At 67.3% G+C, this 114,135-nt stretch carries 97 protein-coding genes and 2 pseudogenes (2 of these 99 cut by a window edge); 42 read left to right on the top strand and 57 right to left on the bottom strand.

Going from position 1 to position 114,135, the window contains the following annotated elements; translation table 11 throughout:
- A protein-coding gene (locus ACVCL3_RS11570; RefSeq protein WP_447101364.1) for a glucoamylase family protein crosses the window boundary here: on the bottom strand, nt 1-933 show its 5' portion. The gene continues 387 nt to the left of window position 1, outside the view; only the first 933 of its 1,320 coding nucleotides appear in the window; the start codon lies at nt 931-933; its stop codon lies beyond the left edge, outside the window.
- Between the two features lie 281 nt (nt 934-1,214).
- Here ACVCL3_RS11570 and ACVCL3_RS11565 point away from each other — a divergent pair, with 281 nt between their 5' ends.
- Nucleotides 1,215-5,063 (top strand): GH36-type glycosyl hydrolase domain-containing protein, encoded by a 3,849-nt coding sequence (locus tag ACVCL3_RS11565; RefSeq protein WP_447101363.1) that lies wholly within the window; start codon nt 1,215-1,217, stop codon nt 5,061-5,063.
- Nucleotides 5,064-5,258: 195 nt separating this feature from the next.
- Here the strand turns inward: ACVCL3_RS11565 and ntrC are convergent, their stop codons facing one another.
- The 3 genes from ntrC to ygiD form a co-directional block, all read right to left on the bottom strand.
- Nucleotides 5,259-6,728 carry a nitrogen regulation protein NR(I) gene (ntrC, locus tag ACVCL3_RS11560; protein ID WP_447101362.1) on the bottom strand — a complete coding sequence of 490 codons (1,470 nt, stop codon included), beginning with the start codon at nt 6,726-6,728 and terminating at the stop codon, nt 5,259-5,261.
- The gene (locus tag ACVCL3_RS11555) at nt 6,721-7,731 is read right to left on the bottom strand and encodes a two-component system sensor histidine kinase NtrB (protein WP_447101361.1); all 1,011 of its coding nucleotides are present in this window, start codon (nt 7,729-7,731) and stop codon (nt 6,721-6,723) included. Before ACVCL3_RS11555 ends, ntrC begins: the two co-directional genes overlap by 8 nt.
- 138 nt (nt 7,732-7,869) lie before the next feature.
- Nucleotides 7,870-8,664: a 4,5-DOPA-extradiol-dioxygenase gene (gene ygiD, locus ACVCL3_RS11550; protein WP_447101360.1), complete on the bottom strand. Its 795-nt coding sequence runs from the start codon at nt 8,662-8,664 to the stop codon at nt 7,870-7,872.
- Nucleotides 8,665-8,786: 122 nt separating this feature from the next.
- Between ygiD and ACVCL3_RS11545 the strand changes: the two genes are divergently transcribed.
- Together ACVCL3_RS11545 and ACVCL3_RS11540 are read left to right on the top strand one after the other, a co-directional pair.
- Nucleotides 8,787-9,398, top strand: coding sequence for an NAD(P)-dependent oxidoreductase (locus ACVCL3_RS11545; protein ID WP_447101359.1), 612 nt, complete (start codon nt 8,787-8,789; stop codon nt 9,396-9,398).
- Nucleotides 9,399-9,434: 36 nt separating this feature from the next.
- Nucleotides 9,435-10,006, top strand: a pseudogene (locus ACVCL3_RS11540) (NADPH-dependent FMN reductase).
- A 57-nt stretch (nt 10,007-10,063) separates the two neighbouring features.
- On the opposite strand, the gene glnA reads toward ACVCL3_RS11540, so the two are convergent.
- From glnA to ACVCL3_RS11515, 5 genes are all read right to left on the bottom strand, one after another.
- The gene (glnA, locus tag ACVCL3_RS11535) at nt 10,064-11,476 is read right to left on the bottom strand and encodes a type I glutamate--ammonia ligase (protein ID WP_395120698.1); all 1,413 of its coding nucleotides are present in this window, start codon (nt 11,474-11,476) and stop codon (nt 10,064-10,066) included.
- Between the two features lie 177 nt (nt 11,477-11,653).
- Entirely contained in the window at nt 11,654-12,967 is a 1,314-nt protein-coding gene (locus tag ACVCL3_RS11530) for an ammonium transporter (protein WP_447101358.1), read from the bottom strand.
- Nucleotides 12,968-13,084: 117 nt separating this feature from the next.
- Nucleotides 13,085-13,423 carry a P-II family nitrogen regulator gene (locus ACVCL3_RS11525; protein WP_447101357.1) on the bottom strand — a complete coding sequence of 113 codons (339 nt, stop codon included), beginning with the start codon at nt 13,421-13,423 and terminating at the stop codon, nt 13,085-13,087.
- A 23-nt stretch (nt 13,424-13,446) separates the two neighbouring features.
- Nucleotides 13,447-14,208 (bottom strand): TorF family putative porin, encoded by a 762-nt coding sequence (locus ACVCL3_RS11520; protein ID WP_447101356.1) that lies wholly within the window; start codon nt 14,206-14,208, stop codon nt 13,447-13,449.
- Between the two features lie 273 nt (nt 14,209-14,481).
- On the bottom strand, nt 14,482-15,375 hold the full coding sequence (locus ACVCL3_RS11515) for a pirin family protein (RefSeq protein WP_447101355.1): 894 nt from the start codon (nt 15,373-15,375) through the stop codon (nt 14,482-14,484).
- A 146-nt stretch (nt 15,376-15,521) separates the two neighbouring features.
- Between ACVCL3_RS11515 and ACVCL3_RS11510 the strand changes: the two genes are divergently transcribed.
- The gene (locus ACVCL3_RS11510) at nt 15,522-16,319 is read left to right on the top strand and encodes an undecaprenyl-diphosphate phosphatase (protein WP_447101354.1); all 798 of its coding nucleotides are present in this window, start codon (nt 15,522-15,524) and stop codon (nt 16,317-16,319) included.
- A gap of 65 nt (nt 16,320-16,384) precedes the next feature.
- Here ACVCL3_RS11510 and ACVCL3_RS11505 read toward each other — a convergent pair whose 3' ends face one another.
- Nucleotides 16,385-19,186, bottom strand: a complete 2,802-nt coding sequence (locus ACVCL3_RS11505) for a protein kinase domain-containing protein (RefSeq protein ID WP_447101353.1) — start codon at nt 19,184-19,186, stop codon at nt 16,385-16,387.
- 250 nt (nt 19,187-19,436) lie between these two features.
- On the opposite strand from ACVCL3_RS11505, the gene ACVCL3_RS11500 reads away from it, so the two are divergent.
- The 5 genes from ACVCL3_RS11500 (at nt 19,437) to ACVCL3_RS11480 (ending at nt 26,336) form a co-directional block, all read left to right on the top strand.
- Nucleotides 19,437-20,003, top strand: a complete 567-nt coding sequence (locus ACVCL3_RS11500; RefSeq protein WP_447101352.1) for an ECF-type sigma factor — start codon at nt 19,437-19,439, stop codon at nt 20,001-20,003.
- A gap of 211 nt (nt 20,004-20,214) precedes the next feature.
- Nucleotides 20,215-23,475, top strand: a complete 3,261-nt coding sequence (locus ACVCL3_RS11495; protein WP_447101351.1) for a YadA-like family protein — start codon at nt 20,215-20,217, stop codon at nt 23,473-23,475.
- 122 nt (nt 23,476-23,597) lie between these two features.
- Nucleotides 23,598-24,434, top strand: a complete 837-nt coding sequence (locus tag ACVCL3_RS11490) for an SHOCT domain-containing protein (protein ID WP_447101350.1) — start codon at nt 23,598-23,600, stop codon at nt 24,432-24,434.
- Nucleotides 24,388-25,218, top strand: a complete 831-nt coding sequence (locus ACVCL3_RS11485; protein ID WP_447101349.1) for an SHOCT domain-containing protein — start codon at nt 24,388-24,390, stop codon at nt 25,216-25,218. Before ACVCL3_RS11490 ends, ACVCL3_RS11485 begins: the two co-directional genes overlap by 47 nt.
- Nucleotides 25,219-25,226: 8 nt before the next feature.
- The gene (locus ACVCL3_RS11480) at nt 25,227-26,336 is read left to right on the top strand and encodes an RCC1 domain-containing protein (RefSeq protein WP_447101348.1); all 1,110 of its coding nucleotides are present in this window, start codon (nt 25,227-25,229) and stop codon (nt 26,334-26,336) included.
- A gap of 104 nt (nt 26,337-26,440) precedes the next feature.
- Here ACVCL3_RS11480 and ACVCL3_RS11475 read toward each other — a convergent pair.
- Nucleotides 26,441-26,809, bottom strand: a pseudogene (locus ACVCL3_RS11475) (integrase core domain-containing protein); the annotation flags it as partial.
- 253 nt (nt 26,810-27,062) lie between these two features.
- The gene (locus tag ACVCL3_RS11470) at nt 27,063-28,025 is read right to left on the bottom strand and encodes a LysR family transcriptional regulator (RefSeq protein WP_447101347.1); all 963 of its coding nucleotides are present in this window, start codon (nt 28,023-28,025) and stop codon (nt 27,063-27,065) included.
- Nucleotides 28,026-28,167: 142 nt separating this feature from the next.
- On the opposite strand from ACVCL3_RS11470, the gene ACVCL3_RS11465 reads away from it, so the two are divergent.
- The 5 genes from ACVCL3_RS11465 to ACVCL3_RS11445 all read left to right on the top strand — a co-directional run bounded on the left by ACVCL3_RS11465 (nt 28,168) and on the right by ACVCL3_RS11445 (nt 36,077).
- Nucleotides 28,168-29,415 carry an efflux RND transporter periplasmic adaptor subunit gene (locus ACVCL3_RS11465; RefSeq protein WP_447101346.1) on the top strand — a complete coding sequence of 416 codons (1,248 nt, stop codon included), beginning with the start codon at nt 28,168-28,170 and terminating at the stop codon, nt 29,413-29,415.
- 83 nt (nt 29,416-29,498) lie between these two features.
- Nucleotides 29,499-32,690 (top strand): efflux RND transporter permease subunit, encoded by a 3,192-nt coding sequence (locus ACVCL3_RS11460; RefSeq protein ID WP_447101345.1) that lies wholly within the window; start codon nt 29,499-29,501, stop codon nt 32,688-32,690.
- Between the two features lie 140 nt (nt 32,691-32,830).
- Complete coding sequence (locus ACVCL3_RS11455) at nt 32,831-34,270, top strand: efflux transporter outer membrane subunit (RefSeq protein ID WP_447099507.1); 1,440 nt, start codon at nt 32,831-32,833, stop codon at nt 34,268-34,270.
- Nucleotides 34,267-35,013: an SDR family NAD(P)-dependent oxidoreductase gene (locus ACVCL3_RS11450; RefSeq protein ID WP_447097738.1), complete on the top strand. Its 747-nt coding sequence runs from the start codon at nt 34,267-34,269 to the stop codon at nt 35,011-35,013. Before ACVCL3_RS11455 ends, ACVCL3_RS11450 begins: the two co-directional genes overlap by 4 nt.
- A gap of 29 nt (nt 35,014-35,042) precedes the next feature.
- Nucleotides 35,043-36,077 (top strand): NADP-dependent oxidoreductase, encoded by a 1,035-nt coding sequence (locus ACVCL3_RS11445; protein ID WP_447101344.1) that lies wholly within the window; start codon nt 35,043-35,045, stop codon nt 36,075-36,077.
- A gap of 14 nt (nt 36,078-36,091) precedes the next feature.
- Here the strand turns inward: ACVCL3_RS11445 and ACVCL3_RS11440 are convergent, their stop codons facing one another.
- Together ACVCL3_RS11440 and ACVCL3_RS11435 are read right to left on the bottom strand one after the other, a co-directional pair.
- On the bottom strand, nt 36,092-36,313 hold the full coding sequence (locus ACVCL3_RS11440; RefSeq protein WP_447097736.1) for a hypothetical protein: 222 nt from the start codon (nt 36,311-36,313) through the stop codon (nt 36,092-36,094).
- 12 nt (nt 36,314-36,325) lie between these two features.
- Complete coding sequence (locus tag ACVCL3_RS11435) at nt 36,326-36,721, bottom strand: hypothetical protein (RefSeq protein WP_447101343.1); 396 nt, start codon at nt 36,719-36,721, stop codon at nt 36,326-36,328.
- 194 nt (nt 36,722-36,915) lie between these two features.
- On the opposite strand from ACVCL3_RS11435, the gene ACVCL3_RS11430 reads away from it, so the two are divergent.
- Together ACVCL3_RS11430 and ACVCL3_RS11425 are read left to right on the top strand one after the other, a co-directional pair.
- Nucleotides 36,916-37,383, top strand: a complete 468-nt coding sequence (locus ACVCL3_RS11430; RefSeq protein WP_447101342.1) for a hypothetical protein — start codon at nt 36,916-36,918, stop codon at nt 37,381-37,383.
- Nucleotides 37,384-37,533: 150 nt separating this feature from the next.
- Nucleotides 37,534-37,929, top strand: coding sequence for a hypothetical protein (locus ACVCL3_RS11425; protein WP_447101341.1), 396 nt, complete (start codon nt 37,534-37,536; stop codon nt 37,927-37,929).
- A gap of 37 nt (nt 37,930-37,966) precedes the next feature.
- On the opposite strand, the gene ACVCL3_RS11420 is transcribed toward ACVCL3_RS11425, so the two are convergent.
- The 8 genes from ACVCL3_RS11420 to ACVCL3_RS11385 all read right to left on the bottom strand — a co-directional run bounded on the left by ACVCL3_RS11420 (nt 37,967) and on the right by ACVCL3_RS11385 (nt 42,914).
- Entirely contained in the window at nt 37,967-38,377 is a 411-nt protein-coding gene (locus ACVCL3_RS11420) for a cupin domain-containing protein (RefSeq protein WP_447107228.1), read from the bottom strand.
- A 15-nt stretch (nt 38,378-38,392) separates the two neighbouring features.
- Entirely contained in the window at nt 38,393-39,406 is a 1,014-nt protein-coding gene (locus ACVCL3_RS11415; protein WP_447101521.1) for an AI-2E family transporter, read from the bottom strand.
- 176 nt (nt 39,407-39,582) lie between these two features.
- A complete protein-coding gene (locus ACVCL3_RS11410; RefSeq protein ID WP_447097731.1) occupies nt 39,583-39,921 on the bottom strand; it encodes a hypothetical protein in 339 nt (112 codons plus the stop codon).
- The gene (locus tag ACVCL3_RS11405) at nt 39,918-40,403 is read right to left on the bottom strand and encodes an ABC transporter ATP-binding protein (RefSeq protein ID WP_447101339.1); all 486 of its coding nucleotides are present in this window, start codon (nt 40,401-40,403) and stop codon (nt 39,918-39,920) included. The genes ACVCL3_RS11410 and ACVCL3_RS11405 overlap by 4 nt, the downstream gene beginning before the upstream one ends.
- A gap of 7 nt (nt 40,404-40,410) precedes the next feature.
- Nucleotides 40,411-40,773: a DUF883 family protein gene (locus tag ACVCL3_RS11400; RefSeq protein WP_395120723.1), complete on the bottom strand. Its 363-nt coding sequence runs from the start codon at nt 40,771-40,773 to the stop codon at nt 40,411-40,413.
- A 40-nt stretch (nt 40,774-40,813) separates the two neighbouring features.
- Nucleotides 40,814-40,969 (bottom strand): DUF1328 domain-containing protein, encoded by a 156-nt coding sequence (locus ACVCL3_RS11395; RefSeq protein ID WP_395120724.1) that lies wholly within the window; start codon nt 40,967-40,969, stop codon nt 40,814-40,816.
- A 104-nt stretch (nt 40,970-41,073) separates the two neighbouring features.
- Nucleotides 41,074-41,697, bottom strand: coding sequence for a YbhB/YbcL family Raf kinase inhibitor-like protein (locus ACVCL3_RS11390; RefSeq protein WP_447101338.1), 624 nt, complete (start codon nt 41,695-41,697; stop codon nt 41,074-41,076).
- Between the two features lie 110 nt (nt 41,698-41,807).
- Complete coding sequence (locus ACVCL3_RS11385) at nt 41,808-42,914, bottom strand: PQQ-dependent sugar dehydrogenase (RefSeq protein WP_447097728.1); 1,107 nt, start codon at nt 42,912-42,914, stop codon at nt 41,808-41,810.
- Nucleotides 42,915-43,013: 99 nt separating this feature from the next.
- On the opposite strand from ACVCL3_RS11385, the gene ACVCL3_RS11380 reads away from it, so the two are divergent.
- A complete protein-coding gene (locus ACVCL3_RS11380) occupies nt 43,014-44,489 on the top strand; it encodes an AAA family ATPase (protein ID WP_447101337.1) in 1,476 nt (491 codons plus the stop codon).
- 370 nt (nt 44,490-44,859) lie between these two features.
- Nucleotides 44,860-45,477 carry a 2OG-Fe(II) oxygenase gene (locus ACVCL3_RS11375; RefSeq protein WP_447101336.1) on the top strand — a complete coding sequence of 206 codons (618 nt, stop codon included), beginning with the start codon at nt 44,860-44,862 and terminating at the stop codon, nt 45,475-45,477.
- Between the two features lie 109 nt (nt 45,478-45,586).
- Here the strand turns inward: ACVCL3_RS11375 and ACVCL3_RS11370 are convergent, their stop codons facing one another.
- From ACVCL3_RS11370 to ACVCL3_RS11355, 4 genes are all read right to left on the bottom strand, one after another.
- Nucleotides 45,587-48,958 (bottom strand): GH92 family glycosyl hydrolase, encoded by a 3,372-nt coding sequence (locus ACVCL3_RS11370; protein WP_447101335.1) that lies wholly within the window; start codon nt 48,956-48,958, stop codon nt 45,587-45,589.
- Between the two features lie 25 nt (nt 48,959-48,983).
- A complete protein-coding gene (locus ACVCL3_RS11365; protein WP_447097724.1) occupies nt 48,984-50,003 on the bottom strand; it encodes a YheT family hydrolase in 1,020 nt (339 codons plus the stop codon).
- Entirely contained in the window at nt 50,000-50,800 is an 801-nt protein-coding gene (locus ACVCL3_RS11360; RefSeq protein ID WP_447101334.1) for a lysophospholipid acyltransferase family protein, read from the bottom strand. Before ACVCL3_RS11360 ends, ACVCL3_RS11365 begins: the two co-directional genes overlap by 4 nt.
- 72 nt (nt 50,801-50,872) lie before the next feature.
- Nucleotides 50,873-51,349 (bottom strand): Lrp/AsnC family transcriptional regulator, encoded by a 477-nt coding sequence (locus tag ACVCL3_RS11355; protein WP_395120733.1) that lies wholly within the window; start codon nt 51,347-51,349, stop codon nt 50,873-50,875.
- A 138-nt stretch (nt 51,350-51,487) separates the two neighbouring features.
- On the opposite strand from ACVCL3_RS11355, the gene phhA reads away from it, so the two are divergent.
- Nucleotides 51,488-52,381, top strand: coding sequence for a phenylalanine 4-monooxygenase (phhA, locus tag ACVCL3_RS11350; RefSeq protein WP_447101333.1), 894 nt, complete (start codon nt 51,488-51,490; stop codon nt 52,379-52,381).
- Between the two features lie 6 nt (nt 52,382-52,387).
- Here the strand turns inward: phhA and ACVCL3_RS11345 are convergent, their stop codons facing one another.
- From ACVCL3_RS11345 to ACVCL3_RS11310, 8 genes are all read right to left on the bottom strand, one after another.
- Nucleotides 52,388-53,080 (bottom strand): SGNH/GDSL hydrolase family protein, encoded by a 693-nt coding sequence (locus tag ACVCL3_RS11345; RefSeq protein ID WP_447101332.1) that lies wholly within the window; start codon nt 53,078-53,080, stop codon nt 52,388-52,390.
- On the bottom strand, nt 53,077-53,811 hold the full coding sequence (locus tag ACVCL3_RS11340) for an RES family NAD+ phosphorylase (protein ID WP_447097720.1): 735 nt from the start codon (nt 53,809-53,811) through the stop codon (nt 53,077-53,079). Before ACVCL3_RS11340 ends, ACVCL3_RS11345 begins: the two co-directional genes overlap by 4 nt.
- 146 nt (nt 53,812-53,957) lie before the next feature.
- Complete coding sequence (locus tag ACVCL3_RS11335; protein ID WP_447097719.1) at nt 53,958-54,362, bottom strand: MbcA/ParS/Xre antitoxin family protein; 405 nt, start codon at nt 54,360-54,362, stop codon at nt 53,958-53,960.
- Between the two features lie 79 nt (nt 54,363-54,441).
- Nucleotides 54,442-56,250 (bottom strand): DUF885 domain-containing protein, encoded by a 1,809-nt coding sequence (locus ACVCL3_RS11330; RefSeq protein WP_447101520.1) that lies wholly within the window; start codon nt 56,248-56,250, stop codon nt 54,442-54,444.
- A gap of 107 nt (nt 56,251-56,357) precedes the next feature.
- On the bottom strand, nt 56,358-57,062 hold the full coding sequence (locus ACVCL3_RS11325) for a helix-turn-helix transcriptional regulator (protein WP_395120738.1): 705 nt from the start codon (nt 57,060-57,062) through the stop codon (nt 56,358-56,360).
- 95 nt (nt 57,063-57,157) lie between these two features.
- The gene (locus ACVCL3_RS11320) at nt 57,158-57,787 is read right to left on the bottom strand and encodes a glutathione S-transferase family protein (protein WP_447101331.1); all 630 of its coding nucleotides are present in this window, start codon (nt 57,785-57,787) and stop codon (nt 57,158-57,160) included.
- A 35-nt stretch (nt 57,788-57,822) separates the two neighbouring features.
- Nucleotides 57,823-58,050, bottom strand: a complete 228-nt coding sequence (locus ACVCL3_RS11315) for a hypothetical protein (protein WP_447101330.1) — start codon at nt 58,048-58,050, stop codon at nt 57,823-57,825.
- A gap of 10 nt (nt 58,051-58,060) precedes the next feature.
- Nucleotides 58,061-58,669 (bottom strand): DJ-1/PfpI family protein, encoded by a 609-nt coding sequence (locus ACVCL3_RS11310; RefSeq protein ID WP_447101329.1) that lies wholly within the window; start codon nt 58,667-58,669, stop codon nt 58,061-58,063.
- A gap of 244 nt (nt 58,670-58,913) precedes the next feature.
- On the opposite strand from ACVCL3_RS11310, the gene ACVCL3_RS11305 reads away from it, so the two are divergent.
- Together ACVCL3_RS11305 and ACVCL3_RS11300 are read left to right on the top strand one after the other, a co-directional pair.
- Nucleotides 58,914-59,927, top strand: coding sequence for a class 1 fructose-bisphosphatase (locus tag ACVCL3_RS11305; RefSeq protein ID WP_447101328.1), 1,014 nt, complete (start codon nt 58,914-58,916; stop codon nt 59,925-59,927).
- A gap of 182 nt (nt 59,928-60,109) precedes the next feature.
- Nucleotides 60,110-62,170 carry a S9 family peptidase gene (locus ACVCL3_RS11300; protein WP_447101327.1) on the top strand — a complete coding sequence of 687 codons (2,061 nt, stop codon included), beginning with the start codon at nt 60,110-60,112 and terminating at the stop codon, nt 62,168-62,170.
- Between the two features lie 69 nt (nt 62,171-62,239).
- Here ACVCL3_RS11300 and ACVCL3_RS11295 read toward each other — a convergent pair whose 3' ends face one another.
- From ACVCL3_RS11295 to ACVCL3_RS11285, 3 genes are all read right to left on the bottom strand, one after another.
- Entirely contained in the window at nt 62,240-62,416 is a 177-nt protein-coding gene (locus ACVCL3_RS11295) for a hypothetical protein (RefSeq protein ID WP_447097714.1), read from the bottom strand.
- Nucleotides 62,417-62,539: 123 nt separating this feature from the next.
- Complete coding sequence (locus ACVCL3_RS11290; RefSeq protein WP_447097713.1) at nt 62,540-62,878, bottom strand: PRC-barrel domain-containing protein; 339 nt, start codon at nt 62,876-62,878, stop codon at nt 62,540-62,542.
- 185 nt (nt 62,879-63,063) lie between these two features.
- Nucleotides 63,064-64,182, bottom strand: coding sequence for a PA0069 family radical SAM protein (locus ACVCL3_RS11285; RefSeq protein ID WP_447097712.1), 1,119 nt, complete (start codon nt 64,180-64,182; stop codon nt 63,064-63,066).
- A 158-nt stretch (nt 64,183-64,340) separates the two neighbouring features.
- On the opposite strand from ACVCL3_RS11285, the gene ACVCL3_RS11280 reads away from it, so the two are divergent.
- Nucleotides 64,341-64,718, top strand: a complete 378-nt coding sequence (locus tag ACVCL3_RS11280; protein WP_447097711.1) for a GlsB/YeaQ/YmgE family stress response membrane protein — start codon at nt 64,341-64,343, stop codon at nt 64,716-64,718.
- 242 nt (nt 64,719-64,960) lie between these two features.
- On the opposite strand, the gene ACVCL3_RS11275 is transcribed toward ACVCL3_RS11280, so the two are convergent.
- Nucleotides 64,961-66,829 carry a sigma-54-dependent Fis family transcriptional regulator gene (locus tag ACVCL3_RS11275; protein ID WP_447101326.1) on the bottom strand — a complete coding sequence of 623 codons (1,869 nt, stop codon included), beginning with the start codon at nt 66,827-66,829 and terminating at the stop codon, nt 64,961-64,963.
- 263 nt (nt 66,830-67,092) lie between these two features.
- On the opposite strand from ACVCL3_RS11275, the gene adh reads away from it, so the two are divergent.
- From adh to ACVCL3_RS11210, 13 genes are all read left to right on the top strand, one after another.
- Nucleotides 67,093-68,613 carry an aldehyde dehydrogenase gene (gene adh / locus ACVCL3_RS11270; RefSeq protein WP_447097709.1) on the top strand — a complete coding sequence of 507 codons (1,521 nt, stop codon included), beginning with the start codon at nt 67,093-67,095 and terminating at the stop codon, nt 68,611-68,613.
- A gap of 248 nt (nt 68,614-68,861) precedes the next feature.
- Entirely contained in the window at nt 68,862-70,064 is a 1,203-nt protein-coding gene (locus ACVCL3_RS11265) for a porin (protein WP_447097708.1), read from the top strand.
- Nucleotides 70,065-70,093: 29 nt separating this feature from the next.
- Nucleotides 70,094-71,812, top strand: coding sequence for a methanol/ethanol family PQQ-dependent dehydrogenase (locus ACVCL3_RS11260; RefSeq protein WP_447101325.1), 1,719 nt, complete (start codon nt 70,094-70,096; stop codon nt 71,810-71,812).
- A 13-nt stretch (nt 71,813-71,825) separates the two neighbouring features.
- Nucleotides 71,826-73,037 (top strand): c-type cytochrome, encoded by a 1,212-nt coding sequence (locus ACVCL3_RS11255; RefSeq protein ID WP_447097706.1) that lies wholly within the window; start codon nt 71,826-71,828, stop codon nt 73,035-73,037.
- Nucleotides 73,038-73,458: 421 nt separating this feature from the next.
- Entirely contained in the window at nt 73,459-73,845 is a 387-nt protein-coding gene (locus ACVCL3_RS11250) for a DUF779 domain-containing protein (protein WP_447099504.1), read from the top strand.
- A gap of 202 nt (nt 73,846-74,047) precedes the next feature.
- Nucleotides 74,048-76,393: a TonB-dependent receptor gene (locus tag ACVCL3_RS11245; RefSeq protein ID WP_447101324.1), complete on the top strand. Its 2,346-nt coding sequence runs from the start codon at nt 74,048-74,050 to the stop codon at nt 76,391-76,393.
- A 28-nt stretch (nt 76,394-76,421) separates the two neighbouring features.
- Nucleotides 76,422-78,575, top strand: coding sequence for a TonB-dependent receptor family protein (locus tag ACVCL3_RS11240; RefSeq protein WP_447097704.1), 2,154 nt, complete (start codon nt 76,422-76,424; stop codon nt 78,573-78,575).
- Between the two features lie 309 nt (nt 78,576-78,884).
- A complete protein-coding gene (locus ACVCL3_RS11235) occupies nt 78,885-79,157 on the top strand; it encodes a DUF4242 domain-containing protein (RefSeq protein WP_447097703.1) in 273 nt (90 codons plus the stop codon).
- Nucleotides 79,158-79,384: 227 nt separating this feature from the next.
- Nucleotides 79,385-81,325: an acetate--CoA ligase gene (gene acs / locus ACVCL3_RS11230; protein WP_447097702.1), complete on the top strand. Its 1,941-nt coding sequence runs from the start codon at nt 79,385-79,387 to the stop codon at nt 81,323-81,325.
- Between the two features lie 120 nt (nt 81,326-81,445).
- Nucleotides 81,446-86,131 (top strand): glutamate synthase-related protein, encoded by a 4,686-nt coding sequence (locus tag ACVCL3_RS11225; RefSeq protein WP_447101323.1) that lies wholly within the window; start codon nt 81,446-81,448, stop codon nt 86,129-86,131.
- Nucleotides 86,132-86,151: 20 nt separating this feature from the next.
- On the top strand, nt 86,152-87,609 hold the full coding sequence (locus ACVCL3_RS11220; protein WP_447101322.1) for a glutamate synthase subunit beta: 1,458 nt from the start codon (nt 86,152-86,154) through the stop codon (nt 87,607-87,609).
- Between the two features lie 56 nt (nt 87,610-87,665).
- On the top strand, nt 87,666-88,313 hold the full coding sequence (locus tag ACVCL3_RS11215; protein WP_447101321.1) for a 4'-phosphopantetheinyl transferase superfamily protein: 648 nt from the start codon (nt 87,666-87,668) through the stop codon (nt 88,311-88,313).
- Between the two features lie 79 nt (nt 88,314-88,392).
- Entirely contained in the window at nt 88,393-89,136 is a 744-nt protein-coding gene (locus tag ACVCL3_RS11210; RefSeq protein ID WP_447097698.1) for a pyridoxine 5'-phosphate synthase, read from the top strand.
- A 145-nt stretch (nt 89,137-89,281) separates the two neighbouring features.
- Here ACVCL3_RS11210 and ACVCL3_RS11205 read toward each other — a convergent pair whose 3' ends face one another.
- The 9 genes from ACVCL3_RS11205 to dnaA form a co-directional block, all read right to left on the bottom strand.
- The gene (locus ACVCL3_RS11205) at nt 89,282-89,695 is read right to left on the bottom strand and encodes an ExbD/TolR family protein (protein ID WP_395120757.1); all 414 of its coding nucleotides are present in this window, start codon (nt 89,693-89,695) and stop codon (nt 89,282-89,284) included.
- A gap of 6 nt (nt 89,696-89,701) precedes the next feature.
- Nucleotides 89,702-90,124, bottom strand: coding sequence for an ExbD/TolR family protein (locus tag ACVCL3_RS11200; protein ID WP_395120758.1), 423 nt, complete (start codon nt 90,122-90,124; stop codon nt 89,702-89,704).
- A gap of 11 nt (nt 90,125-90,135) precedes the next feature.
- A complete protein-coding gene (locus tag ACVCL3_RS11195) occupies nt 90,136-90,882 on the bottom strand; it encodes a MotA/TolQ/ExbB proton channel family protein (RefSeq protein WP_395120759.1) in 747 nt (248 codons plus the stop codon).
- Between the two features lie 81 nt (nt 90,883-90,963).
- Nucleotides 90,964-91,617, bottom strand: a complete 654-nt coding sequence (locus tag ACVCL3_RS11190; RefSeq protein WP_447097697.1) for an energy transducer TonB — start codon at nt 91,615-91,617, stop codon at nt 90,964-90,966.
- Between the two features lie 211 nt (nt 91,618-91,828).
- On the bottom strand, nt 91,829-93,124 hold the full coding sequence (locus tag ACVCL3_RS11185; RefSeq protein WP_447101320.1) for a tetratricopeptide repeat protein: 1,296 nt from the start codon (nt 93,122-93,124) through the stop codon (nt 91,829-91,831).
- Between the two features lie 236 nt (nt 93,125-93,360).
- On the bottom strand, nt 93,361-95,808 hold the full coding sequence (gyrB, locus tag ACVCL3_RS11180; protein ID WP_395120762.1) for a DNA topoisomerase (ATP-hydrolyzing) subunit B: 2,448 nt from the start codon (nt 95,806-95,808) through the stop codon (nt 93,361-93,363).
- Nucleotides 95,809-95,905: 97 nt separating this feature from the next.
- A complete protein-coding gene (gene recF / locus ACVCL3_RS11175) occupies nt 95,906-96,988 on the bottom strand; it encodes a DNA replication/repair protein RecF (protein WP_447101319.1) in 1,083 nt (360 codons plus the stop codon).
- A gap of 96 nt (nt 96,989-97,084) precedes the next feature.
- Entirely contained in the window at nt 97,085-98,185 is a 1,101-nt protein-coding gene (gene dnaN / locus ACVCL3_RS11170; RefSeq protein WP_395120764.1) for a DNA polymerase III subunit beta, read from the bottom strand.
- A gap of 268 nt (nt 98,186-98,453) precedes the next feature.
- Complete coding sequence (gene dnaA, locus ACVCL3_RS11165) at nt 98,454-99,788, bottom strand: chromosomal replication initiator protein DnaA (RefSeq protein ID WP_395120765.1); 1,335 nt, start codon at nt 99,786-99,788, stop codon at nt 98,454-98,456.
- Between the two features lie 188 nt (nt 99,789-99,976).
- Here dnaA and rpmH point away from each other — a divergent pair, with 188 nt between their 5' ends.
- The 4 genes from rpmH to mnmE all read left to right on the top strand — a co-directional run bounded on the left by rpmH (nt 99,977) and on the right by mnmE (nt 103,919).
- Nucleotides 99,977-100,111 (top strand): 50S ribosomal protein L34, encoded by a 135-nt coding sequence (gene rpmH / locus ACVCL3_RS11160; RefSeq protein WP_007809828.1) that lies wholly within the window; start codon nt 99,977-99,979, stop codon nt 100,109-100,111.
- 14 nt (nt 100,112-100,125) lie between these two features.
- The gene (gene rnpA, locus ACVCL3_RS11155) at nt 100,126-100,530 is read left to right on the top strand and encodes a ribonuclease P protein component (RefSeq protein ID WP_395120766.1); all 405 of its coding nucleotides are present in this window, start codon (nt 100,126-100,128) and stop codon (nt 100,528-100,530) included.
- A gap of 62 nt (nt 100,531-100,592) precedes the next feature.
- Nucleotides 100,593-102,335, top strand: coding sequence for a membrane protein insertase YidC (gene yidC, locus ACVCL3_RS11150; RefSeq protein ID WP_447097693.1), 1,743 nt, complete (start codon nt 100,593-100,595; stop codon nt 102,333-102,335).
- A gap of 228 nt (nt 102,336-102,563) precedes the next feature.
- A complete protein-coding gene (mnmE, locus tag ACVCL3_RS11145) occupies nt 102,564-103,919 on the top strand; it encodes a tRNA uridine-5-carboxymethylaminomethyl(34) synthesis GTPase MnmE (protein ID WP_447101318.1) in 1,356 nt (451 codons plus the stop codon).
- Between the two features lie 13 nt (nt 103,920-103,932).
- Here the strand turns inward: mnmE and rbsK are convergent, their stop codons facing one another.
- The 8 genes from rbsK to lptM all read right to left on the bottom strand — a co-directional run bounded on the left by rbsK (nt 103,933) and on the right by lptM (nt 110,523).
- Entirely contained in the window at nt 103,933-104,817 is an 885-nt protein-coding gene (gene rbsK, locus ACVCL3_RS11140; protein WP_447101317.1) for a ribokinase, read from the bottom strand.
- Between the two features lie 184 nt (nt 104,818-105,001).
- Nucleotides 105,002-105,634 (bottom strand): hypothetical protein, encoded by a 633-nt coding sequence (locus tag ACVCL3_RS11135; protein ID WP_395120770.1) that lies wholly within the window; start codon nt 105,632-105,634, stop codon nt 105,002-105,004.
- Nucleotides 105,635-105,662: 28 nt separating this feature from the next.
- Entirely contained in the window at nt 105,663-107,006 is a 1,344-nt protein-coding gene (gene hslU, locus ACVCL3_RS11130; protein ID WP_447101316.1) for an ATP-dependent protease ATPase subunit HslU, read from the bottom strand.
- 84 nt (nt 107,007-107,090) lie between these two features.
- Nucleotides 107,091-107,645 (bottom strand): ATP-dependent protease subunit HslV, encoded by a 555-nt coding sequence (gene hslV / locus ACVCL3_RS11125; RefSeq protein ID WP_447101315.1) that lies wholly within the window; start codon nt 107,643-107,645, stop codon nt 107,091-107,093.
- A 150-nt stretch (nt 107,646-107,795) separates the two neighbouring features.
- Nucleotides 107,796-108,701, bottom strand: a complete 906-nt coding sequence (locus ACVCL3_RS11120) for a tyrosine recombinase XerC (protein ID WP_447101314.1) — start codon at nt 108,699-108,701, stop codon at nt 107,796-107,798.
- Nucleotides 108,702-108,708: 7 nt separating this feature from the next.
- On the bottom strand, nt 108,709-109,401 hold the full coding sequence (locus ACVCL3_RS11115; RefSeq protein ID WP_395120773.1) for a DUF484 family protein: 693 nt from the start codon (nt 109,399-109,401) through the stop codon (nt 108,709-108,711).
- Nucleotides 109,402-109,469: 68 nt separating this feature from the next.
- On the bottom strand, nt 109,470-110,339 hold the full coding sequence (gene dapF, locus ACVCL3_RS11110) for a diaminopimelate epimerase (RefSeq protein ID WP_447101313.1): 870 nt from the start codon (nt 110,337-110,339) through the stop codon (nt 109,470-109,472).
- 1 nt (nt 110,340) lies between these two features.
- The gene (gene lptM, locus ACVCL3_RS11105) at nt 110,341-110,523 is read right to left on the bottom strand and encodes an LPS translocon maturation chaperone LptM (protein WP_395120775.1); all 183 of its coding nucleotides are present in this window, start codon (nt 110,521-110,523) and stop codon (nt 110,341-110,343) included.
- A 101-nt stretch (nt 110,524-110,624) separates the two neighbouring features.
- Between lptM and ACVCL3_RS11100 the strand changes: the two genes are divergently transcribed.
- Complete coding sequence (locus tag ACVCL3_RS11100; protein ID WP_395120776.1) at nt 110,625-111,314, top strand: hypothetical protein; 690 nt, start codon at nt 110,625-110,627, stop codon at nt 111,312-111,314.
- A 12-nt stretch (nt 111,315-111,326) separates the two neighbouring features.
- Here ACVCL3_RS11100 and ACVCL3_RS11095 read toward each other — a convergent pair whose 3' ends face one another.
- Nucleotides 111,327-111,800: a GNAT family N-acetyltransferase gene (locus tag ACVCL3_RS11095; protein WP_447097685.1), complete on the bottom strand. Its 474-nt coding sequence runs from the start codon at nt 111,798-111,800 to the stop codon at nt 111,327-111,329.
- Nucleotides 111,801-112,001: 201 nt separating this feature from the next.
- On the opposite strand from ACVCL3_RS11095, the gene ACVCL3_RS11090 reads away from it, so the two are divergent.
- The gene (locus tag ACVCL3_RS11090) at nt 112,002-113,486 is read left to right on the top strand and encodes a RimK family protein (protein ID WP_395120778.1); all 1,485 of its coding nucleotides are present in this window, start codon (nt 112,002-112,004) and stop codon (nt 113,484-113,486) included.
- Between the two features lie 4 nt (nt 113,487-113,490).
- Here the strand turns inward: ACVCL3_RS11090 and ACVCL3_RS11085 are convergent, their stop codons facing one another.
- The gene (locus ACVCL3_RS11085; protein ID WP_447101312.1) at nt 113,491-113,751 is read right to left on the bottom strand and encodes a hypothetical protein; all 261 of its coding nucleotides are present in this window, start codon (nt 113,749-113,751) and stop codon (nt 113,491-113,493) included.
- Nucleotides 113,752-113,867: 116 nt separating this feature from the next.
- Between ACVCL3_RS11085 and aroE the strand changes: the two genes are divergently transcribed.
- Nucleotides 113,868-114,135 carry the 5' end (the start) of a shikimate dehydrogenase gene (aroE, locus tag ACVCL3_RS11080; protein ID WP_447101311.1) on the top strand. 563 nt of this gene lie beyond the right edge of the window, so only the first 268 of its 831 coding nucleotides appear in the window; it begins with the start codon at nt 113,868-113,870; its stop codon lies off the right edge, out of view.

Genomic DNA, 114,135 nt, shown 5'->3' with positions numbered 1-114,135 from the left:
GTGGCGCTGCTCGTTGGCCACGTCGAGCTGTTCGTCGGTGGGGCCGTCGCAGGCGGACAGGCCCCAGCAGTTGCGGTCGTAGCCGATGAACCCTTGCGGGTTGAGTTCGGCGTAGCGGCGCTGCACGGCCACCGCGCGGCGGCTGTTCTCGAAATAGTCGGAATCTTTTTCGCGCATGAACCGGTCGCGCACGCCGCGCAGGTCCAGCCACGCCTGCGAGTAGTGGTGCACGAACAGCGGGCCGGCGTAGAGGAAGTCCTGGTCGTACAGGTTCTCCCACTGGTAGGTCGCGGTCCAGCCGGCGTAGCAGTCGGCCGGGATCGGATGGGTGGGCGAGCCCAGCGCCAGCGCGTACAGCACGATCGCCTCGCTGTAGCCCTCCCAGCCGTAGTGCAGGTAGCCGCTCTCCGGTTTCCAGCCCTGGTAGATGGTGCGCGCATCGTCCTGCGACCAGCGCCAGTCGACGCGCCGGTACAGCGCATCGGCCAGTTCGCGCAGCTCGGTTTCCTCCGCGCCGGGGCCGTCGAACGCGGTGGCGACGGTGAGCATGCCGGCGATCAGCAGCGCGCTGTCGATCATCGACAACTCCGATTGCCACACCCGCGCGCCGCTGTCGATGTCGAGGAAGTGGTAGTAGAAGCCCTTGTAGCCGGTGGCCGCGGGGCTGCCGCTCTGGTCGCTGTCGTGGAAGAAGCGCAGTGCCAGCAGGCTGCGGCGCACCGCCTCGGCGCGCTCGATCCAGCCGCGCGCGACCGCCGCGGGATAGCACGACAGCGCGAAGCCCACCACCGCGATGCTCACCGGCGAGTGCGGCCGCGAGGTGTCGGGGATCAGCCCGTTGCGCGGGTTCATCGTCTCCGTGAAGTAGCCGAACGCGGCGCGCTGCAGGCGGTCGAGCATGGCGTCATCGGAGAGCGAGCACAGCGTGGTCATCGGCGGCATCCTGGCAGCTGGGGTGGAACGGCAAACTGCCTGCCAGTGTGCGACGACAAGTGCGTGCGTGGCGTGTAGAGCGGCACTTTCACGTTGCATTGCCGACGCGCGCCGCAGGCTGGAGCGGTTTCGCCGAATGGCCTGGACGCGCGCCATGCCCGCGCAGGGCGGGAACCTTTCGCTTGCGCGGGCATGACCGGCTCGCAGGTTTTTGCGCTCATGCGCATGCCATTCGCCCCCTCGTCCGATCCGACTGCACCGCAGCCGCAGGAGCCGTCCGCATGTCCACCGATGCATCCCCACCGCCCCGCCACCTGCTCGGCAACGGTCGCCTCACCACCATGCTGGGCCCCAACGGCGCCGGCTTCCTGCGCTGGCGCGAACTGGCGGTGACGCGTTGGCGCGAGGACCCGGTCACCGATCCCTGGGGCAGCTTCCTGCTGCTGCGCGACGAAGACGACGGCGCGGTGTGGTCGGTCACCGCGCAACCGCTGGGCGTGTCGCGTCCGGACGATGTGGTGCGCTTCGCGCCCGGGCTGGCGCACTACGCCGGCCGCCACCAGCTGCTGCACCACGAGCTCGATGTCGCGGTGGCGGCCGACGCCGACCTCGAACTGCGCCGGCTGGTACTGAGCAACCACGGCGACCGCCATCGCCGCGTGTCGCTGACCAGCTACGCCGAACTGGTGCTCGGCCCGCGCGGCGACGACGACAGCCACCCGGCGTACTCCAAGATGTTCGTGCAGACCGACTGGGATGACGCGCGCCAACTGCTGCTGGCCACCCGGCGCAAGCGCAGCGACAGCCAGGCCACGGTATGGGCGGCGCAGGCCCTGCAACTGCTCGGCGACACCGCCGGCGCGCCCGAGCGCGAGACCGACCGCGCGCGCTTCCTCGGCCGCGGCCGCACGCTGCGCGATGCGTGCGCGATGGCTCCCGGCGTGGCGCTGTCCGGCACCACCGGCTGCGTGCTCGACCCGGTATGGGCGCTGCGCCGGAGCTTCACCCTCGCGCCGGGCGCCCGCGTCGTACTGCTGCTGTGGACGCAGCTGGCCGACTCGCGCGAGGGCGCGCTCGCGCTGCACGCGCGCATGCAGGATGCGCAGGCCGCCGAGCAATTGTTCACCGATGCCGCAGCACGCGCCCGCGGGCAACGCCAGCAACTCGGCATCGACGATGCGCAGGCCGCGTGCTTCGCCCGCTGGCAGGATGCGCTGCTGGTCAGCGATGCGAGTCAGCGCGCCGCGCCGGACGATCGCGCGCGCGGTCACGGCGGCGCACCGGCGCTGTGGGGGCTGAGCATCTCCGGCGATCGCCCGATCGCACTGCTGCGCGCGGACGGTGCCGCGGCGCTGCAGCGGCTGGATGCGCTGCTGCTGGCGCAGCGCTGGTGGCGCGCGCAGCAACTGGCGGTGGACGTGGTGGTGCTCGATCGCCTCGGCGAGGACGACGCCACGCGCGCTGCCCTGGCGCCGCGCATCGACGCGCAGCAGGCGCAACTGAAGGGCTGCGAAGGCTTGCCCAAGGTGGAGCTGTTCTGCCTGCGCGAGGATGCCATCGCCGCCGACCAGCGCGACGCCTTGCTCGCCGCCGCGCGCGTGGTGGTCGACGCCGACACCGTGGCCACCGCTGCACCCGCCGCCGCGACGTCAGCCGCCTCTGCGCCGATCCGCGCCGGGACGCCCGCCGCGGTCGTCGCACCGGACGAGCCGGTGCAGGAGTTTCCCAACGGCCACGGCGGTTTCATCGAGCATGGCCGTGCCTACCGCATCGAGCTGGATGACGCGCGCCCCACGCCTGCGCCGTGGACCAACGTGTTGGCCAACCCGCATTTCGGCTGCACCGTCACCGCCGAGGGCGGCGGCTACAGCTGGTCGACCAACAGCCAGCAGAACGCGCTGACGCCGTGGCCGAACGACCCGGTCAGCGATCAACCGCACGACATCATCTACCTGCGCGACAGGGACAACGGCGAGCTGTGGAGCGCCGGCGCGCTGCCGATCCGCGTGCCCGGCGCGCGCTGCACGGCGACGCACGGCAAGGGCTGGACGCAACTCTGCAACGACGCCCACGGCATCGCGCTGGCCTTGACCGTGTGCGTGGCGCCGGACGATCCGGTCAAGCTGTCGCGGCTGCGCCTGGTCAACCGGTCCGGCCGCACGCGGCGGCTGTCGATCACCGGCTACGTGGAATGGGCGCTCGGCGCCAACGGCAGCACGCCGGCGCCGTTCGTGGCGACCGCGCGCGACGCGGCCAGCGGCGCGTTGTTCGCCCGCAACCGCTGGCGCGCCGATTTCGGCGAGCGCGTGGCGTTCTTCGACCTGGCCGGCGCGCAGCAGTCGCTCAGCGGCGACCGGGCGAGTTTCCTCGGCGCGCTGGGCAGCACCGCGCAGCCGGCGGCCTTGCATCACGACCACCCGCTGGACGGTCGCCTCGGCGCCGGACTCGACCCGTGCGGCGCGCTGCAGACGCGCGTGGAACTGCCGCCGGGCACGCAACTCGATCTGATCTTCCTGCTCGGCGAAGGCGGCGACGAGAACGCCGCGCGCGCGCTGGTGGCGAAGTACCGCCACGTCGATGTCGACGACCTGCTCACCCGCATCGCGACGCAATGGAACGACCTGCTCGACACCGTGCAGGTCGGCACGCCCGACCGCGCGCTCGACATCCTGCTCAACGACTGGCTGCTGTACCAGGTCACCGCCTGCCGCCTGTGGGCGCGCACCGCGTACTACCAGGCCAGCGGCGCCTGGGGCTTCCGCGACCAGTTGCAGGACGTGATGGCGCTGTGCGTGAGCCGCCCCGACCTGGCGCGCGAGCACCTGCTGCGCGCCGCCGGGCGCCAGTTTCCCGAGGGCGACGTGCAGCACTGGTGGCTGCCGCCGCACGGCCAGGGCGTGCGCACGAAGATCCGCGACGATCGCGTGTGGCTGGCCTATGTGGCGATGCATTACGTCGAGGTCAGCGGCGACCGCGCGGTGCTGGACGAAAAGCTGCCGTTCCTGCAGGGCCAGGCGATCCCCGACGGCGCCACCGATGCCTTCTTCCAGCCCGAAGTGTCCGACCGGCAGGCGACGCTGTACGAGCACTGCGCGCTGGCGATCGACACCAGCCTCACCCGCGGCGCGCACGGCCTGCCGCTGATCGGCACCGGCGACTGGAACGACGGCATGAACGCGGTCGGCGCGGAGGGCCGTGGCGAAAGCAGCTGGCTGGGCTGGTTCGTGCTGGCCACCATCGACGCGCTGGCACCGGTGGCCGCCGCACGCGGCGATGCGCGCGCGGCGCGCTGGCGCGACTGCGCCACGGCGCTGCGCACGGCACTGGAGCAGTCCTGGGACGGCGCGTGGTATCGCCGCGGCTACTACGACGACGGCACGCCGCTGGGTTCGAAGGACAGCGAGCAATGCCGCATCGACACCATCGCGCAATCGTGGAGCGTGCTGGGCAAGGCAACCGACCGCGAACACACGGTGCAGGCGATGGATTCGGTCGACCGCCTGCTGATCGACCACGAGCACAAGCTCGCGCGACTGTTCACCCCGCCGTTCGACCAGGACGGCAAGAAGGACCCCGGCTACATCAAGGGCTACCCGCCCGGCGTGCGCGAGAACGGCGGGCAGTACACGCATGGCGCGATCTGGTCGATCTTCGCCTGGGCCAGGCTCGGCGACGGCGACCGTGCCGGCGGCCTGTTCGACCTGCTCAACCCGATCCGTCACAGCGACAGTCCCGAGGCCGTCGAACGCTACAAGGTCGAACCCTACGTCGCCTGTGCGGACGTCTATTCGGTGGCACCGTACATCGGCCGCGGCGGCTGGACCTGGTACACCGGCTCCGCCGCCTGGCTCTACCGCGCCGGGCTGGAGGCGCTGCTCGGCTTCCACTTGAGGGGCGACCGGCTGCACATCGATCCGTGCATTCCCAAAGCCTGGCCCGGCTTCAGGATCAGCTACCGGCATCGCGGCACGCTTCACGAGATCGGCGTGCAGAACCCCGACCACGTCTGCCGCGGCGTGCAACGGGTGGAAATGGACGGCCAGACGCTGGACGCCGCCGAACCCGTCACCCTCGCCACCGATGGCGCGACGCACCGCCTGCGCATCACGCTGGGCCATCCGCCCTCGTAGGAGCCCGCTCGCGGGCGATGGTTTTCCCGGATTCGCGATCCGCGAAAGCGGCGGGCAGTGCCCGCCCTACGTCACCGCTTCGAAGCCGCGCGTCGGCCCCGACCCGTCGACTTTGCCGCTGCGCGGCTACGCTCAGGATGAACGGCGAGAGGGGTTCCGTGTAGGGCGGGCACCGCCCGCCGGCCGCGGGCCAACTCAACGTCGCCGCGTGCGCGAGGCACCGAGCTTGCGGGTCAGCGTGTTGCGTCCCACGCCGAGCGCCTGCGCCGCGTTCTGCCGATGCCCTTCGTGTGCCTGCAGCGCGGCCTGCAGCAGGGTCTGGTCGAGCGCTTCGCGGGCGCGGGCATGGATGTCCGCCTCGCCATCGGCCAGCGCCTGCGTGGCCCACTCGCGCAATGCGTCGGTCCATTCGCCGCCGCGTGCCGTGTCCGCAGCGTCGCCCAGGTCGCCGGGCAGGATTTCACTGCCCGGCGCGATCACCGCCAGCCGGCGGCACAGGTTTTCCAGCTCGCGCACGTTGCCGGGATAGTCGCGCTGGGCGACGAGTTTCAGTGCGGCCCTGGAGAAGCGCTTCGGCGACAATTTCAGTTCCTGCGCGGTGGCGGCCAGGAAGTGCTGCGCCAGCAGCGCGATGTCGCCGCGGCGGCTGCGCAGCGGCGGCAGTTCGATGCGCACCACGTCCAGCCGGTGCATCAGGTCGGCGCGGAATGCGCCGGCGGCGACGCGCGCGGAAAGATCCTGATGCGTGGCGGCGACGATGCGCACGTTGCAGCGGATCAGTTCGCGCCCGCCGACCCGGTAGAACTCGCCGCCGGCCAGTACGCGCAGCAAGCGCGTCTGCAGGATCAGCGGCATGTCGCCGATCTCGTCGAGGAACAGCGTGCCGCCCTCGGCCTGCTCGAAACGGCCGGCGACGCGGCGGGTGGCGCCGGTGAACGCGCCGGCCTCGTGGCCGAACAGTTCGCTCTCCAGCAGCTCGCTGGGGATCGCGGCGGTGTTCAGTGCGATGAAGGGTTGCTCGCGGCGCGCGCTCTCCTCGTGCAGCGCGCGCGCCACCAGTTCCTTGCCGGTGCCGGTTTCGCCAGTGACCAGCACGTTGAGGTCGCTGGCGGCGACGCGGCCGATCAGCCGGAACACCTCGCGCATCGGCGCGCTGTCGCCGAGCAGGGCGTGGCGGGCGACCGGCGCGGCGGGAGCCGGCGCGGCCACGTTCGCCGCGCTGGCCAGCACGCGCTGCACCACGGCCACGGCGTGATCGAGGTCGAACGGCTTGGCCAGGTAATCCACCGCACCCGCGCGATAGGCTGCCGCCGTGGTGGCGACGTCGGTGTAGGCGCTCATCACGATCACCGGGCCGATCGCGCGTTGCTGCAGGTCGTGCAGCAGGCTCAAGCCGTCCTCGCCCGGCATGCGCACGTCGGTGAGCAGCAGCGCGGGGCGTTCGTCGCGCAACGCCGCGCGCGCCGCCTCGGCATCGCCGAACTCGCGCACCGCGAGGCCGGCATCGCGCAGGGCCTCGGCCAGCACGAAGCGCACGCCGCGGTCATCGTCGACGATCCAGATTTCCTGCAGGAGCGGACCTTGCGCGCGATGCTTGTCGTTGCGTGACGCAGGAGCATCGCGCACGAGGTGCGCTCCTGCGGGGATCTTCGTCCGGTCAGTCATGCGCGCGCTCCAGCGGCAGGTACAGCGTGAACACGGTCTCGCCGGGACGGCTGGCGCCGCGCAGTTCGCCGCCGTGTTCGCGGGCGATCTCGCGGGACAGCGCCAGGCCCAGGCCGGTGCCGTCGGCGCGGCCGGAGACCAGCGGCTCGAACAAGGTGTCGCGCAGCGCGGCCGGGATGCCGGCGCCGTCGTCGATCAGCTCCAGCCGCAGCGCCGTGCGCAGCATCCGCTCACCGAGGCGCACGCCGTGTTCGACGCGGGTGCGCAGGGTGAGCGTGCGGGCGCCGGCTTCCAGCGCGTTGCGCGCCAGGTTGAGCAGCAGCTGGTGCAGGCGATCGGCATCGCCGAGCAGGTCCGGCACGCTGGGGTCGTAGTCGTGGCGCCATTGCGGCGGCGCCGGCTCGGCCTGCAGCAGGTCGGCGAGGCGCTCCAGCAATTGGTGGATGTTGACCGGGCCGAGCCGCGCGGCGCCGTCGTGGTGCAGCAGGCGATTGGCCAGCGTGCCGAGCCGGTCGGCCTCGTCGATGATCATGCCGGCGAGCGCCTGCAGGTCGTCGTTGTCGACCCGTCGCTGCAGCAGTTGCGCAGCGCCGCGCAGGCCGGCCAGCGGGTTCTTCACCTCGTGCGCGAAACCGCGCAGGGTGGCCGACAGCGGCGAGCTCGCCGACAGCGGCTCGGCCAGCACGTGCACCTCCAGCAGCAGGCCATCGTCGAACGGCTGCAGCGCGATGTCCGCACGGATCTCGCGGCCGTTCGCGGCGGCCAGCGGCACCGCGCGCCACTGCGCCGGCCGCTGCGCGGCCAGCACCCGTGCCGCCCGCGCCGCAGCCTCGTCACCGTCGGCAAACAGCAACGTCAGCGGCTGCCCCAACGGGTGGCGCACGCCCAGTTCCAGCCCTTCGACCAGCGCCGGATTGAGCCAGCGCAGGCGCAGCCGGGCGTCGACCAGCACGATGCCGGTTGCCAGCTGCTGTGCCCATGTCGGCCATGCGAGATCGTTCATTGCACCATCATGGGCAATGTATCCGTTTGGTGCAAATGCCGGGGACCGCCCCGCCGCAGGCACGACCCCCCGCAACCCGGCGGCACCGCCCGCTTCTTGCCGTCGAGCGCGGCGGGCCGTGCGCGCCCAGTGCGACGCTCAGCCGAACTGCACGCTCAGCATCGAGATCGAGCCGCCGTCCATGCCCTCGACCGGGAACGTCACCGCGTCGCCCTCGTCGCTGGCGCCGAGCACGTACAGCAGCGGCAGGTAGTGGTCGGGCGTGGGGATCGACAGCTCCGCGTCGCGACCCAGCGCCTCGTAGTCCACCAGCGCATGGTGATCGCCCTGCAGCATCAGCTCGCGCGCCTTCGCCTCGAAGCGCAGCGCCCAGTCGAACGGCTCGGCCGGATGCCGGCCCCAAGCATAGGCGTGCAGGTTGTGCACCACGTCGCCGCTGCCGATCAGCAGGATGCCCTCGTCGCGCAGCGGCCGCAGCAGGCGGCCCAGGCCGTAGTGGAACGCTGGCGGCTGCGACTCGTCGATGGACAGCTGCACCACCGGCACGTCGGCGTCGGGATAGACGTGGCGCAGCACCGACCAGGTGCCATGGTCCAGCCCCCACGAGCGATCCTCGCCCACGTCCAGCGGCTGCAGCAGTTCGCGCACGCGGCGCACCAGGTCGAGGTCGCCCGGCGCCTGGTATTGCACCTCGAACAGCTCGCGCGGAAAGCCGCCGAAATCGTGGATCGTGCGCGGCCGGGCCATCGCGGTGAGCAGGGTCGCCGGCACGTACCAGTGCGCGGACACCGACAGCACCGCGCGCGGGCGCGGCAGGCGGCGGCCGAGCGCGGCCCAGCCGCGGCTCCAGTCGTTGTCCTGCAGCGCATTCATCGGATTGCCGTGGCCGAAGAAGATCGTCGGCAGGCGCGTCGAGGTGTTCCGCTCAGTCATCGGGGGACTCCTGCAGTGACGATTCGTATCCACGTACTGCTTACATTCGCGGCGTTAGTCTGGCCCGATCGCCGACGCGACGCCATCGACCATCAGCGCGATACCACCCCAGGGAGGCAAGCATGAACATCGCCCTGATCGGCGTCACCGGCCGCGTCGGCTCACGCCTGCTGGCCGAACTGCTGCGCCGCGGCCACCGCGTCACCGGCATCGCCCGCGACACCGGCAAGCTGGCCGGCCAGCCGGGCCTGGTCCTGAAGAACGCTGACGCCGACCAGCCCGCGCAACTGGCCCCGCTGCTGGCCGGCCACGACGCGGTGATCAGCGCGCTGAAGTTCGCCACCAGCGAAGCGGCCGTACTGCTCGCCGCGGTGAAACAGGCCGGGGTCAGGCGGCTGCTGGTGGTCGGCGGTGCCGCCACGCTGGAAGTGGCGCCGGGGCACGTCCTGCTCGACACGCCCGGCTTTCCCGCGGCCTACCGGCTCGAGGCCGAGGGCGGTCGCCGCTTCCTCGACACCTTGCGCGGCGAGCACGACCTCGACTGGACCTTCCTGTCGCCGTCGGCCGAGTTCGCTCCCGGCGAACGCACCGGCAGCTTCCGCGTCGGCGGCGATGCGCTGCTCACCGACGCCGGCGGCAAGAGCTGGATCTCGATGGAAGACTACGCGATCGCCCTCGTCGACGAACTGGAAACGCCGAAACATCTCCGGCAGCGGTTCACGGCGGGCTACTGAACCGCGCCCTCACCGCACGCGCCACGAGAACATCCCATGAGCAAGTACAAGGTTGGCTACATCGTCGGCAGCCTCGCCAAGGGCTCGATCAACCGCCAGCTGGCCCACGCGCTGGCAAAACTGGCAGCGCCGCAACTGGAGCTGGTGGAGATCCCGATAGGGACCTGCCGCTGTACAGCTACGACTACGACGCGGATTTCCCGGCGGTGGCGCGCGCGTTCAAGCAGGCGATCGCCGAGGTCGACGCGGTGCTGTTCGTCACGCCGGAATACAACCGCTCGATCCCCGGCGCGCTGAAGAACGCGATCGACTGGGCCAGCCGGCCGTGGGGCAAGAACTCGTTCGCGCGCAAGCCGTCCGCCGTGATCGGCACCTCGCCCGGCTCGATCGGCACCGCGGTCGCCCAGCAACAACTGCGCGGCGTGCTGTGCTTCTGCAACTCGCCGCTGATGAACACGATGGAGGCGTACCTCCAGTTCAAGCCGGGCCTGATCGACGAGGACGGCAACGTCACCAACCCGTCCACCGCCGAGTTCCTGACCAACTACATGAAGGAGCTGCACGTGTTCATCGAACGCGTGCTCACCGTGCTGCCGCGGGAAAGCTGACTCCGGCACGACGACGGGCGCCGAGGCGCCCGTTGTCTTACCGCCTGGACGCCTCGCTCAGAGCGAGTAGTACATCTGGAATTCCAGCGGATGCGTGCTGGCGCGGTATTTGGTCACTTCCTTCATCTTCACCTCGATGTAGGCGTCGATGAAGTCGTCGGTGAACACGCCGCCCGCCTTGAGGAACTCGCGGTCCTTGTCCAGCGCTTCCAGCGCGGCGTCGAGGCTGGAGCACACCTGCGGGATGTTTTTCTCCTCTTCCGGCGGCAGGTCGTAGAGGTCCTTGTCGGCCGGCGCGCCCGGGTCGATCTTGTTGAGGATGCCGTCGAGGCCGGCCATCATCAGCGCGGTGAACACCAGGTAGCCGGAGTTCATCGGGTCGGGGAAGCGCACCTCGATGCGGCGGCCCTTCGGGCTGGCCACGTAGGGGATGCGGCAGCTCGCGGAACGATTCCGCGCGGAGTACGCCAGCATCACCGGCGCCTCGAAGCCCGGCACCAGGCGCTTGTAGCTGTTGGTGGTGGAGTTGGCGAACGCGTTGATCGCGCGGGCGTGCTTGAAGATGCCGCCGATGTACCACAGCGCGGTCTGGCTCAGGCCGCCGTAGAGATCGCCGGCGAACAGGTTCTCGCCGTTCTTGGCCAGCGACTGGTGCACGTGCATGCCGCTGCCGTTGTCGCCGACCAGCGGCTTGGGCATGAAGGTGACGGTCTTGCCGTTCTGGTGCGCCACGTTCTTGATGACGTACTTCATCGTCATCAGCTCGTCGGCCTTCTTCACCAGCGTGTTGAACTTCACGCCGATCTCGCACTGGCCCGCGTTCGCCACTTCGTGGTGGTGCACCTCGACGGTCTGGCCCAGCGATTCGAGCACCTTGCACATGTCCGCGCGCAGGTCGCCGAGCGAGTCGACCGGGCTGACCGGGAAGTAGCCGCCCTTGACGCCGGGACGGTGGCCGTGGTTCTCGCCGTCGTACTTGTAGCGCGAGGACCATGCCGCTTCCTCGGAACCGATCTCGTAGAACACGCGGCCCGGATCGTTCTGCCAGCGCACCGAGTCGAAGATGAAGAATTCCGGCTCCGGCCCGAAGAACGCGGTGTCGGCGATGCCGGTGGATTTCAGATACGCCTCGCCGCGCTTGGCGATCGAGCGCGGGTCGCGGCCGTAGGCCTGCATGGTGCTCGGCTCCAGCACGTCGCAATGCAGGATCAGCTGCACGTGCGAGCTGAACGGGTCGAGGTGGGCGGTGTCCGGATCGGGCAGCAGGATCATGTCCGACTCGTTGATGCCCTTCCAGCCGGTGATCGAGGAGCCGTCGAACATCTTGCCGTCCTCGAACGTCGACTCGTCGATCGCGTGGGCCGGGAAGGTGACGTGATGATGCACGCCGAGCATGTCGGCAAAACGGAAGTCGACGAACTCGACCTCGTGTTCCTGGATCAGGTCGAGCACTTGGTTGGCGGCGGACATGGAGCAACCTCGATGGGGATGGATGAACTGGCGGAGCAAGGCGCGTGCCAGTGGGTGGAAGCGTTGCGCAGCAAGGGCTTGCGTGTTTCCAGGGACGGCCGGAGAGTTTCATGGTGGTGCAATCACTCATGTGATTGCACCAACCAGGGTCAATGCATGAAGGCCCGGCCGGCCGACTCACCCATCGTAGGCGCTTTCCCCGTGCGAGGTAATGTCCAGCCCCTCGCGCTCCGCCTCGTGCGGTACGCGCAGGCCGAACACCAGCTTGACGAGCAGCAAGGCCAGCACGGAAACCACGCCGCTCCACAGCACGGTGAGGCCCACGCCCAGCGCCTGCACGCCAAGCTGGCGGAGGATCGGGAAGCCTGCCGCGCCGGTGCCGCCCAGCGCCGGCGCGGTGAACACGCCGGTGAGCAGCGCGCCCACGATGCCGCCGATACCGTGCACGCCGAACACGTCCAGCGCGTCGTCCGCGCGCAGCAGCTTCTTCAGTCCGGTCACGCCCCACACGCAGCAGAGGCTGGCCAGCGCGCCGATCACGATCGCGCCCAGCGGACCCACCGTGCCGCAGGCCGGCGTGATGCCGACCAGCCCGGCCACCGCGCCGGAGGCGCCGCCGACCATCGACGCATGGCCGCGCAGGCTCGCCTCGACCGCCAGCCATGCCAGCACCGCCGCGGCCGCGGCCAGCAAGGTGTTGAGGAAGGCCAGCGCCGCGCCCGCGTTCGCTTCAAGGTTGGAGCCGGCGTTGAAGCCGAACCAGCCCACCCACAGCAGCGCCGCGCCGATCATGGTGAAGGTCACGTTGTGCGGCTTCATCGGTTCGCGGCCGAAACCCAGCCGCGGCCCGACGAACCACGCGCCGACCAGGCCGGCCACGCCGGCGTTGATGTGCACCACGGTGCCGCCGGCAAAGTCCAGCGCGCCCTTCGCGTACAAAAAACCGTCCGGCCCGGCCCACACCATGTGCGCGATCGGCAGGTAGGCGAAGCTGAACCACAGCGCGGCGAACAGCAGCACGGCGCGAAAGCGCATGCGCTCGGCCAGCGCGCCCACGATCAGCGCGCCGGTGATGCCGGCAAAAGTGGCCTGGAACGCCACGAACACGTACTCCGGCAGCGCCACGCCGGCGGTGAACGTGGCCACCAGGCTGTCCTTCGTCACGCCGTGCAGGAACAGTTTGCCGAAGCCGCCGATCACCGCACCGCCGCCGAAGGCGAGGCTGTAGCCGTAGGCCACCCACAGCAACAGCAGCAGCGAGAACACCGTCAGCACCTGCATCAGCACCGACAGCACGTTCTTCGCCCGCACCAGGCCGCCGTAGAACAGCGCCAGCCCCGGCACCGTCATCAGCAAGACCAACAATGTGGAGGTGAGCATCCACGCCACGTCGCCCTTGTCGACCGTCGGCACCGGTGTGGCGGCGTGCAGCAGCGGCGCGGCCAGCAGCAGGGCCGCAACGAGGCCGCGGCGGAACTTGAATGATTTCATCGAAAGCCTCGCGGGCTGGGGGTCAGGAGGATGGCGTTCGCCTGAAGGGCGTCGTCCCCGCGAAGGCGGGAATGACGAGAGCCGAAGATTGGGCACTCGAACCGGGTGATGGCCGGATCACAGCGCATCGGCATCGAGCTCGCCGGTGCGGATGCGGACTACCTGCTCGACGTCGGTGACGAAGACCTTGCCGTCGCCGACATTGCCGGTGCGCGCGGCGCGCTGGAGCTCGTCCAGCACCGTGTCGAGCAGCGCGTCGGGCACCACTGCCTCGACCTTGAGCTTGGGCAGGAAATCGACCACGTACTCGGCGCCGCGATACAACTCGGTGTGGCCCTTCTGGCGGCCGAAGCCGCGCACTTCCGTCACGGTCATCCCGGACACGCCAGCACCCTCCAGCGCATCGCGGACCTCGTCGAGCTTGTGCGGACGGATGACACTGGTGATCAGTTTCATGGGTGGCTCCCGCGGGAATGTGTTCAGAACGACCGGGCCAGGCTCAGCACTGCCGTGGCGCGGCCCAGGTAGTGGCCGCGCGCATTGGTGTAGACCGGGCGGCGCGCGTCGGTGTCGTAGTAGCCCAGCGCCAGCGACCAGTTGCCGGCGAAGCTGCGCGTCACGCCGAGCTTCCAGTCGCTGTACGACGCGCCGGGCACGTTCGCCACCTGCTGGTGGCCGACGTGCGTGTTGAGCTGCCAGCCCGGCGCCAGCGGCTGGTTCCAGGACAGGTCCAGGTAGCCGCTGCGCTCACTGTCGGCATAGCCGAACAAGGAGGTGAGTGCGCAGGAGTACTTCAGCGACAGGTTCTTCCAGGCGACCGCGACGTAGATCTCGCTGGTGTTCGGCAACGTGGCGCCCGTGGGATAGCTGCCCGGATACTGATAGCGATACGCACCCAGGTCGACGCTCCAGCCATCACCGAGACGGCCGCGCCAGCCGCCGTAGAGATCCAGCTCCACGCTGCTGGAAACCGGCGCGGCCGGAGTCGAGGTATCGGACAGCCAGCTGACGTTGCTGCCCCAGCCGCCGACGTACCAGCCGTCGGCGTGATCGAACTCGACGCCGGCCTGCACGGCTGGCTTGCGGTCGGTCTGCGAGATGCCGCGGAACAGGTAGTCGCTGACCACGCCGGCATTACCGATCCACTGACTGGCCGGCGCGTCGCCCGCCCGCAGCGGTGCCGGGCCGGTGGCGGCGCAGCACGACACGGCCACTGCCGCAAACATCCCGCTTCGCCTCATGGGCCTGCCCTCGAACCGGTGGTGCCGTGGCGATGGCCGTCCAGACGTCCAGACGTCCATGCACCCACGACATGACCGCGCGACCGCGCGGCCTCACCAGACCCTCAGCAAGCCCCATGCCATGCACGGAAACTGTTGCCGTGAGGGCATCGGCGTCGCTGCGGCGCCGCGGACGCCCCTGCGTTCGCACCAACCACGGCGGTCGAGACGACCGGCTTGCACTGTTCCGGTGCGTGCGGGGTCATGCCGGCAAGCGGTTCAACCCGCTCCGCCTCAGGACATCGGCTCCGGCTTCGCGTCCAGCCTGGGCGGCAGCGGGATGAACTCGTCGTGGTCCAGGTCCGGCAGTTTCATGCGCCCGGCGGCCCAGTCGGCGCGGGCCTGGTCGAGCCGCTCCGGCGAGGAGGAGACGAAGTTCCAGTCGATGTAGCGCGGCCCCACCGGCTCGCCGCCCAGCGCCATCACCACCGCGTCGTCCAGCGCGGCGACGGTGACGGACTTGCCGGGCGCCAGCACGGCCATGCTGCCGACCTCCACACGCTGGCCATCCACCTCGACCTCGCCACTGGCGACATAGACCGCGCGCTCGGCGTACTCCGCCGGCAGCGAGGTGCGCGAGCCCGCACGCAACGTCCAGTGCACGTAGAACTGCGGCGAATCCACCTTCACCGGCGATGCCACGCCCGCCAATCGCCCGGCAATCATCCGTCCCTTGACGCCGCCTTCGCCGAACACCGGCAACGCCTCGCTGGCGTAGTGCCAGAAGCCCGGTTCCATTTCCTCGCGTTCGACCGGCAGCGCCGCCCACAGCTGCACGCCATCGAGTGGCCCGCCCTCGCGGCGCAGGCGCTCGAAGCGCTCGGAGTGGGTGATGCCGCGGCCGGCGGTCATCCAGTTGACCTCGCCGGGGCGGATCGGCTGCTCCGAACCGAGGCTGTCGCGATGCGTGATCTCGCCGTGGAACAGATAGGTGATGGTCGACAGGCCGATGTGCGGGTGCGGGCGCACGTCCGCCTCGCGCGGCAGGCCCGGCGCCAGGTGCTTCGGGCCCATGCGGTCGAAGAAGATGTACGGGCCGACCATGCGGCGCTTGGCGAACGGCAGCACGCGGCCGACCTCGAAGCTGCCGAGGTCGCGACGGCGCTGGGGGATGACGAGTTCGATCATGACTGCCTCCGGAGAACTTGCGCGGGTCGAATGATGACCACTATCGCACCGTGGACGCGTTTTCGTCGTGCCACCTGCCGGCCAACCGCTTAAGCTAGGCCGCCCCCGGCGGCCGGCCGGCGCCCCTTCCGCAACGGAATCCACCCGTGACCGATCTGTTCCACGTCATCCTGCTTGGCATCATCGAAGGCATCACCGAGTTCCTGCCGATCTCCTCGACCGGCCACCTGCTGATCGCCGAGCAGTTCGGCCTGGGCGCGCGCTCGGACCTGTTCAACATCGGCATCCAGGCCGGCGCGATCCTGGCGGTGACGCTGATCTACTGGAAGCGCATCTGGCAGCTGCTGACGCAATGGCGCGACCCGCTCAACCGCGACTACCTGCTGAAGCTGGCCGTCGCCTTCGCGATCACCGCCGTGCTCGGCTTCATCGCGGTGAAACTGGGTTTCAAGCTGCCCGAGAAGGTGACTCCGATCGCGTGGGCGCTGGTGATCGGCGGCCTGTGGATGATCGCGGCGGAACGGCTGGCCGCGCGCCAGCCCGAACGCAGCGAGGTGAGCTGGCGCGTGGCGATCCTGGTCGGCATCGCGCAGATGATCGCCGGCATCTTCCCCGGCACTTCGCGTTCGGCGGCGACGATCTTCGCGGCGATGCTGTTCGGCACCAGCAACCGCGCGGCGGCCACCGAGTTCGCCTTCCTGGTCGGCATCCCCACGATGTACGCGGCCACCGGCTACGAGCTGCTGAAGGTGGTCAAGGACGGCGGCGCGGTGCACGAGGACTGGACCGCCCTGCTGGTCGGCTTCGCGGTCTCGGCGATCGTGGCCTTCATCGCGGTGAAGTGGCTGCTCGGCTACATCCGCGCGCACACCTTCACCCCGTTCGCAATCTACCGCATGGTGTTCGGCGTGGCGCTGTTGCTGCTGGTGCCCGCCGGCGGCTGAGGCGAAACCGCGCAAGCCCCGACACCACAGGTCTTGCGGGCCGGCGGCCGAGGCAGAACCTGCAGTCATTCGCCCTGGGTCTGGGCCAGCAGCGCCTGCACCTTGAGCAACTGCGAATCGTCGGCGGGGGCGCCGTCCATGTGGGTGAGGAGTTCCTGCAGCAGGTCGCGGGCATGCGCGTGGTTGCGCAGGTCCACGTTCATGCCGCCGCACGCCAGCAGGGCGCTGGTGAATGGTTCGCCGCCCTTGCCGCGGGTGATGTCCACCACCTGGTCGCAGCGGCGCAACGCTTCGGCGCGGGCCTCGACGCCGGTCGACCGGGCCAGCGCGCGGGCCAGCCTCAGCGTGCGCTCGGCCACCAGCGGATGCCCGGGCGGATAGGTCTTGCCGGTGAGTTCCAGCGAGCGCCCGGCCAGCGCGACCGCTTCATCGTGCTGGCCGGCTTCGGTCAGCGTGGTGACCAGCTCGTCCATCAGCAGCACGTTCTGGTAGCCGTTCGGGCCGAGGATGCGCAAGGTATTCTGCAGAGCCTGGCGCTGGATTTTCTCAGCCTGGTCGAGCCGGCCCAGTTTGCGCAGCGCATTGCCCCACTGGCTGGCGCTGTACCAGGTGATGCCGGCATCCTCGCCCAGGATGTTGCGGCGCAGTTCGAAGGCCGCCCGCAGGTCATCCGCCGCCGCCTCGTAGCGCTTCAGTTCCAGGTAGGTGCGCCCACGCGCCGTCAGCAGATTGCCGCGTTCCACGCTGTCCCCGCCCAGGGCCGGCTCGGCCTCGGTGAACAGTGCCAGCGCCGCCTGCGGCTGTCCCTGGCTCAGGCGCAGGTTGGCCTGCCGGGAGAGCAGGGTGCCTAGCAGGTAATGCCTGGGGCCGAAGGATCGGCGGGTCAGCGCGATGGCACGCTCGAAAACCGCGTCGGCATCCCCACCGCGCTGTTCCTGCTTGAGCACGCTGGCCAGGGTGGTCAGCGGCAGGATCAGGCGCGGGGAATCGACGCCCTGCGAACGCTCGAGGCGACTGACGACATCGCGAATCATGGCTTCCGCCTCGCCGTCTCGACGCAACTGGATCAGTGCCTGCGCCGCGCGATGATAGGCATCGGCCACGCGCGGGTCGTCGCGGCCGAAGGCGGCCTCCAGCGTGCGAGCCGCCTCCCTTTCCAGTTGCAGCGCGGCTTCGCGTTGCTTGCGGTTGACCATCACCATGGCCATCGCCAGCTTGACTTGCGCCGCCTCCGGCGAGTCCTGCCGGCCGAGGCGTCGCAGCGTCGCCAGTGAACGCTCGGCCAGCGCCATGGCGGCATCCATGTCATCCAGCCTCGTCTCGATGTAGGCCAGCTTGCGTTGTGTCTCGACCACGGCCAGGTGGTCGGCGCCATGCAGTTTCAGGCGCTCGTCCAGCGCCCGCTGCAAGGTGATCCGGGCGTTCGGCAGGTCGCCCAGGTTGCCCTGGATCTCGCCGAAATCGTCGAGCAGTTCGGCATGCAGCGCGGGATCGCCCTTCAACTCGTGATCGATGGCGGCGATGCCGTCACTGATCAATTCCGCCGGTGCGCGGCTCTTCGCGTCCGGTCGCGACAGCGGGTCCTGCTCGCGGAACGCGCTAAGCACCAGTTCCTTGACCCGCTCGGCACGCCACGCCTGGTGCTGCGCGCGCCGCGCCTGCCACAACGCCGCGCCCAGGCCGCCGAGCAGCACGATGAACAGCAGCACGGTGGCCGCCACGCCGAAACGATGCCGCCACAACCAGCGCCGGAACGCATAGCCGGCAGAACCGCGGCGCGCCTCCACCGGATGGTGCGCGCGCCACCGTTGCAGGTCGGCGCGCAGGGCATCCACGGTCGGGTAGCGGTCGCCCGGTGATTTGCGCATGCAGCGCTGCACGATGGCGTCGAGGTCGCCGCGCAGCTGTTTCGACGGCACCGGGCTGTCGTCGCCGGCGACGCGGCTCGGCGGCGGCGGCTCTTCGCGCAGCAGGCGATCGACCACCAGCGAGATCGGCGTGTTGCCGGTGGACCACGGCCGCTGGCCGCTCAGCATCTCGTACAGCAGCACGCCCAGGGTATAGATGTCGACGGCCGTCGTCGCTGCGCGACCTTCGAGCTGCTCGGGCGCGGCATGGCCGGGGGTGAGCGGCGCGGTGCGGGTGAAGTTGGCCTCGCCCTCGCGCTCCAGCAGCTTGGCGATGCCGAAATCCAGCAGCTTGGCCTGGCCCTCGCTGGTCACCAGGATGTTGGACGGCTTGATGTCGCGATGGACCACCAGGTGCACGTGGGCGTACGCGACGGCGGCGCAGATCTGGTCGAACAGCGCGATGCGCGCGTCCAGATCCAGCGCGTGGTTGCGGCAGTAGTCGCTGAGGTTCTCGCCCTCGACGTACTCCATCGCCATCCACGCGCGGCCGTCCGCGCCGATGCCGCCATCGAGCAGGCGCGCGATGTGCGGGTGGTCGAGCTGGGCCACGATGCTGCGCTCGGCGGCAAAGCGCTCAGCGTGTTCGACCGCATCCACGCGCAGTCGCTTGATCGCCGCCCGCTGCGCAAAGCCGCCATCGACACGCTCGGCCAGGTAGACCTCGCCCATGCCGCCGCGGCCGAGCAGGCGCGCGATGCGCCACGCGTCGAAGCGTTCGTCGGCATGCAGCGGCGACGATGCCTCGGCCGTTTCGGCGGCATCCAGCAGCAAGGGGTGGTCGAGCACGGAGTCGTGTTGCGACGACGCCAGCAGCGATTCCAGTTCATCGCGCATGGCGGGGTCGTCGGCGCAATGCCGATCCAGGAAGGCCGCCCGCCGCGCCGGCGGCAACGCCAGCAGATCGGGAAACAGCGCCTCGATGCGTTCCCATGGCAGCTCGTTCGATTGCCGATCCACACGCGTTCCTCGTGATGGCCCTCCGCATCGCGCCATTCGCGACGCGCCCGGATCGCCGATCCATCGCTGCTGCAATCGTCATCCGCGGGCAAAAGCCGCCATCCCGCGCCGACTCCGTTTTTCCCCTGCCAAGCGAAATCGCTCCGTTTGTCGCACAATGGCCGTGGTTTGTCAGTACGGCCTTCTGCACGGCCACTTGCAACGCGGCAAGAGGGGTTGCCGCGCATCCACCGCAACACCGGGGCCACCCATGGACGAGTCACCCACAGCAACAGGGGCCACTCCCGATACGCTCGACGACCGGCGCCCGCCGGCCGTCCTCGAAGCGGTCGGCGAATTGATGCCGCTGTTGTATGAGGAATTGCGGCGCAGTGCCCACCGCGAGCGCCGTCGCCTGTCCGGTGGCGACACCCTGGCCACCACGGCCCTGGTCAGCGAACTGTATGTGCGTCTGGCCAGCTCGCCCGGCTTCAGCACCCGCGGCCACTTCCTCGCGGTGGCGGCGATCGCGATGCGGCGCATCCTGGTCGAACGGGTGCGCACGCAGATGTGCCTCAAGCGCGGCGGCGACCAGCGGCGCGTGCCGCTGAACGACGAAAGCGACATCGCGATCCCCAACGCCGAGCAGGTGCTGGCCGTCAACGATGCGCTGCAGGGCCTGGCGCAACGCTCGCCGCGGCTGGCCGAGATCGTCGAATGCCGCTTCTTCGCCGGCTACAACGAACGCGAGACCGCCGAAGCGCTCGGCCTGTCCGAGCGCACCGTGCAACGCGACTGGGCCACCGCCCGCGCCTGGCTGCAGCGCGAACTGGGCTAGCAGCCCAGCCGCTGACCGGCGGTGGTCTTCTCCGCCAACAGCCACGTCGCGGTGATCGGCTGAAAGAGCCATGGCTCGACCTCCGATGGCACGCCACCACCCCGCGTTCGGCCGATGCCCTCTGGCAATGGCGGCTTTTCCCTGCGCATCACGACTACCCCGTGAAGCCGTGTCGCGATGACAACGGTCGAATCCAGCCGGGGGAATCGTCATGTCACGTCCATTCATTCAAGCAAAAGCTGTTTCATCCACGCCGCTGCGCCGCCATGGCATGGCACTGGCCCTGTTGCTGGCGCTGGGCGCACCGCTGTCCGCCTTTGCTGCCGACACGCCCTGTGTCAAACCGGACGGGACGCCGATGACCCCAAGTCCCGGCACCAATGTGGGCGCGGAGAACAGCCTCTTCGACAACACGACCTGCACCACCACGTCCAGCGCCTTTGGCAGGAACAACAACGCCAGCGCCAGCAACAGCGGTGCATTTGGAAATGGCAACACCGCCCGCGGTGGTTACAGCAACGCCTTCGGATTCGTCAACCAGGCCTATGGCGACTCCAGCAGTGCATTCGGGTACTACAACCGGGCCTATGGCAATGACAGCAGTGCATTCGGGATGGAAAACGAAGTCCAGGGCAACCAAAGCAGTGCGTTCGGGTACGGCAACTTCACCTATGACGTCTACAACAGTGCGGTCGGATACAGAAACATGACCCGGGGCCAAGGCAGTAGTGCGTTCGGGAACAGCAACAACACCAACGGTGACCGCAACACGGCAGTCGGGCTCGGCAACAACACCGCTGGCGTTGAAAGCAGCGCCTTCGGCTTCGGCAACGCGGCCTCAGGCACAGGAAGTACCGCGGCTGGCAACCGAAGCACGGCCTGGGGCATCCAAAGTCTTGCCATCGGCGGCGGTATCGGCACGATGCCAAACGAGCCCGACCTGGACCTGGATGGCGACGGCTGGGCCGAAGCCTATTCGGCGGGGACCACCGCCGACGGCGATTACGCCGTTGCCGTGGGCAACGGCGTGCGTGCCTCCGGCATCAGGTCATCGGCCTTTGGCATCAACAACACTGCCGCGGGTTCCAACAGCAGTGCGCTGGGCAGGAACAATCGAGCCATTGGTGACTACAGCACGGCCATCGGAGAATCCAATGCCGCCTCTGGTCCTCAGAGCAGCGCCTTTGGCAACGGCAGCCAGGCAGTTGGTGTAGCAAGCACAGCGGCCGGTAACCGAAGCACGGCGTGGGGTGAAGGCAGCCTCGCCATCGGCGGCTGGTTCGATGCGAATGGTGACGGCTACATCGAGTTCGATGTGGATCTTGATGGCGATGGCATGGCTGACGCCTATTCGGAAACGGCCGTTGCCGTCGGCAACCACGCCGTTGCCGTCGGCAACGACGCGCGTGCCTCCGGCGACAAGTCCCTGGCCGTCGGCATCAACAACCGGGCCAGTGGCAACAGCAGCAGCGCACTCGGCAACTTCACCATGGCGCAAGGCGCCTACAGCGCGGCGATCGGCACCGGCGGTGCGGCCGTGGGTGATGGTGCCACGGCGGTGGGCGGTGGTGGTGCCTATGCCCCGCCATCGACCGACGCATCACATCGGGTCACCTCGATTGGCGGACGCCAATTCGTCTATGACGGCAGCGGCAAGCTGGTCAGCATCGGTGGCATGGCGGTCGTGGTCGGCGCGGCTTATGACCCCACCGATGCCAACAGCCTCTACGACAACCTCGTCAGCATCGACGGCGTGACCCTGACAGCCGAACAACGCGAGGCCGCCGTCAAGGCGCTGATCTGGGGCGGCCCGCTGGCGCTGGGTGAGCGTTCGTTGGCGCTGGGCACGTCGGCTGCCGCCACCGGCAATCAATCGTCTGCCATCGGCAGCGGTGCCCTGGCCAGCGCCGACAACGCCGTCGCGCTGGGTGCCGGCTCCATCGCCGACCGCGCCAATACGGTCTCGGTCGGCTCAGCCGGCAACGAACGGCAGATCGCCAACGTCAAGGCGGCCAGCATGGGCACCGACGCGGTCAACCTGTCGCAGTTGTACTCGCTCGCCACCGCACTGGGTGGCGGCGCCAGCTACGCCGGCGGCGTGTTCACCGTGCCGAGCTATGCGATCCAGGGCAGCAACTACAACGACGTCGGCGCCGCCTTCGCCGCCGTCGACACCAAACTCACCGCACTCGACACCCGGATCGACACCGTCGTCAGTATGCCCGGCATCAAGGGCGACAAGGGCGATACCGGCGCTCAAGGCGCACCCGGTGCCGATGGCAGAGACGGTGTTGACGGCAGAGACGGTGTTGACGGCATCAATGGCATCGACGGCAAGGACGGTGCTGACGGCAAGGACGGCATCAACGGCACCAATGGCGTCGACGGCAAGGATGGCGCTGACGGCATCGCCGGGGCTGATGGCAAGGACGGCATCAACGGCACCAATGGCATCGACGGCAAGGATGGTGCTGACGGCATTGCCGGGGCTGATGGCAAGGACGGCATCAACGGCACTAACGGCGTCGACGGCAAGGATGGTGCTGACGGCAAGGACGGTGCTGACGGCATTGCCGGGGCTGATGGCAAGGACGGCACCAATGGCCTCAATGGCGTCGATGGCAAGGACGGTATTGACGGCATCAACGGCACTAATGGCGCCGATGGCAAAGATGGTGCCAACGGCCTCGCCGGGGCTGATGGCAAGGACGGCACCAATGGCCTCAACGGCGCCGATGGCAAAGACGGCAAAGACGGCAAAGACGGCAAAGACGGTGTTGACGGTATCAACGGCACTAATGGCGTCGACGGCAAAGATGGTGCTAACGGCCTCGCCGGGGCTGATGGCAAGGATGGGGCGATCGGCCCGCAAGGTCCCAAGGGCGACACCGGCGATACGGGTGCGCAAGGTCCGGCTGGCATCGACGGCAAGGATGGCATCGACGGCCTGGCCGGCGCCGACGGCGCCATCGGCCCCCAGGGGCCCAAGGGCGATACCGGTCCGGAAGGCCCGAAAGGTCCCGCCGGCAGCGGTGGCAGCGGATCGGTCGACGAGATGCATGTCTACGTCGACGAGCAGACCCAGGCCGCCATCGAAGCTGCGAACAGCTATGCGAGCCAGGTCAACCAGCAAGCCCTCGGCGCGGCCAACGCCTATACCGACCGGCGCTTTGCCACCTTTGGCGCGGACCTCGACCAGTTGCGCGACCAGGTCAACCAGCGCTTCCGCCTGCAGGATCGCCGGATCGATCGGATAGGTGCCAGCGGCGCGGCGTATGCCGGCCTGGCAGCCAATACCTCCGGCCTGGCCGGCGCCAACAACCTGGGCGTGGGCGTCGGCTCACAAGGTGGCCAGCAGGCCTTGGCGGTGGGCTATCGGCGGGCTATCGGCAACCGCGCCAGCATCTCGTTCTCCGGCGCCATCGCCGGCAGCGAGCACAGCGCGTCGGCCGGCGTCGGCTTCAGCTGGTAACGACGACAACGCATGCGAACGGGCATGGCGCGTTGAAGCTCGACGTCCACCACGTGGCGGTTTTGCCACCTCGATGACGATTACCCGGGTAACACATCGAGCAAGGCGCGCAGGAAACCCGCATGAATTCGTCTCTCGTGATGGTCGCTCTGGTTCTCCTGTCGGGCTTCGCGCTACTGTCCCGCCGGCTGCGGCAGGCCCGTGCGGGGCGCATGCCGGCATGGGTGTTCATGCTGGCGGCGTGCGTGCCGGGGTTGATCCTCGGGGCGGTGGCGACCGGCGCCAGCAGCTTTTACGAGCCGTCGTGGAAACCGATCGCGCCGCTGATCTGCGATGGCCGGATCGAGAACCTGTCGCGCACGTCCTCCTACCAGGCACCGATGTCGCGTGCCCACGAGGCCGGCCTGACCACGGTGTCGACAATGCTCTACTGCGTGGATGCCAGCGGTGACCGGCAGGCGGTCCCCGGCCGTTTCATGGCCGTCTCGACACTGGTCTATGCCGGCGCATTCAGCCTTCCGCTGCTGTGGCTGTTCACCCGGCGGCGGAGTTCCCCGACCCGTACCGGCAGCCCGCTGGTGGCGTCCACCCGCAACACCTCGACCACCAGCCGCACTGCCGATGCCGACGTCGCCGACAAGGTGCGGCAGCTGGCGCAGCGGCTGGCGGGATCATCGCCGCGCAGCGACGCCATCAACACCTTCGTCACCGTCAACGGCCGCGCCGTCGATCCCGCTGTCGCCGAAAAAGTACGGCAACTGGCACTGCGACTGGTCGGATCACCCACGCGCAACGACGCCAGCGACATCGCCCGCGACATGCTCGAAAAGGCCGGTATCGCACCGGCCGGCAATGAGCTCGACGCCCGCCTGCGCCAATTGAAACATCTGTACGACCGGCGACTGATCACCGATGCCGAATACGCGGCCCGGAAAGCCGACTTGCTGTCGCAGCTGTAACCGCCGGCGCACGCCCGCGCCACGTCACCCATGCTCGCCGGATACCGCCGTGGACAACACCATCGCTGTCCTCTCCGTCCTCTTCACCCTGCTGACTTTCCTGGCGTCGTTTCTCGCACCGGTGATCGTCATCGCGCTGATTTTCCGGAAGCTGCGACCACGCCTTGCGCCGGCCTCGGCGACCGCGCCGGCGGCAGCCACGCCAAAGCGCCGCAGTCCCTGGCGCTGGGTGGGGTTGGTACCGCTGGTCGGCATCAGCCTGTTCACCGGCCTGATGATCACCAGCATCGGCGGCGCGCTGCATCCGCAACTGACCAACATCGCGGCGCCGATGGCCTGCAGCGGTGGCCAGTTCAACATCGCTTCGAGCCAGTATTCCTACAAGCCGGGCCAGCATGGCGTGACGCACCGGATGACCTGTACGGACCCCGTCACCGGCGAACGCAGCGATGTCACTTTCCGCGTGCTGGGGTGGAGCACCCTGATCTTCTCCGGCATCGTGTTCGTGCCGTTGCTGATCCTCGGCTTGCTGTTGATGAAATTCTTGCGCCGTGCATTCGCCGCGATGAAATCGTCGTCGCCAGCCGGCATTTCCGGCGACTATGCGGGTGACCTTCGGCAGGCGTTCGACAACGCCATCAAGCGCCAGGCCGGCAGCCATCGCGACACCGACAACCGCGACGTTGAAGACAGCCTGCGCGAGCTGAAGCGCCTGCGCGACAACGGGCTGATCGACGACGCGGATTTCGCCGCACGCAAGACCGCCATCCTGGCGCGCCTGTGAGTGCCACCATGAAAAGCCTGAGCATCGTGCTGTTGCTGTTTCTCGCCTGGGCCGCGCTGGACAAACCTGCGCAATCCCTTCCCACCACCGGAACTCCTTCCATGACCGCCACCCGACTGGCCGCCGGCCCGATGCACAGCCTGATCCTGTTTGCCGACGGCAACCTGTGGGCGATGGGCAACGGCAACGACGGCCAACTGTGCGACGGCAACACCACCACGCAGCGAAAACCGATACCGGTGATGAGCTACGTGAAACGGATCGCCGCCGGCGAACGCCACAGCCTGGTGCTGAAAACCGACGGCGTCCTGTGGGCCTGCGGCGACAACGAATACGGCCAGATCGGCGACGGCAGTACGAACGACGCCACCGCGCCGGTGCAGGTGATGACCAGCGTCGGCACCATCGCCGCCGGCAAGAGCCACAGCCTGATCGTGCGCACCGACGGCAGCCTGTGGGCCGTCGGCAACAACACCCGCGGCCAGCTCGGCACCGGCGATGAAGAGCACCGCCGCACGCCGGTGAAAATCATGGACGGCGTGCAGGCCGTCGCCGCGGGCGAGCAGCACAGCCTGATCCTCAAGCTCGATGGCAGCGCGTGGGCGACCGGCTCCAACTTCAACGGCCAGCTCGGCAGCGGCGATACCCGCAACCGCGACGTGCCGGTGCAGGTCATGGACCACGTCAAGGCGATCGCCGCCGGCGGCGCGCACAGCCTGTTCCTGCGCGACGACGGCAGCGTGTGGGCCACCGGCTTCGACGGTGCCGGCCAGCTCGGTGACGGCGACAACATCAACCGCAACGTGCCGGTGCAAGTGCTGGACAACGTGCGCGCGATTGCCGCTGGCGCCTTCCACAGCCTGTTCCTGCGCGACGACGATACCCTCTGGACCGCCGGCAACAACGCCCAGGGCCAGCTCGGCACCGGCACCCGTCAGCACCGCAACCGGCCCACCCAGGTACTCGACCGCGTCGCCGGCATGGCCGGCGGCGGTTATCACACCCTGGCGATCCGCGACGACGGCAGCGTCGTCGTCACCGGCAGCAACGGCTCCGGCCAGATCGGCCTGGGCCAGGGCGTCAGTGACGTGGATGCGTTTCAGGCAATGGTGTGGTGACGGGTGAGAAGTGAGTGATGAGAAATGAGGGAAAGCCTCGATCGACACCCCCGCGAAGCCTTCAGCCTTCTCTCGCTCGGTAGTCCCCCCGCTCCTGGCTGCGGTCAAAGGTGGAGCCAAGCGGCGAGTGCCGGTTTCTGCATTGGCGTGATGCCACCGAGCGCCATATTCGGATGCTCGTGGTTGTACGCCCGGAGCCGGCGGGCGGCGCGGTCCCGCATCTGGTCGATGGAGTCGAACAGGATGCGGGCCAACCTGGCGTAGCGCACGGTTCGGTTGTAGCGCTCCACCTGCGCGTTCTGCCGCGGCTTGCCCGGCTGGATGTGGCCGATCCGGATGCCGTGACGCTCAGCCCAGGTCAGCCGTGCACCGCTGATGTACTCCGGGTCGTTGTCGCAGCGGATCGCCCTGGGTCTGCCGCGCCATTCGATGATCCGCCCCAGCGCCCGGATCACCCGACCCGCGGGCAGCGAGCACAGCGCGTCAGCCGGCGTCGGCTTCAGCTGGCAACGCGGGGAACGGAACCGTCGGTGCACGACACCGAATCGTGCAGCGGCGGAACGCCGTTTCGCGGAGCCGTGCTGCAGAGCGTGCTCGACGCGTTGCGACGCGAAGCCGGGCGACGTGCCATCCGCATCGCCACCCACGGTCCCTGCATGACCGCGTCACGCTGTTCCGCCCGCGCGGTTGATCCGGCTCAGGCAGCAGCGACGCCAGCCGCGCCGCCTAGGCCACCTTGGCCAGCGACTCCTCGTGCAGCGGTTTGGGCATGGCCTTCGGCGCGGCGATCGGGCACTGGTTGGTGCGGTCGAACAGTTCGCGCACCCATTCGATGAAGGCCTGCACGCGAGCCGACAGGTGCTTCTTCTGCGGGTAGACGATCCACACCGGCTTGCCGGTGGAACGGGTGTCGGTCATCACCAGTTCGAGCAGGCCCTTGTCGAGCAGGCAGGCGGCCATCATGCGCGGCAGCTGGGTGATGCCGAGGCCGGCCGCCACCGCCTGCAGCACCGATTCGCCGTCGTTGATCAGCAGGTGCGCGTCAATGTCGACCTCGAGCGGGCCGCCGGGCGTGTCGAACTGCCATAGCCGCGGGCGACCGTTCGGGTAGACGTAGTTGATGCAGCGGTGCTGCTTGAGCTCCTCGATGCTGCGCGGGGCGCCGTATTTGCGCAGGTATTCCGGCGAGGCGCACACCACGTTGCTGAGGTAGCCGATCTTGCGCGCGATCAGGCTGGAATCCTCCAACTGGCCCACGCGGATCGCGCAGTCCAGGCCCTCGCCGTTGAGGTCGGCCGGCGAATCGCTCATCGACAGCTCCAGCCGGATGTCCGGGTAGCGCTGCTCGAACTCGGTCAGCCGCGGGATCACCGCCGCGCGCCCCACCGACAGCGAGATGCCCACCCGCAACTTGCCGGTGGGCTTGCTGTTGGCGTAGTTGAGCGCCTCGGTGGCTTCGGCCAGGTCGGCAAGAATCTCCTTGCAGCGCGCGTGGAACGCGGCGCCGTCGTCGGTCAAGCGCAGGGAGCGCGTGGAGCGGAACAGTAGCCGCGCACCGAGCCCGGTTTCCAAGCGGGCCACCGCGCGACTGACTCCCGAAGGGGTCATACCCAGTTGGCTGGCCGCGGCCGCGAAGCTGCCGGCCTCGACCACGCGGACGAAGGTCGAAATGGCGGAAAAGTCTTCCATAGCCTCAATTCCTCGGCGATTCGTGACGGCGGCTCACGAGTGTAATGCGCAAGAACCGGGTTTTCTATACCGACAAGTACACCTATTCTCTCGGCCCTCGCCGGGGTCGTTCGCCCGGCCCACGAGATGTCGGGAGTCCCCCATGAAAAAACAATGGATGCTGATACCGCTGGTCGCCGCCGGTGCACTGGGCAGTTGGCTGCTGCTGCACGGCAACGACAGCCGCGCGCAGAGTCCCGTCGCCGCGGCGGCGCCGCCGGAGGTCACCGTGGCGCAGGCGCTGACCCGCAAGGTCAGCGACAGCGCCGAGTTCACCGGTCGGCTGCAGGCGGTCAACACGGTGCAGGTGCAGCCGCGCGTCGGCGGCTTCGTGGAATCGGTGCACTTCCAGGAAGGCGCGCTGGTGCACAAGGGCGATGTGCTGTTCCAGCTCGACGCCCGCCCGTACCAGGCCGAGGTCGACCGGCTGGTCGCCAACCAGGCACAGGCGAAGGCCGAGCTGAACCTGGCGCAGACCAACCAGCGCCGCGCCGAGATGCTGCTGGCCCAGCACGCGATCGCCAAGCAGGAAGCCGACCGCCAGGACACCACCGCGCAAAGCGCGCGGGCCCAGCTTGGTGCGGCCACTGCCGCATTGGCCGCGGCGCGGCTGAACCTGGACTTCACCCGCGTGCGTTCGCCGATCGACGGCCGCGTCAGCAACGCCCGCGTCACTCCCGGCAACCTGGTCACCAGCAACGACGTGCTGACCAGCGTGGTCTCGGTCAACCCGGTCTATGTCTATTTCGACGTGGACGAGCAGACCTGGCTCAAGCTCGACCACCTGCGCGCCGACGCGAAGCAGGCCGGCCGCAACGCGCGGATCGAGGCCGCGATGGGCCTGGCCGACGAGACGGGCTACCCGCATGAAGGCCGCCTCGACTTCGTCGACAACCAGTTGCACACCGGCTCCGGCACGATGCGCCTGCGCGCGGTGTTCGACAACGCCGACGGCCTGTACACGCCCGGCCTGTACGCCCGCGTGCAGCTGCAGAGCGGCCAGGCCCGCCCGCGCGTGCTGGTCGACGACCGCGCGATCGGCACCGACCTCGGCAACCAGTTCGTCTACGTGGTCGACAAGGAGCACAAGGTGCAATACCGCAAGGTCGACACCGGTGCCTTGTTCCACGGCCTGCGCGTGATCGACAGCGGCCTGGCGCCGACCGACTTGGTGGTGGTGAACGGTCTGCAGCGCGTGCGCCCCGGGGTCGAGGTGAATCCGCAGAAGGTGGCCATGAGCTACCGGCTGGACGCGACCGACAAGGCGCTGGTCGAGCGCGGCGATGCACCGAACGCCGATTCGCGCACCGCGCAGGCCAACACGGCGAGCCCAAAGACCCCGCAAGGCTGACCACACTCTCCCTCTCCCTGCCGTGCAGGGGGAGGAGCAAAGAAGACCGAGGCCGCGCAGCGGCTTCGTCGAGGATCTTTTGCATGAAAAACATCGCCCAATTCTTCGTCGACCGGCCGATCATGGCCGCCGTGCTGTCGCTGCTGTTCGTGATCACCGGCTCCATCGCGGTGTTCCAGCTGCCGATCAGCGAATACCCGGAAGTGGTGCCGCCCACCGTGGTGGTGCACGCCAGCTATCCCGGTGCCAACCCGAAAGTGATCGCGCAAACCGTCGCCACGCCGCTGGAGGAACAGATCAACGGCGCCGAAGGCATGCTGTACACCTCCTCGCAGGCCACCAGCGACGGCAGCCTGACGCTGACCGTGACGTTCGCGCTGGGCACCGATCTCGACAACGCCCAGGTCGACGTGCAGAACCGCGTGGCGCAGGCCCTGCCGAAACTGCCGGAGGAAGTGCAGCGGCTCGGCGTGACCACGCAGAAGAGTTCGCCCGACCTGACCATGGTCGTGCATCTCACCTCGCCCGATCAGCGCTACGACATGCTGTACCTGTCGAACTACGCGCGATTGCACGTGAAGGACGTGCTGGGGCGGCTCAATGGCATCGGCGACGTGCAGATCTTCGGTGCCGGCGAATACTCGATGCGGGTGTGGCTGGACCCGCAGAAGCTGGCGCAGCGCTCGCTCACCACCGGCGACGTGATCAACGCGATCCGCGAGCAGAACGTGCAGGTCGCCGCCGGCGCGCTGAATGCGCCGCCCGGCCCGAGCAACAATGCGTTCCAGCTCAACATCAACACCCGCGGCCGACTGGTCAGCGAGGACGATTTCCGCAACATCATCGTGCGCACCGATGCGAACGGCGGCGTGACGCATCTGGGCGATGTCGCCAAGGTCGACCTCGGCTCGAACAACTACGCGCTGCGCAGCCTGCTCGACAACAAGCCGGCGGTGGCGCTGCCGATCTTCGCGCGGCCCGGCTCCAACGCGATCCAGATCTCCGACGAAGTGCGCGCCACGATGGCGCAGCTGAAGCAGGATTTCCCGCAAGGCGTCGACTATTCGATCGTGTACGACCCGACCGTGTTCGTGCGCGGCTCGATCGAGGCGGTGGCGCACACGCTGCTGGAGGCGATCCTGCTGGTGGTGCTGGTGGTGATCCTGTTCCTGCAGACCTGGCGCGCCTCGATCATCCCGCTGGTGGCGGTGCCGGTGTCGCTGATCGGCACCTTCGCGGTGATGCACCTGGCCGGCTTCTCGCTCAATGCCTTGAGCCTGTTCGGACTGGTGCTGGCGATCGGCATCGTGGTCGATGACGCGATCGTGGTGGTGGAGAACGTCGAGCGGCATATCGAACTGGGCGAGTCGCCACGCAACGCCACACGCAAGGCGATGCACGAAGTCACCGGCCCGATCGTGGCGACCGCGCTGGTGCTGTGCGCGGTGTTCATCCCGACCGCCTTCGTCAGCGGCCTCACCGGCCAGTTCTACCGCCAGTTCGCGTTGACCATCGCGATCTCCACGGTGATCTCCGCGTTCAATTCGCTGACCCTGAGCCCGGCGCTGGCCGCCGTGCTGCTGAAGCCGCATGACGCGCCGAAGGACCGCCTCACCCGCGGCATCGACCGTGCGTTCGGCTGGCTGTTCCGTCCGTTCAACCGGATGTTCCATCGCGGTTCGGAGCGCTACGTGGGCGGCGTCAAGCGCATCGTCGGCAAGGGCAAGCTGGCGCTGGTGGTCTATGCCGGCCTGATCGCGCTGACCTGGTTCGGCTTCTCGCATGTGCCGACCGGTTTCGTGCCGGGGCAGGACAAGCAGTACCTGGTGGCGTTCGCCCAGCTGCCCGACGCGGCGTCACTCGATCGTTCGGACGACGTCATCCGGCGCATGAGCGCAATCGCGCTGAAGCAGCCGGGCGTGGAACATGCGGTCGCGTTCCCCGGCCTGTCGATCAACGGTTTCACCAACTCGACCAATTCCGGCATCGTGTTCGTCACGCTGAAGCCGTTCGAGGATCGGCGCAGCGCGGATCTTTCCGCCGGTGCGATCGCCGGTGCACTGAACCAGAAGTTCGGCGCGATCCAGGACGCCTACATCGCCGTGTTCCCGCCGCCGCCGGTCATGGGGTTGGGCACGATCGGCGGGTTCCGCATGCAGATCGAGGATCGCAGCGATCGCGGTTTCGACGAGCTGTACAAGCAGACCCAGAACCTGATCGCCGCCAGCCGCAAAGACCCTGCACTGGCTGGGCTGTTCTCCAGCTTCCAGGTCAGCGTGCCGCAGGTGGATGCCGACGTGAACCGCGAGAAGGCCAAGGCCGAGGGCGTGAACCTGGGCGACGTCTACCAGACCATGCAGGCCTACATGGGCTCGCTCTACGTCAACGACTTCAACCGCTTCGGGCGTACCTACCAGGTGAACGTGTCGGCCGACCCGGCGTTCCGCCACACGCCCGAGGACATCCTGCAACTGAAGACGCGCAACGCGCAGGGCCAGATGGTGCCGCTGGGCTCGTTCGTCACCGTGCAGCACGGTGCCGGCCCGGACCGCGTGCAGCACTACAACGGCTATCCGACCGCCGAGATCAATGGCGGCCCGGCGCCCGGCTTCAGTTCCGGCCAGGCGCAGGCGGCCATGGAAAAGCTGGCCAAGGACAACCTGCCCAATGGCATGAGCTTCGAGTGGACCGAGCTGACCTACCAGCAGATCCTCGCCGGCAATACCGCGATCCTGGTGTTCCCGCTGTGCGTGCTGCTGGTGTTCCTGGTGCTGTCGTCGCTGTACGAGAGCTGGTCGCTGCCGCTGGCGGTGATCCTGATCGTGCCGATGGTGCTGTTGTCCGCGATCGCCGGCGTGTGGCTGTCCGGTGGCGACAACAACATCTTCACCCAGATCGGATTGATCGTCTTGGTCGGACTGGCGTGCAAGAACGCGATCCTGATCGTGGAGTTCGCCCGCGAACGCCAGCATGAAGGCATGGCGCGTCACGAGGCGGTGCTGGAAGCGGCGAAGCTGCGCCTGCGGCCGATCCTGATGACGTCGTTCGCCTTCATCATGGGCGTGGTGCCACTGGTGACTTCGCACGGTGCCGGTGCCGAGATGCGCCATGCGATGGGTGTGGCGGTGTTCTCCGGCATGCTCGGCGTGACCATCTTCGGGCTGATCTACACACCGCTGTTCTACGTATTGATTCGCGCCCTGGTCGAGCGCCGCGAGGCGCGCGCGGCCGAACGCGCCGCCGCGCATGCGCTGCCGGCGCTGGAGAATCACTGATGAAGATGTTCACGACCATGTCCGGGCTCGCCGCGCAAGGCTCCCGTAGGGCGGGCACCGCCCGCCACACCACCACAACAGGCGACACCGGCACCACGGCGGGCAGTGCCCGCCCTACGCACCACACGGCTTTCGCGGCGATGACGGTGACGGTGCGCGGCACGCTGCTGGCGACCGCTCTTGCGCTGGCCGGCTGCGTCACGGTCGGCCCGGATTACCACGCCGCAAAACCCGCCGCGCCGCAGCTGGCACTTGATGCTGCGCAGGAAAGCAACGCGCAATTCCAGGCTGCATGGTGGAAGCAGTTCAACGACCCGACGCTGGATGCGTTGATCCAGCGCGCCGCGGCGAACAACCTCGACCTTCGCATCGCGGTGGCGCGGCTGCATGAATCGCGCGCACTGCTCAGCGGCAGCAAGGCCGCCCGGTTGCCGACGATCGACACGGACGTGAACTACACCCGCAGCCGCGGCCAGCAGCCGGGCTTCAGCGACCAGCGCCGCACCACGACGACCTACCAGGCCGGCTTCGATGCGTCGTGGGAGCTGGACCTGTTCGGCGGCATACGCCGTTCGGTGGAGGCGGCCGGTGCCGACCTCGGCGCCAGCGAGGCCGCGCTGCACGACGCGCAGGTCAGCCTGCTGGCCGAGGTCGCGCGCAATTATTTCGAGTTGCGCGGCAGCCAGTCGCGGCTCGACATCGCCCAGCGCGACATCGAGAACCAGCGACAGACCCTGCACCTGACCGAGGTGCGCCAGCAGCTCGGTGCCGGCTCCGAACAGGATGTGGCCAGCGCGAAAGCGCGCCTCAGCGCCGTGCAGGCGCAGTTGCCGGTGCTGCAGACCGCGGTGAGCGCGAGTGAATTCCGCCTCGCGGTGCTGCTGGGCGAGCGACCGGGCGAGCTCGACATCGACGTATCGCCGAAGAGCTTCACGCCGATCGCCACGACCTTGCCGATCGGTGATGCCGGCGACGTGCTCGCACGCCGTCCGGACGTCCAGATGGCTGAACGCGAATACGCCGCCGCCAATGCGCGCATCGGCGTGGCCAAGGCCGACTTCTTCCCGCACATCTCGCTGGGCGGCTTCCTCGGCTTCCTGTCCGGGCGCAGCAACGACTTCGGCAGCCCGTCGACGCGCGCGTGGACGCTGGCGCCCAGCATCAGCTGGGCCGGGCTCAACGTGCAGCGCGTGCGCGCGAACCTGCACGCCAGCGAAGCGCGCGCCGATGCGGCGCAGGCGAACTACCAGCGCACCGTGCTGGAGGCGATCGAGGACATCGACAACGCGGTCACCGGCTTCAACCAGCAACGCATCCGCGTGAACCACCTGATCGAACAGGGCACGCAGAGCAAGCGCGCCGCCGACCTCGCCCGCGTGCGCTACCAGGAAGGCGCCACCGGCTTCCTCGAACTGCTCGATGCCGAACGCACCCAGCTCGCCGCCGAGGACGACCTGGCCCAGGCCGAGGCGGCGATCAACACCCGCGCCGTCGCGCTGTACAAGGCGCTCGGCGGCGGCTGGCAGGCCTGCGGCGACGAGCGCTGCAGCGCGGTGGCACAGCGGGGCGCCGCCCCATGAGCCGGCCGGCCCGACGCGTGCCGGCGGCAACGCCGGCGATCACGCCGACCTATCGCGTGGCGCTGGTCAGCGGCGCCAACCGCGGCCTCGGCTTCGAGGTGGCGCGCCAGCTCAGCGAGCACGGCATGACCGTGCTGCTGGGCTCGCGCGATCCCGACAAGGGCCTGCACGCGGCGCGCCAGCTCGCCGGCGCGTCCGGCGAGGTGATCGCGGTACAGCTCGACGTCACGCAGCAGGACCAGGTCGACACGCTGGCACGCTGGATCGAGATCACCTACGGCCGGCTCGACGTGCTGGTCAACAACGCCGGCGGCTACTACGACCACGACGGGCTGGCCAGCGACGGCGACCTCACACTTGCATGGGGCGCGATGCAGACCCACCTGTTCGGCAGCTGGCGGCTGACCAGCGCGATGCTGCCGCTGATGCGCCGGCACGGCTACGGCCGCATCGTCAACGTGTCCAGCGGCTGCGGTGCCAGCAGTTCGAGCAGCAACCATTGCGTGGCCTATCGCACCTCCAAGTCCGCGCTCAACACTTATACGCGTACGCTGGCGGCGGAGCTGGAGGGCAGCGGCATCGCGGTCAACGCGGTGTGCCCAGGCTGGGTCGCCACTGAACTCGGTGGCCCCGGCGGCCGGCCGGTGAGCCTGGGCGCCGCCGGCATCGTGTGGGCCGCCAGCCTGCCGACGCCGGCGCCCACCGGTCGCTTCTTCCGCGATGGCGAACAAATCGCCTGGTGATCGTCCCTTTCCACCCTGGAGCTTTTCGCATGCCGCAAGACGCTTCGACCAATCGCCGCATCCTGCTCGCCTCCCGCCCGCACGGGTTGCCGACCGCGCAGGATTTCCGCCTCGACCATGCACCGCTCCCGGCGCCCGGCGACGGCGAGGTGTTGCTGCGCACGCTGTATCTCTCGCTCGATCCGTACATGCGCAACCTGATGGACGAGGCCGGCACCGAGTACGCGCCCGGTCTGGAACTGGGCCAGCCGATGATGGGCGGCACGGTGAGCCGCGTGGTCAGCTCGCGGCATGCCGGCTTCCACCCCGGCGAGCTGGTACTGGCCAGCGCCGGCTGGCAGGACTACGCCGTGGCCGCGGGCGACACGCTGACGGCGCTGGGCGACCTGGCGCAGCCTTCGCTCGCACTGGGCGGCCTGGGCATGACCGGTTTCACCGCCTATATCGGCCTGCTCGACATCGGCCAACCGCGGCCGGGCGAGACCGTGGTGGTGGCCGCCGCGACCGGCGCGGTCGGTGCGGTGGTGGGACAGATCGCCCGGCTCAAGGGCGCACGGGTGGTCGGCATCGCCGGCGGCCCCGCCAAGTGCCGCCACGCGGTGGAGGAGCTGGGCTTCGACGCCTGCCTCGACCACCGCGCGCCGGATCTCGCCGGGCGCCTCGCCGCGGCCTGCCCGGACGGCATCGACGTGTACTTCGAGAACGTGGGCGGCGCGGTGTTCGACGCCGTGCTGCCGTTGCTCAACCACCATGCGCGGGTGCCGGTGTGCGGCATGATCGCGCACTACAACGACGCCGCGCCGCCGGCAGGGCCGGATCGCCGCCCGCAGCTGGTGGCCAGCGTGCTGCAGAAGCGCATCCGCATGCAGGGCTTCGTCATCCTCGACCACTACGCCGAGCGCTTCGCCGCTTTCCGCAGCGACATGCAGGCCTGGCTCGACGCGGGCCGGATCAAGCTGCGCGAGGATCGCGTCGAGGGCCTGGAAAACGCGCCGGCCGCCTTCATCGGCCTGCTCGAAGGGCGCAACTTCGGCAAGCTGGTGGTGCGCGTGGCCGACGATTGACGTTCCGCTGCGTCTCAGCGGCTGCCTACCGCGCTGTGCTGCGAGTACAGCGCATGCCAGCGGCCGCCCTGGTAGACGAAGATGTCGGAGGAGCGCACGCCGTTCTGCGGCCCCAGCTGCGGGTCGTAGAAGGTGATGATCGCGGTGTCGCCGCGGATCACCACCGATTTCCCCAGCGGGTTCGCCTTCAGCCACGCTGTCGCGGAAGGTCTGCAGGTAGGGAAACAGCTCGCCATTGACGAACTCGATCAGGTCCTTGCCGGTGAGCGCGGCGTTGAGATCAGGCGTGCCGTCGGCCGCCTTCGGCGCGGCCCAGTCTTGCCAGCGATACGGCTCGCGAGGATGGGGGTGTAGTCACGGCCTTCCAGAGCGGCCTCGTCTTCCCACTCCTTCTCCATATCGTCGATATCGTCGAGGTATTTGAGGAACAGCAGCCACGAGGTCTGTTCGGCATAGTCCAGCTCGGACGCCAGACCTTCGTCGTTCCGCATGACGCGGTCCATGTTGTTGAAGGCGTTTTCGAACATGCGGCGTCGTTGTTCCCAAGGTCTGATCGGCACGATGCCGCCGCGCGCGCACGGGCGCGACGACAGTCGCACCCGTACAAGGGTGACAGGTGGATGAAGGATGGTCGGCGGCACCATGGGGTTCGTCAAGCCACCCGTGCGCAGCGCTCCCCGCTAAACCATCCCGTCCCGTTTGCCAAGCGGTTCGCATTCCGGCCTTGATGGCGTCCGCAGTTCCGGCAACGCGGCGTGCGCAGCGGGCGCGGATCGCGCGATAAAGGCGGGGACGGCGGTCGCAGGGGGTGGCCGCGTCTGCCCGGTGGGGCTCTGCCATGAAGAAGATCGCCCTGGTCGTACTGACACTCGCCGCGTTCGCGCTGCCGAACGGTACGGCGCGAGCGGCGGAAGCGGCGGGCACGATGCGCGCGGCCGGCCACGGCGGCGCGGCCGCAGCGGGGGGCGATGTGTTCGAGGCGGCCATCGCCAGGTTCGACTGGCACCCGCGGGCCGGCGGCCTGCTGCTGTCGGTGGGGGCGGTGATCGACGATATCCGGGTGGCCGCCATGGCCCACCCGCCCATCCCCGGCCGGAACGCATTGGGCGACGCCTGGGTCCAGGCGCGCATGCCCTCGCGGCGAGAACCGGCGGCGTATCTGGGCATCGGCTACCGCGCGGCCGACTCCGGCTTCTACGGGCAGGCCGGCGTGGCGGCGGCGACGGGCCTGGATGGCGAGCCCCGCCGCGCGCGGGAGCAGGCGGTCTACCCGGTGCTGGAGCTGGGCTGGTCGCGTCGCTTCTAGCCGGGAAGTGCGCGCCCGTGCCAAAAGACTCCCCACGAGCGTTGAAGTCGTTGGAAAGTCTGTCGTCGCCTGCGGCCTCGTCGGGCTGACCTGGCGCGCATGCACGGGGGACAACGGCAACAACCACGTCTGGCGCGTGTTGCGGGCGCCGTGGCGCGGCAAAACGCACGCCGTGATTCCGACCCGCAGGGCCGCTTCTTGCTCTACGCCGGCGACGAGGGCGATGCGCTGGGCCGCGCCGACATCTACATCGTGTTCCGCCAGCCCGACGGCAGCTGGGGCAGGCCCGCGCACCTGGGCGAGGGGATCAACAGCCGCACGCTGGAGAACGCGCCCTCGCTGGGGCCGGCGTTCGGCGAGCTGTTCGTGTCGAGCAACCGCCGCGACGAGGTGAACTTTCCCAAACCGCGCGACGACGCAGCCACCCTGCAACGGCGCCTGCAGTCACCATTGAACGGCTCGCGCAACCTCTGGCGCTTCGACATCTCCGCCGTGCTGCGGACGCACGGCATCACGCCGGCGACGACCGGCACGGCATCGCCTTGAGGAACCTCGCGGGCCAACGATGGAGCGCGCCGGCGCGCTACACCCACACGTCGTCGGGTGCAGTACGAGCGCCACCGGCGTCGCCCGTGTTGACCACTCCGCGCGGCTCGACCAGCATCAGGCTGCACTCCTCCGCGGCCACCGGGCGATGCTCCTCGCCCTTGCGCACCACGTACATTTCGCCGGCCGCCAGCGGCACGGAGCGGTCCCGGAACTCCAGCGTCAGGGCGCCCTGCAGCACGATGAAGACCTCGTCCGTATCCGCATGCGCGTGCCAGACGAACTCGCCCTTGAGCTTGGCCAGCTTGAACTGGTAGTCGTTCATCTCCGCGACGACGCGGGGCGACCAGTGCTCGCTGAACCGGGCCAGCTTGTCGCGCAGGTTGATCGCCCGATCGGTCATGGTGCATCCCCGGGTGGTGTCGTTGTTCGGAAACTGCGGCGCCATGCGGCGGATCGCACCCTAGCGCGACACGATCAGCGCGAACCACTCCCAGCCCCGGATGCGCTCGCAGATCAGCTTGGCGCAGGTCAGCATCGGCACCGCCAGCAGAGCGCCGGGAATGCCCCACAGCCAGCCCCACACCAGCAGCCACAGCAGGATCGCGATCGGCGACAGGCGCATGCTGCGGCCCTGGATCAGCGGCGTGATCAGGTTGCCCTCGACGATGGTGATGGCGGCGAAGGTGAGTGCCGGCAGGAACACCTCCAGCTCGGCGTTCTTGGCGTACAGCATCGACACGAAGGCCAGCAGCAACGTGGTGAAAATCGCCCCCACGTACGGAATGAAGTTGGCGAACATCGCCACCGCGCCCCACAGCAGCGCATCGGGCACGCCGTACAACCACAGCATGCCGGCGGTGATCGCGCCCAGGCTGGTGTTGATCGACAGCGCAGTGAGCAGGTAGCGCGAGACCTCGCTCTGGAAACTTCGCACGATGGTGACCGCGTGCCGCTTGTAGGAGAAGCTGGGTGTCAGCTCCACCAGCCGGCGCAGCATGGTGTCGCCGTAGACCAGGAAGAAGAACACCAGCAGCATCACGCTGAGTACCGCGGCGAGCACCTTGGGCGCGGTGGATACGACATCCCACGCGCTGATCGACAGCGGCGCCGGCGGCGGCGCGGCGCTGCGCGAAGTGCCGCTGACCAGGGTCTGGGTGGCGCGGTTGGCCGCCTCCAGCGGCTTGGTCAGGTTGCGCACCTTGGGCACGAAGCTGCGGATCGCCGACGGCGCGCCGTGGAACCAGCCGAGCGCCGGTTGCGCCAGCAGGCCGACGCCGCTGCCGATGCCGACCACCAGGCCGATCATCAGCACCAGCGCGGTGAGCCAGCGCGGCAGGTGCAGGCGCGCGCCGGTGGCCACTATCGGGTTGAGCGCCAGCCCGATAAAGGCGGCCAGCACCAGCGGGATCAGCAGTGCGCGGGTCAGCGTGACGGTGTACAGCAACGCCAGCAGCAGCATCGCGTTGAGCAGCATGCGGATGGCGCGCAGGTGGCGGCGCGTGCCGCGCGCGCTGTGCAGCCGGCGCGCCAGCGGCCGCGGCAGGTTGCCGACCAGCAGCGGATCGGCCGGCATGTGCGAGAGCATCGCCGCGGAGGTCATCTCGCGCAGCGTGTCGTCCGCGTTCGGCGGCGGCTGCTGAGGCTCGGCGTTCACGGGGTCGGCGCGCCATCCGGCGCGGCGGCATCGGCAGTTGCAGCGGCGTGCGCCGCCACGCCCGCCACGGCCATCTCGGCCAGCAGGTGACTGCCCTGCGCCAGCACCTCGACCAGGCCGCCGCCGACCAGCGAGGCCAGCCCCGGTACCCGCAGCGGGTGCAGGTCGAGGCTGCCCAGCGCAAAGCCGGCGCCGGCAGCCACGCCCACCGTGGCGAGCGGGTATTCGCGCCCGCGCGCCAGCAGTGCGGCGGCCGGCTCGCCCACCTCGTGGCGCGCCCGCTCCATGCGCGCCTGCGCGAGGCGCACCTCGGCCAGTTGCTTCAATACTTTCATCGCCCTTCCTCGCCCCGCGCGGCATGCGACGGCGTGGCCGGCTCGTCGGCGACTTCCGCCTCGATCCTGCGCACGCCTGCGCGCATCATCGCACCCCATTGGCCGCGCGTGACAGGCAGGCTCATCCAATGCATGCAGCGGCGGAACAGCAGCACCGCGCCGAACAGGAACAGCAGCTGCAGCAGCGCCAGCAGCAGCAAGGCCCACACCCACGAACCCAGCCACTTGGCCAGCAGCACGCCGAGCAGGCCGAGCACGGTGAGGCCGAAGCCGACCCCCGCCACGGTGGCGGCCAGCCCGGCCACCAGCAGCCACGACACCGCGCTGCGCGCCAGGCCCAACTCCGCGGCCAGCAGATCCTTCTGCGCGCCGAACAGCCGCTTCAGCGCGGCGCCCAGGCGGGCGATCTCGTCGAACAGGCCAGACGACGACGGCGCCGGGTCCGGCGCCGTCTCGCGGGTGCTGTCACCCTGCTCGTGCATCAGTGGCTCAACGTCGCAGGATGCGGCCAAGCAGCCAGCCGGCCCCCAGCGCGATGGCGACCGATTGCATCGGCTTCTCGCGCACGTATTCGCGCGCCTGCTCAAGGAACTCGTCGGCGCGATCGCGGGTGTGCTCGTAGGCGGCGCGGCCCTGCTCGCCCACTTCGGCCGCCTTGTCGACGGTGCGGTGGGCCGCCGACGCCGTCTTGTCGGTGGCGTGGTGCAGGCCTTGCTCGACGCGGTCGGCGGCGCGGTCGACCTTGTCCTTGGTGCTGGCCACGGCCTGCGAGGTGGCCTGCTTGACGCGCTCGGCGCGCTCGTCGATGCGCTCGTCGACCGAGGGCTTGGGGGTTGGCTCTTTGGGGTTCATGACCTGCTCCGACATGGCAATCTCTTGGATGATAAGGGGGCTATCTGGCGCGGCGGAAGAACGCGATGATCGCGAGGATCAGGAAGATGACGAAAAGGATCTTCGCGATGCCGGCTGCGGCGCCGGCGATGCCGCCGAAGCCGAGAATCGCGGCGATGATCGCGATGACCAGGAAAACCAGTGCGTAGTGCAACATGGGGCATCCCTCGTGGTGGGTGGGTGCCATTCACCCACAGCACGCGCCATGCGGGCGTGAAGGATACCGCCAGCCGCCTGCACGCCGCGCCCACGCGCCCTCGTTCAGCCGGCCACCGCAGGGTTCAGGCTGTAGACGCCGGTGAGCGTGGCCTGATCCAGCACATGGCCGGCCATCGCCGCGCGCAACTGATCGCGCGAGTAGCCCTTGACCAGCGGCAGCGCGTCGACGTCGATCGCATGGATGGTGAAGTGGTAGTGGTGCAGCAACGTGTCGTTCCAGGGCGGGCACGGGCCGTCGTAGCCCAGGTATTCGCCGCCCATCTCGGCGTCGCCGGCAAACCAGCCGGTGTAGTCGTTCACCCCCTGCACGCTGCCCGGCGGCCCGTATGGCTCGCGCTTGCCGCGCGGCGTGACCTCGTCGCTGCAGGCGCCGGCGGCCAGTTCGCCGCACTCGACCGGGATATTCGCCATCAGCCAGTGCACGAACTCCACCCGCGGCAACGCCGCCGGCACCGTGCGGCCCGCCTGGTTCACGTCATCGCCGCGACTGGGCACGTCGGTGTCGATGCAGGTGAGCACGAACGAGCGCGTGGCCGGCGGGGCGTCGCGCCAGGCGAGGTGCGGGCTGTGGTTGTCCGACAGCGCGAAGGGATCGGCGATCTTGCCGAAGGCGAAGCGCGCGGGAATGCGCTGGCCGTTGTCGAAATTGTCGCTGCGCAGGTGCATGGATTTTCTCCGGGAATAGGGAATAGGGAATAGGGAATGGGGAATGGGGAATGGGGAGCAGAGAATGGGAAACGCCGGAAGCGCTCTTGCGATTCCCTATTCCCTATTCCCTATTCCCCATTCCCCATTCCCTGCTTGTACGTCACCCGGTACACCGCCCCCGCCAGGTCGTCACTGACCAGCACGCTGCCGTCGGGCAGGGGCTGCACGTCGACCGGGCGGCCCCAGGCGCTCTGGTTTTGCTGGAAACCGGTGATCAGCGGTTCGTAGGAGAGGACTTTGCTGCCGCTGAGGCGCACGGTCATCACGCGGTAGCCGGACTTCTCGGTGCGATTCCACGAGCCGTGCTCGGCGACCAGGATGGCGCCGCGGTAGCTGGCCGGGAACTGCTTGCCGGTGTAGAAGCGCATGCCCAGCGAGGCGACGTGGGCGCCGAGCTTGAGCACCGGCGGCACGTAGTTGCGGCAGGGGTGGCCGGCGCCGAATTCGGGGTCGGCCACGTCGCCCTGATGGCAATACGGATAACCGAAGTTCTGGCCGATGCGGGTGACCTCGTTCAACTCGTCGCTGGGCACGTCGTCGCCCAGCATGTCGCGGCCGTTGTCGGTGAACCACAGGTGTTTCGTACCCGGCTGCCAGTCGAAGCCGACGGTGTTGCGGATGCCGGTGGCGACGTCCTGCCAATCGCTGCCGTCCGGGTTCATGCGCATCAGCTTGGCGTAGTCGGGACCGGCGTTGCAGATGTTGCACGGCGCGCCGATCGGCACGTACAGCTTGCCGTCGGGGCCGAAGGCGAGGAAGCGGCCACCGTGATGGCCCTTGGTCGGCAACTTGTCGGTGACCAGCGCGGGTTCGGGCGGCGCGTCCAGGTGCTGCTCGATGTCGCGCAGCACGAGGATGCGGCTGATCGCCGATACGTACAGGTCGCCGTCGTGGAAGGCCACGCCGATCGGGTTGCGCAGGCCGCTGGCGACCACGCGCACTGTCTCGGCCACGCCGTCGCCGTTGGCGTCGGTGAGCGCGTAGACCTTGCCGGCGCCGCTGGACCCGACGAACACGGTGCCGTGCGTACCCAACGCGATCTCGCGCGCATTCGGCACCTGGTCGGAGTACACGGCGATGTGGAAACCTGCAGGCAGGGTCAGCCGATCCAGCCGGGGGGCCGCCAGCAGCGGCAGCGACAGGATCACCAGCAGCACGGACAGCAACGCGCGCATGAGCAGTCTCCGGCAAGGCGAGGCCACCAATGTACCCCGGACCGCGCGAAGCCAGAAACAGCGCCGCCCGCTAAACTGGGCTCCTTTCAGGGGAGTGGCATGAGCGAACTGGACGACCTCACCACGCTGGTGCGCGCGGCAACGCCGCTGCTGGTCATCGAAACCGTGGACGAGCAGCGGGTGATCGACTGCTTCCGCCACGTGATCGCACAGGCGTTGCGCCCGCTGTGGCGCTGGACGCTGACCGACGGCCTGAGCCGCCTCGATTTTTCGCAGGACGGCGGCGCGGTGTCGCCGGACGCCACCGCCACGCTGGACGCGATCCGCGCCCAGACCGAAGCGGGCATCTACCTGCTGTTCGACTTCCATTCGCTGCTGGACTACGCGCGCAGCCTGCGCCAGCTGCGCGAGATCGTGCAGCGCCAGCGCTCGGCGGCGCACACCATCGTGCTGGTGGGCGCGAAGATCGAGCTGCCCGCGGGGCTGGAGGCGCTGGCCCTGCGCGTGCCGCTGTCGCTGCCGGACATCAAGGAGCTCGCCGGCATCCTGCGCGGCGAGGCTGCCGGCTGGCAGCGCGAACAGGGCCGCAAGATCGAGGTGGACAACGACGCCGCGCGCACCATCGTGCGCAACCTGCTCGGCCTGACCGCGCCGGACGCGCGGCGCATCGTGCGCAAGCTGATCTACGCCGACGGCGCGCTCGGCCCGAACGACCTGCCGGTGCTGATGCAGTCCAAGTTCAACCTGCTCAACCGCTCCGGCCTGCTGCATTACGAATACGCCACCGCCAGCTTCGCCGACATCGCCGGCGTCGCGCGCGTGCGCGAATGGGTGCAGCGCCGCCGCCCGGTGTTCCTCTCGCCCGAAACCGCGCCGCGACTGGACCCGCCCAAGGGCGTGCTGCTGCTGGGCGTGCAGGGTTGCGGCAAGAGCCTCGCGGCGAAGGCAATCGCCGGCGGCTTCGGCGTGCCGCTGGTGCGGCTGGATTTCGGCACGCTGTACAACAAGTACCAGGGCGAGACCGAGAAGAACCTGCGCGAGGCGCTGACCAGCACCGAGCTGCTGAGCCCCTGCGTGCTGTGGATCGACGAGATCGAGAAGGGCCTGGCCAGCGGCGGCGACGATGGCGGCGTGTCGCGCCGCGTGCTCGGCTACCTGCTGACCTGGATGGCCGAACGCAAGGCCAAGGTGTTCACCGTGGCCACCGCCAACGCGGTGCAGGAGCTGCCCGCCGAGCTGCTGCGCAAGGGCCGCTTCGACGAGATCTTCTTCGTCGACCTGCCGAGCGAATCGGTGCGCGGGGAAATCTTCGCCCTGCACCTCAAGCGCCGCCAGCTCGACCCGGCGAACTTCGAGCTGCCCGCGCTGGCCGCCGCCAGCGAGGGTTTCTCCGGCGCCGAGATCGAGCAGTCCATCGTCAGCGCGCTGTACGACACCGCCGGCCAAGGCAATGGCCCGGACCAGGCCGCCCTGCTCCACGCCCTGCAACAGACCCGCCCGCTGTCGGTGCTGATGCGCGAACAGGTGGACACGCTGCGCGCGTGGGCGCAGGGGCGCTGCGTGGCGGCGGACTGAACACGGGCAGCAAATCGCCCTTGCAGAGAGCGCGCAACAGCCGGCCACGGCGGCTGTCTCCCTGTCGAGGGCGACGACACGGGGCGCGGGCCGGCTGCTGGCCGACCTGCCGGCCTGGTTCGCGCGCGAGGGGTTTCCGCCGGGGCAATGGGGGGCGGTTGCTGGCGCTGGCGCTGGAGATCGACCGCAACGGCCTGCGGGGCCTGCTCGATCCGTTGCGACGGCCGCCGCGCTGAGGACGTTTCGACTTATGCTGCCGGCGCCGCACGGCTGACGGGACCGACCCACCGGCATCTCCGCGGCAACCTTTCCGCGCCGGCCACGACAGGCCCGCACCGGATCGGCAACGTCGTGCATCCCGAGGCGCTCGATGAATTCCGGCAACTCCTCATTCCACGCCGCGGCGGACGCGCTGGCGAGCGACGGCTGGTGCGTCGTGCACGACCTGCTGGAGCCGGCGCAGATCCGCGCGCTGGCGGCCGAGTGCGCGGCGTTGCATGACGCCGGACAGCTGCAGCCTGCAGGCACCGGCATCGGGCAGCTCGACGCGGCGCGGCGCGGCGACCGCACGCGCTGGTTCGCCGAAGGCGCGATGAGCGCGCCGCAGCAGGCCTTCGCCGATCGCATCGACGTGTTGCGCGGCGTGCTCAACCGCGAGCTGATGCTGGGCCTGGTCGAGTACGAAGCGCACTACGCGGTGTATCGGCCGGGCGCGCGCTATGCGCGTCATCGCGACCGCCTGCGCCACAGCGACGCGCGGGTGGTGTCGGCGGTGTTCTATCTCAACGAGGATTGGCGGGAGGTCGACGGCGGGGCACTGCGGCTGTACCTGGCCGATGGTTCCTCGCGCGACATCCTTCCGCAGGCGGGCACCCTGCTGCTGTTCCTGTCGGCGCAGTTCGAGCACGAGGTGCTGCCTGCCAGCCGCGACCGCATGAGCATTGCGTGCTGGATGCGCCAGCGCGGCCTTGCCGCCACCAACCCGTAGGAGCCCGCTCGCGGGCGCCTACGGGCGGTGCGCGGTTCCGTGGGGCGGACACTGTCCGCCGCCTTTCGTCACGAACGCGGAAGGCAACGGCCGGCAGGCAGCGCCCCGCCTACGGGGTGGGTCCGAGCAGTTCGATTTCGGCGAGGGCGCGGGGCGATGCGTCCGGTGCCGCGTCGAAGTGCAGCCGGTAGTGCGCGTACTCGCCCGGCGCCGGCACGGCGAACGCCCGGGTCTGCCGCGGCCAGGCGAAGCGTTGCTGTTGGCGGGTATCCAGCGTGCGCCAGTGGTGGCCGTCGACGGAAGCCTGCAGCTGCCAGCCCGACGGCGCGGCGGCCCTGGCCGCCGAGGTCAGGGTGAGCAGGGCGACCCGGCGCGGCGCGGCATAGTGCCAGGCGATCGTGGTCGACGTTGCGGGCAACACGGCTTCGCTGGCGGAGTCGTTGTCGAACAACGCGGGCAGGCCGGCGATGGTCGGCGTGCTGCTGGTGGCGGCACCGGGATCGCGCAACGGCTGCGGCCGGCCGTGGGGGGTCAGTGACGGCGGCAGTGCGGCCTCGTCGCTGGCCCAGCGTGAGGGCGTCGGCCCCATGAGGAATTCGAGCGTGGCGCCCTGCGCAAGCAGCGCGTGCGGCAGGGTCAGCTTGTTCCATGGCTGGCCGTTGACGCGCAGGCCCTGCACGTAGCGGTTGGTGTCGCTCACCGCCGGCGCATCGATCACGATGTGCCTGCCGTTATCCAGCGCAATGTCCATGTGCGGGAAGTACGGCGCGCCGATCACGTATGCCGGCGTGCCCATGCGCAGCGGATAGAAGCCGGCGGCGCTGAACAGGTACCACGCGGACATCTCGCCGTTGTCCTCGTCGCCGGGATAGCCCTGGCCGATCTCGCTGCCGACGTAGAGACGGCTGAGCACGTCGCGCACCTTGTCCTGCGTCTTCCACGGCTGGCCGGCAACGTCGTACATGTAGACGATGTGGTGCGAGGGCTGGTTGCTGTGGCCGTACTGGCCCATGCGCACGTCGCGCGCCTCCAGCATCTCGTGGATCGGCTCGCCGTAGCTGCCGACGTGGAACTCGCCCAGGGTGGCGAAGAACGCGTCGAGTTTCGCCGCGAGTCCGGCGCGACCGCCATACAGCGAGGCGAGGCCGGCGCCGTCCTGGGGTGCGTGGAAGGCCATGTTCCAGGCGTTGGTCTCGGTGTAGTCGCCGCCCCAGCGCAGCGGGTCGAAATGCTTCGCGTCGTAGCGCCACTTGCCCTTCGCGTCGCGGCCGACGAAGAAGCCGACGGCGGGATCGAACAGGTTGACGTAGCCCAGCGCACGCTGGTGGAAGTACGCCGCGTCGTCGGCGTAGTGCGCGGCGTACGGGTCGTCCGCAGCCGGCGCGGCCGCCAGCGCGGCGGCGAGATTGCCGATCGCGAAGTCGTTGATGTAGCCGTCCATCGACCAGGACAGCCCTTCGTCGACGGCGGTGTCGGTGTAGCCGTTGAAGATCGAGCGCTGCAGCCCCTTGCGGCCGGTGCCCGCGAGCGGGCTGACCACGGTCGCGTCCTTCAGCGCGGACTGGTAGAACGCGCGCACGTCGAAGTGGCGCACGCCCTTCAGCCAGGCGTCGGCAAACGCGACGTCGGCGCTGGTGCCGACCATCAGGTCGGCGTAGCCAGGCGACGACCAGCGCGCGATCCAGCCGCCGTCGCGGTACTGCTGCACGAAGCCGTCGATCATCTCGCCGGCTTGCGTCGGCGCGAGCAGCACGTAGGCCGGCCACGCGGTGCGATAAGTGTCCCAGAAGCCGTTGTTGACGTACGGCTTGCCGTCGACGATGCGCGCGCCGGTGTGCATGGCCGTGTCCTTGCCGGTGGGCGCGGAGAACGGGCTGGCGTACTGCCAGTGCGGCTGCGCGGCGCTGCCGGTGTTCTCGTACGCCTCGTTCGGATACAGGAACAGGCGGTAGAGGTTGGAATACAGCGTGGTCAGCTCGTCGGCGCTGGCGCCGCTCACCTTGATGATGCCGAGCTGCTGGTCCCATTGCCGCTGCGCCCGCTCGCGCACGTCGTCGAAGCTGTCGCCCGGCGCGATCTCCAGTGCCAGGTTGTGCCGCGCCTGCGCCACGCCGATCAGCGAGGTGGCGATGCGCAGGTTCACCACTCTCGTCTTCGAGGTGTCGAAGCCGAACCACGCGGCGACGTGGTCGCGGCCCTCGCCGGTGAGCCGCCCGCTCTCGCTGACCGGTTGGTCGACCGTGCCGTAGAAGAACAGCCGGGTGGCGCCGGCGGACAACCGGCTCTTCACGTCGGACCAGCCGCTGAAGCTGCGTGTCGCCGGGTCGAGCACGATGCCGCCGTGGTCGTCGCGGTTGTCGAACACCAGCTGCGAGCGGTCCCCGGTGAAGGTGAAGCGGAACATCGCGGCGTGGTCGGTCGGCGCGATCTCGGTGACGATGCCGTCGTCGAAGGCAACGCGGTAGGCATGCGCGTGCGCGGTCTCGTTCGCGTGGCTGAAGCTCAACGCGCGCGTCGCGCGTTTCGCGCTGGGCGCGCCGCGGGCGACCGCCGCCGGCATCAGCTGGAAGGTCTGCCGGTCGCCCATCCACGGACTCGGCTCGTGCGACAGCGCGAACGCCTCCAGCCGCGGGCGGTTGTCGGCGCCGTTGCGCTGCTGGTACTGGTACATCCAGTTCGAACCGGCGTCGGTCACCGGCGTCCAGAAATTGAAACCGTGCGGCACGGCCACCGCGGGGAAGTTGTTGCCGCGCGAGAAGCGGCCGTTGGAATTCGTGCCACGGCGGGTGTCGACGAAGTCGCTCGGGCGCCGGCGCGTGTCGCTCGGCGCGGGGCCGATACGCAGATCATCCAGATAGCCCTCGAAGCTGGCGGCCGGACCGTCATGCGCCAGCACGATGCGCTTGATCGTGCGACCGGCGGCCACCGCGCCGACGTCGACCGCCAGGTAGTTCCACTGATCCGGGTACAGCACGCGGCCCTCGCCCTGCGCACGCGCCGACGCGCCGAGGCGGTGCTGGTCGCGTGCGCCGCGGCTGGACAGCCGACTGCCGTCGTCGAACAGCAGGTCCACCGCCACGTAATTGGCCGGGTTGCGCAGGTCGCCCGCGTTGGACACGGGAAACAGCAGGTAGGACAGCTGCGTGTCCGCATGTACCGGCAGGTTCACCGCGTACAGCGCGACCTGCTGTTGTCCGCCCGCCTCGCCGCGGTAGCGCAGCGAATGCAGGCCGCTGAAGCCGACGCCCGGCTTGGCGGTGAGTGCCGCCGCCTGACCGGGACCACCGGCGACGGCGACGTTGAAGCGCGGGTCGGGCGCGCCCGCCAGCGGTGCCGGTTCGGCCGGTTCGAACGAGCGCAGGAAGGTCGTGGCCGCGGGCGTCGCCGCCGGCGCCAGCCCGCCCGGCAGGACGGCCAGCCACAGGGCGAGGCGCACGCCGCGCATCGCGTGCCGGCGGATCGTGTCGCGTGCTCGCCCCATGTCGCCCCCTTGCGCCGCCAGGTTCTCAGCCGATCGGCGACGTGCCGTCGGCCAGTGCGTTGAAGCGCGCCGCGATGTAGTCGTCGGTGTAGCTGACCATGTCGCCGCCGCGGATGAAGCCACAGTGGCCGCCGAAGTCGGCGATATCCAGCTCGACGTTGGGCGGCAGGCGCAGCTGCTCGAAGCTGTCGACCGGGATCACCGGATCGTCTTTCGCGGTGAGGATGGTGGCCGGGACCTGCATCGCCAGCATCGCGTCGCCGGCCACCGAATAGCCGTCCAGATATTGCTGCAGCGACTTGAAGTCCGTATGCCGCAGCACCAGCGCCTCGGTGAGCCCGCGCAGGTGCTTCTTCAACTCCGACATCTCGAAATACTGGTGCTGCGGAAACGCCTTCTGCTTGAGCAGCAGCGAGTGCCGCCACTTGCGCATGAAGTACGCCTGATAGAACCACGGCGCCGTTTCCTCCAGCGAAAACAGGCCCACCGCCGGATCGATGATCGGGCACACCGCCAGCGCGTAACTGAGCGGAATACCCACGCGCGAAGTCTGCATCGCCGCGCGCAGGGCGAAGTTGCCGCCCAGCGAGAAGCCGGCCACCGCCATCGGCCGCGCGCCCCAGCGCGTGGCGATCTCGCCCAGCGCATGCACCACTTCGTCAAGCCGGCAGGAGTGGAACAGCGCCTCGTTGAGGCCGTGGCTGTCGCCATGGTCGCGGAAGTTGAGCCGGAAGATGTCCCAGCCGTCGGCGAGCAGGCGACTGCCGGTCTGCAGCACATAAGTGGAATCGACGCTGCCTTCCCAGCCGTGGAACAGCACGGCCAGGCCGCGCGACTGCGGACGGGTCTTCTGCGCGGTGTAGGCGCCGCTCAGGCGCACGCCGCCGCCGCCGTCGAGCACCACCGGCTCGGCGCCCTGCAGCACGGTCTTCGCCGCACGCGGCAGCAGCAGGCGGCGCACGCCGCTGGAAGACAGCATGGTCTGGACATGGCCGCTGCGCAGGGGCCAGGGCGGGCGGAAATCCTTGCCCCGGGGCAGCGTCATGCAGAGCGGTCCGCCAGTGCGGCGGCGATGCGTTCGCGCGATTGCTCGGCCATGCGCCGGCGGCCCTCCGCGCTGGCCGGCACCGTACCCAGGAAATGCACCTCGGCATCCATCGGCGGCTCGCCCAGCAGGCGCAGGAAGTTGGCCAGGAAACTCTCGTGCTCGCGGAAGCCGGCGTCGATCACGCGGCGGCCGTCGCGGGCGAAGCGCAGCGCCACCGGCTGCACCGGCACGTCGGCTTCCAGCGCGGCCTGGAAGATACGCGCGTGGAACACCCTGAGCACGCCGTTGTAGCCGCTGCCGCCTTCGGGGAACACCGCCACCGAGCGCCCCGCGCGCAGGCGCTCGACCATCACCGCCATCACCGCAGCCAGCGAATGGTTGTTGCCGCGCCGGTGGAAGATGGTGCCGCCGTTGGCCGCCAGCCAGCCGACCAGCGGCCAGCCGGCGATCTCCGCCTTGGCCACGAAGCAGGCGGCGCGCTGGCTGTGCAGCAGCTCGATGTCGATCCACGAGGTGTGGTTGGCGACGAACAGCACCGGATCGGGCAGCGGCTGGCCCACACGCACCGCACGCAAGCCGAAGATGCGCATCAGGCCGAGCGACCACCAGCGCACCAGCCGGTGCGGGAACGGCTCGCGGCCGTCGCGCATCACGCGATGGCCGTTCCAGCTCATCACCAGCCCGGCCAGCAGGACCGCCAGCACGGCATGCACCAGCAACAGCGGCACCCGCCACAGGTAACGCAGCGGGCGCAGCAGGTCGCGGTCGGCGGAAGTGGCGGTGTCGAGGCTCATCAACGAGTTAGTTTAACGTTAGTCGGCGGCCGTGCGCCCATGCCGGCGCTGAACGGACCGGCCGCCTGCGCCTCACCGCTGCAGATGCTGCAGCGGCAGCGAGGGCGAGCGCTTCACCGTGCGCAGCACGAAGCTGGAATTGACGTCGGCCACGCCGCTGGCGTTCAGCAGATGATCGAGCAGGAAGCGCGAGAAATCGGCCAGGTCGGCGACGTAGACGTGCAGCAGGTAATCCATGTCGCCGGTCAGCGCGTGGCAGGCGACGACCTCGTGCCAGCCGTTGACCCGTTCCACGAAACGCTCCACCGCGGCGTGTTCGTGCTTGGCCAGTTGCACCCGCACGAACGCCTGCAGCCCCAGGCCCACCGCCTGCGGATCGACCTGGGCGGCGTAGCCGGTGATGATCTGCGCCGATTCCAGCCGCTGCAGCCGGCGCAGGCAGGCCGATGGCGACAGGTTGACCCGCTCGGCCAGCTCGGCATTGCTGATGCGGCCCTCGCCCTGCAGCACGGCGAGGATGCGCAGGTCGGTGCGGTCCAGCGTGGCCATGGCAAGATTCTCCGACGTTTGGCGTGATCCGAGCAAGAATAGTGCAACCATGGCGCTGCATCCGGCAACAAAACAAGCTTCGTGCCCGCCATTCGGCCTAAGCTGGCCGTTCGAACCCGCTGTCTCCGGAGACCCGCCATGGAAGCCCCCGCACCGCGCAAGATCGAACACCAGCAGACCGACCGCGGCTACGTGCCGGTTTACGCCACCGGCGTGGTCGAGCAGCCGTGGACGAGTTACAGCAACACCGACCATGACGTGTGGGACACCTTGTTCAAGCGACAGCGCGAGCTGCTGCCCGGGCGCGCCTGTCGCGAATTCATGGAGGGCGTGGAGCGCTTCGGCCTCGGCGACGGCGGCATCCCGAAGTTCAACGAGCTCAACGTGGTGCTCGGCGCCGCCACCGGCTGGCAGGTGGTGGCGGTGGAAGGCCTGCTGCCGGACGAGGTGTTCTTCGACCACCTGGCCAACCGCCGCTTCCCGGTCAGCTGGTGGATCAGGAAGCCCGACCAGCTCGACTACCTGAGCGAACCGGACTTGTTCCACGACCTGTTCGGCCACGTGCCGCTGCTGCTCAACCCGGTGTTCGCCGACTACATGCAGGCCTACGGCCGCGGCGGCATGAAGGCGTTCGCGATCGGGCCCGAGGCGCTGATGAACCTCACCCGGCTGTACTGGTACACGGTGGAGTTCGGCCTGATGAACACGCCCGAGGGCATGCGCATCTACGGCGCCGGCATCGTCAGCTCCAAGGGCGAGTCGATCTACTGCCTCGATTCGCCCTCGCCCAACCGCATCGGCTTCGGCCTGGAGCGCGTGATGAGCACGCGCTACCGCATCGACACCTACCAGCAGACCTACTTCGTGATCGACGACTTCGCGCAGCTGTTCGAGGCGACCCGGCCGGACTTCACGCCGATCTACGCCCGGCTGCACGACCAGCCGGCGCACGCCGCCGGCGACGTGCTGGACACGGACCGCGTGTTCACCCGCGGCGACCGGGTCGGCTGGGCGACCAACGCGGATACCTGAGCCCGGTCACGGGCGCGCGGCGGATTTGCCGTGCGCCTCCACCCACGGCTTGAGCCGCTCGATCCATAGCGCGTAACCGCGCCGGTTCATGTGCAGGCCGTCCGGCCCGAACCAGCGCGGCTGCGGCTGGCCATCCGGGCCCAGCATCGGCGTGAACACGTCGACATAGGCCACGCCCTGCTGTGTCGTCGCGTATTCGCGCACCAGCGCGTTGGCCGCGCGGATCTGCGGCAACAGCGCGCGGCGCGCCACGCTGGGCTTGATCGCGATGAAGGCGATCGGCACGCCGGGGTCGAATGAGCGGACGCGGCGCACGAAGGCGGCGAAGTCGTCGCGCACGTGGGCCGGGCTGTCGCCATCTGCCAGGTCGTTGTCACCGGCATACATCACGATCGCGCGCGGGTGGTACGGCGCCACGAGGCGGTCCGCGAAGAAGGTGGCGTCGTCGATCTGCGAACCGCCGAAGCCGCGGTTGATCGTCGCCACGCCGGGGAAGTCCGCCGCCAGCGTCTTCCACAAGCGGATCGACGAGCTGCCGATGAACAGCACCGCGCCGCGCGGCGGCGGCGCGGCCCGGTCCGCGGCCTGGAACGCGGCGATGTCCGCCTGCCACTGCGCGTGATCGTTGGCGTGGTTGTCGCGCGCCAGCGCGGGCACGGCGCACAGGCACAGCAGCAGTATCGCGGCGATCCTGTTCACGGTGCACTGCCGTCAGCGGGGTTCGACCTTGCCGTGCCGACCGCCTGCGGCCGGCTCAGCTCCGAGACTTCCAGCACCTGCGCGATGCGCGAGCCGTCCCAGCGATAGACCAGGTGCTGCGACTGCACGCAGGGCGCGACCACGTCGGGCTGGAACGCGGCCAGGCATTCGCCGCCCGGGTGGCGGGCGCTGTCGTAGACGATGCCGTTGGAGCCGTCGTCGCGCAGCGTGCGCGCCAGCTTGACGCTGGCCACATAGGCGTCCGGATCGTGCTCGGCCTTCCAGCCGCCGCGGATGTCGTGCAGGCGGCTGTCCACGCTGGTGCGGTAGCAGCGCATCTGGATGCTGCACGGCGGCTCGGCGGTGGCGGCGAGGAAGCGCTCGCGGTGGTACACGGTTTCCTCCACCGCGGTGGCCACGCTGTGCGCGGCGTAGAACACGCCCCACGTGCCGTCGGAGAAACGGCTGCCCTCCGGGTTGAGATGGGTGAACGCGGCCATCACCGGCGTGGAGCCGGGGCCGCTGATGCGGTGCTCCTTCGGCACCAGCTTCAGCGCATCGGCTTCCTCGCGCAGGCGCGGATTGGTCAGCGCCTCGACCGCGAACAGCGCGTCGATGTCGGCCGGGGCGGCGATGCGGTCGTACACGCCGACCGGCGGAAAGCGGCTGGGCACGATGCGGAAGGCGTGGCTCCAGCGGATGCGTTTGACGGGTGGCAACGAGGGCGGCATCGGTTTTCCGTGGACAGGCATCAACCCCGCAGGAGCGCGCTTGTGCGCGATGCTTTTGTTTCAGGCCCAACGCGAAGAGCATCGCGCACAAGTGCGCTCCTGCGGGGGTATCGCAGCGTCGCGGATGGATGTATCGCGGGCTGCGATCAGCCGCGCTGCGCGTCCAGGTACTGGCGCACCACATACAGGTCGGCGACGTTGCCCGACAGCATGCGTTCGAGCGCGGAGTGGCCGCCGAACAGCGGGGCCGCGTTCGGCTTGTGCAGCCAGGCGTCGGCCTGGGCCGGGTCGGGAAACAGGATCTGCAGCGACTTCCAGATGCCGAGCAGGTAGCTGATGCGTTCGAGCGTGTCGCGGCCCGGGCTGCCGCCCTGCTCGCGCTTCCACTTGTAGAAGGTGGATTCGGGCGGGTCGCCGAGCAGGCGGCGCTGCTCGGCCGTGCGCAGCTGCCATGCCTCGGCGAGGCGGAAGAAGCCGCGCAAGGCGGGTGGTCCCAGGGTATCGGCGGGCGGCGCGTAACGCGGCGAGGCTTCGGCGAGGCGGGCGGTCATGGCGGTGACTCTCCCTGTGAAGTACGCCTTGATATTACTACATCCGTGAAGTTTCCTGCCCAGTCCGCCCGGACCGCGTTCAGGCGCCGTCGCCGGTGCCCTTCGCCTTGGCGCAGTCGCAGCCGAAATCCGGTTCCGGGCCGCCGTCGGCAATGAAGTGGTCGATGCGCTTCTCCAGCACCGGTAGCGGCACCGAGCCGGTGGACAGCACGGTATCGTGGAAGTGGCGGAGGTCGAACTTTGCGCCCAGCGCCTGTTCCGCCTTTTCGCGCAGCTCGCGGATCTTCAGGTAGCCGAGCTCGTAGGACAGCGCCTGGCCGGGCCAGCTGATGTAGCGGTCGACCTCGTTGGCGATCTCGCGGTCGGACAGCGCGGTATTGCCGGTCAGGTAGTCGATCGCCTGCTGCCGCGTCCAGCCCAGGTGGTGGATGCCGGTATCGACCACCAGCCGGCACGCGCGCCACATCTGGTAGGTGAGGAAGCCGAACTTCTCGTAGGGCGTCTTGTAGATGCCCATCTCGTTGCCGAGGTATTCCGAATACAGGCCCCAGCCCTCGCCATAGGCGGAAATGTAGCCATTGCGGCGGAATGCCGGCTGGTCATGCCGCTCCTCGGCCAGTTCCAGTTGCAGCGCGTGGCCCGGATACGACTCGTGCAGGGTCAGCGCCGGCATGTTGTACAGCGGCCGCGAGGGCAGATCGTAGGTGTTGACCAGGTAGGCGTCGGCGCCGCCGCGGCCGGAGGTGTAGTACGGCGCGATGTCGGCCGGCACCGGCACGATGGCGAAGCGCGAACGCGGCAGGTGGCCGAAGAATTTGGCCATCTGGCCGTCCACTTCCTTGGCCACCCACGCGCTCTTGTCGAGCAGCTCCTGCGGGGTTTTGGCGTAGAACTGCGGATCGCTGCGCAGGAAGGCCAGGAAGGCCGGGAAGTCGCCCTTGAAGCCGGTCTCCTTCATCACCTCCAGCATCCGCGCGTGGATCTTCGCCACCTGTTCCAGGCCGATCTTGTGGATCGCATCCGGGCTGAGGTCGAGCGTGGTGTACTCGCGGATCTGCTGGCGGTAGAACGCCTTGCCGTCGGGCAGCGCCTCGGCTGCCAGCGTGGTGCGCGCCTGCGGCACGTACTCGTCGCGGAAGAACTTCAGCAGCTTGGCATAGGCCGGGATCACGTCGTCGCGGATGTGCTGCAGCGCCTGGCCCTGCAGCGCCTGCGCCTGGTCGGCGGGGATCGTGGCGGGCAGCTGCTTGAACGGCTTGTAGAAGCTGCTCTGCGTGGGGTCTTTCAGATCCGCCACCGCCGCGATGGAGACGTCGCGGCCCTTGAGCACTTCGCGCGGCACGCTGAAGCCGCGTTTCAGGCCGAGGCGCATGTTGGCGATCTGCTGGTCGAAATAGGCCGGGATCTGGTCCAGCCGGTCGAGGTACTTGCGGTAGTCGTCGACACTGCGCAGGCGGTCGCCGCCGAGCTCGTAGCCGATGTCCGACCAGAACGCGGAGTCGCTGTTGAACGGCATCTGCCAGGCCTTGAACTTCTGGTCGGCCAGCAGGTTGCCGATCTGCGCGTGGTAGACCTCGAAGTTGACCCGATTGCCCGGCGACAGCTGCGCCACGTCGATCGCGTCGAGCTGCGTCATCACGCGCTGCCAGTATTCCAGCCGCCGCTGCTGGCTGGCCGCGCCGACGTCATCGAGCCGGCCGCTGTCGCCAGCGCTGGCGTCCGCATTGCCGGGGTGGCCGCTGCGCCACGCCCATTCGGTGGTGTAGATGCGCTTGAACTGCGCATCCGCGCTGCCCGTGGCGGCGGCCGGCGCCGCCGTCGCCGACGCCATGGCGAACACGCCGAAGACCAGCGTCAGTGCGGCGAGGCGGGCGATCCTGGAGGTCATCTTCAACACGGGCTCCTTGGCGGGCAATCGGCAGGCGGAGCGCGGCGCGATCCGGCGAACCCGTCAAGCCTAACGCGCCGACCGCGGCTTGAACACGGCGAACGCGTTCAGCGCAGCGCGAGCTGATCCACGCCCACCGCGCGCAGGTAGGCGGCCAGGCCGCGCTCGGCGACGTCGGCGAACACCTCGCCGGTGGGCGTGCCGGTGCCGATGCGGTCAGGACGGAAATTGCGGAAATCCCCGCGCAGCCGGCACCACGCGCCCAGCGTCCACTTGCCGCCCCAGAACGACAGGCACAGCGGCTCGACCTCGCGCACGCTGGACTGGCCGGCCTCGTCGCGATAGTCCAGCCGCAGCACCTGGTTGCCGACGATCGCCGCGTGCAGCTGGTCGATCAGCGCGGCGAAATCCTCGCGATGCTGGTCGCGCCAGACCGGGGCGAAGATGCGCGTGCTGCCGGCGCGCTCGCGCAGGTCCGGCGGCAGTACCGCCTCGATCTTCAGCAGCGCCGCCCGCGCGCTCTCGGCCAGGCGCACGCCGGCGAAGGCCTGCACGAAGCGCGAACCGACCACCAGGGCCTCGAGCTCGTCGGCGTTGAACATCAGCGGCGGGATGTCCGAACCCTTGCGCAGCACGTAGCCGACGCCGGCCTCGCCCTCGATCGGCACGCCGGACAGCTGCAGGTCGGCGACGTCGCGGTACACCGTGCGCAGCGACACGCCCAGGGTCTGCGCCAGCGCGCGGGCCTGCAGCGCGGTGCGCCGACCGCGCAGCGCATGGATGATGAGGAACAGGCGATCGGCACGGCGCATGCGTACATGATTACCGAGCCGGCGCGCGCCGGCCAGCGTCGGAGGTCACGGTCGCGGCGGCGCGAGCGCGGTGCCATCGCGGCCGTCCCGGCGGATCACGCCGACTGCGCCGCCACCAGCGCGGCATCGGCGGCGGCGGCACGCTGCATCGCCGGGCGCGCCAGCACGCGGTCGATGTAGGCGCGGATCACCGGCAGCTCGGGCACCAGCTTGAACGTCACCGTCCAGTTCAGCGCCGTGCCCCACAGCACATCGGCGGCGCTGAAGGTGTCGCCCAGCAGGTACGGGCCGCGTTCGAGCTGGTCGGTCAGCGTCTTCAGCATGGTGTCGTAATCGCCGTAGGGACAGGTGGAGGGCGCGGCGGGTTCGCGCTGCATCGACTTGTCGACCACCGCCGGCTCGAAGCACGAGCCGTAATAGACCAGCCAGCGCAGATACGGCCCGCGCAGCGGGTCGCCGAGCGGCGGCGCCAGCCCGGCTTCGGGGTAGAGATCAGCCAGGTACAGGAACACCGCCGGCTGCTCGGTGACCAGCGCCTCGCCGTGGCGGATCGCCGGCACCTTGCCCATCGGGTTGATCGCCAGGTACTCCGGCTTGCGCGTGTCACCGGTTTTCAGGTTGAGCGCGCGCAGGTCGTAGTCGGCGCCGAGCTCCTCGAGCAGGGCGCGGGTGCCGCCGGAGCGGCTCTGCGGCGCGTGGAAGAAGGTGACGCGTGGGTGATCCATGGAATGGACTCCTTGCCAGGGGATGATGGTGCGGCTCAGCGATGCTGTCCCGCGGACATCCGGCCACCGCGGCGGCCGCCCGAACCAAGCGGGCGGAGAACAAGCTGGAACAACGTGGCCAGCAGGGCACGCCGGGTGCGTGGGGCCGTACCGGCGACCGGCGGCGGATCGGCCTTCGGCAACCGGTACTGGCCATCCAGCAGCAAGCCATGCAGATACAGCGGGCGATACGCCCTCTCGATGCGTTGCAGGATCGTGCTCATGTCGCCCTCCTCAGGCCGCCACCGCTTCGCCGACGCACCAGGGCGGAAGTTGCGCGTGCTTGAACAGGCGATACCAGTCGGCGCGGTCGGTGGCGCTGTACAGGTCCAGCGTGTGGATCACCTCGCGGGCGAACTCGATGCAGCCCAGGTGGCTGGCGCTGATCACGCCGTCGTCGCTGACCGCCAGCACCTCGGCGTCGAACTGCTCCGTGCCGCGATAGCCGGGCACCTGCGCGGCCAGCTGGCCGGCCCAGTTGCCGGTGTGCCGGCGCTGGTCGAGCAATCCGCTGCGGGCCAGCGCCAGCACGCCGCTGTCGATGCCGGCCACCGGCGCGCCGGCGGCATGCACGCGGCCGATCAGCTCCACCGCCGCATGCCCTTCGTCGCGCAGCCACAAATGGCCGCCGGGCACGATCAGCAACGCCGCCCGCGCCAGCTCGACCCCTTCCAGGGCGAGGTCGGGCTTCACCGCCAAGCCGCCCATCGAGGTCACCATGGCCCGCGAGAAACCCACGGTGCGCACCTCCCAGTCGCCGGGGCGACGGATCTCGCACAGTGCCAGCGCCGCCTGCCAGTCGGCAAAACCGTCGAACGCCACGAAATAGACCGTGTCGCGCATGTCGTATCCCTCCGTCTTGGAGGTACAGCTTGGCGACCCCCTGCTGCCAACGTGTTGTCAGCAGGCCGGGAATAGGGAATAGGGAATAGGGAATAGGGAATCGGAAAAACATCGCCCGCAGCAGCTGAGGAGCAGGAAGCTTCGAGCTTGGCGAGTCCAGCTCTTCCTATTCCCTATTCCCGATTCCCGATTCCCAGCTCCTCACAAATGCGACAATAAGCGTCTCCCACGCCATGGACCCGACATGAAACCCGTCTCGCTGATCCAGTTCCTGATCGAGGAACGCCGCGCCGGCCACATCAACGCCGAACTTTCGCTGCTGATCGAGGTGGTCGCGCGCGCCTGCAAGCGCATCGCGGTGGCGACCAGCAAGGGCGCGCTGGGCGGCGTGCTGGGCGAGGCCGGCACCGGCAACATCCAGGGCGAGGCGCAGAAGAAGCTGGACGTGATCTCCAACGAAATCCTGCTGGAGGCGAACGCCTGGGGCGGCCACCTGGCCGCCTGCGCCTCGGAGGAGATGGAAGACCCGCAGCAGATTCCGGACGGCTATCCCAAGGGCCAGCACCTGCTGCTGTTCGACCCGCTGGACGGCAGCTCCAACATCGACGTCAACATTTCCGTCGGCACGATCTTCTCGGTGCTGCGCTGCCCGGACGGCGTCACCGAACCGAAGGCCGAACACTTCCTGCAGCCGGGCACCACCCAGCTCGCCGCCGGCTACGTGGTGTACGGCCCGGCCACCGTGCTGGTGCTGACCTTCGGCCACGGCACCCACGAGTTCACCCTGGACCGCGAAGTGGGCAGCTTCATCCTCAGCCGCCGGAATATCCGCATTCCCGGGCAGGCCACCGAGTTCGCCATCAACATGTCCAACCAGCGCCACTGGCAGCCGCCGATGCAGCGTTATATCGGCGAACTGCTGGCCGGCAAGACCGGGCCGCGCGGCAAGGATTTCAACATGCGCTGGGTGGCCTCGATGGTCGCCGACGTGCACCGCATCGTGACCCGCGGCGGCGTGTTCTATTACCCGCTGGACGCGAAGATCGAGAAGCAGGGCGGCAAGCTGCGCATCATGTACGAGGCCAATCCGATGGCATTCATCATCGAGCAGGCCGGCGGCGCGGCCACCACCGGCCGCCAGCGCATCATGGAGGTGCAGCCGACCGGCCTGCACCAGCGCGTGCCGGTGTTCCTCGGTTCGAAGGAAGAAGTCGAGGTGGCCACCAACTACCACCTCGAAGCCGCCGCCGCGAATTGAGGCCGAATGGCGGCCCATGCCCGCCGGTTCTCGCTTGAAGCGTAGGGCGGGCTCTACCCACCGGCTTTTTCGGCCATTCCGACTTGCGATGCAGGAACCGGCGGGCAGAGCCCGCCCTACCGCACTTGGCTGTCACGTCATGCCGTTGTAGCGTGGGCGGATTCCCCGAGCCGGAGTCCCCCATGCGGAAACGCGCCCTGCTTTGCGCCCCGTTGTGTCTGCTGCTGACCACGCTGGCAACCTCGGCGATCGCCGATCCGAAACCGGTCGATCCGCGAATCGAGCAATTGCTCATCGACCTGGGCAAGGCGCAGTCCATCCATGCCGTGGCGATCTCGCCCGATGGCAAGCGACTGGCCTGGGTCATCGAACGCGATGGCCGCCCGGCGATCGAAGTGGCGGCCGCCGACGGTAGCGGCGCGCACCCGGTGAGCGCGGCGAAGAAGCCCGGCACCTGCGCCGAATCGGGCATCGCGTGGGCGCCGGATTCGCGCCATCTTGCCTTCATCTCCAACTGCAAGATCGACCTGACCAGCACGCAGGTGATGCAGAATGCGATCTACCTCGCCGACATCACCAGCCACGACAAGCCCGCACGTCTGGCCCAATTGGGCGGCTATGTGCGAGCGCTGCAATGGACCAGGGACGGCAAGTCGCTCGGTTTTCTCTACGTGGCCGGCGCCACCCGCCACGCCAGCGCGGTCGCGGCGGCTAAACGGCCTTCCGGCGAGATCGGCGTCAGCGGCGTGGAAGTGCAGCGGGTGGCCAGTATCGACGTGCCGGGCGGCAAGCTGCGCGAACTGACGCCTGCAAACCTGTACGCGTACGAGTTCGACTGGTCACCGGATGGATCGTCGATCGCGTACACCGCGGCCAAGCCGCCGGGTGACAACAACTGGTGGATCGCCAATCTGTATGTCCAGCCGGCGCAGCCCGGCGCCACGGCCAGGTTGCTGGTCGATCCTTCCGACCAGAACACCGGTTCCCTGCACGGCCTGCAGATGGCCCTGCCGCGGTGGTCTCCGGATGGATCACGGATCGCCTTCATCGGCGGCCTGATGAGCGACCAGGGTGCCACCGGCGGCGACGTCTACGCGGTGCCGGCCAAAGGCGGCGCGCTCACCCACCTGACCCCGGGCATCCATGTCACGCCGAGCTGGCTGGCCTGGACCGGCGCGCAGTCGATGCTGGTCAGCCAGGTCCGCAACGGACAGAGCGAGCTGGCGGACTACCGCGTGAGTGCAGACGCGGCCCGGCAGCGGAAACTGTACTTCACGATCCCGGCGCGCATCGGCGACGGCAGCGCCTCGATGGCGATGTCGCTGTCCAGCGACCACCAGCATCTCGCCTTCGTGCAGAGCTCCTACACCAGCGCTTCCGAAATCCACGCCGGCGCACTGGGTGATGTGCCGCCACCGGCCGTCACCTCGGTCAACGCCGCCTTGAAGCCGTCATGGGGCAAAGCCGAAACGGTGGAGTGGAACAACGAGGGTTTCCACAACCAGGGCTGGCTGCTGTACCCGACGAACTACGATCCGGACAAGACCTACCCGATGATCGTGGTGGTGCACGGCGGTCCGGCCAGCGCGGTGATTCCGCGCTGGCCGGGCGTGGGCTATGGCGCGGTGCCGTTTTCCGCGCTGGGCTATTTCGTGTTCATGCCGAATCCGCGCGGCAGCTTTGGCCAGGGTGAGAAGTACGTGCAGGCCAACCGCAAGGATTTCGGCCATGGCGACCTGCGCGACATCCTCGCCGGGGTCGATGCGGTGGAGAAAATCGTACCGGTTGACGACGAGCGGCTCGGCCTCACCGGCTGGAGCTACGGCGGTTTCATGAGCATGTTCGCGCCGACCCAGACCCAGCGCTTCCGCGCCGTGGTGGCGGGCGCGGGTATCTCCAACTGGCAGAGCTATTACGGCCAGAACCTGATCGATCAGTGGATGCCGCCATTCTTCGGCGCCACCGTCTACGACGACCCGGCGGTGTACGCCAAGAGTTCACCAATCAACTTCATCAAGCAGGTGAGAACACCGATGCTGATCGTGGTCGGCGACCGTGACGCGGAATGCCCGGCGCCGCAGTCGTTCGAGATGTGGCACGCCCTGCGCGCCCAGGGCGTGCCCACCTCACTGGTGGTGTATCCCGATGAAGGCCATCACTTCGTCGACCCGGCGCACCAACGCGACGTGCTGCAGCGTGCGCTGGAATGGTTCAACAGGTACCTGCCGGCCGGCCAGTCGTGATCGATGCTCCCTGGCTGACATCGGCCCGACCTTCAGCGCATGGGCCCCTCCCGGCCCCATGCGCTGGTGTCACTCCGGTGGATCCCTGCGGCGGGTTTTGGTGACCGCGCCGAGGATGCCGGCACCGAGCAATACCACGGCACCGCCAACAATCCACTCGACAGGCACGTGCACCAGCGTAGCGATGTAGGCAAGTCCGCCAATGACAACGATCATGCCAATAAGGTAAAGCGCGAATGAGGACATTGATGACTCCTGTGCAAGACGGTGCACCCGATCAACGTGGTGACCATTCCGCACAGTGCAGCCCATTCGTCCTCACAAGCGCGTGAAGAGCCGGCGGCGAGCCATCCCCCCGGCGCTCCTTGCTCAGCGGTAGTAGCCGCGCAGCTCGTCGGCAAATGCCGGCTCGGCGAAGTTCGGCCAGTGTTCCTTGTCGAAGCCCGGTGCATCCTTGAGCCGCTCCTTGCCGACATTGAGGACAAGACATTTGTTCTCTGCGTCGACGGCCAACGCTTCCCACGGCACCGCAAACAGCTTGTCACCCATGCCAAGGATGCCGCCGAAGGAGAGCACGGCATAGGCAACCTTGCCGGAAGTGGTGTCGATCATGATGTCCTTGAGGTCTCCCAGCGAGTCACCCTGAGGGTTCTTGATGGCGTCGCCGGAAAGGGTGGACGCGGAGAGAAAGCGGGGTGAAGTGGCCATGCGGGATTTCCTCGGGAGCGCACCATGGCATTGGCAACAGTGCTGTGGGGGAGTTGGAAGCCTGCATGGTCAGGCGTGAATCTTCGGTGCCCCCCCGGGTGGACTGCGTGCAACGGGCGTCTAACAAGGTCGTCCGCAAGCCGCCTGCAGACCCGAATCACACAAGCCGATCCGAATGAACGACGTCAGAACAACTCGCCCTGCGGCGACGCCTTGCGCGGCGGGACGAAGCGCGTGATGTCGAGGGTGAGTCCGCGCGCGCGAGCGAAACCGTGCTTGCGGCATGCCACTTCGAAGCGGCGACGCAGCAGTTCGGCGAACACGCCGGAACCACGCATGCGGGTGGCGAAGTTGCTGTCGTAGTCACGCCCGCCGTTCATCTGCTGCACCAGGCTCATTACATGCGCGGCACGCTGCGGAGCGTGCAACGCCAACCAATCCCGGAACAGCGCTTTCAGCTCGTACGGCAGGCGCAAGGTGGTGTAACCGGCGCAGTCCGCGCCCGCCTCGGCCGCGCGCGCCATCACCGCTTCCATGTCCATGTCATTCAGGGCCGGAATGATCGGCGCCACCAGCACGCCGACCGGAACCCCCGCTTCGGCCAGGGTATGGATGGCCTTGATCCGGCGATGCGGTGCACTGGCGCGTGGCTCGAGTTTTGCGGCCAACCGGTTGTCCAGCGAATTGACCGACACGAATACCTGCACCAGCTTCTCACGTGCCATCGGCACCAGCAGATCGAGATCGCGTTCGACCATGGCGTTCTTGGTGACGATGGTGCATGGATGGTGGCAATCGGCCAGCAGTTCCAGCGCGGCACGGGTCAGGCGCCAGCGCTTTTCGATCGGTTGGTAGGGATCGGTATTGCTGCCGATGTTGATCGGACTGACCACGTAGCCGGGCTTGCCCAGCTCAGACCGCAGCACCTCGGCCAGGTTGCCCTTGGCACGCAACTTTGTCTCGAAGTCGAGGCCGGGCGACAGGTTGAGATAACTGTGCGAAGGGCGTGCAAAACAATAGATGCATCCGTGTTCGCAACCACGATACGGATTGATTGCCTGACTGAATGCAATGTCTGGCGAATCGTTGCGGCTGATCACGCTGAGCGCCCGCTCTTCGCTCACTTCGGTGCATGGACGCGGCGAGTCCTCATCCAGCAAGGTGCTTTGCCAGCCGTCGTCCTCGGCCTGATGGTGGATGCTTTCAAAACGGCCTTCGGGATTGGAGGCGGCACCACGGCCTTTGTGTGGTCGGGTCACGGCGAGCTGCTCCGGTGGCGTCGGTGCGGGTGGCGAAGCGGTCATGCGTGCAGTGTCGTCGGTCGTGATCTCAGCCGTCGCGACATTCCCGCTCAGCCGACCGGGTCAACTTGCTGGCTCGGCCACCATCGTCTTGCGCATCAGGTAGTTCTCTACCTTGCCGGTCACGATCATCGGGAAGGCGTCGACGAAGCGCACCGAACATGACGCTGCACAAGCTCGTCACGGTCGCTGCACAGCACAGGATGGACGCTTGCGGGGCGTGGCATGGAGGTGCGCGCAATGTTATCGACCTTTTCCTCTCGCACCAGGAGTTCATGATGACTGCTACGGCCTTGATCATCTTTCTGTTGATTGGCGCCATCGCCGGCTGGCTGGCTGGCCTGCTCGTGCGTGGCTTCGGCTTCGGCCTGCTCGGCAATATCGTGATCGGCATCGTCGGCGCGCTTCTCGCCGGCTGGCTGCTACCTGCACTGGGTGTCAGCTTCATGATCATCGGCCCGATCGTCACCAGCATCGTCTACGCGATGATCGGCGCCATCGTGTTGCTGGTAATCATCGGCTTGATCAAGCGAGCCTGATAGAACCGCGGGAAGAAAAATACGCAGCGTTGCCCCCTGCGCATTTTGTATTTCCGCCACACGATTGATCACTCACCCATGGCTCCACAGAGAGAAACTCCATGGCCATATCGGTGCACGGCCCACCGGTCAGCCATCGACCTACGCCGTTGCAGTAGAAGTATTCGGGTGCTCAATGAGTTCGACGTCGGCACGGTGGCTCGACAACCAAGCCAGTCGCATCGCGGCGTCGCCGATGGTAGTCAGTCGGCTGGGCTCTGCTCGCTGAGACGCCGGTAGATGGTGCTGCGGCTCACTCCCAGTTTGCGTGCGGCGGCGGCGACGTTGCCATCGCAGTCAGCAATCGCCACATTGATCGCCTGCTGCTCGATCGCCTGAAGACTGCCGGACAGACTCATCGACGCTGATTCTGGCGCCGATGTCGGTGCAAGCGGATTCTTCAAATCGGCTGGCAAATCGTCGTGGGTCAGGGTCGCCCCTTTTTCGCCGAGTGCCAGGAAGCTGCGCAGCAGGCCTACCAGCTGGCGCAGGTTGCCGGGCCATGGCATGGCGGACAACTCTTCGACCAGATCAGGGTGCAACGACATCGGAATCTGCTCGGCACCCAGAGAGTGCCAGAGCTGCCTGATCAATGTGGCGAGATCAAGATGATCCCGCAGCGCGGGCAGGCGCAGGGTGGCCTGCGCGACCCGATAGTACAGGTCGGCACGAAATTCACCGCGAGCGACGGCACCGGCCAGTTCGCGATGGGTGGCGGCGATCACGGCGACGTCAATTGCGTGCGCACGACTGCCACCCAACGGCGTGACCTCACGCTCCTGCAGCACACGCAGAAGTCTGCTCTGTGTGCCGAGCGGCATGTCACCCAACTCGTCGAGAAACAGCGTTCCACCATCCGCGTCGCGCAACAGTCCCGTGGCGCCTTCGCGTCGGGCACCAGTGAATGCGCCGGGCATGTAGCCAAACAGTTCCGATTCGATCAGGTGCTCCGGCAGTGCGGCGCAATTGACTGCAACGAACGGTGCTGCGCAGCGCTGGCTACGCTGGTGCAATGCCCGCGCCACCACTTCCTTGCCAGTACCAGTTTCTCCCTGCAGTAATAGGGGGATATCGCCATCCAGCAGGCGTACGCTGCGATCAATCTCGGCTTCCAGCTCGGCAGAGAAAACCGGTTCAGGCAATCGGATTGAGCGCGTGCGCTGATTGCGCGGAACGCGCGAGGAGATGCTGTTATGGCTTAGCGCATCGCGTTTGGCATGCAGCATTTCGCCGCTCTGGCAGCGCATGCTGGTCAGACTGCCCGGGCGTGGCAGGGCCGAAACGAACAATTCGTCGTAGCGACGACGGCCGAGCTCTTCCCAGTTGACCCCGAGCAGGCGTAGCGCATGCCGATTGGCGGCCACCAACCGGTGCGCCTCGAATACCAGCATGCCCTCGCGCGCCGTGCCGAGCAGGTCGGGGTCGGGCTGGATACGCACGATGTCGGCACCGTCGAAACGATGTTCGAACAGACGATGTTCAATCTGTTCGACCGCCAGTTGCACCATGCCCAAGGCGTGCAGGTGATGCATCGACGCTTCGCCTGACAGATCAAGTACACCGACAACTTCGCCGAGCGGGTCGAAGATCGGCGAGGCTGAGCAGCTGAGCACGCGGTGCGGCGCGTAGTAATGCTCGCCGCCGCGTACTTCGGCCTCGCGGCGCTCGAACAGCGCCATGCCGATGGCATTGGTACCGGTCACCGATTCGCCCCAGGGTGAGCCGGCACACAGTGACACCCGGGCCGCCTTGTCGAGAAAGCTGGCGTTGCCCAGCGCATCAAGGATGAAGCCGTCGGGGGCGGTGAGTATCACGATGCTGCCGGCCTGATTGGCGCTGGCGTACAGAGCCTGCAATTCCGGCCGGCACAGCCGGCGCAGGACTTCATGTTGTTCCTGCATCTGATTCAGCGCATGCCGCTCTACCGGCGCCACTTCAGGACAGCTATCCGCCATCTGGCCCTGCTGTCGGCAGCGGCGCCATGAGGCGAGGATGTTGTCGGGAACCAGGCCGCGCGGTGCAGTACCGCTGTCGAAAAAGCGGCGGCGTGCATTGCTGATGGATTCGGTCATGCCTGATTGGCGCATGGGATACCTCGTGTGTCGCATTCTGCGACACCTACTCCAAAGGGTGTCTTGATACAGAACACATTAGACGGCGCAGCGCAACCATGCCTTCGAATCGCGGATGCTGCGTTGCCACAAATGAAAAGCATTCCCTTTTCATTGCCTGACATGACGGCTTCATGCGCCGCAACAATCGCGACGCGAAAAAGCTTCTGGCACGACATCTGCTCTGACTTCGATACCTTTCCACCGACGCGGAGTACGCACCCATGACCAAGCTCGAACAGCAACATCTCGCCGTGCAGGTTCCCTTCAAGCAGCGCTACGGCAATTTCATCGGCGGCCGTTGGATCGAACCGATCAACGGCAAATACTTCGAGAACGTCACACCGATCACCGGTCATCCGTTCTGCGAGATTCCGCGTTCGGACAAGGATGATATCGAGGCCGCGCTCGACGCGGCCCACGCGGCCCGCGAGGCGTGGGGAAAGACTTCGGCCACGGCGCGCGCGCGCATCCTCAACCTGATCGCCGATCGGATGGAACAGAACCTCGATCTGCTCGCCCACGCGGAGACTTGGGACAACGGCAAGCCGATCCGGGAGACCGCCAATGCCGACGTGCCGCTGGCCATCGACCATTTCCGCTACTTCGCCGGTTGCATCCGCGCGCAGGAAGGTTCGCTGGGCGAGATCGATGACGACATGGTGTCGTATCAGTTCCACGAGCCGCTGGGCGTTGTCGGCCAGATCATCCCGTGGAATTTTCCCTTGCTGATGGCATGCTGGAAGTTGGCGCCGGCACTGGCGGCAGGCAATTGCGTGGTGCTGAAGCCGGCCGAACAGACGCCGGTCAGCATTCTGGTCTGGGCCGAGCTTATCGGCGACCTGCTTCCACCGGGCGTGTTGAACATCGTCAATGGCTTCGGTCTGGAGGCGGGCAAACCGCTGGCTTCCAGCCCGCGCATCGCCAAGATTGCTTTCACTGGCGAGACCACCACCGGCCGACTCATCAGCCAATACGCAAGCCAGAATCTGATCCCGGCCACGCTGGAGCTTGGCGGCAAGTCGCCCAATATCTTTTTCGCCGACGTGGCCGACGCCGACGACGATTTCTTCGACAAGGCGATCGAGGGTTTCGTGATGTTCGCCTTCAATCAGGGCGAAGTCTGCACTTGCCCCAGTCGTGCGCTGATCCAGGAGTCGATCTATGACAAGTTCATGGAGCGCGCGCTGAAGCGTGTCGCCGCGATCAAGCAGGGCAATCCACTGGACCCCTCGACCATGCTTGGTGCACAGGCGTCGAGCGAACAGCTGGAGAAAATCATCTCCTATTTCGACATCGGCAAGCAGGAAGGCGCCAAGGTACTGATCGGTGGCGAGCGCAACTCGCTCGAGGGCGAATTCAAGAACGGCTATTACGTGAAGCCGACGGTATTTTTCGGCCACAACAAGATGCGCGTGTTCCAAGAGGAGATCTTCGGCCCGGTGGTGTCCGTCACCACCTTCAAGACCGACGAGGAAGCGCTGGAAATCGCCAACGATACGTTGTACGGACTCGGCGCCGGCGTGTGGACGCGCAACGGTACGCGGGCATATCGCTTTGGTCGCGGCATTCAAGCCGGTCGAGTCTGGACCAACTGCTACCACGCGTATCCGGCGCACGCCACGTTCGGCGGCTACAAGCAGTCGGGCATCGGTCGCGAGAACCACAAGATGATGCTCGACCACTACCAGCAGACCAAGAACCTGCTGGTCAGTTACTCACCGAAAAAGCTGGGCTTTTTCTGATCGGCCAACACGCACGGCCGGGGTGATTCGTTGCCTTGCGCCGTGCGACCGGGCTGGCCGCGGGAAGGTTGTCGCTACCGGATTTGCCGGCACCGGCAAAACAGCAAAGGCCTGATCCACACGACGCGCATTCGTGGCGCGATCAGTCGCTCGGGGGGGGAATCGCCCGTTCGGAAGAAGCAAGACATTCACGCCACAACGGTGGCAACGCAGGGGTCGCGCCACAATTCAACCATGGGGAGCAGGGTATGAAAACATCAGCAACCGACAGGACGGCAGGCAAGCATCGCCTGTCCAGTCTCAAGTCACTTTCCAGCGGCGTGGCCGTGCTGGGTCTGGCCATGTGTCCACTGGCAGCCAACGCCACTTCATTCAGTGGCGACGACTGGACGGTGGACATCGGCGGTTTCGCCAATGCCTACTACACCACGGTGAGCTGCAATGGCGATGCCGTCGGCGGTACCGCCCTGGCGGGCCGCGCGCTGGGTTGCGGCGGGCAGCAGAACCGCACCACGATCGGCAACGGACTGTTGCCGGATGCGCTGACCACCAAATTCAGTACCCAACAGCAAGGCATCGATATCACGGCGCAGGTCAGTCTGATGGCCGCCGTTGCCACCTCCGATGCCCTGTCGGCGAACAGCGGTGTCGATGTGCGACAAGCATTCTTTACTCTTGGCACGCCCGATTTCGGCACGGTCAAGCTGGGCCGCGACTACGGCGTGTTCGGCTCCAACGCGACTCTCTCCGACATGACCCTCATCGGGGTCGGCGCGCCGGTCCAGGCCACCCAGCGCGGTCGTGTGTCGCTGGGTCACATCGGTGCCGGCTATACCTATCTCGGCAACTACGGTCAGATCGTCTACACCACGCCGGGCACCACTGGTTTAAGCTTCACCGGTGGCGTATTCAGCCCAGTCAACAACACTGGTATCTACGACTCACGCTCGGCGCCGCAAGTGCAGTTGCAGGTGTCGTATACCGATGGTGGCTTCAAGGGCTGGATCGGCGCGAAATCGCAACGGTTCTATGCGCCGACCGGTTCCGGCGTGCAGCCCGACAGCTTCACCATGACTGCCGCCGAGATCGGCGCCTCTTACAAAATTGGTCGTTTCGGCCTGCTGGGCAATGTCCAAAGCGGCCACGGTATCGGCATCCTGACCGACGGTGACCAGGGCAATGCCAAGGCCACCAACTACCTGCTGCAGGGCACCTTCCAGCTTACCGACAAGCTCAAGCTGGGCCTCAACGGCGGCATCAGCCGCAACCAGGACGACCTCGCCAGCACGGCGAACTTCAAGTCCAACAGCAACGTGACCGCCGGCGTGTACTACGCGCTGACCAAGAGCGTGACGCTGAGCTTCGAGCTCAGCCAGACCCGCTCGAAAGACTTTGCCGGCAACACCGCGCGCATGAATGGTGCGTCGATTGGCGGCTTTGTCTTCTTCTGATTTGCCTGACCGAACCACAGGAGATTCACATGAAAAATCTGAATAATTTTCGTATCAGCGGACTGTTCGCGGCGATGTTTGTGTTGAGTGGTGCTGCGTTTGCCGCCGACAGCGCGGCGACTGCGGCCGACTACAAGCCGGTGACGAATGCCCGGCTCGTGAATGCGGCGAGCGACAACGGCTGGCTGATGTACCGGCGTGATTACGCCAGCACCGGCTATGCCCCGTTCGAGAACATCAATACCGACAACGTGACCAAGCTCAAGCAGGTCTGGGACTACAAGACCGCGTTCGAGCAGGGGCATGAGTCGCCGGCGATCGTCAATGGAGATTACCTGTTCATCACCACGCCGAAGAATGAGCTGGTGGCATTCCAGGCCAGCACCGGCAAGCAGTTGTGGAAATACCAGCACGATCTGTCCCAGGCCGGCCTGAAGACCGTGTGTTGCGATGTCGTCAATCGCGGCGTGGCGTTGTACGGCGACAACGTCTACATGGCCACGCTGGACAACTACGTGGTGGCGCTGAACGCCAAGACCGGCAAGGTGGTCTGGAAGAAGCAGCTGATACCGGCCGACGTGGGCTACGCGATGACCCTGGCGCCGCTGGTGGTCAAGGGCAAGGTGATCGTCGGCGAGTCCGGTGGCGAGTACGGAGCGCGCGGCTTCATCGAAGCGTTGGACGCGGAAACCGGCAAGCAGGCCTGGAAGACCTACACCGTTCCCGCACCCGATGAACCCGGTGGCAAGACCTGGCCCAAGGGCGCGTACAAGACCGGCGGCGGTGGTGCGTGGTTGACCGGCACCTATGACGCGCAGACCGACACGCTGTTCTGGGGCGTCGGCAATCCGGGCCCGTGGCTGGCCACGTTGCGTCCGGGCGACAACCTGTACACCGACTCGGTGATCGCCATGAATCCGGCCACCGGCAAGATCAAATGGCACTTTCAATACACTCCCAACGACACCTGGGACTATGACGGCACCAACGAAACCGTACTCACCGACATCGACTACAAGGGCAAGTCGTACAAGGCACTGGTCAGCGCCAGCCGCAACGGCTGGTTCTATGCGATCGACCGGACCAATGGCAAATTGATCTACATGGAGAAATTCGCCACGGCGACCTCCGTGAACGGCTCGAAGGACGGCAAAGTCACCACCGATCCGGCGATGCGCCCGACCGTCGACAAGGAAGTGTTCACCTGTCCCAGCTTCCTCGGCGGCAAGAACTGGTGGCCGATCTCGGTTGACCCGAAGACGCGTCTTGCCTACGTGCCGACCATGCATACCTGCATGACGATCAAGGGCACTACAGTCAGCTACAAGGCCGGACTGCCTTTCCTGGGTGAGAGCTTCAAGGTCGTGGCCGATCCGGCATTCAAGGGGCAGTGGGGCGAAGTACAGGCGATCGACGTCAACACTGGCAAGCAGGCGTGGAGTCATCCCTCGGCGTTGCCGTGGAATAGCGGCATGCTCAGCACGGCCGGTGGCCTGGTGTTCTCCGGCAGCGCGGACGGCCACCTGTATGCGTTCGATGCCAAGAGCGGCAAGGTGCTGTGGAAGAGCCCGCAGATGAGTTCGGGTGTCATCGGCGTGCCAAGTACGTGGAAGGTGGACGGCAAGCAATACGTGTCGGTCTACGCCGGCTGGGGCGGCGCCACGCCGATCTGGGGCGGCGACATGGCCAAGGATCCTGCAGTGCGGAACATACCGCTGGGCGGTCATTTTTACGTGTTCTCGCTGTAACCGGAGTGCTGGCATGAAGACATATCGTTTCCCTTCCAGGTCCCATCTGTGCCGCATCGGAATGGCCGCCGTACTTATGTACGGCGGCACCGCCGTCGCGGGCGAGCTGTCGGTTTGCATCGACAAAAGCAGCCCTACCGCGTCCATGGACCACCACCTCGCACAGGCCGTGGCCACCCACGAAGGCAACTCCCTGCGCGTTCATGAGTTTGATGGCAGCGGCGGCGACGAGGGCTTTGACCTGAAGGAGTTCAACAAGCTCGCCAAAGACAGTTGCACGTTGGTGCTGGGCTTTCCGATCGATGCCGACGAACATGCCGTACCGTCCGGCCTGCAGGCTACCGAGGCGTACGGTCACACCGGCTTCGTGCTGGTGACGCCGAAGGACAGCAAGGCCACCACGCTCGACCAGTTGCCGAAAAAGACCAGTGTGGCGGTGACCTACCAGACCACGCCGAACCTGTACTTCGCAGATCATCCCGGCCTGCAGGCGGACGTCCATCTGACCAACGACGATTCGATCAAGGCGTTGCAGACACATGCAGCAGGTGCGGCGATGCTGTGGCAACCAACGGTGGTGAATTATCTGTCCAGCCACCACCAGGCGGGTGGTTTCAGTTACCACCCATTGCACGAACCGCATGCGCAATTCGACCTGGTGGCGCTGTACAACAGCAGTCACGCAACTGCGGCGGCAGCATTCGGCCGAGCAATCGTGGCGATGACCGCTTCGGGCGAGCTGGCGCGGCTGCTCACGCCCTATGCCGAGGCGGGAAGGGCGCAGGCCTCGCAGCGCGGTGCGTCAGCATCGGTGCAGCTTTCTCACAAGGTTCAGTCGCTCGATAACGGTCGCGCAACCGCATCGAAGCAGGACGATGCGAGCCACCCTCCGGCGTTGTTTACCGAGACCCAGGCGGCGAGCGGCAAGCAGAAGTTCGAGGATCACTGCGCGTTCTGTCACGGGTCAACCCTGGCCGGTCGCGCCGGACCCGCACTCAAGGGACCGCACTTTGCTCCGGCCAAGGCTGACTTCCATGTCGGTGACATCTTCGGCATCGTTTCGAAAAACATGCCAGCTACCGAACCGGGCAGCCTGGCGCACGAGGATTATGTGGAGATCATGGCCTTTATCCTCCAGCAGAACGGCTACCCGGCCGGCAGCGATGCACTGACTTTCGAGGAGGCGACGGAGTCCAGGGTGCGGTTGATCTACCACGGCGAATGAATCGGCACCGCCGGCAGGCGAAGCTGATGTCGCGCACCAGCCATGCGCCCGTTGGCGCAGGATTTTCCAGAGTCTACGGGAGTGCCACGTGAATCAGCCAGGACGGTCACCGCCGCGACAGCGCGCGGCAATCCGCGGGCTTCATCTTCATCCGCTTGTCCTGGTTCATGCGGGGTGTGCGCTGCAACCAGTCATGGCGAAAGAAGCGGATTTTACCGCTACGGCTGCCGTGACCAATCTGCAGGCTGTAGAGGTCGATGCCAGTCGACTGGATCTTGCGCCGTTTGATGTTCCTGCCGCACTCAGCGGCACGGTGATCGTCAACGACGGCAATGCCCGCTATTTCGGACCCGGACCGGACCGCCGCCTCGTGCTAGGGGCTCGGTTGACGTTTCAGCTTGCCACAATGCAGGAGAACAAGATGTCGGATACCACGGTTGCAGTTGCCAAAGTGCTCGCCACGCCGGCTGCTGAGGAGTTGATCGAACGATTGCGCACACGCCACGGACCGCTGCTGTTCCACCAGTCTGGCGGCTGCTGCGATGGCTCCTCGCCAATGTGCTTTGCGCAGGACGATTTCATCGTGGGCGATCGCGACGTCAAGCTCGGGGAGATCGCCGGCGTAGCGTTCTACATGAATCCCGCGCAATACGAATACTGGAAGCACACGCAATTGATCATCGACGTGGTCGAAGGGCGTGGCGGCATGTTTTCGCTGGAAAACGGCGAAGGTGTCCGCTTTCTCACTCGTTCGCGGCTGTTCACCGACGACGAGATCAAGCAGCTGACTCGCGAAGGACGCTTCTGAGCAAGGCGCCTGATCAGCGGCGCCGGGCTATCGGGATGTTGGGATGTTGGCTTGTCCCTCATGGCAACATCGTGCCGTCAACATCACGCCATGAACGGTCGCCACTACCATGCAATGCAGTGACGGTTGCCGAGCATCAAACGAACTGGCGACCACCCCGGATCTTCCCGGCAACACTGAAGAATGGAAAGGAATGTGCTTGATGGCAGCTCACAAGAAATCGCGGCGCTTTCGCGGACTCGGCCCACTATCGATCGCACTGGCGCTGATCGTCGCGAGCAGCTCCGTATTCGCACAAGAAAGCAGCCGCGAGACCAACCCCCAGAACGTCACCGAACTTGACCTGATCAGGGTGGTCGGCGTGACACCTGTCACCGGCACCGACATTGATCCCGGCAAGCTGCCGTATTACGTGCAGTCGACCAACGACGACCAGATGGATCGCGCGCAAGTACTCGACCTTACCGACTTCGCCAACCGTCGTTTTGTCGGTGTAACGACGAACGGCGCGCAGAACAACCCGCTGCAGGCGGATGTCCAGTTCCGCGGGTTCACCGCGACGCCGCTGCTTGGTGGCTCCGAGGGCATGTCGGTCTACCTCGATGGGGTGCGCGTCAATGAAGTGTTTGGCGATACGGTCAATTGGGACCTGATCCCGACTGGCGCCATTGAGCGAATGAGCCTGCTTGCCGGCGCCAACCCGGTGTTCGGCCTGAACACGCTTGGGGGTGCGATCTCGATCCAGACCAAGACGGGCTTCAGCGACCCAGGTACGCGCCTCTCCTTCTACGGTGGATCATTCGGGCGCACCAACGCCACCTTCGAGACCGCCGGCAACTCCGGCCGCTGGGGCTGGTACCTGATGGGCAATCGCTTCGACGAGGACGGTTGGCGCGACCAGTCACCCTCAAACGCTCGCAACTTTTACGGCACCCTGTCCTGGCGTAGCGAAGCCGCTACGTTCGACTTGCACCTTGGCCACGCGAAAACCGACCTGGTCGGTAACGGCAGCGCGCCGGTCGAGCTGCTCGCCGAACGCTGGAGAGGCATCTTCACGGCGCCGGACAACACCAGCAACGATATGGGTCTCATCAGCGGCCAGGGAACCGTTGATATCAACGACGCCACGAAGCTCTCGTTCACCGTGTTCCACCGCAAAGTCAAAACGCTGTCGTACAACGGCGATGCCAGCGATTTCGACGAGTGCGACGACGACGATGACATCCTTTGTGACGAGGACCACGACGACGCACCGATCATCGACCAGAACGGCAATACTGTTTCCTCCGACTTCGACGCGATCAACAATATCGGCCACCGGAACCAGACGAGCGACGGTGGTACCGTGCAGCTCGCATTCAACCAGCCACTCGGCCCTTTGGAGAACCAGTTTGTGGCGGGCCTGGATTACATGAACGGCCGCCTCGACTACAACTCGGCCCTGGAAATGGCAGTCCTGCAGCCAAACCGGGTGACGTCGTCCGATTCAGGCATCCTGATTCCGGCAGGCGCACTGAGCGTCAATAGCCACACGCGCACGATCAGCCTGTACCTCACCGATACCTTGTCGATCACCGACCGCCTCGCACTGACGGTGTCGGCGCGAGGCAACCGGACACGCACCACGATCAACGATCCGACCGGTATCAATCCCGCGCTGGACGGCAAGCACCGTTTTTCGCGCGTCAATCCGGCGGCCGGACTCACCTGGCAATGGACTGACGCGGTGAACGTTTACGGCGGCTACAGCGAATCCACGCGCGCACCCACGTCGGTCGAACTAACCTGCGCGGACGAGGATGCCCCCTGCAAGCTGCCCAACCAGTTTCTGTCCGATCCGCCGTTAAGACAGGTCGTCGCCAAGAGCTGGGAAGCGGGCTTGCGCGGCAGGTTCGCCGGCGGCAACAACCTTGGCCACTGGCATGTGGGTCTGTTTCGCACTATCAACACCGATGACATCCTGTTTCAGGCCACCGGTGGAACGAAGTCCAACGAGGGCTTCTTTGCCAATGTCGGGGACACGCGTCGGCAGGGCCTCGAGGCCAGCATCGCCGGCACCGCATGGGACCGGCGTCTGCACTGGTACGCAAACTACAGTTGGCTTGATGCGACCTATCGGACCAGCTTCTTCGAGAAGAGCGCCAACCACCCTGACGCCGATGAAGATGATGAGATATTCGTGCGCAAGGGTGACCGCATTCCCAGCCTGGTGCGCAACAGCTTCAAACTTGGCGCCGATTTTTCGATTACACCGAAGTTGACCATGGGTGGCGAAATCATCGCGAACTCCGGCCAGTACCTGCGCAGTGACGAAGCCAATCTGCTCGCGCAGACCGGCGGATATGTGGTGGTGAACCTGCGAGCCAATTACGACGTGACTGCACACTTCAGTTTATTCGCACGTATCGACAATCTGTTCGACCGCCACTACGTCACGTTCGGAACACTTGGTGAACCCGACGAAATCATGCCGGAATTTGACGACCCGCGCTTCTATGGCCCGGGCGAGATTCGCGGTGTTTGGGTTGGCTTCAAGGTTTCGCTATAGCTTCGTTTCCATTGGACGGGTAACAATAATGCTTGATCAATTTGAAAATCCCGATAGGCGCTTGATGAACGGCGCGGCCAGGGGCCTTGCTCCACGCGCATTCATTTGGCGCAGTCTCTCGGAAGCGTTGGTGCTTGTCTCGTTGGTCCTGCCTGCGGCTCATGCGGAGGATGTGCAGACCAATACCGCACGGACAACATCGTCTACGACGACGCTACCCGTGGTCGTGGTGACCGCGACCCGCATTCCACAGCCCGACCTCGACGTGCCCGCCGCTGTTGGCGTCGTCACGCAAGACAAGATCGCCGATGGCGCTCCGGCATCCGCACTTTCCCAGTCACTTGCGCGGATACCCGGGATTGTCGCGCAGAATCGCCAGAGCTACGCGCAGGATTCGCAGATTTCCATTCGTGGTTTTGGTTCACGCGCCTCCTTTGGCGTGCGCGGCATCCGCCTGCTGGTGGACGGCATTCCGGTGTCCGGGCCGGACGGGCAGGGCCAGACCGATCCCTTCGACCTTGCTACCGCGGAGCATATCGAGGTGTTGCGCGGGCCGTTTTCGGCCCTGTACGGCAATGCCGCCGGGGGCGTGATCCAGATATTCACCAAGGACGGCCCGGAGCAGCCGACGGTCGGGGCTTCCACGCTATTCGGCAGCTATGGCACCCGCATCCAGCGGCTGGATGCGGGTGGCACGGTCGGCAACTTCAACTATGTCGTGGATGGCACGCATTTCGAAACCGACGGTTTTCGTCAACACAGCAAGGCCGAGCGCGACAATCTGCGCGCAAAGTTCCGCTACGACATCAGCAAGGACGCTTCGCTGACGCTGCTGCTCAACGGCGAGAACCAGCCCTTCGCCGAGGATCCTTCGAGCCTGACCAAGCAACAGGCACGGGAAGACCCAAGCTTCGCGGTGCCAGGCGTGTTCAAGTTCGGCGCGGGTGAAAGCCATCGTGACCGCCAGCTTGGCGCTGTATACGAACAGCAAATCGGCCAGAGCGATCATCTGCATGTGATGGGCTACGGTGGTTCCCGGCGCGTGGTCCAGTTCCTTCCTTTCCGCGGCGATTCCACCAATGGCGGCGGCGCGGTGGTCGACCTGAAAAACAGGTCCAGGGGCGGCGGTGTCCGCTGGGTGCACAGTTTTCCGCTCACCTCGACATCGCTCGACCTGATTACGGGTATCGAGTACGACCACCTGCGCGAGCTGCGCAAGGGCTGGGTCAATGATGCAGGCGTGGAAGGGGAGCTGCGTCGCAACGAGAGGGATTTTTCCAGTCAGGCCGGGGAATACGCCCAGCTCGAATGGAAGCCCGATCGTTGGGTCATCGTCGCTGGCCTGCGTCATTCGAACGTCAAGTTCGGAAGCGACGATCACTACATAACGCCCGAAGATCCCGACGACAGTGGCAGGCGGAATTTTTCGAGTACCAATCCGGTTGCAGGCGTGCTCTACAAAATCAATCCGCATCTGAACGTCTACGCGAATTACGGCCAGGGCTTCGAAACCCCGACGCTCTCCGAGTTCGCCTATCGGCCCGACGGTCGGGCCGGCTTTAATCAAGCCTTGCAGCCAAGCAAGAGTCGCGACTATGAGACAGGGCTAAAGGGGAGCTGGGCTGCGACAAAATTCGACTTGGCACTTTTCAACATATCGACCACAAACGATATTGTCGTTGGCGCATCCAATGACGGTCGCGACAGTTTCACCAATGCCGGAAGCACGAAGCGACACGGGCTGGAACTGAGCATTCAGCAGGCCTTTTCCGGCGGCTTCAGTGGTTACCTGGCCTATAGTTACCTGCACGCGACTTTCGATGGCGGAGCGCTCGACGGCCATCGAATGCCAGGCGTGCCGCGCCAGATGGTGTACGGCGAGTGGGACTGGCAGTACCGCCCGCTTGGATTTTCCACCTCGCTAAGCGCGCAGTGGCGTGATCGCGTTTATGTCGACAACAAAAACACGGACTTCGCCGGTAGCTACGTCGTGGTCGATTATCATCTGGCGTTCAGGCAAAACGCGGGCGGCTGGCAGGTCAGCGAGTTTGCAGGTATCAACAACCTTTTCGATCGCAACTACGTCGGTGCCGTTGTCGTCAACTCCGGCAACGGTCGCTTCTTCCAGTCCGCACCGGGCCGCAATTTCATGCTCGGCTTGAGTGCAAGTTACAAATTCTGATTTGCCCGATTACATACGATGTTCGCGGATGTCGCGACGGAGCGGGCATCCCTGCATGGAGGCTCTTTCGCGTTTGGCGTGGTTGATCTTCACGCCGCAACCTGTCGAATCGCTTGCGTCCATGGGTTCTTCGGCAGGTGTTGGAGGTTGGAGCACATCAGGTAGCTGACGATGGTCATGCGATGGTCGGTGGCGTAGTCTCTGGCGCGAGCCTTGGCCGCCTGGATGCGCCATTGATCCCTTTGTGCAGAAACATTTTCTGATGGGCCTGACCATTATTTATGCGTCTAGACAACAGAGGACCATGCCATGCCGAAATACGTGATCGAACGTGATATTCCTGGTGCCGGGAAGTTGTCGCCCCAGGAACTAAAGGCCATTTCGCAGAAGTCTTGCGGTGTACTGAGCAATATCGGGCCACAGATTCAATGGCTCCAAAGCTACGTGACCGGCGACAAGATCTATTGCGTATACATCGCTCCGGATGAGGAAATGGTTCGGAAACACGCCGAGGAAGGGGGCTTTCCTGCGAATCGTGTGTCCGAAGTTGCCTCAATCATTGATCCAACAACGGCTGAGTAGCACCATCCGGCGGCGCCGCTGACAACGGCAGCCCCCTTTTTAATGCCGACAGCCGGCGCGATCCGGGAGCGGGCAGGATCAAACGCGCCTATCTTTATTTGTGTAGCGAAGTACCGACTCCCAGTCGTATTACGATCAGGCTAACTCAAGGACCGCACACAGCGCGGCATCGATGGCTGTCGCAGGTTGCCTGAATCACTCCCATCCAGTCCAGCAGGAGAAAATCCATGTCCAGCACCTATCCGGTCGACCCCGAGTTTGCAGCGTCTGCGCGCACCAACCACGACGACTACACACACATGTATGCCGAATCCGTGAGAGATCCGCAGGCATTCTGGGCAGGTATCGCCAAGCGCCTGGACTGGACCAGACCGCCGACGAAGATCAAGAACGTCTCGTTCGATCCGAAGGACCTGCACATCCGCTGGTACGAGGACGGCGAGCTCAACGTGAGCGCGAATTGCCTCGACCGCCAGCTGGAGAAGCGCGGCGACAAGGTGGCGATCATCTTCGAGGGCGACGATCCGGCCAACTCGCGCCGGATCACCTATCGCGAGCTGCACGCCGAAGTGTGCAGGTTCTCCAACACGCTGAAGCACCTGGGCGTGGTCAAGGGCGATCGCGTGGCCATCTATCTGCCGATGATTCCCGAGGCCGCGGTCGCCATGCTGGCCTGCGCTCGGCTCGGCGCGATCCACTCGGTGGTGTTCGGCGGTTTCTCGCCCGATTCGCTGGCCGGCCGCATCGCCGACTCGCAGGCCAAGGTGGTGATCACCGCCGACGAGGGCTTGCGCGCAAGCAAGCACATTCCGCTGAAGGTCAACGTGGATGCCGCGCTGGAGCGGCCGAACACGAACAGCGTGGAAACCGTGATCGTGGTGCGTCACACCGGCGCCGCAGTGAACATGCAGTCGCCGCGCGACCGCTATTATCACACGCTGATGGAAGGCCAGTCGGCCGATTGCCCGGCCACCCCGGTCGAGGCCGAACATCCGCTGTTCGTGCTGTACACCTCCGGTTCCACCGGCAAGCCGAAAGGGGTGCAACACAGCACCGGCGGCTACCTGGTGTTCATCAGCTACACCCACGAGCAGGTGTTCGACCTGCGCGAGGACGACGTCTACTGGTGCACCGCCGACGTGGGCTGGGTCACCGGCCACAGCTACGTGGTGTACGGCCCGCTCTGCAACGGCGCCACCACGGTGATGTTCGAGGGCGTGCCCAACTATCCCGATTACAGCCGTTTCTGGCAGGTGGTCGACAAGCACCAGGTCAGCATCTTCTACACCGCGCCCACCGCGATCCGCGCGCTGATGCGCGAAGGCGAGGAGCCGGTGAAACGCACCTCCCGCGCCAGCCTGCGACTGCTCGGCTCGGTCGGCGAACCGATCAATCCGGAAGCCTGGGAGTGGTATCACCGCGTGGTCGGCGAGGAGCGCTGCCCGATCGTGGACACGTGGTGGCAGACCGAAACCGGCGGCATCATGATTTCGCCGTTGCCCGGCGCCATCGGTACCAAGCCCGGTTCGGCCACGCTGCCGTTCTTCGGCATCAAGCCGGCGATCGTCGACGCCGACGGCGCGGTGCAGGAGGGCGTCGCCGAGGGCAACCTGTTGATCACCGATTCCTGGCCCGGCCAGGTACGCACGATCTACGGCGACCACAAGCGTTTCATCGAAACCTATTTCAGCGCCTACCCCGGCAACTACTTCACCGGCGATGGCGCCCGTCGCGACGAGGACGGCTATTACTGGATCACCGGTCGCGTGGATGACGTGATCAACGTCTCCGGTCACCGCCTGGGCACGGCCGAGGTGGAAAGCGCCCTGGTGGCGCACCCCAAGGTCGCCGAAGCTGCGGTGGTCGGCTGCCCGCACGACATCAAGGGGCAAGGCATCTACGCCTACGTCACCCTGGTCGCCGGCGAGACCGGCAGCGACGAGCTGCGCAAGGAGCTGATCGCCTGGGTGCGCAAGGAGATCGGCCCGATTGCCACGCCGGACTACCTGCAATGGGCGCCCGGCCTGCCGAAGACCCGCTCGGGCAAGATCATGCGCCGCATCCTGCGCAAGATCGGCGAGAACCGCCCCGACCAGCTCGGCGACATCACCACGCTGGCTGACCCGGGCGTGGTACAGAACCTGGTCGACGAACGTTTGATCAAATAATCTGGATCGGATCGTCCGGCCATGGATTCGGCCATATATACGTCCATTTGATTTTGCTTGCTTATTTTTGTTGCAACGCACTATAGTCGAGACTCCCCCCTTGTTTCGGGAGCCCAGACCATGGACCAGCCACGCGCGCAGGGTTTGTACGACCCAAGGCACGAGCACGACGCCTGCGGCGTGGGCTTCGTGGCGCATATCAAGGGGCGCAAGAGTCACCAGATCATCGAACAGGGGCTGCTGATCCTGCGCAACCTCGATCATCGTGGCGCGGTTGGTGCCGACCCGCTGATGGGCGACGGCGCCGGCATCCTGATCCAGCTCCCCGACCAGCTCTACCGCGAGGAAATGGCGCTGCAGGGCATCCAGCTGCCGCCGCCGGGCGAATACGGCGTGGGCATGATCTTCCTGCCCAAGGAGCACGCCTCGCGCCGCGCGTGCGAACAGGAGCTGGAACGTACCGTGCGCGCCGAAGGCCAGGTGGTGCTGGGCTGGCGCGACGTGCGCGTGGACAGCGACATGCCGATGTCGCCCGCGGTGAAGGCGCGCGAGCCGGTGATTCGCCAGCTGTTCATCGGCCGCGGCGCGGACATCATGGTGCCCGATTCGCTGGAGCGTAAGCTCTACGTGATCCGCAAGACTTCCAGCCACGCGATCCGCGCGCTGAACCTCAAGCACGGCCGCGAATACTTCGTGCCTTCGATGTCCACCCGCACCGTGGTCTACAAGGGCCTGCTGCTGGCCGACCAGGTCGGCACCTACTATCCGGACCTCACCGACCCGCGTGCGGTGTCGGCGCTGGCGCTGGTGCACCAGCGCTTCTCCACCAATACCTTCCCGGCGTGGGAGCTGGCGCATCCGTATCGCATGGTCGCGCACAACGGCGAGATCAACACGGTCAAGGGCAACGTCAACTGGTTGAACGCGCGCACCGGCGCGATCTCCTCGCCGGTGCTCGGCGACGACCTGGCCAAGCTGTGGCCACTGATCTATCCCGGCCAGTCCGACACCGCCTCGTTCGACAACTGTCTCGAACTGCTGACGATGGCCGGCTACCCGCTGTCGCACGCGATGATGATGATGATTCCCGAGGCGTGGGAACGTCACACCCTGATGGACGACAACCGCCGCGCGTTTTACGAATACCACGCGGCCATGATGGAGCCCTGGGACGGTCCGGCCGCGATCGCGTTCACCGACGGTCGCCAGGTGGGCGCCACACTGGATCGCAATGGCCTGCGTCCGGCGCGCTACATCATCACCGACGACGACCTGGTGATCCTCGCCTCCGAGGCCGGCGTGCTCGCCGTGCCCGAGCCGCGCATCGTGAAGAAGTGGCGGCTGCAGCCCGGCCGCATGCTGCTGATCGACATGGAAGCGGGGCGCATCATCGACGACAAGGAGGTGAAGGACCAGCTGGCCAATGCGCGGCCGTACAAGCAGTGGATCGAGCACATCCGCATCCGCCTGGACGACCTGCCGGTCGGCCACGTCGAGCCGCCCGCGGGCGAGCAGCTGGTGCAACGCCAGCGCATGTTCGGCTACACGCTGGAAGACCTCAAATTCCAGCTGCTGCCGATGGCGCACGACGGCCAGGAGGCGATCGGCTCGATGGGCAACGACGCGGCGCTGGCGGTGCTGTCCGAGCAGAACAAGTCGCTGTACCAGTACTTCCGCCAGCTGTTCGCCCAGGTCACCAACCCGGCGATCGACCCGATTCGTGAGCAGCTGGTGATGTCGCTGGTTTCCTTCATCGGCCCGAAACCGAACCTGCTGGACATCAACAACGTCAATCCGCCGCTGCGGCTGGAGGTGGCCCAGCCGATCCTCGACGTCGCCGACATGGCGAAGATCCGCAAGATCGGCCGCTACTCCAAGGGCAAGTTCCGCAGCTTCGAGCTGGACATCACCTACCCGGCGGCGTGGGGCAAGCAGGGCATCGAGGCGCGGCTGGCCTCGCTGTGCGCGCAGGCGATCGACGCGATCGGCCAGGGCCACAACATCCTGATCGTGTCGGATCGCCACGCGGGCCGCGAGCGGGTGGCGATCCCGGCGCTGCTGGCGACGTCGGCGGTCCACCAGCACCTGGTCGGCCGCGGCCTGCGCACCAGCACCGGCCTGGTGGTGGAGACCGGCTCGGCGCGCGAAGTGCACCACTTCGCCCTGCTCGCCGGCTACGGCGCCGAGGCGATCCACCCGTACCTGGCGATGGAGACGCTGGCCCGCCATGCCGCCGACAGCGGCGCGATCGCCGCGGAGCAGGCGATCGCGCACTACATCAAGGCGATCGGCAAGGGGCTGCAGAAGGTGCTGTCCAAGATGGGCATCTCCACCTACATGTCCTACACCGGCGCGCAGATTTTCGAAGCGGTGGGGCTGAACAGCGAACTGGTGGAAACGTACTTCAGCGGCACCGCCAGCACGATCGAGGGCATCGGCCTGTTCGAGCTGGCCGCCGAGGCGCTGCGCCAGCACGAGGCGGCGTGGGCCGACGACGCAGGTCAGGCACTCGATGGCGGCGGCGAATACGCCTGGCGAGCCGATGGCGAAGCCCATCTGTGGACGCCCGATTCCATCGCCAAGCTGCAGCACGCCACCCGCGCCAACAGTGCGACGACCTATGCGGAATATGCGCGGCTGATCAACGACCAGACGCGCCGCCAGCTGACCTTGCGCGGGCTGTTCGAATTCCGCATCGATCCGGCGGCCGCGATCGCGCTGGACGAGGTGGAGCCGACGGCGGAGATCGTCAAGCGCTTCGCCACCGGCGCGATGTCGCTGGGTTCGATTTCCACCGAGGCGCACGCCACGCTGGCGGTGGCGATGAACCGCATCGGCGGCAAGTCCAACACCGGCGAAGGCGGCGAAGACGAGGCGCGCTACCGCGACGAGGCGCGCGGCATCGCCATCGGCGAGGGCGCAACGCTGGGCAGCATCCTCGGCGCCGATCGCATCGAGAGCGACCTCACTCTCGAACCCGGCGATTCACTGCGCTCGCGCATCAAGCAGGTGGCCTCGGGCCGCTTCGGCGTCACCGCGGCGTACCTGGTCTCGGCCGACCAGATCCAGATCAAGATCTCGCAAGGCGCCAAGCCCGGCGAGGGTGGCCAGTTGCCGGGCCACAAGGTGTCCGACTACATCGCGCAACTTCGCTTCTCGGTGCCCGGCGTGGGCCTGATCTCGCCGCCGCCGCACCACGACATCTACTCGATCGAGGATCTGGCCCAGCTGATCCACGACCTCAAGAGCTGCAACCCGCAGGCGTCGATCTCGGTGAAGCTGGTGTCCGAAGTCGGCGTGGGCACGGTCGCGGCGGGCGTGGCCAAGTGCAAGGCCGACCACGTGGTGATCGCCGGCCACGACGGTGGCACCGGCGCCTCGCCGTGGTCGTCCATCAAGCACGCCGGCACGCCGTGGGAACTGGGCCTGGCCGAGACCCAGCAGACGCTGGTGCTGAACCGACTGCGCGGGCGCATCCGGGTGCAGGCGGACGGCCAGATGAAGACCGGCCGCGACGTGGTGGTCGCCGCCCTGCTCGGCGCCGACGAGTTCGGTTTCGCCACTGCGCCGCTGGTGGTGGAAGGCTGCATCATGATGCGCAAATGCCACTTGAACACCTGTCCGGTCGGCGTGGCCACGCAGGACCCGGTGCTGCGCCGCAAGTTCGCCGGCAAGCCCGAGCACGTGGTGAACTTCTTCTTCTTCGTCGCCGAGGAAGCGCGCGCGATCATGGCGCAGCTCGGCATCCGCCGCTTCGACGAACTGGTCGGGCGCGCCGACCTGCTCGACGTGCGCCAGGGCATCGCGCACTGGAAGGCGCGCGGGCTCGACTTCAGCCGCGTGTTCCACCGCCCGGCGGTGCCTGCCGACGTGGCTTGGCGCCATGTCGACGAGCAGGACCACGGCCTCGCGCGCGCGCTCGACCACGCGCTGATCGACAAGGCGCGCGCCGCGCTGGAGCAGGGCGAGCGCTGCAGCTTCATCGTGGCGATCCGCAACACCGATCGTTCGGTCGGCGCGATGCTGTCGGGTGCGCTGGCGCGGCGGCACGGCCACGCCGGCCTGCCGGAGGACAGCATCCACGTGCAACTCGATGGCGTGGCCGGGCAGAGTTTCGGCGCGTTCCTGGCGCGCGGCATCACCTTCGACCTCGTCGGCGAGGCGAACGATTACGTGGGCAAGGGGCTGTCCGGCGGCCGCATCATCGTGCGTTCGCCGAACGATTTCCACGGCTTCGGGCCCGAACACATCATCGCCGGCAACACGGTGCTGTACGGCGCCACCGGCGGCGAGGCGTTCTTCAACGGCGTCGCCGGCGAGCGCTTCGCCGTGCGCAACTCCGGTGCCACCGCGGTGGTGGAAGGCGTCGGCGACCACGGCTGCGAATACATGACCGGCGGCACCGTGGTGGTGCTGGGCGAAACCGGGCGCAACTTCGCCGCCGGCATGTCCGGTGGCGTGGCCTATCTGTACGACCCGGACGTGCAGTTCCAGGCGCGCTGCAATCTCGCGATGGTGGCGCTCGAGCCGCTGCTCTCCACGGTCGAGCAGGAACTGCGCGTGCCGCGCGAACTCTGGCACGCGCCGGTGCGCGGAGCCCCCGGCGAGACCGACGAGGCGATCCTGCGGCGTCTGCTGGAAAGCCATTTCCGCGCCACCGGCAGCTTCCGCGCCAAGGCGATCCTGCACGACTGGATCAACGCGCGCACGCACTTCGTCAAGGTGATGCCGCACGAATACCGGCGCGCACTGGGCGAAGCCGGCCGGGCAGCGACAGCGCCCGGCACACGAGCCATCACGGCCTGAGCGGCCGGGGAGACAGCGTCATGGGCAAGGTCACCGGCTTTCTCGACTACCCGCGCGTGCCGGAACCCGGCGAGGCGCCCAACCTGCGCAAGCGCCACTGGCGCGAGTTCACCCCGCAGCTGGACGACGCCGGCGCGGCGATCCAGGCCGCGCGCTGCATGGATTGCGGCATCCCGTTCTGCCACCAGGGCTGCCCGGTCAACAACGTGATCCCGGACTTCAACGACCTGGTCTATCGGCAGGACTGGCAGCGCGCGATCGAGGTGCTGCATTCGACCAACAACTTCCCCGAGTTCACCGGCCGCATCTGCCCGGCCCCGTGCGAGGCGGCGTGCACGCTGAACATCAACAGCGATGCGGTGGGCATCAAGTCGATCGAGCACAAGATCATCGACAAGGCATGGGAGGAAGGCTGGGTGCGCCCGCAGCCACCCGCGCGGCGCACGGGCTGGAGCGTGGCCGTGGTGGGTTCCGGCCCGGCCGGCCTGGCCGCGGCACAGCAGCTCGCGCGTGCGGGCCACGCGGTCACCGTGTTCGAGAAGAACGACCGCATCGGCGGGCTCCTGCGCTACGGCATCCCCGATTTCAAGTTGCAGAAGGAGCATATCGACCGCCGTCTCGATCAGATGCGCGTCGAGGGCGTGCAGTTTCGCCCTGGCGTGTATGTCGGCAACGCCGCCGACGCGAAGGACGGGCAGCTCGCGCTGACGCCGGCGCAGTTGCAGCAGGATTTCGACGCGGTGGTGCTGGCCGGCGGCGCCGAGACCCCGCGCGACCTGCCGCTGCCGGGCCGCCAACTGGACGGCGTGCACTTCGCGATGGACTTCCTGCCGCTGCAGAACCGCGTACTGGCCGGCGACGCGCTGGCGTCGCAGATCCTTGCCACCGACAAGCAGGTGGTGGTGATCGGCGGCGGCGACACCGGCTCGGACTGCGTAGGCACTTCCAACCGCCAGGGCGCCGCGGCGATCACCCAGTTCGAACTGCTGCCGCAGCCGCCGGCGCAGGAGAACAAGCCGCTGACCTGGCCGTACTGGCCGATTCGGCTGCGCACCTCCAGTTCCCACCAGGAGGGTTGCCGGCGCGACTGGGCGGTGGCCACCAAACGTTTCAACGACGACGGCAAGGGCCGCGTGCGCAGCCTGACCGCGGTGCGGCTGCAATGGCACGAGGGCCGCATGAGCGAGGTGCCGGACAGCGAGTTCGAGATCGAGGCGGACCTGGTCCTGCTGGCGATGGGTTTCGTGTCGCCGACGCAAGCCGTGCTCGATGCCTTCGGCGTGGACAAGGACGCGCGCGGCAATGCGGCGGCGAAGGTCGACTGCGGCGCCGCCTACCGCACCAGCGTCGACAAGGTGTTCGCCGCCGGCGACATGCGCCGTGGCCAGTCGCTGGTGGTGTGGGCGATCCGGGAAGGCCGCCAGTGCGCGCAGGCGGTGGACGAGTTCCTGATGGGCACGTCGCGCCTGCCGCGTTGACACAAGCGCCGTCGCGTCGCTTGTACCGCGACGCGACGGGCCGCACCATGAGCGGGATGACCGACACGCTCCCGCCCCTTCCCGCCGCCGCTGCCGCGCAACTGGACGACCAGACGGTGCACGTCTGGCATCTCGGCTACCGCCGCGCACCCGGTCGTCTGCCGTTGTTGCGGATACTGGCCGCATATCTCGGCGTCGACGCCGACGAGCTGCAGCTCACGCAGGACGCGCATGGACGCCCGCGGCTCGATCCGCGCCACGGCACGGCACTGGATTTCAACTGGTCGCACAGCGGTGACCATGCGCTGGTGGCGATCGCCCGTGGCATCGCGCCGGGCGTCGACGTCGAGCGCCGGCGAGCCCGGCCGCGTGCGCTGGCGCTGGCCCGGCGCTTCTTCGACGCGGCAGAGACGGCGGCGCTGGCGGCGTTGCCCGTGGGCGCGCGCGACGACGCATTCCTGACGCTGTGGACGGCCAAGGAAGCGCTGCTCAAGGCGCATGGACGCGGCATCGGCTACGGACTGCAGCGGCTGCGCGTGGCGGCGCCGCCGCAACCATTGCAGCTGCTGCGCTTCGACGGCGAAGATGTCGGCGCCTGGCAACTGCAGCGGCTCGACCTCGCGCCGGAACTGGTCGCCGCGCTGGCCTGGCGCGGGTCGCCGCGCAAGGTGCGCGCGGCGACGCTGCTTGCCGACATCGAATGATCGGCGCACTGTCACCCGTCGGCATGGCGTGCTGCCGGGCCAGCCAGCCGATTCTTCCCGCCCCGGAGTGGTTTCCGCGATGACCCTGCTCAGCGTCAACCTCAACAAGATCGCCGTCCTGCGCAACTCGCGCGGCGGCCGCAGCCCCGACATCTGCCATGCCGCGCAGACCTGCATCGAGGCCGGTTGCGGCGGCATCACCGTGCATCCGCGCCCGGACCAGCGCCATGTGCGGCCCGATGACGTCCGTGCGCTGGCCGCGATGCTGCGCGGGCGGGTCGAGTACAACATCGAGGGCAACCCGTTCGCGGGTCCGCGCGGCGATTACCCCGGCCTGATCGAACTCGCGCGCCTGGTCCGCCCGACCCAGGTAACCCTGGTGCCGGACAGCGACGGCCAGATCACCTCGGACCATGGCTTCAACCTGCGCCAGGACACCACCCGCCTGAGGCCGCTGGTTGACGAGCTGAATGCGTTGGGCTGCCGGGTCAGCCTGTTCGTCGATGCGGGCAGCGGCGATTTCGAGCTGGCCGCGGCCATCGGCGTACAGCGCATCGAGATCTACACCGGCCCGTATGCAGAGGCCTTCGCCGATGGCGACCCTGCGGCGGCGCTGGCGGCATGTGCCGACACCGCCCGCCGCGCCCAGCAGGCCGGCCTGGCGGTCAACGCCGGACATGATCTCAGCCAGGCCAACCTCGGCACCTTCAAGGCCGCGATCCCCGGCCTCGCCGAGGTCTCGATCGGCCACGCCCTGATCGGCGAGGCCCTGTACGAAGGACTGGCCACCACCGTGCGCCACTACCTGCAGATCCTGCGCTGAGCAGTGGCGGACGTGCCAGGCAAGCGCTTCCCGCAAGCGACCCGTCGCTCAAGCGGGCACCTCCCGGGGTACGGCGCGGTGCCGAGCTCTGAAAACAAAAGCCCCGCCGAAGCGGGGCTCTTGCCTGGATCGTTTTGCGCCGAGCTCAGCGTGCTTCGTTGAAGCCGATCTTCACCAGGTTGTAGCTCTTGGCGTCGGCCAGCACCCGCGCCACATACTCGTAGGCCACGTGGTCATCGGCGGCGATCTGGATCTCCGGCTGGTTCGGCAGCGACTGCTGGCCGATCACCGCCAGCTGCGCCTTCAGGCCCAGCTCGTCGACCGGCGTGCCATTCCAGTAGAACGCGCCACTCTGATCGATCTTCAGATTGATCGGGCTGGGCGGATTGGAGGGCGGGATCACATCCTTGTTCGGCTGCGGCAGATCGACCTCGATCTTGTGCGCCAGGATCGGCGCCGTGATCATGAAGATGATCAGCAGCACGAGCAACACGTCGACCAACGGCGTGACGTTGATCTCCGCCATCGCACCGCCGCTGCTTTTGGTTGAAATCGCCATCTCGAATTATCCCTTCGGTGCGTCGGTGGTCATGAAGGCGACATGCACCATGCCCGAACCCTTCGCATCGCTGATGATCTTCTTCACCACCATGAACTGCACTTCGCGATCGGCACGGATCTGCAGCTGGGGCTGCGGCGTGAGCTGCGCTTCCACCAGCAGCTTGGCGCGCAGTTCCGCATCGGTCACCGGCTGATCGTTGAGGTACAGACTGCCATCGACCTTGATCGCCAGGTCGATCGGCGGCGTCTTCGGATCAGGCGTCTTGGCATTCGGGTTGGCGATGGGCAAATCGATCGTGACCGAGTGCGACATCAGGGGAGCCGTGATCATGAAGATGATCAGCAGCACCAACATCACGTCGACCAGCGGCGTGACGTTGATCTCCGACATCGGGCCCGTGGAATCACCACCTAGGCTTACGGCCATGGGTCAATCCCTCACTTCGTGCTTTCGATGCGCGAACCGGTTGCAAAGAAGTCATGCAGGTCGTTCGCGAACTCGTCGAAGCGGGCGTAGACCACGCGGTTCGAGCGGTTGAAGAAGTTGTACGCGAACAGCGCCGGGATGGCCGCGAACAGACCGAAGGCGGTCATGATCAGCGCCTCACCCACCGGACCGGCCACCGCGTTCATCGAGGCGTTGCCGGTGGCGGCGATGCCGATCAGGGCGTGGTAGATGCCCCACACGGTACCGAGCAGACCGACGAACGGCGCGGCCGAGCCCACCGTGGCGAGCAGGGTCATGCCGCCTTCCAGACGCATGCTCTCGCGAGCCACGGCCTGGCGCAGGGCGCGGTCGATGAACTCCGAGCGGCTCAGCGATTCCGCCAGGCGACCGGCGGTGCCGGTAGTGCTCTGCTGGTGGTGCGCCATCGCCGAAGCGGCTTCCAGCGCGATCTTGGAGAACGGCTCGCTCTTGGGCTGCGCTTCCAGCTCACGGATGGCGTCCTGGGTCGAGCCATTGCCCCAGAAACCGTCGATGACCTTGTCCGCCCGTGCCTTCACGGTGGCATTGCGAATGCCGTTGGCGATGATGAAGTACCAGGACAGGAACGACATCGCGACCAGGGTCACGAAGACCACCCAGCCGAGCCAGTCGAAGTTCTGCATCAGGTTCTCGAAGCCCATCTGTTTCATGGCTTCGGCGTTGGTGTTGCCGGTTGCAGCAGGAGTCTGAAGGAACATAACGCTACCCTAGAAAAGTCAAGCGTGAACTGTGACCGTAATCGATTGTCGCCCGATTACGGCGGGTTGAAGTGGTTATCTCTAGCCACTGAGATTGAAGTTGATGGGGACACGAGCATAGCCCTCCACTTTCTTGCCGGCCTTCACCTCTGGATTGAACTTCCAGTGGCGCATGACCCAGTCCTTGGCCGCCCGATCCAGCTCGCGATAGCCGCTGGATTTTTCCACCTCGACGGACTTTGGCGATCCGTCCAGGCCAACCAGGATCAGCAAGGTCACCGTACCCTCGTGGCGCTGACGGGCAGCCATCGGCGGATACGGCGGACTCGGACGGGTGCCGTAGCTCAGGTCCGAACCGGCCGCGATATCCGGTGGCGGCGCCGGCGGCGCGGGTGGCGCCGGTGGCGGCGCCTGCACGGCATTGGCGGAAACCTCGGTCACCGGCGGCGGTGGGGTCGGCGGCGGCGGGGTCGGCGGCGGATTGACCTGCTGGATGATCTTCGGCGGCGGCTGCTTCGGCGGCTCCGGCGGCGGCGGCGGCGGTGGCGGCGGCGGCGGCGGCGGCTCGATGAAGCTGACCTGGACGATCTTTTCCTTTTCCTTGTGGTTCTGATTGGGCGGCGCCATCGGCGCCACGATCAGCAGGAAGGCAAATGCGTGCAGCCCGATGGCCACTGCCAATGCCCAGGTCCGCTTCCAACTAAAACGCCCGGTTTCTTCGTTACTAGAGGCCATCTGTCACTATCTGGAAGCTGATCAATCGGGGGATCGCATCGCCGCAGTGACCTGTCGGGAGCCGTCTGGTTGGACCTGACGGAACCCGCCACGGGTTTGCTGAAACAATGCGCAGTGAAAGGTTTTCAACGTTACAACACGCCATGGCTTTTGTATAGCGCTGGCGGGGCGTGAAATGGACGTCCACCTTCGCCAGCGCCATACCGGATGGCTACTTGCCTGCAGCTCCCAGTTTCTTGAGCAATTCGTTGGCCCGGTCAGCGCTTTCCGGTTCCTGCGCGGCCTTCTTCAATGCGGCGACGCGCGCAGCCTTGTTGTTCAGGCCCCGCTCGCACTCGGCCAGCACCAGGTAGGCGTTGCCCATGTGCTTCACGCCCTTGCTGATGGCCTGGCTGACCATCGTCTTGGCCTTGGCGTAATGGTTGCCGGTCAATTCGATGTTGGCGATCTGCAGCGCGGGCTCGCCGTCGTTGGCCAGCGGCAGAGCCTTCTGGAACGCCTGCGTGGCCGCCGGGATGTCGCCGGCCACGTAGTCGGCCTTGCCCAGCAGCACGTAGTTCTCCGCACTGGGCCGCATGATCTGCTTGCTCATGCCTTCCTTGATGACGGCGATCGCCTTGTCCGCCATCGGCTTGGGTTCGTCGCTGGACAGCGCCTGGTTGTAGTACAGCGAAGCCAGCAGCACGTAGTCCGCTTCGTTGCCGAGCAGGCCCTTGGCACGGGCATCTTCCATGACCTTGATCGCCTCGGGGTATTTCCCCGCCTGCTGGAGCGCCTGGATGGCGGCCTCGACGACCTTCGGGTCATCCGGATGCGCGGCGAGGTTGTCCTGCGCCATCTGCACCAGCTGGTCGTTCTGCCCGCTGGCGGCATAGCTTGCCATCAGGATCTGGTCCCACTGCGGCTCGGGCTTGTCGGTCAGCGATTTGGCCTTCTTTACGGCCGCGATGGCTTCCGGGTACTTCTCCAGACGATACAGGTCGTTGCTTTCGACGGCATACGATTCGGCAGTTTCCTTCTTGCCCTCGGCACGCCACTTCTTGAGGGTGTCCAGCGAGGCCTGGTACTGCCCGTCTGCTTGCTGCGCGACAGCCATCATGTACTGCATGGCGAAGTAGTCGTCGTTTGGCAGCACGCCGTTGTCCAGGGCGCGTTGCAGCAGGCCGATCGCGGCCTTGAAGTCCTGCGCGTTGTACTTGAGCACGGCCAGCCCGCGCAGCGCCATGGCTTGGGCGTACTTGCTCTTGCTGTCGTCGAGCAGCTTCTGCAGGGTCGCCTCGGCGGTGGCGGCATCGCCCTTGTTGAGGGCATCGAAACCTTCCTGCAGCTGCTTCTGGTCCTGCGTCTTGGTGAGGTCGAGCTTCGGCGCGGTGCGCGTACTGTCGGGGTACTCGCTCGTCTGCTTGGACTTGTCGTCGTGCTGCTTCCGGGCCCATGCCGGGCTGGCGAGCAGACCAAGCAGCAAGGCCGCGGTGGCCAGCAGAGTGAAGCTTCGAAGCTGTTTCATGGGGTTCCTCATCGCAAGGCCGGTACGTGTCGACGCAAACAGGCGGGTCTTGCAGCGTAACCCTATCCGGGCCCGGATAACAAGTTGCGCTGCGGCATAAAAGATCTTTTCAGATCAACAGGTTAGACACAAACAAAGTGTCGCCGAAGGCCGCGCCCCCAGCCTTGCTCAGCGGCGGTCGGCGATCACCGGCTGCCGGCGCCTGCCACGTCACGGCAGGCGCCGGTGGTGCCTCGTCAGATATCCAGGTTGGCAACCTTGAGCGCGTTGGCCTCGATGAAATCACGCCGCGGCTCGACCGCCTCGCCCATCAACATGGAGAACATCTGGTCGGCGACGATCGCATCCTCGATGCCGACCTGCAGCATGCGGCGGGTTTCCGGGTTGACCGTGGTATCCCACAGCTGCTCCGGGTTCATTTCGCCCAGGCCCTTGAAGCGCTGGATGCTGCGCCCCTTCTTGGCCTCCTCCAGCAACCAGTTGCGGGCGTCGACGAAGCGGAGGATGCCGCGCGAAGCATTGCCCCGGCGCACCACTGCATCGGGCTGGACCAGGCCGGCGATCTGCTGGCTGATCGCCAGGATCGGACGGAACTCGGCGCTGCCGAAAAACGGCTGCGGCAGGAACCAGGTGTGGCTGAGCCCATGCTGCTCGCGGATCACCTCGATGGCCGCCGGCTGCGCCGCGCCGGCGGCGTCGGCGTGTGCCGGTCGCAGGCGCAACGTGTAATGCGGCTTGCCCAGCCCGCTCGCGCTGAGCTTGAGCGTCACGGCGTCCAGCCAACCCTGCATGGCCTCGGCATCGGCCCACAGCGCCGGCACCAGCGGCGGATGCTCCAGCATCGCGGTGAGCACCGCGGGGTCGAAACGATGTGCCAGTCGGGCGATCTGGTCCAGCGCGCTCTGGTAGCCGCGCAGCAGCTTTTCCAGCGCCTCGCCGGTGATGGGCGGCGCCTCGGGGCTGTACTCCAGCGCAGCGTTGTCCACCGCGCTGGAGATCAGGTAGTCGTTCAGCGCAGTGTCGTCCTTGATGTACAGCTCCTGCTTGCCCTGCTTCACCTTGTACAGCGGCGGCAGGCCGATGTAGATGTGGCCGCGCTCGATCAGCTCGGGCATCTGGCGGTAGAAGAAGGTCAGCAGCAGGGTGCGGATGTGCGAGCCGTCGACGTCGGCATCGGTCATCAGGATGATGCGGTGATAGCGCAGCTTGTCGGGGTTGTACTCGTCCTTGCCGATGCCGGTACCGAGCGCGGTGATCAGGGTGCCTACCTCGGCCGAGGCGAGCATGCGGTCGAAGCGCGCCTTCTCGACGTTGAGGATCTTGCCTTTGAGCGGCAGCACCGCCTGGGTCCTGCGATTGCGGCCCTGCTTGGCCGAACCGCCGGCGGAGTCTCCCTCGACCAGGAACAGTTCGCACAGCGCCGGATCCTTCTCCTGGCAGTCGGCCAGCTTGCCGGGCAGGCCGGCGATGTCCAGCGCGCCCTTGCGCCGGGTCATCTCGCGCGCCTTGCGGGCGGCTTCGCGGGCACGGGCGGCGTCGACCACCTTGGAGGCGATCGCCTTGGCTTCGTTCGGGTGCTCCAGCAGGAATTCGCCGAGCTTCTCGTTGACGACCTGCTCCACCACCGTCTTGACCTCGGAGGAGACCAGCTTGTCCTTGGTCTGCGAGGAGAACTTCGGGTCGGGCACCTTGACCGACAGTACCGCGATCATGCCCTCGCGCATGTCGTCGCCGGACAGGGCGACCTTGGCGTTCTTGGCCAGGCCTTCCTTCTCGATGTAGTTCTGCAGCGAGCGGGTCAGCGCGGCGCGGAAGCCGGTGAGGTGGGTGCCGCCGTCGCGCTGCGGGATGTTGTTGGTGAAGCAGAACATCGTCTCGTTGTACGAGTCGGTCCACTGCATCGCCACCTCCACCACGATGCCGTCCTGCTCCGCGGTCAGGCTGATCACGTTCGGGTGCAGCGGGGTCTTCATCTGGGACAGGTGCTGCACGAAGGAGCGGATGCCGCCCTCGTACGCAAACGTGTCCGAGCGCCCTTCCCCGCGCTCGTCTTTCAGCTCGATGGTGACGCCGGAGTTGAGGAAGGCCAGCTCGCGCAGGCGCTTGGCGAGGATCTCGTAGTGGAAGTCGATGTTGCTGGTGAAGGTGGCCGGGCTGGGCAGAAAACGAACGGCAGTGCCGCGCTTGTCCGACGGGCCGACCTCCTTCAGCGGGAACAGCGGCTCGCCGAGCGAGTATTCCTGCAGGTATTCATGGCCGTCGCGGTGGATGGTCAGCCACAGGTGATCGCTGAGCGCGTTCACCACAGAAACGCCCACGCCGTGCAGGCCGCCGGAGACCTTGTAGGAGTTGGCGTCGAACTTGCCGCCGGCATGCAGCACCGTCATCACCACCTCGGCGGTGGAGCGGTGCTCCTCCGGGTGCATGTCGACCGGGATGCCACGACCGTTGTCGGCGACGCTGACCGAACCATCCTCGTGGATCATGACCACGACCCTGTCGCAGTAGCCGGCCAGGGCTTCGTCGATCGAGTTGTCGACGACCTCGAACACCATGTGGTGCAGGCCGGTGCCGTCATCGGTATCGCCGATGTACATGCCGGGGCGCTTGCGCACCGCCTCGAGGCCCTTGAGTACCTTGATGTTGCTCGAATCGTAGTGGGATTCGTTGAGGGGTTCGTTCATGCGGAGGTCGTTTCCTGGCGCCAGCGACCCGGCCCGACGCGGCGCCGTGATCGGCCGGGCAAGGGTTATGCAACCTGCGAAAGGTGCAACCCTTCGATTATAGCAGGCGCGCTATCTGGCCTTGTTCCACGTGGAACACGCGTGCGGAGGTCGCCTGCAATGCCGGCGGCAATTCGGTGCCGGTCAGCAGCACCTGGGCGTGGACGTCCTGCAGTTCGGCCACCACAGCCGCCTGGTGCGACTGGTCCAGCTCGGAGGCAAGGTCGTCCAGGCACACCACCGGCCAGTCGCCATGTTCCTGTGCATACAGGGTAGCTTGCGCCAATACGCAGGCCAGCGCAGCGAGCTTCTCCTGGCCGCGCGACAGGTGCTCGCGCAGCGGGGCCCGTTCGAAAGAAAGCGTCCAATCGGCGCGGTGTGGACCCAGGCTGGTGTGCCCCCGCGCCTGATCCCGGCCGCGCTGCGTCGCCAATTGATCGGCAAGCGGCAGCTCGTCCGACCAGCCACGGCGGTAGCGCAGTTCCATCGCGCCCAACTCCGGCAGCAAGGCCGCCATGCTGACTTCGAGGCAAGGTCGCAAGCGGTCCAGGTAAGCGCGGCGCTGCAGGTCGACGCGTTCTGCGGCCTGCGAAAGCTCCCGTTCCCACGGTTCGCACAGGTCATCCGACGGCGTCACTCCCGCGCGCAGCAAGCTGTTGCGCTGTTTCAGCGCGCGCTGGCAGCGACGCCACAGCGCCAGGAAATCCTGTTCCACGTGGAACACGCCCCAATCGAGATAGCGCCGACGCTCCTCGGCTGGGCCGGCGATCAGCGCATGTGAGCCAGGCTCGAAGCAGACCACCGCGCAGGCCTGCACCAGCTCGCCGATCGACGCGGCCTCGCCGTTGATACGCGCCTCCCAGCGCGCGCCCGAGCGCCCCAGCCCCAAGCGTTCGATATCAGACTCATCGCGGTGGCGCACCTCGGCAAACAAGGCCAGTTGCGCCATGCCCCGCTGCACCAGCGCCTCGCGCGCGCCGGAACGAAACGAGCGTGCGTGCGAAAGCAGAAAAGCGGCCTCCAGCACGCTGGTCTTGCCGGCACCGTTGTCGCCGATGAACACGTTGATTGCCGGGTCCAGCGCCAGGCTGACATCGGTCAGGCAGCGCAAGCCGCAGATACGCAACTGTTCCAGCCTCATGCGGACCGACACCCCAGACGACAACGCCGGGGCTCCCTGCGGAGACCCCGGCGCTGCTGGTGACGACGCCTGATCGCAACGACCACGAGAGCCGCGTCAGAGCCGCAGCGGCATGATCACATGGCGCGCCTGCTCGTTGTCGTGCTCCTGCACCAGGCAACTGGACTGCGCATCGCGCAGGCTCAAGCGCGCCTTGTCGCCGCGCAGGGCCGCGAGGGCATCGAGCAGGTAACCCACGTTGAAGCCCACCGCCAGGTCGGAGACATGGGTGTCGGCCTCGACCTCCTCCACGGCTTCTTCCTGCTCCGGGTTGTGCGCCACGATGCGCAGCTTGCCCGGTGACAGCTCCAGCCGCACGCCGCGATACTTCTCGTTCGACAGGATCGCCGCGCGCTGCAGCGCCCCGCGGAGTACCTCGCGGTCCAGCGTGGCGGTCTTGTCCGCACCCAGCGGAATCACCGCCTCGTAATCCGGGAAACGACCGTCGATCAGCTTCGACGTAAAGGTGACATTGCCCCGGCGCACGCGCAGATGGTTGCGGCCGAACTCCAGCTCCACCTCGCCGTCACCGCCTTCCAGCAGGCCGATCAGCTCGTTGACGCCCTTGCGCGGGATGATGATCTGGCGGCGGGTGCTCACCGAGCTCTGCAGCTCGGTCTGCTTCATTGCCAGGCGATGGCCGTCGGTGGCCACGCAGCGCAGGCTGTGTTCCTGCAGGTCCAGCAGCATGCCGTTGAGGTAGTAGCGCACGTCCTGGTTGGCCATGGCGAACGCCGTGCGCTCCATCAGGTCGCGCAGCACCTCCTCCGGCAGGTTGACCTTCTCGACCACCTCGATCTGATCCACCGTGGGAAACTCGCTGGCCGGCAGCGTGGTCAGGGTGAACCGGCTGCGTCCGGCGTGCAGTGCCACGCGGTCACCGTTCAACTTCAGCTCGATATGGGCGCCGTCGGGCAATGCGCGCACGATGTCGAACAGCTTTCGGGCCGGGATGGTGATCTCGCCGTCTGCGAGCTTCTCCGCCTCGGTGACCGCGATCATCTCGACTTCCAGGTCGGTACCGGTAAGCGAGACCTGACCGTCCGCCACCTTGAACAGCAAGTTGGCCAGTACCGGCAGCGTCTGGCGCCGTTCGACCACACCCACTACCTGTTGCAGCGGCTTGAGCAGAGCTTCACGTTGGATGCTGAATTGCATGGTGGGCTTCCCTTTACCTGCTGTTCTTTCTTTTGAAAAGAAGTGTAGTGGCTGTTGTTGTACTTGTGGAGAACCGGTTTTTGTCGGCTTTTGTCCGCAAAATCAACTTGTTACGATCTATTTGCCGTGTGCAGTGCGGGCCGGCCAGGCAGTGCATGACTTGTGGATAACCTGGCAGGTCCATTCATCCACCCATTATCCACAGCTTGGCCCCAACTTGCCCCGCATTCTCGCGCATTCCCGGCGCGCAGGCCCGCCCACGCGCGCGTCAACCGGTGAGCGTGCGGATCAACTGTTCCCAGTCCTGGCGCATGCGCACGTCGGTTTCGAGGAACTTGCGGATCGTCTTGCAGGCGTGCATCACCGTGGTGTGGTCACGCCCGCCGAACGCCTCGCCGATCTCGGGCAGGCTGTGCTCGGTCAGTTCCTTGGACAAGGTCATCGCGATCTGCCGCGGCCGCGCCAGCGAGCGCACGCGCCGCTTGGAGAGCAGGTCCTGCAGGCGCACGTTGAAGTATTCGGCGGTGATCTTCTGGATGTTGGCGATGGTGACCGCCTGGGCGTGCGTGGCCAGCAGGTCGCGCAGGGTCTCCTCGGCAAAATCGGTGGTGATCGGCCGCCCGTAGAAGTTGGCACGCGCCGCCAGCGTGTTGAGCGCGCCTTCCAGGTCGCGCACGTTGGAGCGGATGCGCTTGGCCAGCAGCATCGCCACGCTCTCGTCCATGGCCACGCTCTTGTCGTGTGCCTTGGACAGCAAGATTGCCGCGCGCGTCTCGAAATCCGGCGGTTCGATCGCCACGCTCAGGCCCCAGCCCAGGCGCGACTTCAGGCGCGGCTCCAGCTTGTCCACTTCCTTGGGATAACGGTCGCAGGTGAGGATGATCTGCTGCTTGGACTCGAACAACGCGTTGAAGGTGTGGAAGAATTCCTCCTGCGTGGTGTCCTTGCCCGCGAAGAACTGGATGTCGTCGATCAGCAGCGCGTCGACCGAACGGAAGCGGCGCTTGAACTCGTCCATGCTCTTGGCGCGCAAGGCCTCGATCATCGAGCCGACGAACTGCTCCGAGTTCAGGCACATCACCTTGCAACCCGGGTTGCGCTCCAGCATCAGGTTGCCGGCGGCGTGCATCAGGTGGGTCTTGCCCAGGCCGGTGCCGCCATACAGCAGCAGCGGGTTGTACGCGCGCCCCGGGTTGGTGGCCACCTGCATCGCGGCGGCCTTGCCGAGCTGGTTGGACTTGCCCTCGACGAAGGTTTCGAAGGTGTAATGCGGGTCGAGATTGTGGTGGAACGCCTGCGTCGCCGCCGCAGGGGCGGGCCGGGTGGGCGTGGCTGCCGCCGATTTGGCCGGCTCCGCCCGACGTACACTGGAACCCACCTCCAGCCGCACCGGCATGGCGCGGCCAGCCAGCTGCCCCAGTACCTGCTCGATTTGCGCCAGGTAGCGCTGGCGCACCGTGTCCAGCGTGTAGGAATTGGGGGCGAACAGCTGCAAGCCGTCGGCATCGTCACGCGCCTGCAGCGGCATCAGCCAGGTGTGCAGGTCTTCGGCGCTCAGATCGCCTTCCAGACGCTCAAGGCAGCGCCGCCACAGATCACTCATGAATTCGATCAACCACGACTTGGGGCGCTTGCGCGCAGGGTGATGGGCTAGTCTAGCAGCAGCCCCCGCGGTGCCGGACCGGCGCCGTCGCCGCGTCGCGCAAGGCGCGAGCTGGCGCGATTTGACAGCCGCGGCCCCGACCGGACATACTCTCCAACCTTTTACTCACATTCCCTTCGGAGCAACCCATGAAGCGGACCTTCCAGCCCAGCAAGCTCAAGCGCGCCCGTACCCACGGTTTTCGCGCACGCATGGCCACCGCCGACGGCCGCAAGGTGATCAACGCCCGTCGCGCCAAGGGCCGCAAGCGCCTGATCCCGTAATCGGGCGCGGCGTGATGTCCAGCGCCGGTCTGCCGCGCGAGGCGCGGCTGCGTCGGCCCGGTGAATTCGCCGCCTTGCGAAACAGCAGCGGACGCGCAGGCGGCCGCTGTTTTCATTTGCGCTATCGCGACAACGAGCTGGGCGGCGCGCGGCTGGGCCTGGCCATTTCCAAGCGGGTGTCCAAGCGCGCAGTGGAGCGCAACCGGATCAAGCGTCTGGTGCGCGAGTCGTTCCGGCGCGTGCGCCACCGCCTTCCCGCGATCGACCTGATGGTGATGGCGCGCGAACAGGCCGCCGGCGTGCCCGGGCCGGAGTTGCTGGGCGAGCTGGAAGCCCTGTGGCAAAAGCTGCCGGCCCGCGCGGCTGACCCGGCCGAACCATTGAAGCGAATCGACGGTCCCCCCACAATCGAGCGCTGACCTTTTTCCAAGCTTCCGCGGCGAGACCCTCGAGTCGTGGCGTTACCCGGATCTGCTACGCGATGAATCAAACGCGCAACTTCCTCCTGTTTGCCCTGCTGGCCGTGGCCTATTTGCTGTTCATGGCCTGGGAAAACGACCACGCACCCAAGCCGGCGCCGACCCCTGCAGCCACCGCCAGCCAGGCCGTCCCGACGTCGGCGGACGGCAGCGTTCCCGCCGCGATGGCGGTCGCGTCGAGCGCCGCGCCTTCGAGCACGGCGGCAACCGTCGCTACCCATGAGCCATCGGCACCCGCGAGCGCGCAGCTGATCACGGTCGACACCGACGTCCTGCACCTCACGATCGACACCCGCGGCGGCAGCCTGGTGCACGCCGAACTGCTGGCCTACCCGCAGCAGGCGCCGACCCACAAGAACCCCACCCCGCCGCCCGTCGTGCTGCTGGACAACAGCCCCACGCATTACTTCGTGGCGCAGAACGGCCTGGTCAGCAGCAGCGACACCGCGCCGGCCGACCAGCCCAACCATCTGGCGCTGTTCCACAGCGAGAAGACCAGCTACACCCTGGCGCCGGGCCAGGACGAACTCCAGGTCGCGCTGACCTGGCGCGACGCCGCCGGCCTGGCGGTCACCAAGACCTACACCTTCAAACGCGGCAGCTACGTGGTGGGCCTGAGCCAGCGCATCGACAACGGCGGCAACACGCCGTGGCAGGGCAACGCCTACCAGCAACTGCAGCGGATCGCGCCGCCCAAACCGTCCAGCTGGTTCAGCCATTACACCGATCCCGAGCAGCGCAGCTTCATCGGTGCGGCCTGGTACACCGGCGAGAAGTTCGAGAAGCTCGGCTTCAAGGATTTCGGCGAGAAGAAAGACGCGCTCGACAGCGAGATCAAGGGCGGCTGGGCGGCGATGCTGCGCCTGTACTTCGTCACCGCGTGGATTCCGCCGGCCAGCCAGACCAACCACTACGTCACCCAGACCATCGATCCGGACAGCGCCCACCCGCGCTACCTGATCCGCACGATGAGCCCGACGCTGAACGTGGCCGCCGGGCAGAGCCTGACCACCGAAGCGCGGTTGTACGTGGGCCCGAACCGGCAGGGCACGCTCGATGCGATCGCTCCCGGGCTCGACCTCACCATCGACTACGGCATGTTCAAGGCCATCGCCGTGCCGATGCACTGGATCCTGTCGCAGTTCCACGCGATCACCAGGAACTGGGGCGTGGCGATCATCCTGCTGGTGCTGCTGATCAAGGGCCTGACCTGGAAGCTCACCGCGATGCAGTACCGCTCCAGCGCGCGCATGCGCAAGCTGACGCCGCGGCTGCAGGCGCTGAAGGAGCGTTACGGCGACGACCGCCAGAAGATGCAGCAAGCCACCATGGAGCTGTACAAGAAGGAGAAGGTCAACCCGATGGGCGGCTGCCTGCCGGTGCTGATCACGCTGCCGGTGTTCTACGGCCTGTTCTTCGTGCTCGAGTACAGCCTGGAGCTGCGCCACGCGCCGTTCCTGTGGATTCCCGACCTCAGCGCGCCCGATCCGTGGTACATCCTGCCGATCATCTACGCCATCGTGATGCTCGGCACGCAGTGGCTGAACCCCGTCGCCGCGGGCATGGACCCGACCCAGGCGAAGATGATGAAGGTGATGCCGTTGCTGTTCACCGTGATGTTCGCCTTCTTCCCCGCCGGCCTGTGCCTGTACTACGCGGTCAACGGCCTGGTCGGGCTGGGCCAGCAGTGGTGGGTGACCCACCACATCGATCGCGAAGGCGAACCCAAGGCCAAGGCGGCCTGACCCATCGCCGAATGGACGACACACAGCCGCGACGGTTGCCCCGCCGCGGCTGTTTCGTTTCTGGTTGCTGACGTCGCGGACCCTTCGACTCCGCCGCTGCGCGGCTACGCTCAGGGAGATCGTCTTTACTCCCCAAACCGTTCGTCCTGAGCGTAGTCGCGCAGCGGCGGAGTCGAAGGACATCGCACCCCCCGTTCAAACCCGAAACCGCCCTGTAAAGTTCGTCCCATGACCACCGAGGCCACCGAGACCACCGACACCATCGCCGCCATCGCCAGCGCCCCCGGCGCGGCCGGCGTCGGCGTGTTGCGCGTCTCCGGTCCCGCCGCGCCAGCCATCGCGCAAACCCTGCTCGGCCGCGCACCGCAACCTCGCCATGCCCACTTCGCCGCGCTTCGCGATGGCGCCGGCGAACTGATCGACCGCGGATTGCTGCTCTACTTTCCCGCCCCCGCCTCCTACACCGGCGAACCTGTGCTGGAGCTGCAGGGCCATGGCAGCGCCGTGCTGCTGGACGCATTGCTGCGCCGCTGCTGCGAACTTGGCGCGCGACTGGCGCGCCCAGGCGAGTTCACCGAACGCGCATTCCTCAACGGCAAGCTCGACCTGGCCCAGGCCGAAGCCGTCGCCGACCTGATCGCTGCCCGCTCGCAGGCCGGTGCGCGGGCCGCGCTGCAATCGATGGAAGGCGTGTTCTCGCGCAAGGTCGGCGCGCTGCTGCAAGCGCTGATCGCGCTGCGCGTGCACATCGAGGCGGCGATTGATTTCCCCGAAGAGGAAATCGACTTCCTCGCCGACCCCGCCATCACCGCGCAACTCGCCAAGCTGCGCCGCGAACTGGCCGACCTGCTGCGTGAAGCGCAACGCGGCGTGCGCCTCAACGACGGACTCAAGGTGGCCATCATCGGCCGCCCCAACGCCGGCAAATCCAGCCTGCTCAACGCGCTGGCCGGCAGCGACCGTGCCATCGTCACCCCGATCGCCGGCACCACCCGCGACGTGCTGCGCGAAAGCCTGAGCCTCGACGGCATCGTGCTGGAACTGGCCGACACCGCCGGCCTGCGCGATACGGAAGACGAAGTCGAACGCGAAGGCGTGCGCCGCGCCCACGGCGAACTGCAACGCGCCGACGTTGCCCTGCTGGTCACCGCCGCCGCGCACGCCGGCGCCGACCTCGCCTTCTTCGCCGCGTTGCCGTCCCAGGTAGAGCGCATCGTGCTGGTCAACAAGATCGACCGCGACGGCCTCGCCGCGCATGACGAATGGCGCGAAAGCGTCTACTGGCTATGGGCCTCTGCCAGAACCGGCGACGGCCTCGATCTCCTGCGCGACCACCTCAAGCACGTCGCCGGCGCCGGCAGCGGCGAAGGCGCCTTCAGCGCCAGACGCCGCCACGTGCTCGCCCTCCAGTCCGTGCGTGACCATCTCGATCGCACCGCCGCCATCCTTGCCACCACCCGCGCCGGCGAACTCGCTGCCGAGGAATTGCGCCAGGCCCAGCACGCGCTGGGCGAAATCACCGGCCACTACAGCAGCGACGACCTGCTCGGCGCGATCTTCAGTTCGTTCTGCATCGGCAAATAGCCCGTCGGCGCCGCTACGCGAGGAACCTGTCCAGCTCGCGCCCGGTGGGCATGCCGCCCTGCGCGCCCAGCTTCGTCACCGACAGCGCGGCGGCCGCGCAGGCCTTGCGTACCGCTGCGGCCAGGCCTTCTTTCAGGAACACCGCCAGCGTCGCGTTGAAGGTGTCTCCGGCGCCGGTGCTGTCGACCACGTCGACCTTGAAGCCGGGCTGGTGCAGCGGTTCGCCCTGTTCGCGATACCAGGCGCCTTCGCCGCCGCGGGTGAGCACGACCGGGCATGGGGCGCGCTGCATCAGCGCCTTGAAGTCTTCGGTGGGATCGGCGCCGAGCAGGATCGCCAGCTCGTGCTGGTTCGGGGTGACGTAGCGGGCGAGTTTGAGCCAGTCGGTGGGCAGTTTTTGCGCGGGGGCAGGATTGAGGATCACCGGCACCCCGAGGCGGTGGCCCAGGCGCACGGTGGCTTCGACGGTTTCCAGCGGGATTTCCATCTGCACCAGCACGGCGTCGGCCCGTTCGAGCAGCGAACGCGCGGCTTCGACGTGGGCGGGCGTGACGCGAGTGTTGGCGGCGGGCACCACGATGATCTGGTTCTCGCCGCCGGCGACGGTGATCGAGGCGGTGCCGCTGGCGCTGTCGTCGAGGCGCGCGACGTGGGTCAGGTCGACGTGTTCGGCGGCGAGGCCGGCGTGCAGCTGGTCGCCGAAGGCGTCGCGGCCGAGCGCGCCGACCAGGGCTACCTCGGCGCCCAGCCGCGCGGCAGCAACCGCCTGGTTGGCGCCCTTGCCGCCGGGCACGGTGAGGAAGCGTTCGCCGAGGATGGTCTCGCCGGGGCCGACGAAGCGCGGCGCCTGGGTGACCAGGTCCATGTTGATGCTGCCGACGACGACGATGCGGCTCATGCGTGCTCCACGGCGGACGGGCTTTCAGGATGAATCCGAAAGCTTACCCGTTGGCGCGACGAGTTGGGTGCGACCGCGACCCCGTAGGAGCCCGCTCGCGGGCGATGCTCTTAATGCTTTTGCGATTCCCGATTCCCGGCCAAAAAGGCATCGCCCGCAAGCGGGCTCCTACGGGAGGAGGGGTTCAGGGCGAGGGCGCGCGACCGAGGCCGCTGGCGTCGCCGGGCAGCAGGGCCGGGGCGGGGCCGGCCACAGCCAGCAGGGATTGGGCGTAGCTGTCTTCCATGCTGATGGTGGAGACCTCGTCCCAGCTGAAGAACGAGACCTCGCGCATCCACTCCGCGTCCGGGCTGAGTTCCTGCATGTAGAAGCCGTCGTCCTCGACGCTGACCAGCCGGCCGATGTAGCAGACCTCGGACTCGTCCTCGCTGTCCACGTGCACGCCGATCACCGGTGCCTGGGCGCCGGCGGCCTGGACCACCTCGCGGATGCTGTCCAGCGGGAAGCCGCGCGGCATCCGCGGCAGGATGTGCTTGAGCGCCAGCGCCTTCTCGAAGAAGGCATGGTGCTTGTCGGGTGCTTCGAGCTCGGAGATGTCGCGGTGCCGCATCACGTACATGCCGTCGTAGGTGATGCCGTCGCCGACCACCCAGAGCAGGAAGAACTCCCGCCCCACCCCGCCCACGTAACCGCAGAAGCTGCCGTGTTCGAGGTCTTCACGCCACAACCGGATCAGCGTCTGTTTCTGTTGCGCCTCGCGCAACTGGGCGCGCTGGCCGGTGTTTTTCAGTTCGATAACGTTGTTCACGATGTCCATTTTAGCAGATCGGGGTGATCTGCCGGCTTTACAGGATGTAGCGGCTGAGATCCTCGTCACGAACCAGGTTGGCGAGGGAGTTGTCTACATTTTTGGCGTCGATCTGGTATTTTTCGCCGGATTTATCCGCAGCTTCGAAGGAGATTTTTTCCAGCAGACGCTCCATCACGGTGTGCAGCCGGCGGGCGCCGATGTTCTCGGTGCGCTCGTTCACCTGGAACGCCACCTCGGCCAGGCGGTCGATGCCGGAGTCGGCGAACTCGATGGTGACGCCCTCGGTGCCGAGCAGGGCCACGTACTGCTTGGTCAGCGCGTTGTTCGGCTCGCGCAGGATCCGCTTGAAGTCGTCCACGCTGAGCGCGGAGAGCTCGACCCGGATCGGCAGTCGGCCCTGCAGCTCGGGGATCAGGTCCGAGGGCTTGGCCAGCGAGAACGCGCCGGAGGCGATGAACAGCATGTGGTCGGTCTTGATCGGGCCGTACTTGGTCGAGACGGTGGAGCCTTCCACCAGCGGCAGCAGGTCGCGCTGGACGCCCTCGCGGCTGACCCCGGCGTGGCCGTGGTCGCTGCGCTGGGCCACCTTGTCGATCTCGTCGATGAAGACGATGCCGTTCTGCTCGGCGTTCTCCATCGCCTGGGCGCGGATCTCCTCGTCGTTGAGCAGCTTGCCGGCCTCCTCGTCGATCAGCAGCGGGCGGGCCGCCTTGATCGCGAGCTTGCGGGTCTGGGTCTTGGCGCCGCCCAGGTTCTGGAACATCTGGCGCAGTTGCGCGCCCATCTCCTCCATGCCCGGTGGCGACATGATCTCCACGCCCACGTTCATGGCGAAATCCAGCTCGATCTCGCGCTCGTCCAGCGCGCCCTCGCGCAGCTGCTTGCGCAGCTTCTGGCGGGTGTCGCTGTCGATGGCGGGAGCGGCCGGTGCGTCGTGGCTCCAGTCGGTCGGCGGGGACTGCCGGCGCGGCAGCAGCGCATCGAGGATGCGATCCTCGGCGCGGTCCTCGGCCTGTGAACGCACGCGCTTGATCGCCTGCTCGCGGGTCAGCTTGTAGGCACCGTCGGCCAGGTCGCGGATGATCGACTCGACGTCCTTGCCGACGTAGCCCACCTCGGTGAACTTGGTCGCCTCGACCTTCACGAACGGCGCGTTCGCCAGCGTCGCCAGCCGCCGCGCGATCTCGGTCTTGCCCACGCCGGTGGGCCCGATCATCAGGATGTTTTTCGGGGTGATCTCGTTGCGCATCTCCACCGGCAACTGCATGCGTCGCCAGCGGCTGCGCAGCGCCACCGCCACCGCACGCTTGGCGTCGTGCTGGCCGATGATGTAGCGGTCGAGTTCGTTGACGATTTCGCGGGGGGTGAGTTCGGACATGGGCTGGCTTCGCAGGGAATAGGGAATGGGGAATAGGGAATGGGAAGAGCGTGGGCTTGCGGGAATGTCGGGCTTGTCTATTCCCTATTCCCTATTCCCCATTCCCAGCTCCTCGATCGACACGTTGTGGTTCGTGTAGATGCAGATGTCGCCGGCGATCTTCAGCGCCTTCTCGACGATGGTGCGGGCGTCCAGGTCGGTGTTTTCCAGCAGGGCCATCGCGGCGGACTGGGCGAACGGGCCGCCAGAGCCGATCGCGATCAGCCCGTGCTCGGGTTCCACCACGTCGCCGTTGCCGGAGATCAGCAGCGAGGTTTCCTTGTCGGCTACCGCCAGCATCGCCTCCAGTCGGCCGAAGCGGCGGTCGGTGCGCCATTCCTTGGCCATTTCCACCGCGGCGCGGGTGAGGTTGTTGTTGTGCTTCTCGAGCTTCTGCTCGAACAGTTCGAACAGGGTGAAGGCGTCGGCAGTGGCGCCGGCGAAACCGGCCACCACCTCGCCCGTCTTGCCGAGCCGGCGCACCTTGCGCGCGTTGCCCTTCATCACCGTGTTGCCCAGCGTGACCTGGCCGTCGCTGCCGATCACGACGCGGCCGTCGCGGCGCACGCAGACGATGGTGGTGGCGTGAAACGATTCCATGGGTGCTCCGCAAGAGGATGTCTGAGCGGATGAGATGGGGCCGTGGGCGGCGGGCTTCAATGCGCGGGCCAGGAGTGAGTGAAGAGGAGTGAGAAGTGAGAGAAAGCCGGGCTCGTGGTCTGCTCTCTCTCATTCCTCACTCCTCTCCACTCACTCCTCGCTTTTCGCCCCTCGCTTCACCCGTGCTCGCGGATGCGCGGCGTCGTAGACCTTGGCCAGGTGCTGGAAATCGAGGTGGGTGTAGATCTGGGTAGTGGCGATGTCGGCGTGGCCGAGCAGCTCCTGCACAGCGCGCAGGTCGCCGGAGGATTCCAGCATGTGGCTGGCGAAGGTGTGCCTGAGCAGATGCGGATGGATGTGTTTCGGGATGCCCTGCTGCAGCGCGAGGGTGTTCATGCGCAACTGGATCGTGCGTGGATGGATCGGCGCGCCGCCGCGGCCGCGGAATACCGGGCCGTCCGGCGGCATGCCCTGCTCGGCGCCGAGCGCACGAAGCGCGGCCACGGCGTGGCGGCCGACCGGCACGATGCGCGTCTTGCTGCCCTTGCCCAGCACGCGCACCTCGCCGTCGTCGAGCTTGAGGTCGAGCCAGCGCAGGCCGCACAGCTCGGACAGGCGCAGGCCGCTGGAGTAGAACAGCTCCAGCATCGCGCGGTCGCGCACGGCGAGCTTGCCGCCGCTGTCGGTCTCCACCAGCGCGGTGGCCTCGTCCACGTCGAGCACCTGCGGCAGCTTGCGGCGCACCTTGGGGCCGCGCACGCCGAGCAGCGGATCGTGGCTCAGCGTGCCCTCGCGACCGAGCTGGCGGAACAGGCTGCGGCAGGAAGAGAGCAGGCGCTGCAGGCTCTTCGGCGCCAGCCCCGCGCGATGTTCGCCGGCGATGAACGCGCGCATGCGCGCGCCGTCGAGTGCTTCGAAGGTGCCTACCTGACCTGCCGCCATGAAGCGCAGCAGCTTGTCCAGGTCGCGCCGATAGCCGGCGACGGTGTGCGGCGAGGCGTGGCGTTCGCCGGCGAGGCGGGCCAGCCAGGCATCGACCTGGCCGGCCGGGGTCATGGCCGGCTCAGGAGACATCCCGCGACCGCGCCAGCGCGGCGGTGATGGTGGCGGAGATCATCCTCAGGAACAGCGTGCCCATGCCCGGCTGGAAGCGGTTCGGGTCGGCGCTGCCGATGGCCAGCATGCCGGCGTCGCCCAGCGGGATCAACGCCACCGACTGCAGTCCGGTCGCGTGCTCGCCGAACAGCCGCGCCAGCTTGTCGGCCGACAGGCGGCCGGAGCTGGGCTCGCCCTTGTGCAGGAAATCGGCGAACTCGGGCAGCGCCGCCGCGCCGCCGGCGATCTGCTGCAGCCAGTCGGCGCGCGGCAGCTTGGGTTCGGCCCCGAACAGCAGCAGGCTCACGCGCTCGGTGTGGAAATCCGCGCTGAGCCGTGCGATCACCGTGCGTGCAGTGACCTCCATCGTGCTGGCGCGCAGCAGCGCCACGGTCAGGCCGTGCACGCGCTCCATCAGCTTCTCGTTCTCGGCGGCGATCTCGACCAGTTCGGCCAGCCGCCGCTCCAGCTCGGCGTTCTTGTCGCGCAAGCTCTGCATCTGGTAGACCGCCAGCGAGGCCACCGCGCCGCCGCTCTCGCGCGGCGGCATGGTCAGCTTGGCGGCAAGCTCGGGGTACTCGCTGAGGAATTCCGGGTGCCGCTTCAGGTAGGCGGCGACCACGCGGGCCTGGGTGGCGTCGTCGAGCAGGGTAGCGGTCATGCGCGGAGATCCTGGAGCGGGGCGGGCGGGGCTTGCCTGCCGCAGTGTGCGATGGACGCGCGCGGGCTTCAACCGGCCGGCGGCGGTTCGACGCGGGGAAGCGCCCATTCGCCCTCGAAAACGAAGGCCGCCGGGCCGGTCATCCAGAGCGCATGGCCGGCGCCGGCCCAGTCGATGCGCAGGCTGCCGCCGGGCAGCGCCACCGCGACGCGCTCATCCACTTCGCCGCGCCGGTGCAGCACCGCCATCGCGGCGCAGGCCCCGGTGCCGCAGGCGCGGGTCCAGCCGGCGCCGCGCTCGTGCACGCGCAGGCGCAGGTGGCTGCGGTCCAGCCGCTGCACGAAGCCGGCGTTGGCGCCTTCGGCGAAGCGCGGATGCCGGGTCAGCAGCGGGCCGAGCCGTTCCAGCGCCGGATCGGCCAGGTCATCGACGGTCACTACCGCATGCGGATTGCCCATCGAGACGGCGCCGATGTCCAGCGTGTCGCCGCCGACCTCGATCGGGTAATGCGCGGCCGTCGCCGCGGCCGCGAACGGAATCCGCGCCGGTTCGAAGATCGGCTCGCCCATGTCTACGGTGACCTGGTCGGGTGCGAGCACGCGCACCGTCACCGGGCCGGACGGACTCTCGATGCGCACCGCCTGGTCCAGCGCCAGCGCGCCGGCACGATGCAACCACGCCGCCACGCAGCGCACGCCGTTGCCGCACTGGCCTGACGGCGAGCCGTCGGTGTTCCAGATGCCGTAGTAGAACGCGCACGACGGATCGCGCGCCGGCTCCACGCTGAGCAGCTGGTCGAAGCCCACGCCGGTGTGGCGATCACCCAGCGCGCGGATCTGCACCGCGTCGAGCGCGAACGCCTGCCGCCGGCAGTCCAGCACGACGAAGTCGTTGCCGCTGCCGTGCATCTTGGAAAAGCGCAGTGGCGCCGGCGCCATCTCAGTGCTCGCCGGAAGCATCCGCGGCCACGCTGGCCGGCATCGCCGGTGCCGGTGCGCTGGTGGCCGGTGTCGGCGGCGGCGCGGTTCGTGCCGGCGGCAGCACCAGCGGTCCCTTGTTGCCGCAGCCGGCAAGCAGGGCGACGACGAGGGCGAGCGGCAGCAACAACAGGGATCGGCGCATGGCGGGGTTCCTCAGCAAGTGGCCAGTATAGCGAGGCACCCGCGGTGCGCCGGCTATCATGGGGCGGCGGCGCGTGCCGCGCGACGACGAGGGTGGATGCGATGGACTGGAGCGCCTTGCTGCGCATGCCGATGACGGTGCTGCTGGTGCTGGCCGCGGTGTTCGCGCTGGTCACCCTCGCGCAGTTGGTGATGCTGCGCCGGCACCTGCAGGCGCGTCGTCGCGCAGCGGCCAGCTGGCGGGCGCTGCTGTGCGTGGCGGCGTTTGCGCTCACCCTGTTGCTGGCCGGCACCGGCGCCGCGCTGCGTGGCTACCACCTGCTGGGCGAGGAGGCGTCGGTGGTCGAGATCGACGCGCGCATCCTGTCGCCGCAGCGCTGGGCGCTCAACCTGACCTGGCCCGACGGCAGCACGCGCGAGGTCGAACTGGCCGGCGATGCCTGGCGCGTCGAGGCGGTCGTGCTGAAGTGGAAGCTGCCCGCGCTGCTGGCCGGCGTGCCACCGCTGTACCGGCTCGATCGGCTCTCCGGCCGCTACGACGATCCCGCGCAGGAAATGACCGCGCCGCGCACGGTGATCAGTTTCGAGCCGGCCGGTGCGTTCGACCTGGTCAAGCTGGGCAAGACGCACCCTGCGTGGCTGCCGGAACTCGACACGGTCTACGGCAGCGGCGCGTTTCTGCCGCTGGTCGACGGCGGCCACTACACGGTGAACCTGATGCGCACCGGCGCGCTGGTGGCGCGGGCGGACGACGCCACCGAGCAGCGCATCCGCCACCCGCTGGGCGGCTGACGCGCGACGCGATCAATCCAGCGCCTGCTCGTAGCGCCAGGCGTCGGTGCCGTCCTCGTAGTAACGCCGATACGCGCCGAAACGGCGGAAGCCAGCGCGCTCGTACAGGCGGATCGCCGCGGCGTTGTCCGGACGCACCTCCAGCCGCAGCCGGTCGCAACCGCGCCGTCGCGCGGCGGCCGCGGCCGCCTGCAGCAGCGCCGCGCCGATGCCCAGGCCGCGCGATTCGGGTCGCGTCGCCAGCGAATACACGCGCGCCACCCGGCTGCGCTTGCGGAAAAACAGCACCGCGCTGCCGAAGAAATCGTGGCGGCCGCCGCTGGCTACCAGCACTTGCGCCGAATCGCTGTCCAGGTGGCGGCGGTATTGCGCCCGGCTCAGGCGGTCGCCGTCGAACGCGTTTTGTTCCAGCGTCACCAGGTCGTCGAGATCGGAAAGATCCGCGCGGCGCACGCGCGCCGGTGCGGTGACGGGCAAAGACGGCATCGAGGGTGGTATCCGTGGCATCAGGCAGGGCAATCCCGCGGACTCTAGCAGGCGCTGCACAGGCTGGCGCGGGCGGGCATTTACGTCTCCTTCAGTGCCATCCCTTGTGTCGTCGCGGCGCTGTGCCAGACTGCGCACTTTGCGCCGCCGCCCGCCCCGGGCGCGACCGGCCGCGCATGCCACTTGGGATCGAGAGGTGTCATGGCCCGCCTGGTCGTCGTTGTCGAGAAAGCCTCCGACTGGAGCTCGTATTACCCCTCCGTTGATGTGATGAGCGCAATGGATTATCTGCGCACGCCGGTCGGTGCCGACGACGAACGCACCCACGTGATCAACCTGTGCCGCAGCTACAAGTACCTGGGCACCGGCTACTACGTGTCGTTGCTGGCCGAGGCGCGCGGGCACAAGGTGATGCCGTCGGTGCGCACGGTGAACGACCTGCGCCGGCGCTCGCTGTACGGCCTGGACATCGACGACCTCAACCAGAAGCTCACCCACTTCCTGCCTGCCGGCGGGCGTGACACCACCGACTTCGGCATCCTGGTCTACTTCGGCGAGACCGCCTACCCGGCGCTGCAGGACCTGGCCCGGCAGGTGTTCGAGATGTTCCCCTGCCCGCTGCTGCGCATCGAGTTCGAGCGCGACCGCGTGTGGCAGGTCAGCTCGATCAAGCCGGTCGGCCTGCATTCGCTGGACGACGCGCAGGAGGACGCCTTCGCCGAGGAACTGGACCGCTTCTCGCGCAAGCTGTGGCGCAAGCCGCGCGCGCGCAAGCAGTTCCGCTACGACCTGGCCATGCTGGTCGACCCGGCCGAGCAGATGCCGCCGTCGAACAAGCGCGCGCTGAAGGCATTCATCGGCGCCGGCAAGGAGCTCGGCATCGAGGTCGACCCGATCGGCAAGAACGACTACCAGCGGCTGGCCGAGTACGACGGCCTGTTCATCCGCGAAACCACCGCCAGCGACAACCACACCTACCGCTTCGCCCACCGCGCCGAGAAGGAAGGCATGGTGGTGGTCGACGACCCCAGCTCGATCCTGCGTTGCACCAACAAGATCTACCTCAACGACCTGATGGTCTCGCGCAAACTGGCGGTGCCGCGCACGGAGATCCTCTATCGCGACGACAGCAAGGGCATGAAGGAAGTCGTCGAGCGGCTCGGTTTCCCGCTGGTGCTGAAGATCCCGGACGGCTCGTTCTCGCGCGGCGTGGTCAAGGTCGAGGACGAGCAAGAGCTGGCGCACGCGGCCAGTGGCCTGTTCCAGCACAGCGCATTGCTGCTGGCGCAGGAATACGTCTACACCGAGTTCGACTGGCGCATCGGCGTGTTCAACCGCGAGGCGATCTACGCCTGCAAGTACTACATGTCGCGCGGCCACTGGCAGATCTACAACCACGGCGCCACCGGCACGGCAAAGTCCGGCGGGTTCGAGACCATCGCGTTGAAGGACGCCCCGGTGGCCGTGGTCAAGCTGGCGCTGAAGGCGACCCAGCCGGTCGGCGACGGACTCTACGGCGTCGACCTCAAGCAGGTCGGCAACCGCCCGGTGGTGATCGAGGTGAACGACAACCCCTCGATCGACGCCGGCGTGGAAGATGCCTATCTCGGCGACGAACTGTACCTGCGCGTGATGCGCGAATTCCTGCGCCGGATGGAACGCAAGCGCCAGGGCGGCGCCGTCTGAGCCATCAGCGCCAGGCCGCGCCGTGAACGGTGTGGACGACACGCAGACGCCGCCGCGCCAGCCAGCGGCGCGGCAGCCCCGGTTCCAGCGCCAGCAGCACCAGCAAGGGCGCGACCAGCAGCCAGAACGCGGGCGTCCAGCCCAGGAGCGCGGTGTGCGCCGGCACCAGGGTGCTCAGCAGCAAGGCGCCACCTCCGAGCAGCCAGGTGCTGGCGGCGGCAAACAGGCGTGGATGATGCGGTGAAAGCGGGCTCGACGTGCGCATGGGGCATCTCCCGTGAAAGTGCCGCCAGCGTGCCTGCCGCTCATCTCACCGCCTGCGACCATGCACGCTGAGGGGTGGCTTGTAGACTGGCAGCCAGTACTCCTCAGGGAACCCCCATGCAGCCCGCCCAGTTCGCCGTGTTCGGTCACCCGATCAGCCACAGCCTGTCGCCGGCGATCCACCAGGCGTTCGCGCAGCAGTGCGGCATCGAGCTGGCATACCGCGCGATCGACGTGCCGCCGGCCGACTTCGCCGATGCGGTGCGGCGCTTCTTCGCCGATGGCGGCCGCGGCGCCAATGTCACCTTGCCGCACAAGGCGGCCGCGTTCGCGCTGGCCGACCAGCACAGCGTGGCAGCCACGCGGGCCGGCACGGCCAACGTGC

Source organism: Rhodanobacter sp. UC4437_H4 (assembly GCF_052978425.1).
Note: the sequence above shows the minus strand (reverse complement) of the source record. Positions and strands in the feature narration are given on the sequence as shown.

Coding starts and splice junctions, on each gene's coding strand:
- mnmE (WP_447101318.1), top strand. CDS start 102,564: ATGACCACCGAGGCCACCGAGACCACCGACACCATCGCCGCCATCGCC.
- ACVCL3_RS11190 (WP_447097697.1), bottom strand. CDS start 91,617: ATGGCCTCTAGTAACGAAGAAACCGGGCGTTTTAGTTGGAAGCGGACC.
- ACVCL3_RS11390 (WP_447101338.1), bottom strand. CDS start 41,697: ATGCACCTGCGCAGCGACAATTTCGACAACGGCCAGCGCATTCCCGCG.
- ACVCL3_RS11500 (WP_447101352.1), top strand. CDS start 19,437: ATGGACGAGTCACCCACAGCAACAGGGGCCACTCCCGATACGCTCGAC.
- ACVCL3_RS11420 (WP_447107228.1), bottom strand. CDS start 38,377: ATGGCGCCGCAGTTTCCGAACAACGACACCACCCGGGGATGCACCATG.
- ACVCL3_RS11340 (WP_447097720.1), bottom strand. CDS start 53,811: ATGCCGCCCTCGTTGCCACCCGTCAAACGCATCCGCTGGAGCCACGCC.
- ACVCL3_RS11135 (WP_395120770.1), bottom strand. CDS start 105,634: ATGGACATCGTGAACAACGTTATCGAACTGAAAAACACCGGCCAGCGC.
- ACVCL3_RS11465 (WP_447101346.1), top strand. CDS start 28,168: ATGAAAAAACAATGGATGCTGATACCGCTGGTCGCCGCCGGTGCACTG.
- ACVCL3_RS11440 (WP_447097736.1), bottom strand. CDS start 36,313: ATGGCGAGCTGTTTCCCTACCTGCAGACCTTCCGCGACAGCGTGGCTG.
- ACVCL3_RS11375 (WP_447101336.1), top strand. CDS start 44,860: ATGAATTCCGGCAACTCCTCATTCCACGCCGCGGCGGACGCGCTGGCG.
- ACVCL3_RS11255 (WP_447097706.1), top strand. CDS start 71,826: ATGAAGACATATCGTTTCCCTTCCAGGTCCCATCTGTGCCGCATCGGA.
- ACVCL3_RS11380 (WP_447101337.1), top strand. CDS start 43,014: ATGAGCGAACTGGACGACCTCACCACGCTGGTGCGCGCGGCAACGCCG.
- ACVCL3_RS11490 (WP_447101350.1), top strand. CDS start 23,598: ATGAATTCGTCTCTCGTGATGGTCGCTCTGGTTCTCCTGTCGGGCTTC.
- ACVCL3_RS11430 (WP_447101342.1), top strand. CDS start 36,916: ATGAAGAAGATCGCCCTGGTCGTACTGACACTCGCCGCGTTCGCGCTG.
- ACVCL3_RS11185 (WP_447101320.1), bottom strand. CDS start 93,124: ATGAAACAGCTTCGAAGCTTCACTCTGCTGGCCACCGCGGCCTTGCTG.
- ACVCL3_RS11310 (WP_447101329.1), bottom strand. CDS start 58,669: ATGCGCGACACGGTCTATTTCGTGGCGTTCGACGGTTTTGCCGACTGG.
- ACVCL3_RS11210 (WP_447097698.1), top strand. CDS start 88,393: ATGACCCTGCTCAGCGTCAACCTCAACAAGATCGCCGTCCTGCGCAAC.
- ACVCL3_RS11450 (WP_447097738.1), top strand. CDS start 34,267: ATGAGCCGGCCGGCCCGACGCGTGCCGGCGGCAACGCCGGCGATCACG.
- ACVCL3_RS11555 (WP_447101361.1), bottom strand. CDS start 7,731: ATGAACGATCTCGCATGGCCGACATGGGCACAGCAGCTGGCAACCGGC.
- ACVCL3_RS11085 (WP_447101312.1), bottom strand. CDS start 113,751: ATGCGCACGTCGAGCCCGCTTTCACCGCATCATCCACGCCTGTTTGCC.
- ACVCL3_RS11320 (WP_447101331.1), bottom strand. CDS start 57,787: ATGGATCACCCACGCGTCACCTTCTTCCACGCGCCGCAGAGCCGCTCC.
- yidC (WP_447097693.1), top strand. CDS start 100,593: ATGAATCAAACGCGCAACTTCCTCCTGTTTGCCCTGCTGGCCGTGGCC.
- ACVCL3_RS11195 (WP_395120759.1), bottom strand. CDS start 90,882: ATGTTCCTTCAGACTCCTGCTGCAACCGGCAACACCAACGCCGAAGCC.
- ACVCL3_RS11200 (WP_395120758.1), bottom strand. CDS start 90,124: ATGGCCGTAAGCCTAGGTGGTGATTCCACGGGCCCGATGTCGGAGATC.
- ACVCL3_RS11090 (WP_395120778.1), top strand. CDS start 112,002: ATGGCCCGCCTGGTCGTCGTTGTCGAGAAAGCCTCCGACTGGAGCTCG.
- ACVCL3_RS11225 (WP_447101323.1), top strand. CDS start 81,446: ATGGACCAGCCACGCGCGCAGGGTTTGTACGACCCAAGGCACGAGCAC.
- hslV (WP_447101315.1), bottom strand. CDS start 107,645: ATGGAATCGTTTCACGCCACCACCATCGTCTGCGTGCGCCGCGACGGC.
- ACVCL3_RS11455 (WP_447099507.1), top strand. CDS start 32,831: ATGACGGTGACGGTGCGCGGCACGCTGCTGGCGACCGCTCTTGCGCTG.
- ACVCL3_RS11365 (WP_447097724.1), bottom strand. CDS start 50,003: ATGACGCTGCCCCGGGGCAAGGATTTCCGCCCGCCCTGGCCCCTGCGC.
- ACVCL3_RS11495 (WP_447101351.1), top strand. CDS start 20,215: ATGTCACGTCCATTCATTCAAGCAAAAGCTGTTTCATCCACGCCGCTG.
- dnaN (WP_395120764.1), bottom strand. CDS start 98,185: ATGCAATTCAGCATCCAACGTGAAGCTCTGCTCAAGCCGCTGCAACAG.
- ACVCL3_RS11215 (WP_447101321.1), top strand. CDS start 87,666: ATGACCGACACGCTCCCGCCCCTTCCCGCCGCCGCTGCCGCGCAACTG.
- ACVCL3_RS11275 (WP_447101326.1), bottom strand. CDS start 66,829: ATGACCGAATCCATCAGCAATGCACGCCGCCGCTTTTTCGACAGCGGT.
- ACVCL3_RS11290 (WP_447097713.1), bottom strand. CDS start 62,878: ATGGCCACTTCACCCCGCTTTCTCTCCGCGTCCACCCTTTCCGGCGAC.
- rnpA (WP_395120766.1), top strand. CDS start 100,126: ATGTCCAGCGCCGGTCTGCCGCGCGAGGCGCGGCTGCGTCGGCCCGGT.
- ACVCL3_RS11315 (WP_447101330.1), bottom strand. CDS start 58,050: ATGAGCACGATCCTGCAACGCATCGAGAGGGCGTATCGCCCGCTGTAT.
- ACVCL3_RS11100 (WP_395120776.1), top strand. CDS start 110,625: ATGGACTGGAGCGCCTTGCTGCGCATGCCGATGACGGTGCTGCTGGTG.
- ACVCL3_RS11265 (WP_447097708.1), top strand. CDS start 68,862: ATGAAAACATCAGCAACCGACAGGACGGCAGGCAAGCATCGCCTGTCC.
- ACVCL3_RS11370 (WP_447101335.1), bottom strand. CDS start 48,958: ATGGGGCGAGCACGCGACACGATCCGCCGGCACGCGATGCGCGGCGTG.
- ACVCL3_RS11120 (WP_447101314.1), bottom strand. CDS start 108,701: ATGACCCCGGCCGGCCAGGTCGATGCCTGGCTGGCCCGCCTCGCCGGC.
- phhA (WP_447101333.1), top strand. CDS start 51,488: ATGGAAGCCCCCGCACCGCGCAAGATCGAACACCAGCAGACCGACCGC.
- ACVCL3_RS11415 (WP_447101521.1), bottom strand. CDS start 39,406: ATGCTGCTCAACGCGATGCTGCTGCTGGCGTTGCTGTACACCGTCACG.
- ACVCL3_RS11095 (WP_447097685.1), bottom strand. CDS start 111,800: ATGCCGTCTTTGCCCGTCACCGCACCGGCGCGCGTGCGCCGCGCGGAT.
- dapF (WP_447101313.1), bottom strand. CDS start 110,339: ATGGCGCCGGCGCCACTGCGCTTTTCCAAGATGCACGGCAGCGGCAAC.
- adh (WP_447097709.1), top strand. CDS start 67,093: ATGACCAAGCTCGAACAGCAACATCTCGCCGTGCAGGTTCCCTTCAAG.
- ACVCL3_RS11260 (WP_447101325.1), top strand. CDS start 70,094: ATGAAAAATCTGAATAATTTTCGTATCAGCGGACTGTTCGCGGCGATG.
- ACVCL3_RS11245 (WP_447101324.1), top strand. CDS start 74,048: ATGGCAGCTCACAAGAAATCGCGGCGCTTTCGCGGACTCGGCCCACTA.
- ACVCL3_RS11395 (WP_395120724.1), bottom strand. CDS start 40,969: ATGTTGCACTACGCACTGGTTTTCCTGGTCATCGCGATCATCGCCGCG.
- hslU (WP_447101316.1), bottom strand. CDS start 107,006: ATGTCCGAACTCACCCCCCGCGAAATCGTCAACGAACTCGACCGCTAC.
- ACVCL3_RS11235 (WP_447097703.1), top strand. CDS start 78,885: ATGCCGAAATACGTGATCGAACGTGATATTCCTGGTGCCGGGAAGTTG.
- lptM (WP_395120775.1), bottom strand. CDS start 110,523: ATGCGCCGATCCCTGTTGTTGCTGCCGCTCGCCCTCGTCGTCGCCCTG.
- ACVCL3_RS11385 (WP_447097728.1), bottom strand. CDS start 42,914: ATGCGCGCGTTGCTGTCCGTGCTGCTGGTGATCCTGTCGCTGCCGCTG.
- gyrB (WP_395120762.1), bottom strand. CDS start 95,808: ATGAACGAACCCCTCAACGAATCCCACTACGATTCGAGCAACATCAAG.
- ACVCL3_RS11300 (WP_447101327.1), top strand. CDS start 60,110: ATGCGGAAACGCGCCCTGCTTTGCGCCCCGTTGTGTCTGCTGCTGACC.
- ACVCL3_RS11280 (WP_447097711.1), top strand. CDS start 64,341: ATGACGCTGCACAAGCTCGTCACGGTCGCTGCACAGCACAGGATGGAC.
- ACVCL3_RS11240 (WP_447097704.1), top strand. CDS start 76,422: ATGCTTGATCAATTTGAAAATCCCGATAGGCGCTTGATGAACGGCGCG.
- ACVCL3_RS11220 (WP_447101322.1), top strand. CDS start 86,152: ATGGGCAAGGTCACCGGCTTTCTCGACTACCCGCGCGTGCCGGAACCC.
- ACVCL3_RS11295 (WP_447097714.1), bottom strand. CDS start 62,416: ATGTCCTCATTCGCGCTTTACCTTATTGGCATGATCGTTGTCATTGGC.
- ACVCL3_RS11485 (WP_447101349.1), top strand. CDS start 24,388: ATGCCGAATACGCGGCCCGGAAAGCCGACTTGCTGTCGCAGCTGTAAC.
- dnaA (WP_395120765.1), bottom strand. CDS start 99,788: ATGAGTGATCTGTGGCGGCGCTGCCTTGAGCGTCTGGAAGGCGATCTG.
- ACVCL3_RS11205 (WP_395120757.1), bottom strand. CDS start 89,695: ATGGCGATTTCAACCAAAAGCAGCGGCGGTGCGATGGCGGAGATCAAC.
- ACVCL3_RS11400 (WP_395120723.1), bottom strand. CDS start 40,773: ATGAACCCCAAAGAGCCAACCCCCAAGCCCTCGGTCGACGAGCGCATC.
- ACVCL3_RS11530 (WP_447101358.1), bottom strand. CDS start 12,967: ATGAAATCATTCAAGTTCCGCCGCGGCCTCGTTGCGGCCCTGCTGCTG.
- rpmH (WP_007809828.1), top strand. CDS start 99,977: ATGAAGCGGACCTTCCAGCCCAGCAAGCTCAAGCGCGCCCGTACCCAC.
- acs (WP_447097702.1), top strand. CDS start 79,385: ATGTCCAGCACCTATCCGGTCGACCCCGAGTTTGCAGCGTCTGCGCGC.
- ACVCL3_RS11285 (WP_447097712.1), bottom strand. CDS start 64,182: ATGACCGCTTCGCCACCCGCACCGACGCCACCGGAGCAGCTCGCCGTG.
- ACVCL3_RS11250 (WP_447099504.1), top strand. CDS start 73,459: ATGTCGGATACCACGGTTGCAGTTGCCAAAGTGCTCGCCACGCCGGCT.
- ACVCL3_RS11445 (WP_447101344.1), top strand. CDS start 35,043: ATGCCGCAAGACGCTTCGACCAATCGCCGCATCCTGCTCGCCTCCCGC.
- rbsK (WP_447101317.1), bottom strand. CDS start 104,817: ATGAGCCGCATCGTCGTCGTCGGCAGCATCAACATGGACCTGGTCACC.
- ACVCL3_RS11480 (WP_447101348.1), top strand. CDS start 25,227: ATGAAAAGCCTGAGCATCGTGCTGTTGCTGTTTCTCGCCTGGGCCGCG.
- ACVCL3_RS11355 (WP_395120733.1), bottom strand. CDS start 51,349: ATGGCCACGCTGGACCGCACCGACCTGCGCATCCTCGCCGTGCTGCAG.
- ACVCL3_RS11115 (WP_395120773.1), bottom strand. CDS start 109,401: ATGACCGCTACCCTGCTCGACGACGCCACCCAGGCCCGCGTGGTCGCC.
- ACVCL3_RS11435 (WP_447101343.1), bottom strand. CDS start 36,721: ATGGTGCCGCCGACCATCCTTCATCCACCTGTCACCCTTGTACGGGTG.
- ntrC (WP_447101362.1), bottom strand. CDS start 6,728: ATGACTGACCGGACGAAGATCCCCGCAGGAGCGCACCTCGTGCGCGAT.
- glnA (WP_395120698.1), bottom strand. CDS start 11,476: ATGTCCGCCGCCAACCAAGTGCTCGACCTGATCCAGGAACACGAGGTC.
- recF (WP_447101319.1), bottom strand. CDS start 96,988: ATGAGGCTGGAACAGTTGCGTATCTGCGGCTTGCGCTGCCTGACCGAT.
- ACVCL3_RS11325 (WP_395120738.1), bottom strand. CDS start 57,062: ATGCGCCGTGCCGATCGCCTGTTCCTCATCATCCATGCGCTGCGCGGT.
- ACVCL3_RS11470 (WP_447101347.1), bottom strand. CDS start 28,025: ATGGAAGACTTTTCCGCCATTTCGACCTTCGTCCGCGTGGTCGAGGCC.
- ACVCL3_RS11305 (WP_447101328.1), top strand. CDS start 58,914: ATGAAACCCGTCTCGCTGATCCAGTTCCTGATCGAGGAACGCCGCGCC.
- ACVCL3_RS11360 (WP_447101334.1), bottom strand. CDS start 50,800: ATGAGCCTCGACACCGCCACTTCCGCCGACCGCGACCTGCTGCGCCCG.
- ygiD (WP_447101360.1), bottom strand. CDS start 8,664: ATGACTGAGCGGAACACCTCGACGCGCCTGCCGACGATCTTCTTCGGC.
- ACVCL3_RS11405 (WP_447101339.1), bottom strand. CDS start 40,403: ATGCACGAGCAGGGTGACAGCACCCGCGAGACGGCGCCGGACCCGGCG.
- ACVCL3_RS11335 (WP_447097719.1), bottom strand. CDS start 54,362: ATGACCGCCCGCCTCGCCGAAGCCTCGCCGCGTTACGCGCCGCCCGCC.
- ACVCL3_RS11565 (WP_447101363.1), top strand. CDS start 1,215: ATGTCCACCGATGCATCCCCACCGCCCCGCCACCTGCTCGGCAACGGT.
- ACVCL3_RS11410 (WP_447097731.1), bottom strand. CDS start 39,921: ATGAAAGTATTGAAGCAACTGGCCGAGGTGCGCCTCGCGCAGGCGCGC.
- ACVCL3_RS11460 (WP_447101345.1), top strand. CDS start 29,499: ATGAAAAACATCGCCCAATTCTTCGTCGACCGGCCGATCATGGCCGCC.
- ACVCL3_RS11545 (WP_447101359.1), top strand. CDS start 8,787: ATGAACATCGCCCTGATCGGCGTCACCGGCCGCGTCGGCTCACGCCTG.
- ACVCL3_RS11515 (WP_447101355.1), bottom strand. CDS start 15,375: ATGATCGAACTCGTCATCCCCCAGCGCCGTCGCGACCTCGGCAGCTTC.
- ACVCL3_RS11525 (WP_447101357.1), bottom strand. CDS start 13,423: ATGAAACTGATCACCAGTGTCATCCGTCCGCACAAGCTCGACGAGGTC.
- ACVCL3_RS11520 (WP_447101356.1), bottom strand. CDS start 14,208: ATGAGGCGAAGCGGGATGTTTGCGGCAGTGGCCGTGTCGTGCTGCGCC.
- ACVCL3_RS11330 (WP_447101520.1), bottom strand. CDS start 56,250: ATGACCTCCAGGATCGCCCGCCTCGCCGCACTGACGCTGGTCTTCGGC.